The organism is Grimontia hollisae CIP 101886 (assembly GCF_000176515.1).
GTDB classification, from domain to species: domain Bacteria; phylum Pseudomonadota; class Gammaproteobacteria; order Enterobacterales; family Vibrionaceae; genus Enterovibrio; species Enterovibrio hollisae.
Window position 1 is genome coordinate 1 of sequence record NZ_ADAQ01000012.1, and the last position, 115,343, is coordinate 115,343.

At 49.2% G+C, this 115,343-nt stretch carries 109 protein-coding genes, 4 pseudogenes and 1 riboswitch (1 of these 114 running past the window's edge); of the genes and pseudogenes, 65 read left to right on the plus strand and 48 right to left on the minus strand.

Translation table 11 applies throughout. The annotated features are described in order from the left end of the window. The coding region (gene tnpC, locus VHA_RS11105; RefSeq protein ID WP_040528793.1) for an IS66 family transposase at positions 1-661 on the plus strand (661 nt) is incomplete at its 5' end. 28 nt (positions 662-689) lie between these two features. Here tnpC and VHA_RS18680 read toward each other — a convergent pair. The 3 genes and pseudogenes from VHA_RS18680 to VHA_RS11125 all read right to left on the minus strand — a co-directional run. Then, positions 690-1,177, minus strand: a pseudogene (locus tag VHA_RS18680) (transposase); the annotation flags it as partial. A 516-nt stretch (positions 1,178-1,693) separates the two neighbouring features. Further along, a complete protein-coding gene (locus tag VHA_RS11120) occupies positions 1,694-2,911 on the minus strand; it encodes an EAL domain-containing response regulator (RefSeq protein WP_040528795.1) in 1,218 nt (405 codons plus the stop codon). 800 nt (positions 2,912-3,711) lie between these two features. Beyond that, positions 3,712-4,983, minus strand: a complete 1,272-nt coding sequence (locus VHA_RS11125; protein ID WP_005504297.1) for an HD-GYP domain-containing protein — start codon at positions 4,981-4,983, stop codon at positions 3,712-3,714. Between the two features lie 492 nt (positions 4,984-5,475). On the opposite strand from VHA_RS11125, the gene VHA_RS19140 reads away from it, so the two are divergent. From VHA_RS19140 to VHA_RS11160, 8 genes and pseudogenes are all read left to right on the plus strand, one after another. Continuing rightward, positions 5,476-5,829, plus strand: coding sequence for an exo-alpha-sialidase (locus VHA_RS19140; RefSeq protein ID WP_226926505.1), 354 nt, complete (start codon positions 5,476-5,478; stop codon positions 5,827-5,829). Between the two features lie 385 nt (positions 5,830-6,214). Next, positions 6,215-7,204 carry a porin gene (locus VHA_RS18450; RefSeq protein ID WP_005504301.1) on the plus strand — a complete coding sequence of 330 codons (990 nt, stop codon included), beginning with the start codon at positions 6,215-6,217 and terminating at the stop codon, positions 7,202-7,204. A 63-nt stretch (positions 7,205-7,267) separates the two neighbouring features. After that, positions 7,268-8,917 carry a bifunctional UDP-sugar hydrolase/5'-nucleotidase UshA gene (gene ushA / locus VHA_RS11140; protein ID WP_040528800.1) on the plus strand — a complete coding sequence of 550 codons (1,650 nt, stop codon included), beginning with the start codon at positions 7,268-7,270 and terminating at the stop codon, positions 8,915-8,917. A 195-nt stretch (positions 8,918-9,112) separates the two neighbouring features. After that, positions 9,113-9,253 (plus strand): annotated as a pseudogene (locus VHA_RS18890) (C4-dicarboxylate ABC transporter permease); the annotation flags it as partial. Between the two features lie 57 nt (positions 9,254-9,310). Beyond that, positions 9,311-10,051 (plus strand): 5-oxoprolinase subunit PxpA, encoded by a 741-nt coding sequence (locus tag VHA_RS11145; RefSeq protein ID WP_005504313.1) that lies wholly within the window; start codon positions 9,311-9,313, stop codon positions 10,049-10,051. Further along, positions 10,038-10,724 (plus strand): 5-oxoprolinase subunit PxpB, encoded by a 687-nt coding sequence (pxpB, locus tag VHA_RS11150; protein ID WP_005504315.1) that lies wholly within the window; start codon positions 10,038-10,040, stop codon positions 10,722-10,724. The genes VHA_RS11145 and pxpB overlap by 14 nt, the downstream gene beginning before the upstream one ends. Before the next feature lie 13 nt (positions 10,725-10,737). Further along, on the plus strand, positions 10,738-11,658 hold the full coding sequence (locus VHA_RS11155) for a 5-oxoprolinase subunit C family protein (RefSeq protein WP_005504320.1): 921 nt from the start codon (positions 10,738-10,740) through the stop codon (positions 11,656-11,658). Between the two features lie 76 nt (positions 11,659-11,734). Next, a complete protein-coding gene (locus VHA_RS11160; RefSeq protein WP_040528803.1) occupies positions 11,735-12,235 on the plus strand; it encodes a GNAT family N-acetyltransferase in 501 nt (166 codons plus the stop codon). A gap of 174 nt (positions 12,236-12,409) precedes the next feature. Here VHA_RS11160 and VHA_RS11165 read toward each other — a convergent pair whose 3' ends face one another. Beyond that, positions 12,410-13,852: a glyceraldehyde-3-phosphate dehydrogenase gene (locus tag VHA_RS11165; protein WP_005504322.1), complete on the minus strand. Its 1,443-nt coding sequence runs from the start codon at positions 13,850-13,852 to the stop codon at positions 12,410-12,412. Between the two features lie 514 nt (positions 13,853-14,366). Here VHA_RS11165 and ectA point away from each other — a divergent pair. From ectA to VHA_RS11185, 4 genes are all read left to right on the plus strand, one after another. Continuing rightward, positions 14,367-14,912 (plus strand): diaminobutyrate acetyltransferase, encoded by a 546-nt coding sequence (gene ectA / locus VHA_RS11170; RefSeq protein ID WP_005504323.1) that lies wholly within the window; start codon positions 14,367-14,369, stop codon positions 14,910-14,912. Positions 14,913-14,933: 21 nt separating this feature from the next. Further along, positions 14,934-16,199: a diaminobutyrate--2-oxoglutarate transaminase gene (gene ectB, locus VHA_RS11175; RefSeq protein WP_040528805.1), complete on the plus strand. Its 1,266-nt coding sequence runs from the start codon at positions 14,934-14,936 to the stop codon at positions 16,197-16,199. A gap of 14 nt (positions 16,200-16,213) precedes the next feature. Further along, the gene (locus tag VHA_RS11180) at positions 16,214-16,600 is read left to right on the plus strand and encodes an ectoine synthase (RefSeq protein ID WP_005504330.1); all 387 of its coding nucleotides are present in this window, start codon (positions 16,214-16,216) and stop codon (positions 16,598-16,600) included. 76 nt (positions 16,601-16,676) lie between these two features. Further along, positions 16,677-18,095 carry an aspartate kinase gene (locus VHA_RS11185; protein WP_040528807.1) on the plus strand — a complete coding sequence of 473 codons (1,419 nt, stop codon included), beginning with the start codon at positions 16,677-16,679 and terminating at the stop codon, positions 18,093-18,095. Between the two features lie 70 nt (positions 18,096-18,165). Here the strand turns inward: VHA_RS11185 and VHA_RS11190 are convergent, their stop codons facing one another. Then, on the minus strand, positions 18,166-19,038 hold the full coding sequence (locus VHA_RS11190) for an NAD(P)-dependent oxidoreductase (protein WP_005504334.1): 873 nt from the start codon (positions 19,036-19,038) through the stop codon (positions 18,166-18,168). A gap of 248 nt (positions 19,039-19,286) precedes the next feature. On the opposite strand from VHA_RS11190, the gene VHA_RS11195 reads away from it, so the two are divergent. Next, positions 19,287-19,640 carry a DUF2750 domain-containing protein gene (locus tag VHA_RS11195; RefSeq protein WP_005504336.1) on the plus strand — a complete coding sequence of 118 codons (354 nt, stop codon included), beginning with the start codon at positions 19,287-19,289 and terminating at the stop codon, positions 19,638-19,640. A gap of 434 nt (positions 19,641-20,074) precedes the next feature. Here the strand turns inward: VHA_RS11195 and VHA_RS11200 are convergent, their stop codons facing one another. Both VHA_RS11200 and VHA_RS11205 read right to left on the minus strand, forming a co-directional pair. Further along, a complete protein-coding gene (locus tag VHA_RS11200; RefSeq protein ID WP_005504340.1) occupies positions 20,075-20,383 on the minus strand; it encodes a DUF496 family protein in 309 nt (102 codons plus the stop codon). A gap of 252 nt (positions 20,384-20,635) precedes the next feature. Continuing rightward, complete coding sequence (locus tag VHA_RS11205) at positions 20,636-21,559, minus strand: chemotaxis protein (protein WP_005504341.1); 924 nt, start codon at positions 21,557-21,559, stop codon at positions 20,636-20,638. 435 nt (positions 21,560-21,994) lie between these two features. On the opposite strand from VHA_RS11205, the gene VHA_RS11210 reads away from it, so the two are divergent. The 4 genes from VHA_RS11210 (at position 21,995) to VHA_RS11225 (ending at position 25,678) form a co-directional block, all read left to right on the plus strand. Then, complete coding sequence (locus VHA_RS11210; protein ID WP_005504343.1) at positions 21,995-22,939, plus strand: chemotaxis protein CheV; 945 nt, start codon at positions 21,995-21,997, stop codon at positions 22,937-22,939. Positions 22,940-23,247: 308 nt separating this feature from the next. Continuing rightward, positions 23,248-24,606 (plus strand): hypothetical protein, encoded by a 1,359-nt coding sequence (locus tag VHA_RS11215; protein WP_040528809.1) that lies wholly within the window; start codon positions 23,248-23,250, stop codon positions 24,604-24,606. 146 nt (positions 24,607-24,752) lie between these two features. After that, positions 24,753-25,382 carry a TnsA endonuclease N-terminal domain-containing protein gene (locus VHA_RS11220; protein ID WP_050778552.1) on the plus strand — a complete coding sequence of 210 codons (630 nt, stop codon included), beginning with the start codon at positions 24,753-24,755 and terminating at the stop codon, positions 25,380-25,382. After that, positions 25,379-25,678, plus strand: coding sequence for a hypothetical protein (locus VHA_RS11225; protein ID WP_040528810.1), 300 nt, complete (start codon positions 25,379-25,381; stop codon positions 25,676-25,678). The genes VHA_RS11220 and VHA_RS11225 overlap by 4 nt, the downstream gene beginning before the upstream one ends. Positions 25,679-25,693: 15 nt before the next feature. Here VHA_RS11225 and VHA_RS11230 read toward each other — a convergent pair whose 3' ends face one another. Then, entirely contained in the window at positions 25,694-26,725 is a 1,032-nt protein-coding gene (locus tag VHA_RS11230; protein WP_005504353.1) for an IS630 family transposase, read from the minus strand. Between the two features lie 298 nt (positions 26,726-27,023). Between VHA_RS11230 and VHA_RS19035 the strand changes: the two genes are divergently transcribed. Beyond that, complete coding sequence (locus VHA_RS19035; protein ID WP_005504354.1) at positions 27,024-27,908, plus strand: carbohydrate-binding protein; 885 nt, start codon at positions 27,024-27,026, stop codon at positions 27,906-27,908. Next, the gene (locus VHA_RS18460) at positions 27,905-28,990 is read left to right on the plus strand and encodes a KTSC domain-containing protein (RefSeq protein WP_005504356.1); all 1,086 of its coding nucleotides are present in this window, start codon (positions 27,905-27,907) and stop codon (positions 28,988-28,990) included. The genes VHA_RS19035 and VHA_RS18460 overlap by 4 nt, the downstream gene beginning before the upstream one ends. Before the next feature lie 130 nt (positions 28,991-29,120). Here the strand turns inward: VHA_RS18460 and VHA_RS11250 are convergent. Continuing rightward, positions 29,121-29,453: pseudogene (locus tag VHA_RS11250) on the minus strand (integrase core domain-containing protein); the annotation flags it as partial. Positions 29,454-30,036: 583 nt separating this feature from the next. Here VHA_RS11250 and VHA_RS11255 point away from each other — a divergent pair. The 7 genes from VHA_RS11255 (at position 30,037) to VHA_RS11285 (ending at position 37,218) form a co-directional block, all read left to right on the plus strand. Next, positions 30,037-30,723 (plus strand): helix-turn-helix transcriptional regulator, encoded by a 687-nt coding sequence (locus tag VHA_RS11255; protein ID WP_040528813.1) that lies wholly within the window; start codon positions 30,037-30,039, stop codon positions 30,721-30,723. A 68-nt stretch (positions 30,724-30,791) separates the two neighbouring features. Next, positions 30,792-31,112 carry a hypothetical protein gene (locus VHA_RS11260; protein ID WP_040528815.1) on the plus strand — a complete coding sequence of 107 codons (321 nt, stop codon included), beginning with the start codon at positions 30,792-30,794 and terminating at the stop codon, positions 31,110-31,112. A gap of 236 nt (positions 31,113-31,348) precedes the next feature. Next, positions 31,349-31,509: riboswitch (FMN riboswitch) on the plus strand. A 119-nt stretch (positions 31,510-31,628) separates the two neighbouring features. Further along, complete coding sequence (ribB, locus tag VHA_RS11265; protein WP_005504367.1) at positions 31,629-32,285, plus strand: 3,4-dihydroxy-2-butanone-4-phosphate synthase; 657 nt, start codon at positions 31,629-31,631, stop codon at positions 32,283-32,285. Positions 32,286-32,513: 228 nt separating this feature from the next. After that, on the plus strand, positions 32,514-33,947 hold the full coding sequence (locus VHA_RS11270) for a TolC family protein (RefSeq protein ID WP_005504368.1): 1,434 nt from the start codon (positions 32,514-32,516) through the stop codon (positions 33,945-33,947). A 6-nt stretch (positions 33,948-33,953) separates the two neighbouring features. Beyond that, on the plus strand, positions 33,954-34,943 hold the full coding sequence (locus VHA_RS11275; protein WP_005504369.1) for an HlyD family secretion protein: 990 nt from the start codon (positions 33,954-33,956) through the stop codon (positions 34,941-34,943). 5 nt (positions 34,944-34,948) lie between these two features. Then, the gene (locus VHA_RS11280) at positions 34,949-36,118 is read left to right on the plus strand and encodes an ABC transporter permease (protein WP_005504370.1); all 1,170 of its coding nucleotides are present in this window, start codon (positions 34,949-34,951) and stop codon (positions 36,116-36,118) included. Beyond that, positions 36,115-37,218 carry an ABC transporter permease gene (locus VHA_RS11285; RefSeq protein WP_005504371.1) on the plus strand — a complete coding sequence of 368 codons (1,104 nt, stop codon included), beginning with the start codon at positions 36,115-36,117 and terminating at the stop codon, positions 37,216-37,218. The genes VHA_RS11280 and VHA_RS11285 overlap by 4 nt, the downstream gene beginning before the upstream one ends. A 66-nt stretch (positions 37,219-37,284) precedes the next feature. Here VHA_RS11285 and VHA_RS11290 read toward each other — a convergent pair whose 3' ends face one another. After that, positions 37,285-38,349, minus strand: coding sequence for a LacI family DNA-binding transcriptional regulator (locus VHA_RS11290; RefSeq protein WP_005504373.1), 1,065 nt, complete (start codon positions 38,347-38,349; stop codon positions 37,285-37,287). Positions 38,350-38,577: 228 nt separating this feature from the next. Between VHA_RS11290 and VHA_RS11295 the strand changes: the two genes are divergently transcribed. From VHA_RS11295 to VHA_RS11335, 9 genes are all read left to right on the plus strand, one after another. After that, positions 38,578-38,799, plus strand: coding sequence for a hypothetical protein (locus VHA_RS11295; protein WP_005504375.1), 222 nt, complete (start codon positions 38,578-38,580; stop codon positions 38,797-38,799). 19 nt (positions 38,800-38,818) lie between these two features. Next, a complete protein-coding gene (locus VHA_RS11300; RefSeq protein ID WP_005504377.1) occupies positions 38,819-39,973 on the plus strand; it encodes a TRAP transporter substrate-binding protein in 1,155 nt (384 codons plus the stop codon). Between the two features lie 79 nt (positions 39,974-40,052). Then, positions 40,053-40,565 (plus strand): TRAP transporter small permease, encoded by a 513-nt coding sequence (locus VHA_RS11305; protein WP_040528816.1) that lies wholly within the window; start codon positions 40,053-40,055, stop codon positions 40,563-40,565. Positions 40,566-40,573: 8 nt separating this feature from the next. Beyond that, positions 40,574-41,884: a TRAP transporter large permease gene (locus VHA_RS11310; protein ID WP_005504387.1), complete on the plus strand. Its 1,311-nt coding sequence runs from the start codon at positions 40,574-40,576 to the stop codon at positions 41,882-41,884. A gap of 86 nt (positions 41,885-41,970) precedes the next feature. After that, entirely contained in the window at positions 41,971-43,275 is a 1,305-nt protein-coding gene (hisD, locus tag VHA_RS11315) for a histidinol dehydrogenase (protein ID WP_005504389.1), read from the plus strand. 21 nt (positions 43,276-43,296) lie between these two features. Continuing rightward, positions 43,297-44,073 carry an SDR family NAD(P)-dependent oxidoreductase gene (locus VHA_RS11320; RefSeq protein ID WP_005504390.1) on the plus strand — a complete coding sequence of 259 codons (777 nt, stop codon included), beginning with the start codon at positions 43,297-43,299 and terminating at the stop codon, positions 44,071-44,073. 19 nt (positions 44,074-44,092) lie between these two features. Then, positions 44,093-45,100: an alcohol dehydrogenase catalytic domain-containing protein gene (locus tag VHA_RS11325; RefSeq protein WP_005504392.1), complete on the plus strand. Its 1,008-nt coding sequence runs from the start codon at positions 44,093-44,095 to the stop codon at positions 45,098-45,100. Positions 45,101-45,206: 106 nt separating this feature from the next. Beyond that, positions 45,207-45,494: a UxaA family hydrolase gene (locus VHA_RS11330; RefSeq protein WP_005504394.1), complete on the plus strand. Its 288-nt coding sequence runs from the start codon at positions 45,207-45,209 to the stop codon at positions 45,492-45,494. Positions 45,495-45,496: 2 nt separating this feature from the next. Continuing rightward, positions 45,497-46,666, plus strand: coding sequence for a UxaA family hydrolase (locus VHA_RS11335; RefSeq protein ID WP_005504396.1), 1,170 nt, complete (start codon positions 45,497-45,499; stop codon positions 46,664-46,666). Between the two features lie 69 nt (positions 46,667-46,735). Here the strand turns inward: VHA_RS11335 and VHA_RS11340 are convergent, their stop codons facing one another. The 3 genes from VHA_RS11340 to VHA_RS11350 all read right to left on the minus strand — a co-directional run bounded on the left by VHA_RS11340 (position 46,736) and on the right by VHA_RS11350 (position 48,386). After that, on the minus strand, positions 46,736-47,152 hold the full coding sequence (locus VHA_RS11340; protein ID WP_005504398.1) for a hypothetical protein: 417 nt from the start codon (positions 47,150-47,152) through the stop codon (positions 46,736-46,738). Between the two features lie 127 nt (positions 47,153-47,279). Next, the gene (locus VHA_RS11345) at positions 47,280-47,915 is read right to left on the minus strand and encodes a YdcF family protein (RefSeq protein ID WP_040528819.1); all 636 of its coding nucleotides are present in this window, start codon (positions 47,913-47,915) and stop codon (positions 47,280-47,282) included. Between the two features lie 135 nt (positions 47,916-48,050). Continuing rightward, positions 48,051-48,386, minus strand: coding sequence for a zinc ribbon domain-containing protein YjdM (locus VHA_RS11350; protein ID WP_005504402.1), 336 nt, complete (start codon positions 48,384-48,386; stop codon positions 48,051-48,053). A 454-nt stretch (positions 48,387-48,840) separates the two neighbouring features. Between VHA_RS11350 and VHA_RS11355 the strand changes: the two genes are divergently transcribed. Further along, positions 48,841-50,475: a methyl-accepting chemotaxis protein gene (locus VHA_RS11355; RefSeq protein ID WP_005504404.1), complete on the plus strand. Its 1,635-nt coding sequence runs from the start codon at positions 48,841-48,843 to the stop codon at positions 50,473-50,475. 74 nt (positions 50,476-50,549) lie between these two features. Here the strand turns inward: VHA_RS11355 and VHA_RS11360 are convergent, their stop codons facing one another. Next, positions 50,550-51,458, minus strand: a complete 909-nt coding sequence (locus VHA_RS11360) for an alpha/beta fold hydrolase (protein ID WP_005504405.1) — start codon at positions 51,456-51,458, stop codon at positions 50,550-50,552. 328 nt (positions 51,459-51,786) lie between these two features. On the opposite strand from VHA_RS11360, the gene VHA_RS11365 reads away from it, so the two are divergent. Continuing rightward, complete coding sequence (locus VHA_RS11365; protein ID WP_005504407.1) at positions 51,787-52,509, plus strand: YebC/PmpR family DNA-binding transcriptional regulator; 723 nt, start codon at positions 51,787-51,789, stop codon at positions 52,507-52,509. 72 nt (positions 52,510-52,581) lie between these two features. Beyond that, complete coding sequence (locus VHA_RS11370) at positions 52,582-52,932, plus strand: hypothetical protein (RefSeq protein ID WP_005504412.1); 351 nt, start codon at positions 52,582-52,584, stop codon at positions 52,930-52,932. 51 nt (positions 52,933-52,983) lie between these two features. On the opposite strand, the gene VHA_RS11375 is transcribed toward VHA_RS11370, so the two are convergent. From VHA_RS11375 to VHA_RS11400, 6 genes are all read right to left on the minus strand, one after another. Continuing rightward, positions 52,984-53,226, minus strand: a complete 243-nt coding sequence (locus VHA_RS11375; RefSeq protein ID WP_005504424.1) for a formate dehydrogenase subunit delta — start codon at positions 53,224-53,226, stop codon at positions 52,984-52,986. 11 nt (positions 53,227-53,237) lie between these two features. Next, on the minus strand, positions 53,238-56,111 hold the full coding sequence (gene fdhF, locus VHA_RS11380; protein WP_005504426.1) for a formate dehydrogenase subunit alpha: 2,874 nt from the start codon (positions 56,109-56,111) through the stop codon (positions 53,238-53,240). A 21-nt stretch (positions 56,112-56,132) separates the two neighbouring features. Continuing rightward, positions 56,133-57,725 (minus strand): formate dehydrogenase beta subunit, encoded by a 1,593-nt coding sequence (locus tag VHA_RS11385; protein WP_005504428.1) that lies wholly within the window; start codon positions 57,723-57,725, stop codon positions 56,133-56,135. After that, positions 57,722-58,237 carry a formate dehydrogenase subunit gamma gene (locus VHA_RS11390; protein WP_005504429.1) on the minus strand — a complete coding sequence of 172 codons (516 nt, stop codon included), beginning with the start codon at positions 58,235-58,237 and terminating at the stop codon, positions 57,722-57,724. Before VHA_RS11390 ends, VHA_RS11385 begins: the two co-directional genes overlap by 4 nt. A 439-nt stretch (positions 58,238-58,676) precedes the next feature. Further along, entirely contained in the window at positions 58,677-59,138 is a 462-nt protein-coding gene (locus tag VHA_RS11395) for an Hsp20 family protein (RefSeq protein WP_005504432.1), read from the minus strand. A 242-nt stretch (positions 59,139-59,380) separates the two neighbouring features. Then, entirely contained in the window at positions 59,381-59,650 is a 270-nt protein-coding gene (locus VHA_RS11400; protein ID WP_050778553.1) for a hypothetical protein, read from the minus strand. 457 nt (positions 59,651-60,107) lie between these two features. On the opposite strand from VHA_RS11400, the gene VHA_RS11405 reads away from it, so the two are divergent. After that, a complete protein-coding gene (locus VHA_RS11405) occupies positions 60,108-61,094 on the plus strand; it encodes an ABC transporter substrate-binding protein (RefSeq protein WP_005504435.1) in 987 nt (328 codons plus the stop codon). 92 nt (positions 61,095-61,186) lie between these two features. Here VHA_RS11405 and rodA read toward each other — a convergent pair whose 3' ends face one another. The 3 genes from rodA to VHA_RS11420 form a co-directional block, all read right to left on the minus strand. Continuing rightward, positions 61,187-62,305, minus strand: coding sequence for a rod shape-determining protein RodA (rodA, locus tag VHA_RS11410; protein ID WP_005504436.1), 1,119 nt, complete (start codon positions 62,303-62,305; stop codon positions 61,187-61,189). Between the two features lie 76 nt (positions 62,306-62,381). Then, complete coding sequence (locus tag VHA_RS11415) at positions 62,382-63,059, minus strand: DedA family protein (RefSeq protein ID WP_005504438.1); 678 nt, start codon at positions 63,057-63,059, stop codon at positions 62,382-62,384. Positions 63,060-63,106: 47 nt separating this feature from the next. Beyond that, a complete protein-coding gene (locus VHA_RS11420) occupies positions 63,107-63,481 on the minus strand; it encodes a hypothetical protein (RefSeq protein WP_005504439.1) in 375 nt (124 codons plus the stop codon). A 315-nt stretch (positions 63,482-63,796) separates the two neighbouring features. Between VHA_RS11420 and VHA_RS11425 the strand changes: the two genes are divergently transcribed. Next, positions 63,797-64,822 (plus strand): ion channel, encoded by a 1,026-nt coding sequence (locus VHA_RS11425; protein WP_005504440.1) that lies wholly within the window; start codon positions 63,797-63,799, stop codon positions 64,820-64,822. A 114-nt stretch (positions 64,823-64,936) separates the two neighbouring features. Here VHA_RS11425 and VHA_RS11430 read toward each other — a convergent pair whose 3' ends face one another. Then, the gene (locus VHA_RS11430; protein ID WP_005504441.1) at positions 64,937-66,127 is read right to left on the minus strand and encodes a MalY/PatB family protein; all 1,191 of its coding nucleotides are present in this window, start codon (positions 66,125-66,127) and stop codon (positions 64,937-64,939) included. Between the two features lie 72 nt (positions 66,128-66,199). Beyond that, the gene (gene malX / locus VHA_RS11435) at positions 66,200-67,774 is read right to left on the minus strand and encodes a maltose/glucose-specific PTS transporter subunit IIBC (RefSeq protein WP_005504442.1); all 1,575 of its coding nucleotides are present in this window, start codon (positions 67,772-67,774) and stop codon (positions 66,200-66,202) included. A 314-nt stretch (positions 67,775-68,088) separates the two neighbouring features. Between malX and malI the strand changes: the two genes are divergently transcribed. Beyond that, positions 68,089-69,114: a Mal regulon transcriptional regulator MalI gene (gene malI, locus VHA_RS11440; protein WP_005504443.1), complete on the plus strand. Its 1,026-nt coding sequence runs from the start codon at positions 68,089-68,091 to the stop codon at positions 69,112-69,114. A gap of 92 nt (positions 69,115-69,206) precedes the next feature. Beyond that, entirely contained in the window at positions 69,207-70,289 is a 1,083-nt protein-coding gene (locus VHA_RS11445) for a site-2 protease family protein (RefSeq protein ID WP_005504444.1), read from the plus strand. A gap of 185 nt (positions 70,290-70,474) precedes the next feature. On the opposite strand, the gene VHA_RS11450 is transcribed toward VHA_RS11445, so the two are convergent. From VHA_RS11450 to VHA_RS11460, 3 genes are all read right to left on the minus strand, one after another. Next, on the minus strand, positions 70,475-71,410 hold the full coding sequence (locus tag VHA_RS11450) for a class I SAM-dependent methyltransferase (protein ID WP_005504445.1): 936 nt from the start codon (positions 71,408-71,410) through the stop codon (positions 70,475-70,477). 284 nt (positions 71,411-71,694) lie between these two features. Further along, positions 71,695-72,705, minus strand: a complete 1,011-nt coding sequence (locus VHA_RS11455) for a M14 family metallopeptidase (RefSeq protein WP_005504448.1) — start codon at positions 72,703-72,705, stop codon at positions 71,695-71,697. A 40-nt stretch (positions 72,706-72,745) separates the two neighbouring features. Further along, positions 72,746-74,218: a glutamate-cysteine ligase family protein gene (locus tag VHA_RS11460; protein ID WP_005504450.1), complete on the minus strand. Its 1,473-nt coding sequence runs from the start codon at positions 74,216-74,218 to the stop codon at positions 72,746-72,748. A gap of 200 nt (positions 74,219-74,418) precedes the next feature. On the opposite strand from VHA_RS11460, the gene VHA_RS11465 reads away from it, so the two are divergent. Together VHA_RS11465 and VHA_RS11470 are read left to right on the plus strand one after the other, a co-directional pair. Then, positions 74,419-75,651, plus strand: a complete 1,233-nt coding sequence (locus VHA_RS11465) for a DEAD/DEAH box helicase (protein WP_005504451.1) — start codon at positions 74,419-74,421, stop codon at positions 75,649-75,651. A 203-nt stretch (positions 75,652-75,854) separates the two neighbouring features. Beyond that, a complete protein-coding gene (locus VHA_RS11470) occupies positions 75,855-77,585 on the plus strand; it encodes a methyl-accepting chemotaxis protein (RefSeq protein WP_005504453.1) in 1,731 nt (576 codons plus the stop codon). A 74-nt stretch (positions 77,586-77,659) separates the two neighbouring features. On the opposite strand, the pseudogene VHA_RS19255 reads toward VHA_RS11470, so the two are convergent. Further along, positions 77,660-77,773, minus strand: a pseudogene (locus VHA_RS19255) (pentapeptide repeat-containing protein); the annotation flags it as partial. 15 nt (positions 77,774-77,788) lie between these two features. Next, complete coding sequence (locus VHA_RS11475) at positions 77,789-78,724, minus strand: zinc transporter ZntB (protein ID WP_005504455.1); 936 nt, start codon at positions 78,722-78,724, stop codon at positions 77,789-77,791. 131 nt (positions 78,725-78,855) lie between these two features. On the opposite strand from VHA_RS11475, the gene VHA_RS11480 reads away from it, so the two are divergent. Continuing rightward, the gene (locus tag VHA_RS11480) at positions 78,856-80,205 is read left to right on the plus strand and encodes a magnesium transporter (RefSeq protein WP_005504456.1); all 1,350 of its coding nucleotides are present in this window, start codon (positions 78,856-78,858) and stop codon (positions 80,203-80,205) included. Between the two features lie 71 nt (positions 80,206-80,276). On the opposite strand, the gene VHA_RS11485 is transcribed toward VHA_RS11480, so the two are convergent. After that, entirely contained in the window at positions 80,277-80,624 is a 348-nt protein-coding gene (locus VHA_RS11485; RefSeq protein WP_005504457.1) for a metalloregulator ArsR/SmtB family transcription factor, read from the minus strand. Positions 80,625-80,799: 175 nt separating this feature from the next. Between VHA_RS11485 and VHA_RS11490 the strand changes: the two genes are divergently transcribed. Further along, positions 80,800-82,296, plus strand: a complete 1,497-nt coding sequence (locus tag VHA_RS11490; RefSeq protein WP_005504458.1) for an aldehyde dehydrogenase family protein — start codon at positions 80,800-80,802, stop codon at positions 82,294-82,296. Between the two features lie 220 nt (positions 82,297-82,516). Next, positions 82,517-83,245, plus strand: a complete 729-nt coding sequence (locus VHA_RS11495; RefSeq protein ID WP_005504460.1) for a MipA/OmpV family protein — start codon at positions 82,517-82,519, stop codon at positions 83,243-83,245. On the opposite strand, the gene VHA_RS11500 is transcribed toward VHA_RS11495, so the two are convergent. Continuing rightward, positions 83,242-84,099 carry an AraC family transcriptional regulator gene (locus VHA_RS11500; RefSeq protein ID WP_005504462.1) on the minus strand — a complete coding sequence of 286 codons (858 nt, stop codon included), beginning with the start codon at positions 84,097-84,099 and terminating at the stop codon, positions 83,242-83,244. The two genes, VHA_RS11495 and VHA_RS11500, sit on opposite strands and share 4 nt — an antisense overlap. A gap of 110 nt (positions 84,100-84,209) precedes the next feature. Between VHA_RS11500 and grxC the strand changes: the two genes are divergently transcribed. The 5 genes from grxC to VHA_RS11525 all read left to right on the plus strand — a co-directional run bounded on the left by grxC (position 84,210) and on the right by VHA_RS11525 (position 89,077). Next, positions 84,210-84,479 (plus strand): glutaredoxin 3, encoded by a 270-nt coding sequence (gene grxC / locus VHA_RS11505; RefSeq protein WP_005504464.1) that lies wholly within the window; start codon positions 84,210-84,212, stop codon positions 84,477-84,479. Between the two features lie 45 nt (positions 84,480-84,524). Beyond that, positions 84,525-85,022 (plus strand): YkgB family protein, encoded by a 498-nt coding sequence (locus tag VHA_RS11510; RefSeq protein ID WP_005504466.1) that lies wholly within the window; start codon positions 84,525-84,527, stop codon positions 85,020-85,022. A 221-nt stretch (positions 85,023-85,243) separates the two neighbouring features. Beyond that, on the plus strand, positions 85,244-86,122 hold the full coding sequence (locus VHA_RS11515; RefSeq protein ID WP_005504469.1) for a DMT family transporter: 879 nt from the start codon (positions 85,244-85,246) through the stop codon (positions 86,120-86,122). 310 nt (positions 86,123-86,432) lie between these two features. Beyond that, a complete protein-coding gene (gene yfcC / locus VHA_RS11520) occupies positions 86,433-87,962 on the plus strand; it encodes a putative basic amino acid antiporter YfcC (RefSeq protein WP_005504471.1) in 1,530 nt (509 codons plus the stop codon). Positions 87,963-88,066: 104 nt separating this feature from the next. Continuing rightward, a complete protein-coding gene (locus VHA_RS11525) occupies positions 88,067-89,077 on the plus strand; it encodes a succinylglutamate desuccinylase/aspartoacylase family protein (protein ID WP_005504473.1) in 1,011 nt (336 codons plus the stop codon). A gap of 77 nt (positions 89,078-89,154) precedes the next feature. Here VHA_RS11525 and VHA_RS11530 read toward each other — a convergent pair whose 3' ends face one another. Beyond that, a complete protein-coding gene (locus VHA_RS11530) occupies positions 89,155-89,580 on the minus strand; it encodes a DUF4399 domain-containing protein (RefSeq protein ID WP_040528824.1) in 426 nt (141 codons plus the stop codon). 195 nt (positions 89,581-89,775) lie between these two features. Continuing rightward, the gene (locus VHA_RS19040; RefSeq protein WP_005504477.1) at positions 89,776-90,471 is read right to left on the minus strand and encodes a hypothetical protein; all 696 of its coding nucleotides are present in this window, start codon (positions 90,469-90,471) and stop codon (positions 89,776-89,778) included. Between the two features lie 479 nt (positions 90,472-90,950). On the opposite strand from VHA_RS19040, the gene VHA_RS11540 reads away from it, so the two are divergent. The 4 genes from VHA_RS11540 (at position 90,951) to VHA_RS11555 (ending at position 93,917) form a co-directional block, all read left to right on the plus strand. Next, the gene (locus VHA_RS11540; protein ID WP_005504479.1) at positions 90,951-91,949 is read left to right on the plus strand and encodes an ABC transporter substrate-binding protein; all 999 of its coding nucleotides are present in this window, start codon (positions 90,951-90,953) and stop codon (positions 91,947-91,949) included. 27 nt (positions 91,950-91,976) lie between these two features. Then, positions 91,977-92,720: an ABC transporter permease gene (locus VHA_RS11545; protein WP_005504481.1), complete on the plus strand. Its 744-nt coding sequence runs from the start codon at positions 91,977-91,979 to the stop codon at positions 92,718-92,720. Continuing rightward, the gene (locus tag VHA_RS11550) at positions 92,717-93,460 is read left to right on the plus strand and encodes an ABC transporter ATP-binding protein (RefSeq protein ID WP_005504482.1); all 744 of its coding nucleotides are present in this window, start codon (positions 92,717-92,719) and stop codon (positions 93,458-93,460) included. Before VHA_RS11545 ends, VHA_RS11550 begins: the two co-directional genes overlap by 4 nt. A 61-nt stretch (positions 93,461-93,521) precedes the next feature. After that, complete coding sequence (locus VHA_RS11555; protein WP_005504484.1) at positions 93,522-93,917, plus strand: DUF2750 domain-containing protein; 396 nt, start codon at positions 93,522-93,524, stop codon at positions 93,915-93,917. 134 nt (positions 93,918-94,051) lie between these two features. Here the strand turns inward: VHA_RS11555 and rlmC are convergent, their stop codons facing one another. The 7 genes from rlmC to VHA_RS11590 all read right to left on the minus strand — a co-directional run bounded on the left by rlmC (position 94,052) and on the right by VHA_RS11590 (position 100,393). Continuing rightward, positions 94,052-95,191, minus strand: coding sequence for a 23S rRNA (uracil(747)-C(5))-methyltransferase RlmC (rlmC, locus tag VHA_RS11560; RefSeq protein ID WP_040528826.1), 1,140 nt, complete (start codon positions 95,189-95,191; stop codon positions 94,052-94,054). Between the two features lie 173 nt (positions 95,192-95,364). Next, positions 95,365-95,676: a cupin domain-containing protein gene (locus VHA_RS11565; RefSeq protein WP_005504490.1), complete on the minus strand. Its 312-nt coding sequence runs from the start codon at positions 95,674-95,676 to the stop codon at positions 95,365-95,367. 211 nt (positions 95,677-95,887) lie between these two features. Next, positions 95,888-96,403: a transcription termination/antitermination NusG family protein gene (locus tag VHA_RS11570; RefSeq protein ID WP_005504493.1), complete on the minus strand. Its 516-nt coding sequence runs from the start codon at positions 96,401-96,403 to the stop codon at positions 95,888-95,890. 415 nt (positions 96,404-96,818) lie between these two features. Then, positions 96,819-97,175 carry a hypothetical protein gene (locus tag VHA_RS11575; protein ID WP_005504496.1) on the minus strand — a complete coding sequence of 119 codons (357 nt, stop codon included), beginning with the start codon at positions 97,173-97,175 and terminating at the stop codon, positions 96,819-96,821. A gap of 428 nt (positions 97,176-97,603) precedes the next feature. Then, the gene (locus tag VHA_RS11580) at positions 97,604-97,822 is read right to left on the minus strand and encodes a hypothetical protein (protein WP_005504498.1); all 219 of its coding nucleotides are present in this window, start codon (positions 97,820-97,822) and stop codon (positions 97,604-97,606) included. 112 nt (positions 97,823-97,934) lie between these two features. Beyond that, on the minus strand, positions 97,935-98,318 hold the full coding sequence (locus VHA_RS11585) for a DUF2541 family protein (RefSeq protein ID WP_005504499.1): 384 nt from the start codon (positions 98,316-98,318) through the stop codon (positions 97,935-97,937). Between the two features lie 197 nt (positions 98,319-98,515). Beyond that, the gene (locus VHA_RS11590; protein WP_005504501.1) at positions 98,516-100,393 is read right to left on the minus strand and encodes a sigma-54-dependent Fis family transcriptional regulator; all 1,878 of its coding nucleotides are present in this window, start codon (positions 100,391-100,393) and stop codon (positions 98,516-98,518) included. 268 nt (positions 100,394-100,661) lie between these two features. On the opposite strand from VHA_RS11590, the gene VHA_RS11595 reads away from it, so the two are divergent. Genes VHA_RS11595 through VHA_RS11620 form a run of 6 tightly spaced genes read left to right on the plus strand, consistent with a single transcriptional unit; the run spans position 100,662 to position 106,589 of the window. Then, positions 100,662-101,747 (plus strand): ABC transporter ATP-binding protein, encoded by a 1,086-nt coding sequence (locus VHA_RS11595; RefSeq protein WP_005504503.1) that lies wholly within the window; start codon positions 100,662-100,664, stop codon positions 101,745-101,747. Positions 101,748-101,750: 3 nt separating this feature from the next. Further along, complete coding sequence (locus tag VHA_RS11600; RefSeq protein ID WP_005504507.1) at positions 101,751-102,884, plus strand: ABC transporter ATP-binding protein; 1,134 nt, start codon at positions 101,751-101,753, stop codon at positions 102,882-102,884. Continuing rightward, positions 102,874-103,743: a carbohydrate ABC transporter permease gene (locus VHA_RS11605; protein WP_005504517.1), complete on the plus strand. Its 870-nt coding sequence runs from the start codon at positions 102,874-102,876 to the stop codon at positions 103,741-103,743. Before VHA_RS11600 ends, VHA_RS11605 begins: the two co-directional genes overlap by 11 nt. 3 nt (positions 103,744-103,746) lie before the next feature. Continuing rightward, complete coding sequence (locus VHA_RS11610; RefSeq protein ID WP_005504531.1) at positions 103,747-104,544, plus strand: carbohydrate ABC transporter permease; 798 nt, start codon at positions 103,747-103,749, stop codon at positions 104,542-104,544. An 11-nt stretch (positions 104,545-104,555) separates the two neighbouring features. Next, complete coding sequence (locus VHA_RS11615) at positions 104,556-104,828, plus strand: DUF2160 domain-containing protein (RefSeq protein WP_005504533.1); 273 nt, start codon at positions 104,556-104,558, stop codon at positions 104,826-104,828. 27 nt (positions 104,829-104,855) lie between these two features. Then, positions 104,856-106,589 (plus strand): ABC transporter substrate-binding protein, encoded by a 1,734-nt coding sequence (locus tag VHA_RS11620; protein WP_005504535.1) that lies wholly within the window; start codon positions 104,856-104,858, stop codon positions 106,587-106,589. A gap of 110 nt (positions 106,590-106,699) precedes the next feature. Here VHA_RS11620 and VHA_RS11625 read toward each other — a convergent pair whose 3' ends face one another. Beyond that, positions 106,700-109,021, minus strand: a complete 2,322-nt coding sequence (locus VHA_RS11625; RefSeq protein WP_040528828.1) for a response regulator — start codon at positions 109,019-109,021, stop codon at positions 106,700-106,702. A gap of 132 nt (positions 109,022-109,153) precedes the next feature. Here VHA_RS11625 and VHA_RS11630 point away from each other — a divergent pair, with 132 nt between their 5' ends. Beyond that, complete coding sequence (locus VHA_RS11630) at positions 109,154-109,897, plus strand: substrate-binding periplasmic protein (protein WP_226926501.1); 744 nt, start codon at positions 109,154-109,156, stop codon at positions 109,895-109,897. A gap of 83 nt (positions 109,898-109,980) precedes the next feature. Here VHA_RS11630 and hppD read toward each other — a convergent pair whose 3' ends face one another. The 3 genes from hppD to VHA_RS11645 form a co-directional block, all read right to left on the minus strand. Continuing rightward, positions 109,981-111,054, minus strand: a complete 1,074-nt coding sequence (hppD, locus tag VHA_RS11635) for a 4-hydroxyphenylpyruvate dioxygenase (protein WP_005504539.1) — start codon at positions 111,052-111,054, stop codon at positions 109,981-109,983. 183 nt (positions 111,055-111,237) lie between these two features. Next, complete coding sequence (locus VHA_RS11640) at positions 111,238-111,597, minus strand: DUF2750 domain-containing protein (RefSeq protein ID WP_005504540.1); 360 nt, start codon at positions 111,595-111,597, stop codon at positions 111,238-111,240. Positions 111,598-111,843: 246 nt separating this feature from the next. Further along, positions 111,844-112,206: a hypothetical protein gene (locus VHA_RS11645; protein WP_005504541.1), complete on the minus strand. Its 363-nt coding sequence runs from the start codon at positions 112,204-112,206 to the stop codon at positions 111,844-111,846. 404 nt (positions 112,207-112,610) lie between these two features. Between VHA_RS11645 and VHA_RS11650 the strand changes: the two genes are divergently transcribed. After that, positions 112,611-112,970, plus strand: a complete 360-nt coding sequence (locus VHA_RS11650; protein WP_005504543.1) for a diacylglycerol kinase — start codon at positions 112,611-112,613, stop codon at positions 112,968-112,970. A gap of 24 nt (positions 112,971-112,994) precedes the next feature. On the opposite strand, the gene VHA_RS11655 is transcribed toward VHA_RS11650, so the two are convergent. From VHA_RS11655 to VHA_RS11665, 3 genes are all read right to left on the minus strand, one after another. Beyond that, positions 112,995-113,999 carry a DUF4056 domain-containing protein gene (locus VHA_RS11655; RefSeq protein WP_005504544.1) on the minus strand — a complete coding sequence of 335 codons (1,005 nt, stop codon included), beginning with the start codon at positions 113,997-113,999 and terminating at the stop codon, positions 112,995-112,997. Between the two features lie 84 nt (positions 114,000-114,083). Beyond that, positions 114,084-115,205: a BamA/TamA family outer membrane protein gene (locus tag VHA_RS11660; protein ID WP_005504545.1), complete on the minus strand. Its 1,122-nt coding sequence runs from the start codon at positions 115,203-115,205 to the stop codon at positions 114,084-114,086. 9 nt (positions 115,206-115,214) lie between these two features. Continuing rightward, positions 115,215-115,343, minus strand: partial view of a hypothetical protein gene (locus VHA_RS11665; protein WP_005504546.1) — the end only. The gene runs 801 nt beyond the window's last position; the window shows 129 of its 930 coding nt (coding positions 802-930); its start codon lies off the right edge, out of view — the gene reads right to left on this strand; its stop codon occupies positions 115,215-115,217.

Consider the following 115,343-nt stretch of genomic DNA (forward strand, 5'->3'; position numbering starts at 1 on the left):
AGGCGCATGTGTGCGTGAGTTCCTCGGTGATTACCACGGTTATCTGTTGTCCGATGGTTACAGTGCGTATGACACCGTAGACGGTGTCACTCAAGCGGCGTGCATGGCGCATGTGCGCCGAAAATTCACTGATGCCCAAAAGGCATCCCCGTCGAAAAAGGCGGGAAAGCCCGAAAAAGCCTTAGCCTTTATCGCCAAACTGTACGGGATAGAGAAGCGAGCCAAAGACCTGTCGGCACAAGCGCGCCAACAGATGAGGATGCAAGAAAGCCTGCCCATCCTGAATGACTTTAAAGCGTGGCTGGATAGCCTGAGTGTGTTGCCGAAAGGGGCACTAGGCCAGGCTATCACCTACACCAAGAATCAGTGGCCCAAACTGCTGACCTACCTGGAAGATGGACATATCAGCATCGACAACAATGTGACAGAGCGGGATATCCGTCCGTTCACGACGGGGCGAAAAAACTGGATGTTCTCAACGTCAGTCGGTGGCGCGAAAGCCAGTGCCAATCTGTATAGCTTGGTGATGACGTGTCGTGCGAATGATATCAATCCTTACTATTACTTCCGGCACCTGTTCACGGAGTTGCCAAAGCGTTCACTCGCCGATGATATGTCGGATCTGATGCCGTGGAATGTTGATCTGAGTAGCGTTGACTGAGGCTTCACTGGTTTACTTACCGCTTACCGTGCCCCCAACGTTTAAGGACTTTGAAGAGCTTTCCAAAACCATACGCAGGGTAACGTTCTACCGCTTCCTGCAGCTTGGCAATGACTTCATCATCACGATGCGGGTCAGGACGATACCGATACACTGAATCACTGATGCCAACCACGCGGCAGGCCATCCTTAAGCTGGCCTGAAAGTGTTGCCGAACGTATTCCACAAGTTCACGTTTAACCGCTGGCGTTACAGCTTTTTTTCTAAGATATCTTTGACAATACGATGCTCGAGGCTGAGATCTGCAAACATCTGTTTGAGCCTTCGGTTTTCGTCTTCTAGCTCTTTCAGTCGTTTAACATCAGAAGCTTCCATGCCGCCGTACTTGGATTTCCAGTTGTAGTAAGTTGCATCGGAAATGCCGTATTCACGGCAGACTTCGTTCACTTTTCGACCCGCTTCCACTTCTTTGAGGATCTTGACGATTTGCGATTCCGTGTAGCGTGATTTTTTCATCAGACGTTCTCCGTTCGTTTCAGTGTAAACGGAAAAACTCTAATTGCTAATGACCCGCTTTTCGGGGAGGGTTACATATACCCATCCATTGCTTTATAAAATATAAAGTTAGTGATTACTGGAATGAGATTATATAAGCAATAATATTGTTGTGGCGGTACTATAGTACTACAATCTTAATTTAAGATATCATTTGCCATGGCAATGAGTTAGATTTCCTTATTTAATAGATAGATATTTAAAGAATAAACTGAAAAATTGCGTGTGTAGGAAATTAACCTTACATACTAATAAACCAAACTTTAGTCCTTTATCTAAAGGCACATCTTAGGCAAACTCCCTATCAACATTGTTATTGATATTTCACCATTAGCACAAAATCTCATTATTAAACACAGTCGGGTAAACCGGTTTGCTAAAAGCGGCAGTATTACGGAGAAAAACGTAGGGAGAGCTGAAGAGATGAGGCAAAAATCAAGAAAACCCGGTGAGCTATATTCACTGGGTTTTCCTTGATCAGGGTTTAATATGCGCCTCAGCCTCACATCGCGAGAGCCAGGTTTGATACCAACTCTTAAGCTCATGAATAGGCTTCGGACGGCATATCAAGAAACCCTGGACTAACATCGACGGATAATTTGACATGATATAATCAAGTTCTTCCTGAAGTTCAACCCCTTCAGCCACCACTTTGCAATCAGATGTTACCGAGAAGTCTGTCAGTGAGCGAACAATTGCCTGACCAAAATGATCGAGATGAATCTGACTGATAAGAGAACGATCTACTTTCACCTCTGTGAAGGGCAAATGACGGAGCAGGCGGAAGTTGGCAAACCCGGTGCCAAAATCATCAAGAGACACACCAAAACCCTGCATCCTTAACCGATTCAAGGACTCTAGCTGCTCGGGAGAACTAAGTGCTGATTCTTCGGTAATTTCCAGTGTAATGCGGGTTTGGAGGATATTCTTCGCTTTGAATAACGCATCCAACCTATTTGGAATACTGAGATCGTCCAACTGTTGCGCAGAAAGATTGATACTGACGGTCACCTCTTCTCCGAATATTCCGGAGAGCGTATCCATGTCTGCCGCTGTTTTTTCTGCAATGGTTGTCGTCAACAAATCAACCAATCCATGCTCTATTGCGGTACCCAAAAAGCAGTTTGGCAGAAAAACAACCGAACGTTGGGAATCATAAATCCGCGCCAATACTTCAACACTGTCAACCTTCCTGGTTCTCGGATTGACTTTAGGTTGATAATGAGGAACCACATTATCATCGATGATGTACTTGATCAGTTCATCACGTTTCATCTCAGCGTTTTGAGGACACTGGAATTCATTTTGCCTGGGCAACTTATTCAAAACGCTATCCAATGCATCCAACGTAATAGGTTTAGCAATGCTTCCCAGCAAGTACACCCACTGTAACTTGGCGATTTCCGCCGCGAGCTCTGTTACCCGGTTTTCAAGATCAGAGATAATGCAGACCCCCCCACGAAAGTTCATTTTCCCTAACTCACGGATCACACACATTCCGTCAATATCTGGCATGCCTAAATTAGTAAAAACGACGTCGAAGCAAGTTGGCTTATCGTTAATTTCTTTCAATGCCTTTTCGGGGCACGAAAAACAAGTCACCTTGTCATACCCTAGGCAACTCAGCATTTTTTTAATCAACAATAAGACAGACTTAGAATCATCTATAACTGCAACATGTTTAGTATTCTTCACTCTCCCCACCAACCCAATGTCCTATCAATGCTGAAAATAACGAATAGACTCACCCTTCTTAACTATGGCTTGCTATCTTTTTTAGTATTTGCCCGCCGTAGTCTCACCCTCTCCCGTTCACTTTTTGTTTTAATCGTAAAAAAGGGTTTAAAAACACGTTTACTCACTGAAAGCTTATTAATGATAGCGTCTTTTCCCTCCAAGATATTTCTATGACTTATTTATTATTAATAGAAAACATATCAGCTTTGCGCCAAGTGAATTACAAAAAAAATGTCTCAGTTTTGGTAATTGCAAGCTTTATTAATGCTATCTTTCTGTTTTAAATAAAAAATAATTAGTATATGCAAATAAACACACGCATCAAAATTTGTCATATAGTTTCATACAAGACCCATCATCTTATAAATGACTCAGACGTAGCATGGATATGATATTATATTCATATCCACTATGTGTTTTTATATAAAACGGATCTTCCAATCACTAAAAATAAACACCACCTGTAAAAACTTTTCACTTTTGATGTATGGGAATGCATTCAAATGTGCATGTGAAATACGATAAATAGATTTCATCAAATTACGTTTATCACGATACGCTAAAATTCATTTCACACGAATTCTTTGCATCTAAGAAAGATGGAAGGGCTCTCTTCTTAGACACTACTCATTTAAAATATTGGAACCAAGATCTTCCATTCGTGTATACCCAGCCAACTTGAAGATTCAGGATTCATCTATCTGATCGTGACTAACATGAAGGTAAAAAGAAGCTAGAAAGCAACGGAAGGGTTTTGGCTAATCACAAGCCAGTGATTCGCAAACTAAAAGATTGTCCAACGCACAGCTAAACACCTCGCCATCAATCTTACCCTGCAACACCATGTTAGACATGAACTGCAACTTCTTCTCCAGTGACATACGCTCACGGTAAGGTCGGTCTTGTGACAGGGCCTGAAAAATATCGCAGAAAGTAAGAATACGCGAGGGTAAATCCAGCTCATCCCCTTTTTTCTGGTAAGGGTAGCCCGAGCCGTCCAGAAACTCGTGGTGGTTTGCGGCCCATTCACAGATCTTGGAGTCAGGGAAAACTTTGTTCAACGCCAGTTCAGTATAAATGGCGTGACGCTTTATTTGGGCGAACTCATTAGCAGTGAGTTCCGAGGTTTTATTCAACAACTCATTCGGGGTTCTTAGCTTACCCACATCATGAACCAAACCAGATACATAAAGTAAATCACATGTTTGCGCTGACAAATTCATTCTTTCAGCAAGGAAGTAGACCAGGTTCGCGACGCGCAGTGAATGGTGGTAAGTAAATGGACTTTTGGCATCAACCCACCTGACAAGAAACATTGCCACTTCCGTCAGCTCAGTAATGGTGAGTGTTTGGTCATACCAGGGATCAGCATCAAAAGAGAGAGCAGTGGACTCAATATGTTCCACATCCATTTTGTACCAGAAACTATCCGTCGCGATGAGTTGGCACATGGCTTCAACAAAATCAGGCCGGAAAAGTGATCCGGCATACATCCGTAACCCTTGTTCAATCTCTTCTTTATGTAACGGAAGTAAATACTCGTCTCCCATCCCCACATGCCCCACATGCGTGGCGCGCAGAAAGTCTACCCTATCAGCCAAAAAGATCAGTGCTGCTATATCACGGTCATCGTTGTTCATCTCTAGTCTGGAAAGCAGTTCCCAAGGTGTGTGGTGATGACGGATAATCTGGGCAAACCCTCTAAGGATTGAGCATTCTATCAAGGCTTCATATCCACGATGACAATGCGCTTCAACGTCATCAGGTCGCATTTGTTTTAGCAGCATTTCATGCTCAGTTGATTTTGAGACACCACAGTCGTGAATAAGGCCCGCGAAAAAGCTCTTTTGAACTTTCTTTGCGTTCCATCTCATCGTATGTGCGCAGTTAGCACTGATATATGCGACACGATGGCTGTGATAACAGTCATCAATGCCAACATAGTTAAGCGCTTTTGCAAACAACAACAATGTGTGCCGCATATCAACGTTTAACGTGTCGAACTGATGCGCTGGCATCGTTCTAAACATAGATATCAATCCCAAAAATAAATGTAATCCATTGCCAAATCGCACTCTACATATAGGTTATTGTTTTGTCAGACTGGTTGTATCAAAAATAAAACAAAGTTCTCAGTTTGTCTCTCAAGCCTGCGCGATGTTGTGGTCTTTAAAGGCGGTGAAGGTGGCAGTAGCCATTACAGAATCCCCTCTATCGTCGTGGCAAAAGATAATTCTTTAGTCGCATTTGCGGAAGGGCGCGCATCCAGTGATGATCATGGACAAACGTGGTCAGTAACACCTTCAACATCTCAACTCAACAATGCGGCATCCCAAGTCTAGTCACTGCGCTGGAACGCACGCGTGGCTGAAGGAGCATGCAACGCACAGTACTTTGGTAATGGCCATACGCGCTATCTGGTAGATTTACGCGTCAATGGATCTGTCATCAAGCCCCCCTCAGAGCAAGGCTGAACAACAACCAGCGCCAGCAATGGCAGAGGAGACCCTGATTGGCGCAGCATTAATGCCGGTCCTGGGCAAGGGATTCAGCTATCCAGTGGCCGTCTAATCTTCCCGGCAATTGTCCTGGATGCCTTTACCCAGCTTTCTGTTGTCTCTATTTATAGCGATGATCATGGTGTGACATGGCACGCTGGTCAACAAACGCCAACATTCATGCTCGAACCCAGTGAGGCAGACATGGTGGAGCTTAATGATGGTCGAATACTGCTGTCGGCTCGGAATGACGGCGTAACCGGTATAGGCAATTTCAACCGATACCACTTTATCAGTTCAGATCAGGGACAAACCTGGAGCAAGATCGAAGAAGACAGGCACTCAACCAACTGTAAATCAGGCCGTAGATGTCGGTAATTCCTCCTCACCTGACAGAGCTCAAGATTGAATTTTTACTCATGTTTATAGCAAAGTAATTCACAAAAAGCCTCTCTTACCCTGTCCGACAAATAACCGCCAAACGCCGATATTGATTAGATAACAAACATAAAAAGCAATTCATGTTTATTTTGTGATATTAAGCCTACGTTCAACATTGTTTCAATATGTTGCATTTCATTAATCAAACATTTCAGTTGATCATATTGTGAACACGCAAAATAAAAGCGGAAACGTTTGCCTGTTAAATTAGTCGCAGAAAAATAAAAAATAATAAACAAATCAATAACTATCTCTTGTTTGAGAAAATTTACATGTCTACTGTTTTTAAGGCCAATGAGTGGTATCTATTTAAGGACAGAAAATGAATAAAACATTATTAGCAGTGGTTTTGTCTTCTCTGGTAGCAGGAACAGCCCAAGCAGCAACAATTTATAAAAACGATAACGGCGACAACATTAAAGCTTATGGTGGCGCAGAGGTGGGAGGTACTTTTGTCTCTGACACTGACAAGACACCGTTTGGCACAGATACAACCTATGTCGATCAGTCTTTTGCAACCATCGGTCTGAAAGGCCAAACTGGCAACTTCTACGGCAAGTTCGAAGTCGACGCAGAACGTGAAGATTGGACTGCCGACAACAATCTTCGTCTGGCCATTGACAAGATCATGGTGGGTTTCAAGTTTGCCGATCACCATGCACTGGAATTTGGCCGTACCGATACGGCATACGACAAAGTCGACTCTTTCGGTGACATGACCAACGAACTGGGCGCGGGCATTTCAGAAGCGGGCGATCAGGACAATACCATTCGCTACATTGGTAACTATGGCAGCATCAAGCTATCAGTATCCCACTCGCTGGAAGGTTGGGATGGTGAAACTGTTGATGGCGAGCCAGTGAAATACTCCTACAAAACTGACTCTCTGTATGGCGCAGTCACTAACGGCTATATCGGGTACTACGGCGATGACTTCACTGTGATCCTGGGTGGCGAAAAAGGCAAAGAAACCGAGATCTATTCTGCGCATGCTGAAATGGAGTTTGACAACTTCACCCTGGGCGGTCTGGTATTCGACCAAACCAAAAACTTCAATGGCGGCAAAGACAAAAACACCATCGGTGCAAACATTGGCGGCAAATACGCACTGAATAGCAAAACCAATCTGATCGCCACGTTCAACTATGAAGACACCAAAGGCGACGCGGATGCCAACATCTATGGCGTGTTCGGTGCTGATTACATGTACGCCAAAAACGTCAAACTGGCGGCCGAAATCGCAGCAGGTGACGTACTGGACAAGGGAGAATCTGGCGCGCTGATGTTTGTTAAAGCCTTCTACTGGTTCTAAGTCTCCACTTCCCTTACTTTTCGCCCTCATTTATGGGGGCGCTTTCCACGCGTTGAGGCAATCATGAAAAAAAGAAACCTTGCTTTGTCCCTGCTGGCGACCTCTGTGTTGGCTGGCTGTGCCACGAACACAGAACAAGCCCCATCATGGGTACAGGACAAATCCTACGACATCACCATCATCCACACCAACGACAACCACGGTAACTTCTGGCAGAACAGTAAAGGCGAGCTTGGTATGGCTGCCCGCGCGACACTGATCAAACAGATTCGTGAAGAAGTCGAGAACGAAGGCGGCGCTGTTCTGTTGCTGTCCGGTGGTGACATCAATACCGGCGTACCAGAATCTGATTTACAGGATGCAAAGCCTGACTTTCTTGGTATGAACATGATTGGCTACGACGCAATGGCCGTGGGCAACCATGAATTTGATAACCCGCTTGATGTGCTGGCCCAACAGGTAGAATGGGCGAATTTTCCCTTCCTGGCTGCCAACATCTATCAAGATGGTGAGCGCATGTTTGAACCCTACAAGATCTTCGACAAACAAGGCGTGAAGATTGCGGTAATTGGCCTGACGACTGAAGATACCGCGAAGATTGGTAACCCAGAGTTCATCTCTGAAATCACCTTTACCGATCCTAAAGAAGAAGCCAAAAAAGTGATTGCGGAACTGAAACGCGAACACAACCCTGATGTGATCATTGCTGCAACCCATATGGGTCATTACGTTAATGGTAACCATGGCTCCAACGCACCGGGTGATGTACTGCTGGCACGCTACCTCAACGAAGGCGATCTGGACATGATCGTGGGTGGACACTCGCAAGAACCCGTATGTATGGAAGCACCTAACAAACCGGCAGCGTTCAAACCGGGTGATGAGTGTAAGCCTGATGTACAGAACGGCACGACTATTGTACAGGCGCACGAATGGGGTAAGTATGTCGGCCGCGCTGACTTTACCTTTAAAAACGGCGAGTTCGAACTGCAATCTTATGAACTGATCCCGGTGAACCTGAAGAAGAAAGTAACCGTGGATGGCAAAAAAGTCCGCGTCTTTATTCAGGATGAAATTGCACAAGATCCCGAGGTGTACAACACCCTGAAACCGTATAAAGAAAAAGGTCAGGCTGCGCTGGAGATAGTGATTGGCAACATTAACGCTGATTTGGTGGGTGAACGTAACATTGTACGCAACAACCAAACCAACCTCGGTCGCTTGATTGCAGAGTCACACAAAGAGCGTGCGAAAGCAGACTTTGCCGTGATGAACTCAGGCGGTGTGCGTGCTTCCATCGAAGCCGGTGACGTTACCTATAAAGATGTGCTACGCGTGCAACCGTTTGCCAACATGGTGACTTACGTCGACATGACAGGTGAAGAAGTACAGCAATACCTGAATGTGGTGGGGACAAAAACCAAAGATTCCGGTGCCTATGTGCAGTTTGCCGGTGTCAGCATGACGGTGGAAGCAGACAAAGTTTCTGACGTAAAAATCAACGGCGTTACATTAGACCCAGCACAAACTTATCGCTTCACGGTGCCATCTTTTAATGCCGCCGGTGGCGATGGCTACCCGAAAATTACTGATCACCCTGCATTTGTGAATACCGGTTACGTTGATGCCGAAGTGCTGAAGGAGTTCATCCAGAATCACTCCCCTATCGACGTAACAGCGTTCGAACCAAACGGTGAGATCACCTACGAATAAAGAAAAGCCAGAGCCCGCTGAATAAAGCGGGTTCTTTTCATCACGGCAAAGAACCTCGTGGCCTATCCCAACATCCCAGAAATCACCTACGCGATTGAATCCTTTTGTTTTTGCTCTATCTTTTCAGGTACACGCAGTTTGTTACGCAGCCCATGAACCTGAAACGCATTGAAACTGACCCGGGCTTTACGTTTCCAGGCGCTAACCGGCAAAAACATTCTGTATGTCGCACGCGCCGCGTTTCCGTTTTTTATGATGATTCTTCTGGGATTAGTGTTGATCACCGTCTTCCCGGAAATCGTGACTTACCTGCCAACCACCATGAGTCAACGCTAACGGAAAAAAGATACGTCACTGCCTCCCAGAAGGCAGGACAACAAGGAGTAAGTTGAGATGAAATTAAACTGCGACATGGGAGAGAGCTTTGGCGCCTGGACCATGGGAAAAGACGCCGAGGTGATGCCATGCATAGACATGGCAAGCATAGCCTGTGGTTTTCATGCCTCCGATCCGGTCACCATGCAAAAGACGGTTGCTTTGGCATTGGAACAGGGTGTCACCATTGGCGCCCACCCCGGCTACCCAGATTTGATGGGATTTGGCCGCCGCCAATTTGACTGTACCGAACAGGAACTTTACGCCTGGCTTGGCTATCAAATCGGCGCACTGAAAGGCATCTGCCAGCAACAAAACACCGTAGTGAATTACGTAAAGCCTCACGGTGCCCTCTACAACACCATGATGAAAGACATGGCAGTGCTGGAAACAGTCATGCGCGCCGTGAAAGCCGCAGCGCCGGGCTGCCCCTTGGTGGTAATGGCTATTCCCAAGCGCCAGCCCATACTTGATATGGCTGCCGATATCGGTATAGACCTGATGTTCGAAGCCTTTTCTGACCGCGCATACGACGACGAAGGATTCCTTGTTGATCGCCGCATCGACGGGGCTGTACATGGCAGCGCAAATGCCATTATCGAGCAGGTTCAACAAATCATTGAACAAGGAACGGTGACGACGTTAAGTGGTAAAACCCTCAAGATTGAGGCAGATACACTTTGCATCCACGGCGACGGCCCCCATGCCTCCGCTGTCGCCAACGCCCTGACACAATGGAGGGCAAATGGCGCGGATTGAATCAGTGAATGAGCAGACGCTGATTGTGTACTTTGGCGACAACATTGATGAAACGGTTGCTGCGGACGTGAACCGTGCCATCTTTCAGGTCAGGGAAAGTCTCGGCGATTTGGTCACCGATATGATCCCCTCTTACAACTCTATGTTGGTTGGGTTTGATTTAAACCGCACTGATCGTTTTGACATCATCAAACGCATCCGTCTGTCATTGGCATCAACCACCAGCGAAATCAATGACCGCAGCGACAATCAGGTCGTCGAGATCCCCGTTTATTACGGCGAGGAAGTCGCGCTGGATATGCCAGACGTCTGCGAAAAAACTGGCCTCGACAGCGCATCCGTCATCAAGCTCCATAGCCAGCGGGAATACCGTGTGTATGCCATCGGCTTTAGCCCGGGGTTTGCCTACCTTGGCAGTCTGGATGACGCCATTGTCGTTCCGCGTAAATCCACGCCACGGCTGAAAGTACCAACCGGAAGCGTAGGGCTGGCAGATAACCAGACGGCAATTTACCCAAGCAGCACACCGGGAGGCTGGCAAATCATCGGCCGTACGCCACTCAATATGGTGGACTGGGACAGCGATTCATTGGCCAAAGTGAATGTCGGCAATCGGGTGAAATTTTGTCCTATAGACCGGGAGGAGTTTTTGAAACAAGGTGGTGTGTTATGAATGGGAGCGTGCGATGAGTTTTAACGTCGTGAACCCCGGCATGCTTACCCTGCTGCAAGACAGCGGTCGCGTGGGTTTCCAGCATTTAGGCATTACCACCGGTGGCCCGATGGATGAACATGCGTTTTACTGGGCAAACCGGCTATTGGGAAACAGCCCGGATGCCGCGCAGCTGGAAATCACTTTTGGCCAACTCCAGCTAAGGGCAAACGCCAACACAACCATTGCCCTGACCGGTGCCGATCTGTCCGCGACCCTGAACGATAGTGCCCTGAAACCATGGCGAACCTACGCCATCAAACCGGGTGATGAACTGGCGTTTGGTTCACCGAAAACCGGACTACGGGCGTATCTTGCCGTCACCGGAGGCTTTGACTGTGCGCCAAAACTCGGCAGCTGTGCCACCGTGAAACGCGAGCAGTTGGGCGGCTTAACCGGAAAAGGTGACCCGCTGGCAGCAGGCGATATCCTTCCTTTCACCGCGACGTCGGTGTTCAGTGAACAGCGCACACCAACGTGGGCCATTCCAGATTACGATGCGCCGCTGGCGCTTGGGGTTATTGCCGCGTACCAGAATGCGTCATTCGGCCACAGCGAACAAATGACGTTTTTCACCAGCAGGTATGAAGTCAGCCAGAATATCGACCGCATGGGCTACCGTTTATCCGGTGCGCCGGTAACAAGCCGTCTGGATGGCATTATCTCTGAAGGAATCGCGTTTGGCGCTATCCAGATCCCGAGTGACGGCCAGCCAATCGTGCTGATGAAAGACAGGCAGACCATTGGCGGTTACCCCAAAATTGGCTGTTTAAGCAGCTTAGGGGCAGGGCAGCTTTCCCAGCGCCAACCGGGACAGGTTGTCACCTTCTCACCCATGGATATTGCCGATGCGGAAGTCGAGAGAAGGCTTTTTAACCGGGTAATATTCGGGTAATTCTTGTGGCGGGCGTACCTGTTTTTCGTTACGCTTCGCCATCATTTTTGCTTGTTTAAACGCCATAGAAACCACAATGAACCTAACAATAAGAACTGCGTTGGACTCAGATGCAAGACGCATCACCGATATCATCAACCCCATCATTCGAAGTGGCCGCTATATTCTTCTCGACTCTCTTTTTTCAGTGTCAGATCAAAGCTTTCTTATCCAGTATTTCCCGGTAAATGGGGTGTTTCTGGTCGCGGAAGAGAAAGACACCAAAGAGATTGTCGGCTATCAAACCGTTGAACCATTTGCCAACTACTCCCGAGCATTGGATCACGTCGGCATCGTCAACACCTATGTCGCAAAGCAATATCACCGTCAGGGCATTGCAACGGCGCTGTTTTCCACCATGCTGGATATCGCCCGGTCACGCGGGTTTGAAAAACTGGTTGCACAGGTTCGCGCTGACAATGATGCCGCACTGCAAACCTACACAAAGCAGGGGTTTGAGGTATCAGGCCGGGCCAAGAAACAGGCTAAGATCGGCGAAAACTACATTGATGAAATCACAATGGAACGGTTTTTATAACCAACGACGCCCACTGCACGTTGTTTTTAAAGGTGCTCTAGTGAGCACCTTCATCCAAAGAAGCACGACTAAACAGTACCCTTCACCCCTACTGTTGTGATGTAAACGATGGCAATCGCGATTGCTTATACATCCGGGCGAAGTGAACACATCGCTGCTTACCTTGTCCCCAACCTACTGGTGCAAGGGTGGGATCACGGCGTATTGGACGCCTGCCATCTGCTCAATACAGTGGATGACCTGACAACTGTAACCAAACTCGTTGTCATACCAAATGTAGAGTACGCAACGGTTCCCGTCTGCAATGGTCGCTTCACTGTCCACCACCCCCGCATAACGGGAGCCAACGATGTCTGAAGAGACAATCTCGGTAGACTGGGTGTAGTCAATCTGACCGGACAGCGGAGACATCAATGCGGTTTCGCGCAGATACGCGTTGAGCGACTCGCGGTCTACGGCTTTGCCCAGATTGAGGTTGGCAATCGCCATCGACACATTCGGCGTTGGTACACGAATCGCGTTTCCGGTCAGCTTACCTTTCAGCGCTGGTAGTGCCTTGGCAACGGCTTTAGCAGCACCGGTCGAGGTCAGGACCATATTCAGGGACGCAGCACGGCCACGACGATCACCACTGTGGAAATTATCAATCAGGTTCTGATCATTGGTAAACGAGTGAACCGTTTCGATGTGCCCCGACTCTACGCCATAGCGATCATGCATCGCTTTCAGCACTGGCGTGATAGCATTGGTGGTACAACTCGCCGCAGACACAATGGTGTCGCTGTCTTCAATGTCACCATGGTTAACGCCAAAGACGATGTTTTTAATGTCACCCTTGCCAGGCGCTGTCAGCAGCACTTTCGCCGCGCCTTTCGCCGTCAGGTGGTTGCTCAGGCCATCAACATCACGCCACATGCCGGTGTTATCGACCACTACCGCGTTTTTAATGCCGTACGCTTCGTAGTCCACGTCAGAAGGATGGTTCGCATAAATAATCTGAATGTAATTACCATTCACGATCAGGGCGTTACGGGCGTGGTCAACCAGAATTGAACCATTAAAAGGCCCGTGAACAGAATCACGACGCAGCAAGCTGGCGCGTTTTTCCAAGTCGCCATCTTTGCCGCCACGTACAACAATCGCCCGGAGTCGCAACGGGTATCCCGGTCCGCTTTTTTCTATCATCAAGCGTGTGACCAGACGGCCGATTCTGCCAAAGCCATACAACACGATATCTCTGGGCTCCTTAAGACTCGTGGATAGCGGCAGGTCAGCGATTGCTGTTTTTAGGAAATCATCAAGTTGAGCAAGGTCATCATGATCACGCCAGTAGAGCTCAGCCAGTCTACCCAGATCAATACGGCATGCGGAAAGCGGTAATTCAGACAATGCTTCTAGAATAGGAAGGGTAAGTGCAGTGGTTATTTCCTGACCGGTATACCAGCGCGCTACTCGGTGGGATTTCAGTAAATCAATGGTACTTGCATTGATAACAGCCCGGCCATAAATCTGGATTTCCACACCCTTTTCACGGTACAGCTTACTGATCAGGGGAGACATGGTTTCTGCGTCGGATTGACTCTTTTGCCATTGGGTAAGGTGTTGTTCAGGACTCATTGTGACTTTCTGTGCCTTTTTGAGGGTTAGAGTATAAAAATGCTGTTAATGATTATTTTTATTATTTTGGCGCTGAGTCTAATGGCTTGATGATTATTAACCTAGGAAAATTAAGTCTCAATGAATTCAAATAAGTTTCAATCAGTTAGCATTATTCGTGTAGATAATTTACGTCTCTAATCCACTTCTTTTTTATTAGCCTCAAAATATGATTGAAAGTTTACAACGTGAAACGTTCAAAAACACAGCTTAAAACTTCTTAATACGATACGTTAAATAAGTTGAACCACTTGCGCTTAAGCCTGATCACACGTTGCATTAAGGTGAACATTTATTGACACATTAATTACACCTCTAAATATATGTGTTTTGATTTGATTTTTTATCATCGCCTTAAAACATCATGATATAGACACAAACTCACTCATCCCCAACATGGCCTTGATAAAAAATCCACAGCATGTATCATTTAAGCGGACTAAATACTTAGGCCACTAAAGGATAAGTAATCAACATGAGCACCGAGACGATTAACCAATACGCAACGTTAAAACGTTTAAGGACGGATCAAGATGCATGGGTGTTTCGTACACCGAGGATGGATGATGGCATCAAGATCCATAACCTGATCGCCCATTGCCCGCCACTCGATGAAAACTCTTCGTACTGCAATTTCCTTCAATCATCCCACTTCAATAACACCTGCGTTCTCGCAGAATTCAACGGTAAAGTTGCTGGGTTTATTTCCGGTTATCGCAAGCCGGATGCCCCCAACCACCTGTTTGTCTGGCAAGTTGCCGTCGCCCCCGACATGCGTGGTCTGGGCCTCGCCTATCAAATGCTGCAAGAGCTCTTGATGCGCGAGCATCTTCAGGAAATCACCGCAGTAGAAACAACCATCACTGAATCAAACGAAGGCTCCTGGCGTCTGTTTAAGAAGCTGGATGCTGCCAATGGCAAGCAAGGATCAGTAAGCGTGTTTCTCGACGAGGAACAACATTTCAAAGGTCGACACGATACGGAATACCTGTATCACATCCCTTTGAAAAACAAACATTAATAGAAATAGAACGGAATCCTCATGGACATTTTTAACAAGCAAGAGTCAAACGTTAGATCATATTGTAATAACTTTCCGGTGGTATTCACTTCAGCGAAAGGTTGTTGGTTAACCACTGAAGCAGGAGAACGCTACATCGACTTCCTTGCTGGTGCAGGCTCACTTAACTATGGCCACAATAATCCAGTTCTGAAGAAAGCGTTGATGGACTATATCGACAGCGATGGCATTACCCACGGCCTCGATATGTTTACTGACGCAAAAGCCGCTTTTCTAACCGCACTCCGTAATCACATCTTCGCGCCACGAAATCTTGATTACAAAGTGCAGTTCACAGGACCTACCGGCACCAACGCGGTTGAAGCAGCGATGAAGCTTGCACGCAAAGTGACGGGCCGTACCAATATCATCACGTTTACTAATGGCTTCCACGGTTGCACCATGGGTGCATTAACGGCTACCGGTAATCAACACCACCGTGGCGGTGCCGGCATGCCGTTGTTTGGTACATCACGCATTCCTTATGAAGGCTATGCCGACGTTGATGGCCTAGCCCTGTTTGAAACCATGCTGAATGATAACTCCAGTGGTCTGGATAAACCGGCTGCAGTGCTACTGGAAACCCTGCAAGGTGAAGGTGGCCTGAACGTGGCGTCCAATGCGTGGCTGCAAAAACTGAGCAAAATATGTAAAGCCCACGGTATTTTGCTGATTGTTGATGATATCCAGGCTGGTTGTGGCCGTACTGGCACTTTCTTCAGTTTTGAACCTTCAGGCATCAAACCGGACATGGTCACCCTGTCGAAATCTATCAGTGGTTATGGGCTACCAATGGCACTGGTACTACTGAAGCCTGAACTGGATAAGTGGTCACCCGGCGAGCATAACGGTACGTTTCGTGGTAACAACCATGCTTTTATCACTGCAACAAAAGCCATTGAAAGCTACTGGCAAAATAGTGAGTTCGAAAGCCATATTGCTGAACGCAGCCGTCAGGTAACAAAAACCATTGACCGCTCACTCACGCGGCTGTCTTCACTGTTCGTCCGTGCCAAAGGCCGCGGCATGATGCAGGGTATTGAGTGTAAAAACGGTGACATCGCCAGTGCCATTTCGCGCCGTTGTTTCGAGAAAGGCATGATCATCGAAACCGCAGGTCCAGATGATGAAGTGGTAAAGTTTTTCTGCCCACTGACCATTAGCGAATCTGAGCTGGAGCAAGGCTTGCAGATTTTTGAAAAAGCGGCACAAGACGTTGCCAACACACTGACCCGTAAAGCGTCATAAGGAAAGAAAGAACCATGATCGTAAGAACTCTGGAAGCGTGTAAAAACAGTGAACGCCGCGTCGTTGCCGAGACATGGGAAAGCGTTCGCATGTTGCTGAAAGATGACCAAATGGGCTTTTCGTTCCATATCACCACCATCTTTAAAGGCACTGAAACCCATATCCATTACAAAAACCATTTGGAGTCGGTGTACTGCATGTCCGGTGAAGGTGAGATTGAAGTAGTAGGCGGTGAAACCTACCCCATCAAACCCGGCACACTGTATATCCTCGACAAGCACGACGAGCATTACCTGCGTGCATACAAAGGTGCCGACATGGTGATGGCTTGCGTGTTTAACCCGCCGATCACAGGCCAGGAAACCCATGACGAAAATGGCGTATACCCATTGGTAGATTGATAAACCACATCAGTTAGGGGCGGCTTTGCCCCTGTTTTTTATTTCGATTCAAAACAGAAAGACAAGGATTTTAATGATGACTTATACCGTTGAGAAAATCGGCGGCACGTCGATGTCTGCATTTGATGCAGTGTTGGACAATATTTTTCTGCATCCTAAAGACCCATATAACCGCGTATTTGTAGTCTCTGCGTACGGCGGGATCACCGATGCCCTGCTGGAAAATAAACGCACCGGCGAGCCGGGCATTTACCAGCTGGTGGCTAAACGTGATGAACAGTGGATTGAGGCAATCGGTGCTCTCGAGCAGCGCCTGAAGATGATCAACGAAAACCTGTTTGCTGACCCACTGAACCGCACCCGCGCAGACAATTTCATCACAGAGCGGTTAAATGACGCCAAAGACTGTATTACAAACATTCTGGCAACGTGCAGTTATGGTCAGTTCACCTTACGCCAGTATCTGCCGCAAATCCGAGAGTTTTTATCTTCAATCGGCGAAGCCCACAGTGCCTACAACACCGCTTTGAAGCTAAAAACTCTTGGTATCAATGCCAGATTCGTGGATCTCTCTGGTTGGGACAACCAGCTGTCCGGCACGCTGGATCAGGTCATTACTGACGCCTTCAAAGAAATTGATGTAACAACAGAATTGCCCATTGTGACCGGCTATGCGTATTGCGATGAAGGCTTGATGAAGACCTACGATCGCGGCTACAGCGAAATGACGTTCAGCCGAATCGCCTACCAAACCTCAGCAGATCTGGCGATCATCCATAAAGAGTATCACCTCAGCAGTGCTGACCCGCGCATTGCTGGACCTGAAAATGTGTTGCCAATCGGCCAGAGTAATTTCGATGTGGCCGACCAGCTGGCAAATCTGGGCATGGAAGCGATTCACCCGAATGCCGCATCCGGCCTGCGCCAGAAAAACATTCCGCTACAAATCAAAAACACTTTTGAGCCTGAGCATAAAGGCACGCTGATTTCGCAGGCTTACCAGCCTGATGCAGAGAAAATCGAGATCATTGCTGGCCGCGATAAGGTCTTCGCCTTGCATATTTTTGATCAGACCATGGTCGGCAATGTGGATAATGTCGGCTACGAATTGATGGAAATGATCGCGGAGGAGAGCGTTAGTCTGGTCGGTAAAGAGATGAGTGCAAACTCCCTCACCTACTACCTGAGCGGTGTCGCCAAAAACCTCAACAAGTTGCTCTACCGTGCGGAAAAACGTCTCCCAACGTCAACCATCACCGGCCATATGGTGGCACTGATTTCAGCCATCGGTTCTGAAATCAATACCAATACTACGCTCAGCAAAGGTGTGCTGGCGCTGATGAACAGTGACATCTCACCGATTGCCGTCCATTCGTCAATGCGGAACGTCAACGTGCAGTTTGTGGTGAAAGACGAGAAATACAAGAGTGCTATCCGTGCACTGCATGATGAGTTCTTTGTAAAAACCGCGAAGAGAGACAAACAGGTCGCGTAAGCACAGCCTGAAAATACAAAACGCCGGGGTCACTTCAGTGCCCCGGCGTTTTTTACAGAGTGGAGATGGGTTATTTCTGGCTGGCTTTTATTAATACAGAAGTATCCATTCGCCCCAAACCCTGCGCCTGCAAAGCCGCGTATTTCTGGTCAACGTCTTTTGTCAGCGGCAGTTCGATGCCTTTACTGGCAGCTTCGTCCAGACAGATCCCCAAATCCTTGCGCATCCAGTCAATCGCAAAGCCGAAATCAAATTTACCCTGCGACATGGTGACCGCACGGTTTTCCATCTGCCACGAGCCAGCTGCACCATGCTTGAGCACATCCACCATTTGCGCGATATCCAAGCCCGAAGCCTGTGCCAACACCAGTGCTTCACTCAAGCCTTGCAAAATACCGGCTATACAGATTTGGTTTACCATTTTGCAGCGCTGACCCTGACCGTTTTCGCCCATCAACACCGCTTGTTTGGCATAGGCGTCAATCACCGGTTTCACCCGTTCGAATACCGCTTTATCACCGCCACACATCACTGTCAGGGTGCCATTTTCTGCGCCCGCCTGACCGCCAGAAACCGGCGCATCAATAAAAGAGACGCCTTTATCTTGGCACGCCTTTGCCAATTCAACCGCCAGATCTGCGGATGTCGTGGTGTGATCGACCAACACACTGCCTGATTGCAGGCTTGCCAGCACACCGTCTTCGCCATAGATCACACTGCGGACATCATTGTCGTTGCCCACACAGACAAAAACGATGTCAGCGCCTTTGGCGGCTTCCCTCGGTGTTGAGGCAAACTCACCACCATACTCCTTCGCCCATGCTTCCGCTTTTGCCGTCGTCCTATTGTAAACCGTCGTGGCAAAACCTGTTTTTTGCAGGTGACCAGCCATGGGATAACCCATCACACCCAAACCAATAAAGGATACTTTTTCCTGAGCCATCAATTTTCTCCTGTTCCTCCATGAGGCTATTACCGCGACTATATCAAAGCACTCAAGTGATTACCCGCCTCACTCCCATGTTCGAAAGACAAGCGCTTTCAACACGTAAATTTCAAGGCGATAAATGGTGTTTTGTTCGCCAACTGAACGTTAACAGACGATGATTTTGGGGTTTCATTGACAGGAATACAGCGCCATACACCTGAAAGTGTTACCCTATTAGCGAAATTTCCCATGAGAACTGAAAAATGAGCAAACTAACTGCAGACGTTCAGGCAAACCTGATGTTGTTCGTTGAAGAAACCAAGCGCACCAACGTGGTTTGGGGTCTGAAAAACGAGGAAGAAGGCTGGCTGGCATGTGATTCCAGCGAGTTCGAAGAAAGCGAAGTCATGCCATTCTGGTCGGCAAAAGAAGACGCTGAACACCACAACGTTGATGAATGGGCCGATTTTGAAGTGACTGAAATCCCGCTGGACGTGTTTGTGGAAGACTGGCTTATCACTCTGGATGAGGATGGCGTGCTGGTAGGTACTAACTGGAATGCAGAGCTTGAAGGCGAAGAGATTGAGCCTTCCGAGCTGGCGAAGATGTACTTATAAGCCTTTCAATTAACAGAGTGCACAGTCCCATCCCGTTATTGCAGCAACCATTGACCAATGACGGGATGACGCTGGAGGCTCTGAAAATTGGCTACAAATGTGCCAGACTGGATCTGTCTGGCACGTGCCGAAACAACAGTGAATCCGTAAAATCAAAGCAACAATGACGCAGGTTGGAAGCATACAATTGGACGTCAGGATTGTACTCGACATGGAGGCAGCATTTGTATTTGAGTACAGGGGAGAGGCAAACTACAGCATCGTTCTTTAACATCATGAACTTTATAATGTGATAACAAAACGAGGCTTTCTTTGTTTTGCTCGAACATAGTCAGCACAACCATGCGGAGTAAAATTACTACAAAACATAGGCTATGCTGACGAACAATGCCAATTTGCAGACTTACACTGCAAACATCAATTTGAAAAGAAAGTTACTTCTTACCTTCTTTATCCAAGCGGGTCAGCTCTTTGATTTGACGACTAATTTCGCGACGCTCTTTTGAGATTTCAGCACTTTTGATGATGTGATCATCAACACGGTCTTCGTAGTCTGCTTTCATGTTTTTGATGATTTCCACGATTTCTTCGTGCGTCATCTCTGGCTGAATGTAATCAAGCAGGTTCTCAAGTAATGTCACGCGCTTTTGGTTATCGCGAATTTTCTTCTCGTTATCCTGAATTTCTCGTTTCAGTTTGTTTTTGCGACGAGAGAACTTAACAATCTCGAATACATTGTTCATCGGTTTACAACCTTCTTAGTGTGATCCTGATGAAATTAAACCACAAGGTGACGGCTAGAAACAGTCTTTTGATCAAGGAAGCTCTGTATTTTGTGAGAAGTTTTAGTGACAGGATGGAAGATGTCTGAAACGCTCTTACCTATGATAAATAAGGGGTAAGTGATGAAATATGCTGAATGGCTAACAATATGCTTTATCGGAATCGATACAAAAGACACGCTTAAACGGCGTGTCTTTGACCAGAGTGAAAAATCACTCAATGGCGCCTTCTAACCGGACGTGTTCGCCTTGCAGTTTGAGCATAGCTCCCCGAAGCATGGCGTTTACCAATTCAGTTGCATCAAATTTGGTCAGTGCTTCGTGGGCACCTACTTGATGAGCACGATCCACGCTGATCTCACTGGAAAGGGACGTGTGAAGAATGAGATAAGTCTCTGACAACGGTTCATTGTTGCGAATTTCAAATGCCAGCTCATAACCATCAATGCCCGGCATTTCAATATCACTGACGACAATATCAAATGGGCGACCGTCTTTGGCTGCTTGGTTAAGCTTCTCAAGCGCATCCAAACCGTTAGCACTGACTTCATAGGGGATATTGATACTGTCGAGTGCTTCAGAGAGTTGGCGTCTTGCCAGACTGCTGTCATCGACAAGCATAATGTGCATAGGTTTGAGCTTTTCCCTGTCGATATCCGCCAATATTGGATGCAACTTATCTTCCGGCATGGGGAATATTTTGGACATCACCAGTTCAACGTCAAGCAATTGAACCAGTTTTCCCTCTACCTTCATCACCCCGGTGAGAAAAGCATGGCTCCCCAATGTTTCTGGTGGCGATGAGATATTGCGCCAGTCGCACTCGCTGATTTTTTCAATACCACGAACGAGAAAGCCGACCACTCGACGTTGGCAATCAGTGATGATAATAAAACAATTCTCGTACTCTTCTTTCCCTACAGCGGTATAGCCCACAGCTTTCGCCATATCGATGATAGGTGTCGGGATGCCCCGGATATTGGCAGTACCAATAACAGTGTGATGAGAACCAGGCAACGAGGTGAGCGGGCGATAGGGAACAATTTCCCGGACTTTCAACGTACCGATGGCAAATGTTTGCGTTGCGGACAACTTGAATAGCAACATTCCTTGAGATTCATTGGCTTTGCTTTTCATAGAACGCCTGTTGTTAGCCTGTGGGTTTATCGTCTTAAGTGTAGCGTTTCGTCTCGTTAATAACACCTATCTTGTACCGTTTATGGTAAAGGATCAGCAATTTCTTCTATAAAAAATCAGAGCATTAAATGAACGACCCGAGGTTACAAGATTGCCTGCAAACAAACCCAACCGGTTGAGCCATGCATTGAACCAAGGTCAGTAAAGCAGAACAGACAGAAAATTATTCACCGTTTTCGCTTTATTTCAGGAGCTTTCCTATTATTGATAGGTAACGCGCTAAAAACTGACGCCGAAGTGAGCCTAATGTCATTCTGTGTTTTACTGGCTGTCAGATACAAATAACGAAACGTCACACAATCATGCCTAACTCACTGAAAAAGTGAAATTTTAGGCAATTTGGGGACAGATGTTCAGAGAACGGTTAGTAACCTCATGACAAGTATTTTAGATTCAGTAGATTCTCGCACTAACCTGGTTGGTGAGAACCGCCTTGAGCTATTGATGTTCCAACTGGGAACTCGACAGCTATTTGCTATTAATGTGTTCAAAGTCAGGGAAGTGTTGAAAGTTCCCCACCTCAACCAAATGCCTGGTTCACATCCCAAGATATGCGGGGTGGCAACAATACGTGGCCATTCTATACCTGTGATTGATATGCGCCAGTCAATTGGCTTACGCCCACTAGATAAAGATCAGGAAAGCAACCTGATAGTCACGGAGTACAACCGGTCAGTTCAGGCTTTTTTGGTCGGCAAGGTGGTCTATATCAAAAACATGGGGTGGGATGAAATTATGGAGCCTCCAAGCACCGGACGCTCCAATTATCTTACTGCTATCACCAAGCTTGATCACGAGGGCGAAAATAAACTGGTTGAAATTATCGACGTTGAGAAGGTGTTGGCAGAGATTATCTCTTACGATATTGGTATCTCTGAAGACGTTCTGGATAGCGATCTGCAGCAACATCTTGTTGGTCAGACAGTGCTGTTGGTGGATGATTCATCGACTGCCCGAAAACAGGTCACAGAAACACTGGAACAACTTGGTATTCAATGTATCGAGAAGAAGAATGGGAGGCAGGCGCTAAATCTTCTCAAATCTTGGTGCGACGAAGGCAAGGATGTAAAAAAAGAAATCCTGCTGATGATTACGGACGCAGAAATGCCAGAAATGGATGGTTATAAACTGACATCCGAGGTTCGTGCCGACAGCCGCATGCATGATCTTTATATTGCCCTTAACACATCGCTCAGTGGCAGTTTTAACGAAGCCATGGTCGAGAAGGTTGGCTGTAACCGCTTTGTCTCTAAGTTTCAGCCTGATCTGCTGGTGGATGTCGTGCAAACCCGTATGCGCGAGTTGTTAGATAATCAGTAACGCCTCTCTTCCTGTCTGTTACACTCAGCGGTAGGAAACGTCAACAGATACAACTTATTCACTGTTTCTGTGGATAACTCGGTTAACTCTCAGGGTTAAACTCAGTCCTAAGCCCGAGTTACTGCCACTAAAGAAACGACTCATAGCGCTGTTCAATAATTGCACTCTTAACTGCTGTGTTCATTCCGGCACCAGCTCATAACAATTAAGCCTGTCACTGACATGCACTTAAAGAATGTTTCAGTATAAACTAGTCAATTAAACCAGCTGCGGACAAACCGTTAGAAGAGAATGTTTGGAGTACACCATTGATCTCTGTTGAAAAGTATGAGGGATTAACTGCAAGGATTGCGCTAGTAAATGAAGAGATAAAAAGACAGGACGTCGAATTCTACCTTTTTGTTCCCGGGGAGCTGAACTTCTCCAAAAGTGTGTTGAGTGAAGATGAGTTTTACAACACGGTGCTATCTAACACCCGGACCTATTTCACTTCCCAGCATCATCTTCCCCTTGTTCACTCACGCCTGGCAAGCCGGGATAAACTGCCTTCCGATCAATACCGTGTCAGCTTGAGTTTATATGCATACCAGTATGCGCTATCGCTGGAAAAAACCACCCACCGCTTCTTTGACACAGTAGCCGATGTGGAGGAAGACGAAGCTGTAGAGCAGCTTGAAGTCTTGACGGATATGGCGGTGGAAATCCTCCGCCGTCTGCGCCGCTATGTGCCGAAAGATGAAAGCCTTATCAAGTATTACAACAACATTGACAACTACCTTTCCTGGCTGACAGAGCAGCGTTTTTTGTCATTGGTCGCGCACATGCCCAGAAGCAGTGCATTTAAACCGATCAAAGAGCAACTGATCGCCTTTTGTGAATCTGAAGCCGCTTACCGGGTGGAGCAAAATTACAATTCACAGAAAGCACAAAGTGATGCAACACGGATGGTGAACAAGATGCGCCTTGCCCGCCGGCTCATTGAATATCCGGTAACCATCCGTCAAAAAGATGTGGTATTGGGGCAAAACCTCAACAAACTGGCGAAAGGGGCAGCAGCAGGTTTGGTGATGATATTTGTCACGGTAGCCATCATCAAAATGCGAAGTTTCCTGGGAGAGATTACCCTGTCTTTTGCACTCGCTATGGCTGGTCTATACGCAATGCGGGAAATCTTCAAAGATGATTTACGCGATGTGCTTTGGCGCTGGATTCGTAGAGGACGTCCTAAATGGCGCAAAATGTTTACCGACCCGACATCCGGCCAGCGTATTGGCAGCCAACTGGAGTGGCTGGACTACATTCCGTTTGACAACATCCCGGAAGATGTCCGCAAAATGCGCAAAGGCAAGCTGCGCCAGCGCGAAGAGTCTGTCGTCAGGATCAAGATGGTTACCCAGATGTCGACCACCAAATTCCTTAGCGGCTATGACATGACACGGGAAGTATGGAAAGTCGATTTTCGTCCGTTTTCACGTTTGATGGCGCGTGGTAAACAGCCCTTCTATGTTCTCAATGATGGACAAGTTACCCGAGAATCTATCGAAAAACGCCATCAGTTTAACTTGGTGTCTAAGCAAAAAAACCCGGATGGTAGCTTCACTATCCAGCGTTGGAAAATTACTGTAAATCGTTCTAAAGTTGTTGATGTGGAGGAAGTTTTTTCCTAAAACGCGCGACATTTTTGATAAGCGCGTTCCACTTGCGGTGTGGCTGGAACCATAAGATGACATTTGAGACATAGTAAGTGTCATTTTGGACAGCAAAGATGTCATGGTCTACTTTTAGGTTGTAAATTTACAACTTGGGGTAGGCCATGTATCCACATACCATCAAAAAGCCGCACGCTAAGAAAAATATCTTCAAGTTCATTAGCGTGAAAAATAGCGCCATAATCATGTGCGAATCATCGCTCGAGTTTGACGCTTGTTTCCATCTCGAATACCACCCCAACGTCGTTTCATTTGAAAGCCAACCCTTCTGTCTGAATTATCAATTAGAAGATGGGGAACACAGCTATACGCCCGACTTTCTCGTCACACTCAATAGCGGTCATAAGTCACTGCAAGAAATCAAAGATTCAAAGTTCTGCCTAACACCTGAATATCTCCATATTTTCGAAGCAATGCAAAAAGGTAGCGAGGCTATTGGATTTCCTCTTCATCTCGTCACTGAGCGACAAATTCGTAAAGGATTCATCTTAGACAACCTCAAATTGATTCATCGATACGCTGGCTCAAAACATATTTGTGATTTCAAAAAGTCAGTTATTGAAGTTATGCAGAACCAGGGGCTGTCGACATCTGGCAAACTTGCCAGCGTTTTCGACAAGTCCATTGGCTTTATGAACCGAGAGTTATTGGAGCTTATGAGCCTTGGCTTAGTTAAAGCCCATCTTGAAAAGTCGCTATTTGATGAAAACACAGAATTGTGGGTGAATGAATGAGCGATAGTGGTCCATTCGATGACGAATCTAAACGTGAACTGGTAAGTTACAACGGGAATCACCCTGATGATGTTTCCAAGGATGACTCAGAGCTTTGTTACCGGCCGCTGAATGCTGTAACGGTTTACGAACGAGATTTAGACAGCTTCCCAGAAGAACGGAAACAAGAAGCCCTAGAGCGATTTAAGCTGTTGTCACTCATAGGAAAAGAACTTAACGGACCTTGGCCGTTAGACCAAGTAAAAGCGTTAATTGAAAAGCATAAAGATGACATAGCGATTTCTACTCCTAAATAGCTGATCCTAATAGTGCTACATTTTTGCCGTGCCATGACAACCTCCCGGATACGGTGATACGTTATCCATAAAGTGCTTCACCTTATGGAGCAATTGCCACATATGTTTACATCTGTGATTCTGCGTAATTGTCTCATGGAGGGCATTCCACAATCGCTCTATGACGTTGACCCAAGGGCAATAAACGGGCTGGAACAGCAGATTGAACTTTGGGTTCTGCTTGAGCCAAGCCTTCGTTTTCTTACTCTTGTGAATGATGTAGTTGTCCAGTATCAAGGTGATGCTCTTTGCCCGACGATAACGTCGCTTTAGCTTCTCCAACATGGCAATGAATAGCTCCGAATCTTTCTTTGTGCCTGACACATAAAGTACTTTTCCTGACTCAGAATGAAGCGCTCCGGCCAGATAGTGCTTGCAGTTCTGTCCCGGGGTGACGACTTTCTTCTGCTGGCCTTTTAGCGTCCAGTCAGCTCCAATTTTGGGATTAAGGTCGATATCAACTTCATCTTCATAAAACACCGGATGGTCAACGCTGCACTTGTCCAAAGCCTCACTGATTTGAGCCAGCTTTTCCTCCTTATGAGGGTCTCGAATATTGAGAGTGGGTGCCGCCCTGCGCCAGACGAGCCCGACTTTGGGTAACCAGCGCCTGACCGTAGAAGCCGCCACGGTACTTTGGAATAAATCATTGAGCTGCATGGTTAAAAGCTCTGTACTCCAGCGGCTTCGCTGATAACCGAAATCCTGCGGGGAAAACTGAACCAAAACAGTCAGCATTGCGCACATTTCTCTCACGGGAAGCCTAGGCGGTCTGCCAACAGGCAGAGAGCAGAGTGCTTCGTGACCGCCTTGAGTAAACCAGTTTATCCACCTGCCGACTGAGGAACGAGCTGCACTGGTGATTCGACAGACTTCAACAATCGTTTTGCCTTCGTGAAGCTGCATAAGAGCGATAAGTCTCCGGGCGTAGTCCTTGTCCTTCGTACATTGGATGGCTTTTTTCATCCTGCGTCGTTCGCCACGGGGGATTGGTGCTATGATAGCCATCACTCAGTCCTTTTGTCGGTGTGTATTGGTTTGGCGATTGATCAGATCGCACAAAATGGACTGAGTTCCTCTTATCTTTGAGATCTACTATTAGGAACAGCTATTTAGCACTAAACGACATGGTAATCAATGTTGGACTAAAAAACGGAGAGTCGAAAAAATATTTCATTGACGGAGGAGTAACTTTAAATAATTACAATGAAGAAGTTAGACTTCTTGATAGATATGAGACTCTGATTGATAAGGTGTCTTATACATCAAGCAGTGAGCAAATTGAAATCCACTTTTAGGGAAGAAAATGAAATTCAAATATACGCTACTAGCAAGTGTGTTAGTGACGCTAACGTCATCGCCCCTTGCCTATTCGGCTGAAGAATGGGATCAGTCAAAGACATATAATTCTGGCGATATAGTCACGTGGAAGAATAAAGTCTATATATCCTCACACTGGACAAAGGGGACAGAGCCAGTAGATAACCAAGTGAGCTGGGACGGTTGGATAACGCTGGATTCTGAGGATGTGCCCACGTGGACGCAGGATGCGGTATACACAGGGGGTGATGTCGTCGAGTTTAATACAGGGTATTACATTGCTAAGTGGTGGAATACCGATGCCCTACCTAGTAACTCGGATTCATGGCAACGCGTAGATCTCGAAGACATCTTGGCTGGACCAACAGCTCCAAAACCGGATCCAGACCCGGAGCCAGAGCCGGAGCCAGAGCCAGAGCCAGAGCCAGAGCCAGAGCCAGAGCCAGAGCCAGAGCCAGAGCCAGAGCCAACAGTACCAGTGATTGGGGCAGACGAGAATGGTGATGGACTGCGTGATGATTACGCTGATGAGATTGCGCAAACCTATGATAATCCAGTAGAACTCGCTATAGCCGTGCAATCGGGTAAAGAGTTCGGAAAGCTCTTGGAGTTTAGCGAAAACAAAGTGGATATAACAGTTGAGGACGCGAAGGCTCTCGCCGTTGATAGCATTAGCATGAGGTACTGCATAGAAAATTATCAGTATGACAATCCAAACTTTGTGAACCCAATTGATCTTTACTTCAACACACTGGATAGAGCCGTAGCCAAGGTGGTTGCATCGAACCGATTGTACGATGCTCTCCAAGGTAGTGAGATTGAATATCCAGAAATTGATTGTAATGAATTCTTCAAAGGAGTTTCTCAATGAAAAAGTACCTAGCCATTGCTGCACTCCTTCTCTCTACAGTTAGTTCCGTTGAAGCCGCAACATGCGAGCAAAATGTCGACAAAGTTCAGCTCTTCTACGTAAACGGTATGTTCACCGACTATGTTGATTTTGGTGCGAACCAGCAGCAGTTAATGAGCTTTCAAAAAGCTTATCTGAGTAGTGAATTCGAATTAAACGGAATAGTGGATGGCAGCTACAATCGAAATGAAGAATTCATAAAGCAATTTGCTCAAGTTGCAGCACAGAAATATGCTGATTCTGGACCGGTAGAACAAGCCGCGATTAGGGGACTCATTATTGGCACTACAGATTTATTGCCGAATTCAGACAGCGCTAAGTCAAAAGCAATTTTGAAAGAAATATTTAGTGCATTGGATGCCTATACTATCCGTGGAAATAGTGATTTTTCCCAAGCGTATGGACGACTCCAAGCGAACCTCAATACATGTCAACGCATTATTTTGGTTGGCCATTCTCAAGGTAACTTCTATTCAAATGGGCTGTTGAGTGCATTCTACAATGGATATTCGCACAAAGATGGCAGCAATCTATTTGATTATCCAATGCTTTCGTATATGGGGATTGCCTTGCCGACTAGTGTCGCTGGTGGGCCAATTGGTTCGTCTAGACCAGATCTGATTGGTCATATCACCAATGATAACGACTACATTATGGAGGCTGTTCGAGAATCGATTGGTGCAGTACCCGCAAACTATAACGCGTCCTTTACGTTTGCAGATTGGACCGGACACAGCTTAGGAAACGCTTACCTCAAACGTTCTGGTCAAGCGTCTACAATAGCATCCAACATGAAGCGGATCGCCAAAAACCTCTTACCGCCATCGTTGCACAAGCAACTGTCAGTGAGTAGCTCCGCTATCAATGGCATGGGATATTCGAAAATTAGTGAGGTCTTAGATATCGAGTTTTCAGATGGCACTGTATATCGATATGAAAGTGTACCGGAGAGCGTTTGGAATAGTTTTAAGTCTGCCTCTTCAAAAGGAAAATACTTTAATATTAGTATCAAAGACAAATATACATTTACGCAGTTAAAGTAAAACAATGAGGGTGTCCTGAATTCTGTGTGACTGCCTTGGTTACATATATTCAGTGAGTCTGTCTTCGAACATAATCTATACTGATTCAGACCTGATCTGACAGTTACCCACTTTTCGCGGTGCTGTCAGATTATATCTGGGTCAGATCCTTTTCATCCCAGATAACTTTCCCATCACGAAGCGTTTCCAATGGTGTCCTGCCATTGCACATCTTGCCCTGATGAGTCCGTTCAGTGTTGTAGTATTCCATCCACTCGTCCAGATCTTTTTGGAGTTCATCTAAGTCACCATAGAGTTTCTTTCTGAAAGTCACTTGGTAGAACTCGTTCAGGATGGTCTTGTGGAAGCGTTCGCAGATACCGTTGGTTTGAGGCGACATCGCTTTGGTTTTGGTGTGGTCGATATCGTTGATAGCGAGATACAACTGATAATCATGCTGCTCAACACGACCGTAGCATTCGGTGCAACTTACTGATTTGATGCTCGTAAGATGTTGGCATAAATTCCCTCAAACAATATGATTGGTTATTACACTTGCAATCATATCGTGCACATAACTGAGTATCATTTGATATCGATTAAACTCACGAAATCTAGTTTTATATGGAGAAACCAGATGCAAATACTCAACAATGTTGCTATTGGATATTGGTACGACACAATGATGTGCTTGCTGTATAGCCCCCCGATTTTATAGACTGTAACAAGCCAGATCTTACCCAAATTCAACTAATCCGAGCCACATAGTTTAGGGCGTAAACTCTAAGCCGTTTCTGTCCATTTTTGAGCTAGAACTTCAGATGCAAGATGTGTGATGCAAGATGAAAGAAAATTACTTACATCTGCTTTTCAAGAAATCTCGGAGATCTATGGAAATGTCATCTTATGGTATCCAGAAATGTCAGCATATGGTTCCTGGTAATTTGTAACTTTATGATTTTAAGATGGTCTCATGTCACCTTATCGTCCTCGCCACATGCGTGGCGGAAACCATAAGATGACAGAAGAACTGCAAGCCGTTCCGGTCGCGTTTCCAAAGGTAGAATGTGCGAAAATCAGATAGACTTTTCCAGTTAACTAATATCTTGCGTAGGTACCAGCCGATTACTGCAAAGCAGTTGGCTGAGAAGTTGATGGTGTCTGAAAGAACCATCTATCGCTATATTGATGATTTGTCTATCTCTGGAATACCCGTTTATGGAGAGCCAGGTGTTGGATACCGACTGTCAGAAGGATTTGAGTTGCCCCCTTTACAGTTATCTGCAGGTGAATTAGAAGCACTGATCACCGGCGTCAACTTTACCGCATCATTGACTGGAAAGGATTTTGCTGCTTCAGCGCATTCCCTATTGTCTAAGATCGAAGCTGCATTACCAAGTGGGTCAGAGATAATTTCAAGCCAAGATAGAGTGGTTAGAGTACCAGCACATCATCGTGAATCTGAGGTATACCCTCTGTGGAGTAAAGCCCATACAGCTATAAGAGAGAAGCGCTGGCTTAGCATAGATTATATGTCGCTTTCGGAAGATGTGACGGTCAGAACAGTATTTCCTTTGGGATTATTCTATTGGGGAGGGAAATGGACGTTGAGTTGTTGGTGTGAACTTCGAGGTGATTACAGAGACTTTAGAATGGATCGAATCAGCAAATTGGAATTCAGTGAATATGTAGGAATTTTACCTGAGCACGTATCTCTGCCAGCGTATGTGGAAATAAAAAAATACAAAAGTTGACTGACACAGTGTTGTCAGTAGTAAAGCCTTACAGTTGGCATTCATCCAACAAACATTGAGGTTTTAACATGATTAATAAGTGCAGCATTGATAATATTGGTGGCATGGAATTCGCTACATTCAAGCTAAAGGAAGGGGTGACAGAATCCAGGCTAATAGAGCTGTCTCGCCGAGTGGAAGCAGAGTTTCTTTGTTACCAGGAAGAGTTAATTCTTCATTTTCTAGTGCGTGGTGCAGATGGTGTCTATGCTGATGTAGCTATCGCCAGCTCTCAAGAAAAGGCTGAAGAATATTGTCAACAATGGTTAGATAACATGGTTGCATTGGAATATTTAGAGCTTTTTGATAAAGAATCTGTGAACATGACGTTCTGGTCACGAATCAATTAAAAGCCTAACAAACACAGATGAGTTAGACTACCAGATCTGTCATTTCGATTTGAACAGAAGAGAGTTACCTACTTTGATTGAGGTGCTGAATTTAAATCAAAGTGAGTAACTCTCATGCTTCATGCTAGGAGCTGTTGATGTTTAAATGACAAAAATGTCATTTCATCGTCTCGCCACACTATTACCCCTTCCCTTTTTGGTTGAAAACGCAGTAATATTCAGAAGCTCACTATGAGCATTATTCTCAGGGCGGGGTGAAATTCCCCACCGGCGGTATGTCAGCAAGCAATGGTTGCGAGACTGACGAGCCCGCGAGCGCCCAGACGTTGGTTTGGGGTCAGCAGACTTGGTGAGAGGCCAAGGCCGACGGTTAAAGTCCGGATGAAAGAGGATGATCAACGTTCAACCTTCCCAAGGCGGCATTCGCACAGCCAAAGGAAGCTGAGCTGCGTTTGGCTGTGTTTTCAGCTGCGCTCATCTATGCCCTGATTCTGGTATTTAAATTCAGGAGTTACCATGAATCAGACACACACTTCACTGCTTGAAGGCACCCCGTTCGAACGTGTTGAAGCCGCACTTGATGCGCTTCGCGCAGGTAAAGGCGTTCTACTGCTGGACGACGAAGACCGCGAAAACGAAGGCGACATCATTTACTCTGTCGATCACCTGACTACCCAACAAATGGCACTGATGATCCGGGAATGTTCCGGCATTGTCTGTCTTTGTCTGACAGGAGAACAGGCAGACAGGTTAGCACTCCCACCAATGGTGGCAAACAACAACAGCGCTAACCAGACTGCATTCACTGTCTCAATTGAAGCCAAAGTGGGCGTGACCACCGGCGTTTCAGCGGCAGACCGTGTCACCACGATTAAAACCGCAGCTAACCCGGATGCCAAACCTGACGATCTGGCGCGTCCCGGTCACGTATTTCCACTTCGTGCGCGTAAAGGTGGCGTGCTAACCCGTCGTGGTCACACCGAAGGAACAATCGATCTGATGCAAATGGCGGGGCTATCACCTGCCGGTGTCCTTTGTGAAGTGCAGAACGAAGATGGGACAATGGCTAAAACAGAAGAAATTATTGCATTCGGTAAAAAACATGACATGCCTGTATTAACCATCGAAGACATGGTGCAATACCGACTGGCTGCGGCTGAGAAAATCGCGTAACTGCTCGCCGAAATACCCTGGCCGCACTATTTTAACAAGATGTGTGGCCATTTTTATCTTTAATACCCCCCTCACTCTTACGATCCAACCCATCATTTACAGAATGTCTTTTTTTCGAACGTGTTGCTGTCGTCCATCAAGACGATACTGTTAGCGGCAATACCAAAAGCTGGCATGCTTAGAGCATAAACTCTAAAATGTTCAGAATTTCCTCATATGGGAACAATTATGTTTACCAGAATTCTTTTACTTCGCCGATCAATGGCCATGCTGGCATTTCTCTCCGGCATTGCCAATGCGCAGCCCATGACATTTGAACAGGCGTGGCAGTCTGTGTTAACACACAATGATGCCATTGCCGCTCAGCGCGCCAACGTACAGCGTGCCGAGCACATGCGGGATGCGGCATCTGCCCGTCATCTGCCAGCCGTTTCTATCAGCGGCAACTACACCCGGCTGGATCGGGATATCGAACTCAAACCTTCCCAGCTTGCCCACCATATGAATGGCGGCGACGCACTGGGACAACTTGCCAGTTCGTTGCCTGGCATCGGGGCACTGGCGGGAAACCTTGACAACCTGCTGACCACGACACTGGCAGATCGGGACATCTACACCAGTTCGATTCGTGCTATCTGGCCTATTTTCACCGGCGGCCGGATCCTGGCCGCCGAAGACATCGCCAATGCTCAGCGGGACGAAGCCAGCTATCTGATGCAAATGGCGCAGCAGGCGAAATTTGAAGACCTGGCAAAAGTATATTTCGCTACCGTACTTGCCGAACAAGTGCTGCAAACACGTCTCGACGTAGAGAAAGGACTCGCAAAGCATCTTGATCATGCCAAGAAACTGGAACAACAGGGACAAATTGCCCGGGTAGAACGCCTGCAGGCTGAAGTGTCCTACGACAAGGCCAAAACTGAACGCCGTAAAGCTGAGCGCAATCTGGAAATTGCACAGACTACACTTCAGACGCTGGTCAAGAGCGACACCCTGGTCACCCCCTCAAGCCCCCTTTTCACGCAGCGTGAAACACCGCCCATGGCACCTTTTATGCAAAAAACACTGGCTGGATATCCAGGCCTTAAAGTGTTGGATGCCAAACGGGAACAGGCCGCAGGCTTGCTCGACTTGGAGAAAGGTAAGTACTACCCACAGGTTTACCTCTATGGTAACTACAACCTCTATGAAGGTGATTCACTGGCCGCAGAGCTGACACCTGACTGGGCTGTTGGTGTGGGCGTCAGTATCCCGCTTCTCGACAACGCCGGCCGTTCTGACAAGGTAAAAGCGGCACACAGCACATCACTGCAAGTGAAACACCTGCGGGCACAGGCTGAACAGGATCTTTCCCTGTTAGTCGAGAAAACATGGCGGGAAGCAGGACAGGCACTGGAAGAATACCAGGGATTAACATCAAGCATTTCATTGGCACAGGAAAACCTGCGTTTGCGCGAGAAAGCCTTTGCGCAAGGGCTTTCGACATCCCTTGATGTGGTTGATGCCGAGTTGTATCTCGCCAGCATTAAAACCCAGCAACTTGCGGCCTCTTACCAGTACGTATTGTCACTGGCCCGCCTTCTGGCGATCAGCGGCGAAGTGAACCGTTTCCCGGAATTTCAGGCCGCATCACTTTCATCCACCCAATCCCTACAGGAATAATTCACAATGAGTAAATTCAAATCTGTTGCACTGGCACTCCCTGCTGCGGTCATTGTTGGCTGGATTGGATACAGTTTTTATCAGGCCTATCAATCTGTTCCGGAGCGCTTCCAGGGTCAGATTGAGGCCCAGCAATATAGCATTTCCTCCAAAGTGGCGGGCCGCATTGAAAATGTCCTGGTGCGCAAGGGGGAAATCGTTGGCAAGGGCGATCTGATATTCACTCTCTACAGCCCTGAGCTGGAGGCAAAGCTGGAGCAGGCAAAAGCTGGGCAGGAAGCGGCTGATGCCATGGCAGAACAGGCAGAAAGCGGCGCCCGGGAACAGGAAATCAGTGCAGCCCACGACCAATGGCAAAAAGCCCGTGCAGCAGCGCAGTTAGCGGAAAAAACCTTCAAACGTATCGATGCCCTTTATAAAGAAGGGGTGGCAGCTGAGCAAAAACGCGATGAAGCCTATACCCAATGGCAAGCCGCAAAATATACCGAAAATGCAGCACTTCAGATGTATGAACTCGCGAAAGCCGGTGCCCGTTCAGAAACCAAGCGTGCCGCCTTGGAAAAGCTACGCATGGCAGCCGGGGCTGTTGCAGAAGTGGAAGCCTTTGCGAAAGATACCAGAATTCATAGCTGGTATCAGGGAGAAGTGAGCCAAATCCTACTGCATCCAGGTGAATTGGCACCACAAGGTTTTCCGGTAGTCACCGTTATCGACATGAATGACGTCTGGGCGGTGTTCAATATCCGGGAAGACAAACTGCACCAGTTTGAAAAAGGCAGCCAATTTGACGCCACGATTCCCTCGCTTGGCGAACAGACATACCGCTTCGAAGTTACCCACATTGCCCCCATGGGGGATTTCGCGACCTGGCGTGCTACCAACAACCAGAGCGGCTATGACATGCGCACCTTTGAAGTTGAAGCACGCCCTGTTACCTTTATTGAAGGTCTGCGCGCTGGCATGAGTGTGTTGGTGTCCGAACACAACCAAGAGTAATGACGATGGATAAACCTTCGTTCACTTCAACCTTGCTCCGGGAATGGCGACTCACACTGTCAGATAAATGGCTGACTGCCCTACTGGGCTGGTTGCCACTGGTGTTGTTCTTAATAGTATGGGCGATATTTTCTGCGGGCACCGGGCGGAATCTCCCCATCGGTGTCGTCGACCTCGATCATAGCGCGCTGTCTCGAAACCTGGTGCGTTATTACAATGCCAGCCCAACTCTGGAAACCCGGGCGTTCAATAGCGTGGAAGAGGCATCAGCCGCACTGAACCATGCTGCAACCTATGCCACAGTGATCATTCCTGCTGACTTTGAAAAAGACACATTGCGCGATGAAAGCCCCGATGTCACGGCGCTCTATAACAGCCAGTACATTTTGATTGGGAAGCTGGTGAGTACTGCCATCACCCAAAGCCAAAGCACCTTTGCAGCGATGGTAGAAGCCAAAGGCAATATGCTGCATGGTACCACCATTGCTTCACAAGCCGCAGGCCAGTCTGTACCCGTCCGTTTCCAGCTTGTACCGCTGTTTAACAACGGCACCAACTACGCACAGTTTCTGGTTTCCGCCATTATCCCCGCGATCTGGCAAATTGTGATTGTCGCAAGCGGCACACTTTCTATGGCATTGACAGATAGACGTGTCGGACTGGAAAGCCATTTCATGCAAGGCATCCTTGCTCCACTTGGCGCCAAAATCATGGTACTGGTTGTTCCACTCTGGTTACTGGGTGTGATGTTCACAACCGCCATGCATTTTGGACTCGGCTGGCCAATGAATGGCAGTTGGGCTTTGCTGTTCGCCGGGCAAGGCCTGATGGTACTGGCAGGTTTAGCGGTGGGAATGCTTCTCTATCTGGGCTTCCGGCACCCAGCCCGGGCGATGAGCCTTGTAGCGGGTTTTACTGCGCCCGCATTTGCCTTTATGGGTGTCAGTTTCCCTACCAGTGAAATGCCTTTCCTTGCTCAGTGCTGGCGGGCCATGTTACCGATCAGCCACTACATCACCGTACAAATCGGCCAGTTTAACTATGGCGCGACACTGGCACAAATGCAGCCCACGTTGTTTGCGTTAGCCGCATTCAGTATGGTGTGGCTGTTGGTTATGCTCAAATTGAAGCGCATTTGCGGTGCAACAAACACGGTCAGGGAGGTGAGCGCATGAGCTGGGGATCTCTGTTTAAACAAGAACTCAAGGCATTGTTCAGCAATCCGGCCGTGCTCTTTACCGTGTTCGGCGGCATTGTGATCTATTCGTTGCTCTACCCCCTGCCCTATGAGAACCAACTTCCCAGGGAACTTCGCATAGCTGTGATCGATCACGACAACAGCCAACTGAGCCGTAAGTTTACCCGAATGCTCGACGCGACCCCACAGCTTTCTGTCACTATGCACCTCAGCGCCGAACAGCAAGCCAGCCCTGAGATCGCCGGTGGCAAGATTGAAGGCGTCGTGGTCATTCCACACGACTTCTACCGTGATCTTCTGCTCGGTACAAGCCCTGTCATTTCGGTTGGCGGCGATGCCTCATTTTTCCTTACCTACGGCACGATCGCGGAAGGTGTGGTGAATACCGGGAGCACGCTGGGCGCCAAGGTAAAAGCTATCCGGGCAATGATCCACGATATTCCTCTGCCAGCAGCAAAACAGGTCTCACCCTTCTCACTGAATATCGTACCAGTATTTAACCCTACCATCGGTTATAGCAACTACGTCGTACCCGGTGTGTTTATGCTGATTTTGCAGCAAACCCTGTTGATTGCTTCTGGCATGCTGGCGAGCATGAACCCGCACAATGGAGCAAAAAACCTCATCACCCGTACGGCAATTTTGATGGCGATTTACAGTATCATGGCGATGTACTATCTCGGTGCAAGCTTTGATTTAAATGGCGTTAACCGCCTGGCAGATCCGGTGAGTCTCGCCATCATCCTGTTGCCTTTTTTGCTGGCGACGATCGGGTTAGGCACCTTTATTGGAACGCTGATTCCCAGACCGGAAATCATCACGCTGGTCGTGCTGTTAAGCTCGATGCCTCTGCTGTTCACATCGGGCTTTGTCTGGCCATCCAGTGAATTACCGCCCTGGTTAAATACACTGGCACAACTGGCACCCTCGACGCCTGCGATCCAAGCCACGATTCAGCTCAACCAGATGGGTGCCACACTTCAAAGCCAGATAGGGCACCTCTCCCATCTCTGGCTGTTAGCAGTGGTGTTCCTGTGCCTTATCCTGTCTAGTCGAGGGAAACACCCATCCACCTAAACAGTGAGCTCTGTTAATGGCGGAACCACCTCACCACGGATGAGGGAAACACAAACAGGTGGATAGTTATCCGCCTGTTTTTCTGACTGCCGTGGTTTCCCTCACCACCAATTTTGCTTCCAGCTCCAGGGTATCACTGACCCTTTCGCCAGCCAGCCTTGCCAGCAGGTAATCCGCGGCTTTTTCGCCCATTTCTTTTGATGGCACCTGCATCGTCGTCAATGCCGGATGGATATGGGACGCCATGGCAACATCATCAAACCCGACAATCGACAGCTCTTCTGGCACCCGGATACCGAGTGACTGCGCTTCGAACAATGCCCCCATGGCAATGATGTCGTTACCACAAACGATTGCCGTCGGTCTGGGGGTGAATGTCATCAGCTTACGTAATGCCTGTCGGCTTTCTGCCAGATCGTAGCGACATTCAATGATGTGTTCCGGTGCCAGCTCAATACCGTGCGCTGTGAGGGTATCGATACAGCCCGCAAGACGATCCTTGGCGCGGTCATTCAATCGGGTAATACCGGAAATTGCCGCAAACTGAGTGTGCCCTAAATCCAGCAGGAACTGGGTGAGACGGGTCGCTGCGCGGTAGTTGTCAAAGCCGATACAGGGGTGCGGCAAATCAGGCTTAAACGACCAGGTGTACAGGTAAGGCAGCTGTTTATTGTGCAAAATGTCGAACAGTTGGGGTTGGTGTTCCGCCCCGACTAACATCAACCCTTCCACGCCGCGGGAGATCAGGCGTTCGGCCTGCGCCAGCTCTTCTTCTGTCGAATAATCAGAACTGGCAATAAACAGGGTGTATCCCTTTTCCTGCAGCCGTCGCTGGAATGCCTGTATTCCCTCGGCGAAGATGTCGTTGTCAATAGTAGGGACAATCACGCCAATGGTACGGGAGCGCTGCGAAGCCAGGGCTTGCGCTGCGCCATGGGGAATGTAACCAAGGGATTCAATGGCACACCGGATAAGCTTTCCCCGCTTCTCACTGACCGCAGACGGATTCGCCAGATAACGGGAAACCGTCGCCGTAGAAACGCCCGCCGCCATGGCGACATCTTCCGCCGTTGGGGCATCTGAGGCCTTTTTTTGTAAGCGCTTACGTGAAAATGGCATCTCTTTTGTCATAGAAAGTTATACCCTTGGCTCAAATTTGGGATTTATAAACCATAAGTTACCTCATTATAGCGCTCCTTGAAAAATTCATCGCCAGAAACTTGACAGTTATTTAATCATTCCTCTACCTTCAAAATGTAAGCGCTTACATTTAACAATCAATTCACAATCAGCACAAGTGCGATATCTATAATCTGGCGACTGACAACCAGCCGACTGCTCACTGAGAGGGAATACAACATGAGGTTAAGGAAACGCTACGCCCTACCTGCAGTGCTTTTTTCACTCTATTTCCTCAATGTGATTGCCACCAAGATTCAGATCATTTCAGGGACCACATCCATTGTTCGTGTTGGTGATGTTGGGGAGTTTCTTTTGCTCCTTTTCGCTTCACTGACTTTCGTCGTCGCAATGCTGTCAGCAGAAAGGGAAGCTGAGAGTCATTCGACAGGGTTACGATAAAAGCTGAAAGGAAGTAGATATGTCTGTTCACCATAAGGATGACTCCCCACAAAATGCAGAGCGTCGCCGTTTCCTCGACATCGCCAAAAAAGCAGGCTTTACAGCAGCGGTTGTTGCCGGTGCCTCTGGTGCCTTGCTGACGTCAACCAGCGCAAACGCAGCCGCCAATGAAGAAAAAGAGCGCCAGAAGCGGGCAAAATACATCATGACCGTTGCAACGGCATACATTATTGGTGCATCGCGCAGCTATCCCATCATGCAACTGGATTTCAAGGAAAACATCCAGAACATGACCAACGGAGAGGTGTACGTCAGGCTGGCACCCGGCGGCCAGTTGGGTGCAGGTGGTGCGCTGGCACAGAAAGTACAGGCAGGCACAATTCAGGCCGCGCAACATTCCCTTTCTAACTTTGCGCCGTTTGCTCCGGCTGTCGACCTTATCAACATTCCTTACTGGTGCGGTGAAAACCAAACGTTTATTAACCTGGTGACATCAGAAGCATGGAAAGCAGAAATTCACCCCAAAGTGGAAGCCAGGGGCTTTAAGCCGCTTTGGTATGTGGTGATTGACCCAAGGGTTGTCGCGTTGCGCAACGGCCTTGAAGGTCCAATCAAAACCCCGGATCAAATGGAAGGCATTAAATTCCGTGTACCGGGTTCTAAAATTCTCCAGCAATTTTACCGTTTGCTTGGTGCCAACCCGACACCGGTTGCATGGGGGGAAACGCCTTCCGCCATCAAACAGGGTGTGGCAGATGCCCTCGACCCATCCGTTGAGGCACTGAATGTATTCGGCTTTAAAGATGTCCTGTCCTGGGTCACTTTTAACCGGTCAGTGCCAGACTCTCAGGTTTTCTCTTGCAACCTTGAATGGTTCAACAGCCTGCCGGGCCACATTCAGGAAGGCATTGAGTTCGCAAGCGAAGTGACCTCGTTGCAGAATCTGGCGAAAGTGCCGGCCGCTCGTGCCTATGCCATGGCTGAACTCAGCCGTGCCGGCGTGCAGTTTTATGCCCCCAGCGACGACGAAATGGCATTGTGGGCAAATAAAGCAGGCCATCAGCTCCCGGCATGGGACGCCTTTAAAACCGAACTTGCCGGCTCTAAAGCGACCTTCGACAAACTACTGGATGCAGCAAATAACAACGAAGGCCCCTATGTTCACGATGTGTAATTAAGGCAGCTGCCGTATGGCCGGCCTGTCGTCCATACGGTCACCCCATTCTTTCTGAAACGGACCTTGGATGCGCGTAATGAATCTTCTCAAACACATCGATGAAAATGGTGAACGCTGGTTACTGCTGTTCTTCTACACCACCATTGTGATCACCATCGCCATGGAAGTACTGCGCCGGTTTGTGTTCAGTTACTCCTCCATATGGGGTGAAGAAGTGGCAAGGTACGCCTTTATTTATCTGGCATGGATTGGCGCATCCGCCGCCGTCAGAGAACGCGCCCACATTCGTATTGATGTATTGCTGCACTATTTGCCTAACCGTGGGAAGGCATTTGTCTATCTGGTTGGAGATATTGCCACCTTTATTGTTGCCGTGTTCGCCCTCTACTGGTCAATTCATCCAATTGAAGTGTCAATAAAATTTGGGTCAGTGACCCACGGCCTTGGGGTCAGTCAGGCATGGTTTCTTGCCGCAGTTCCTCTGGGGTTTTCCATGATGATCTTCCGGCTGGTCCAATCTATGTACCGGGATATCCATAGCCTGACACGCAACACTCCGGTGTTTGAAGGCAATAAGCTGTTTGATTAGGAGATCCCATGCTGAATTACTACACACAACAGGTCTCCATCGAGCTTGGCTGGGAATTTTACGGTCCCGTTATCGCCATGCTGGTGCTTATCACTTTTGCAGTGCCGGTCTGGGTATCGCTGGGGCTGGGTTCTATTGCCCTGCTGTTTATCACCGATGTTCTTCCCCTCTCCCTGTTTGGAGAATCTCTGTTCGATGGTATTGATGCCTTCGCGCTGATTGCCGTCCCGCTTTTTATCCTGACCGGGGATGTGCTGGTAAGAACCGGGCTTTCAACCAAGTTGCTCGATGTGGCAGAAGCGAGTGTTGGCGGGGCAAAAGCGGGATTTGGCAGTGCTACCGTATTGGGCTGTGGCTTCTTTGCCTGTATCTCCGGTTCAGATGCCGCAGGCGCAGCGGCAGTTGGCAGGATGACCATCGACCGGCTGGTGACGCAGGGCTATCCCAAACCTTACGCCTGTGCACTGGTGGCAGCCGGTGCCTGTACCGGGATCCTTATCCCGCCATCCATTGCCTACATCATTATTGGTCTGGTGCTGGGCATTTCCGCGTCCACCCTGTTTCTGGCAGCGGCCGTGCCCGGGATCATGGTGATGATGGCCATTATGCTGACCAACGTGGTGATGAACCGTATCCACGGTTACGAAAACGCCGGGCAAGGTTTCTCACTCAAACGCTGGCTGGCGGTGGTAATTGATGCACGTTATGCGCTGCTGGTACCGGTGATCATTCTGGGCGGTATTTATTCCGGTGTCTTTACGCCCACTGAAGCAGCCGCTGTTGCTGTGGTCGTGACCATCATTATCGGCCTTTTGCAGGGCACACTGAAAATCCGCGATTTCCCGAAAATGCTGGAAAGCTCGGCCAAAGTAAACGGGGTCATCCTGCCTATCATCGCGCTCAGTTTGCCATTGGCACAGACGCTGGCTGCCCTTCAGGTGCCACAGGCATTTGTGGAAACCATGACATCGTTTACCGACAGCCGCACTGTGCTGATCCTGATTATGATTGGCATCCTGATCATCGCTGGCTGCTTTATGGAAACCACACCAAATATTCTGATTTTATCGCCTATCCTGCTGCCGCTGGCACGCGAGATCGGCATGGAAGATGTGCAATTTTGCATCATGATGGTGACAGCACTGGGTGTCGGCTTCATCACACCGCCACTTGGTCTGAACCTCTTTGTTGTATCCGGATTAACGGGGACCTCGGTACTTAAGATTGCCGCGCGATCGGGGCCCTACGTGATATCCATGTTAACGGTGGTATTGCTGCTGGCATTTATCCCCGAATTATCGCTCTGGGCATTGGATTAACGACACGTAACTAACCGCTCTCTGACATGTCGACGACCGGCCAGACGGGAACGTTGCGTCCAAAACGTAATGAGGAATTGAATAACATGGCTGTTAACTATCTGAAAAAAGCCGAAAAAACGGCGGCTACAGGTGAAGACGATGTTCGCGCAATCGTGGCGGACATGCTGAAAGAAATTGAACAAGGCGGCGAAGAAACCTGTATTGCCTATACCCGAAAATTTGATAACTGGCATGGCGATATTGTGGTTTCCCAGCAAGAGATCGACAACGCCGCAGCCAAGGTGCCGGAACAGCTGAAAAAAGATATCCAGTTTGCCTATGAGCGTGTCCGCGACTTTGCACAGGCACAGCGTAATAGCCTGAGTGAGTTTGAAACCGAGCTGTCTCCGGGTCTGTTTGCCGGCCAGCGTTTGATCCCGATGCAGGCAGCAGGCTGCTATGTGCCCGGAGGTCGTTACTCACACATTGCTTCGGCCATTATGTCGGTGACAACAGCAAAAGTGGCAGGCGTTGACCACGTTATCGCCTGTTCCCCCCCTGGCCGTGAAGGCGGTATCCACCCCGCCATTCTTTATACCCTCAGCCTGTGTGGTGCTGACACTATCTTAAATCTTGGTGGCGTGCAGGGCATTGCTGCCATGGCATTCGGCCAGTTTACCGGGCACCCCGCAGACATTCTTGTTGGCCCCGGTAACCAGTTTGTTGCCGAAGCCAAACGACAGCTCTACGGCCGTGTCGGCATTGATATGTTTGCCGGCCCTTCTGAAATCATGGTGATTGCTGACAGTAATGCTGACCCTGAGCTGGTGGCCGTTGATCTGGTGGGTCAGGCTGAGCATGGCCCCAACAGCCCAGCCTGGCTGGTCACCGATTCCGAAACGCTGGCACAAACGGTGATGAAACGTCTGCCTGAGCTGATTGCTGAACTGCCGGAACTCAATCGCCAGTCAGCAGAAGCCGCATGGCGTGATTATGGCGAAGTGATTGTTGTCGATTCCCGTGAAGAAGCGGTGGCAGTGAGCGATCAATACGCCTCTGAACACCTTGAGGTGCACGCCGACGATCTGGATTGGTGGCTGCAAAACCTGCGCAATTACGGTTCCCTGTTTTTGGGTGAAGAGACCAATGTGGCATTTGGTGACAAAGCCTCGGGGCCCAACCATATCCTGCCCACTAAAGGCGCCGCCAAGTACACCGGGGGGCTGAGTGCAGGCAAATTCATTAAAGTCGTCACCTATCAGCGTTCCACTCAGGACGCGAGCAAAGATGTTGCACAGGTCACCGCACGTATTTCACGCCTTGAAGGCATGGAGGCACACGCCAAAACCGGCGATGCGCGCCTTGCGAAATACTTCCCTGATGAGCAATTCAACCTGCAACCTGAGTGATTGAAACAGTAAGGATCAGAGATGACGGTCAGCATGATACAGCAGCTTTTTAGCCTTGAAGGTCAGGTTGTACTGGTCACTGGGGCAGGTTCCGGTATAGGCCAGCGCATGGCCTATGCCCTCGCCGCAGCCGGTGCCAAAGTGGTACTCGCGGGGCGCCACGCTGAAACACTGGCACAGACCGCACTCGCCATTGCCGGAGAAGACGGGGATGCTGCCATTGAAACGGTCGACCTTAGCAAGCGGGAAACGCTGCCCCGCTTAATTGAAAAAGCATCATCACACTTTGGCGCACCAGACATTCTGGTGAATGCGGCTGGCATCAACCTGCGCCAGCCTGCCGATGACATCACGCTGGAAAGCTGGGACATCACATTGAACCTTAACCTGTCTGTCCCTTTTTTTCTGGCCAAAGCCTGCCTGCCCGGCATGCGGGCAAAAGGCCGGGGGAAGATCATCAATATTGGATCGCTGCAAAGCTATCGCGCTTTTGCCAACTCGATTCCTTATGGCGCATCAAAAGGCGGGGTCGCGCAGCTGACACGCGCAATGGCGGAAGCCTGGTCAAAAGAAGGCATCACCACCAACGCCATTGCGCCGGGGTTCTTCCAGACACCGTTGACCGAAAAAGTCTTCAGTGATGATTCACTCTCGGCGCACCATGCAGCCATGACGGCTATTGGACGCAATGGTGAGCTGAACGATTTTGACGGGTTGACTGTGTTTCTGGCTTCACGTGCATCGGATTACATCACAGGCCAGATGATCGCACTCGATGGCGGCTACACCGCTAAATAGGCAAGAAGGAATAGCAACCATGGATATGAAAGCTCTGGTTTACACAGGCCCGAAACAAATGACCTACCGCAACGAGGAAATGCCAACGCCCCGAGAAGGTGAAGTGTTGGTCGAAATTCGCGCAGTGGGGATTTGCGGGTCTGATTTACACGCCTACCTCGGCCACGATGAACGTCGTCCTGCCCCGCTGATTTTGGGGCATGAAGGTGCAGGCATTGTTCACGGTGGCGAATGGGATCAACAAGCCGTGGTCATCAACCCACTGGTCAGCTGTGGCGAATGTGAATACTGCCTGACCGGCTTTACAAACCAGTGTCAGTCTCGCCAGATCATTTCCATGCCACCAAGGGAAGGCGCATTCGCGGAGTTTATCGCCATTCCCAAGCGCAATCTGGTACCTGTCCCAGAAGGTATGTCACTGAGCACAGCCTCGCTCGCTGAGCCCATTGCCACAGGTTGGCACGCAGTCAGCAAAGGGGCAGAGCTGAGCAAGCGGCCTCTGGCGGAAAACAGAGCGCTGGTTTATGGCGGCGGAGCAGTCGGCCTTGCAGCCGCGCTTTCACTGGCGGCACAAGGCTGCAAACACATTTATCTGGCAGAAACCAATGCCCTGCGGCGCAAAACCGTTGAAAAAGCCTGCCCTTGCAACGTATTCGACCCGCTTACCGATGATGTGATAAGCGAAAACAGCATCGATCTGGTAGTGGATTGTGTGGGGAACAAGCACACACGAATGGGGGCTTCCGCGGCAGTCAAACCCGGCGGTGTGATCATCCATGTCGGACTGCAAGACAGCCTGGAAGGGTTGGATGTACGCAAGTTCACCCTACAGGAAGTGACCTTCGCCGGCAGTTACACCTACACCATGCAGGATTTCAAGGCAACGCTTGAGGCCATGCACAACGGTGCGCTGGGCGCACTGGACTGGATTCAGGAGCGTCCGCTCAGTGATGGTGCGAACGCTTTTGACGATTTACTTCACGGACGTATTGCCGCTGCCAAAGTGGTACTGCTTCCCGAAGGGTAATCAAACACCAAGGCAAGACGGCAAGCAGGTTCGCCCAGACTGTACACCGCCATGCTGAGGACAGAAGGCAATGCGATTTAACACCCCGATTCAAAAGGAGATGAAAATGCAAGCACCGGATTTTCTCGTCCATGACTCGTCTGACACTGTCGGCGTGATTGTGGTCGAGGGCCTCGAAGCAGGCCAAACGCTAACCGGATGGGTGATGGACACGGATGAAACCATCGAAGTCCGCGCACTGGACGCGATCCCTCTCGGTCACAAAGTGGCGCTGAGTGATATTAAAAACGGCGATACCATCATTAAGTATGACAATGATATCGGCAAAGCCGTCGCTGACATCGCAAAAGGCGGTCACGTACACGTACACAATGTGAAAACCAAGAGGTGGTAACCATGAGCAATTACACATTTATGGGCTACCGCCGCGAAAATGGCCGTGTCGGTGTGCGCAATCACGTCATCATCCTGCCATTGGACGATCTGTCGAACGCCGCATGTGAAGCGGTTGCCAACAACATCAAAGGTACGCTGGCACTGCCCCACCCCTACGGCCGCCTGCAATTTGGTGAAGATTTGGAACTGCATTTCCGCACCCTGATTGGTACGGGTTGCAACCCCAATGTCGCTGCGGTGGTGGTGATCGGCATCGAACCGGGCTGGACAAGCCGTGTGGTGGAAGGCATCAAAGCCTCTGGCAAGCCTGTTCAGGGCTTTGCAATTGAGCAAAATGGAGACATCAACACCATCGCAGCCGCTTCGCGTGTCGCAAAAGAGTACGTTCACTACGCCAGTGAGCTGACCCGCGAAGCGTGCGATGTGAGCGAGCTTTGGGTATCGATGAAATGTGGCGAATCTGACACCACATCAGGTCTGGCAGCGAACCCAACCGTTGGCAATCTGTGTGACAAGTTTTCTGCCGCAGGCGCTACTTTGTGTTTTGGGGAAACCTCAGAGCTCACCGGTGCAGAGCAAATCTGTAAAACTCGCGCCATCAACCCTGAAATTGGGCAGAAGTTCCTCGATACCTGGCAGGCTTATATGGATGAGGTGATCGAACCCTACAAAACGTCCGATCTTTCTGACAGCCAGCCAACCAAAGGTAATATCGAGGGCGGGCTGACCACCATCGAAGAAAAGGCATTTGGCAACTATCAGAAAATTGGTAAAACCACCCAGTTTGTGGATGTCCTGAAACCTGCCGAGCGCCCCGAGGCAGGTCCCGGCCTGTATTTTATGGACACGTCTTCAGCCGCTGCCGAGTGTGTCACCTTGCAGGCAGCGGCAGGCTTCGCCGTTCACCTGTTCCCCACTGGGCAAGGCAACGTCATTGGTAACCCGATTGTGCCGGTTATCAAGATCACCGCCAACCCGCGTACAGTGCGCACCATGGGAGAACACATTGACGTGGATGTTTCCGGTATCTTGCGCCGTGAACTGAATCTCGATTCTGCCGGTGATGCGCTGATCGACATGACGCTACGCACCGCAAATGGCCGAGCCACAGCCGCAGAAGCGCTGGGTCACCGCGAGTTTGTACTGACCAAACTGTACCGAAGCGCATAAGCATTTAGCTTATGGATGTGATGCGACACACAGACGCTGGGGAAATCCAGCGTTTTTTTATTGTGCCTGCTATTCAGGTTTACTACGAGATAAGTGCTGTTTGATGACTTCCATCAATTTTTCTGGTTGGCGGTAAGCATAGTAATTGACCACAATCCGCTTCTCACCCGCCATGATGACGACAGAAAAATCATTAGATGTTGAGCCGGTGACCTCATGCCAATAAATGCGGCGCTTTCCTTTTTCTACATAGTCACCAGTCACCCGGGTATTCCTCGAATCAAACACCCAAAACAGTGAAATAAAAATCCCGATGAACGCCAGAAGGCCGTACAAGGCATCCATCCATAGGCTTTGTTGTTCATCGCCTAACACAAGCTGCAAATTCAGTATACCGAACGTTATACCCAGCATCAGGATCACAAATGAGAGCGGTTTGTTCAACACAGCCTTGTTCTTTGCTGTGTCGGTCACCTTTTCATTCACCGAAACTATCTCTTACCATCCAAGTTATCAATAAGACTATGTATCTTACTGGGAATTCACCAGTAATTGCGTCAATTTTTTAACACTTTGGTAAATTGTATGGTAGGCATAACCGCCACTCTCATTCTCACCACAGGCCGAGTTTCTTTATCGCGTGATACGCCGACATGACATCGTCAGGGATAGGCTGTTCTATTTGAAAGCCTTTTGCGGGATAGTCACGAATACGTTCGAAATCACTGAGGGCGGCTTCAACTACGTGGTCAAAGGGTAAGTCTGCGTTTGGGTAGTCAAGAAAGGAGATAGGTGGGGATGTGCAGACAACGCTCTCGATATCCCCCGGCCATTGCTTCATGAACGTGGCGTAGGCGCGTCTTTCCATAAAAGGTTTTTGCACCAGAATAAACCGGGAAAATACCAGTCCATGATCTTTCATGACGTTATATGACAGCGTCATGTTTTGGCCAGAATTTGTCGCCTTGGTTTCCAACAAAATGGCTGACGCCGGTACCCCTTCATCACACAGGATATCGGCGAAGGTTTCTGCCTCTGTTTTATCAAATATGTATTCGGTAAATCGCCCTCGCCCGCCAGACACGAGAAGATAAGGCGCCAGCTCTTTTCGGTATAGTTCTGCGGCATACTCCGCAACGCGAAGATCGTTGCTGCACAACACAAACAGGCAATCCGCAGGTTTCACGTCATGCCCCATAAGGTGAAAATTCCAGATAGTTTCCAGATGATTGTAAAGTCGGGCCGTCATAGGTCGGTTCTCTAAAAATAGCTTAGCTTTCTGAAATTAGCAGTCGCCAACAGTCATCCCCCTACACTATCACACAGACATTAGGCGAAAAGAAACCGCGCTAAAAAGCGCGGTTTCTTTGGCGTAAAGCAGGGCTTATACCTTTTTCACAAACTCCGACTTCAGCTTCATCGCGCCGATGCCGTCGATTTTGCAATCAATGTCGTGGTCACCGTCTACCAAACGGATGTTTTTCACTTTAGTACCGACTTTAACCACCAGTGACGATCCTTTCACTTTCAGATCTTTAATCACAGTGACGGTATCGCCGTCTTGCAGAACATTGCCGTTTGAGTCTTTGATGACTTTTGTCTCTTCCACATCAGCAGATGCATTCTGAGACCACTCGTGCCCACACTCAGGACAAACAAGCAGCGCACCGTCTTCGTAGGTGTATTCAGAGTTACATTGTGGGCAATTTGGTAAAGACATGATTGATTACCTCGGTATGGGTGGGTAAAGGGCGGTAGTCTAAACCAAAGCTATCACTTCGCATATAGCTGACCGTGATAAGCACACCTTTTTTCTGGGATTAAGATCATTTCGGGCATTCACGATAACAAGTGCACTATCTTCGTGCCACATACACACCAATACGGAAAACAATTGAAATTATTTTCCTACAAATAAATGCATCCGATCACATTTCTAAAAAATGTTAATTCACCGAAATACATTCATCAAGTCAATGCATTTCCTTTCCATACCGCCGCAGCCCTTTGTCTACCTAGCCAGACATGAAATCAATCAAATCCCGCCGTGTTTTTGCTGCCAGTTTGATCCATTTCACGTCAGGAAAATATGAAACCAGTTGCTAGACTCTTTTTTTATAAAACCCATTATTTTAACCAGTTAGCTAGGGGTCTTGGACCCTATGGAGAGAAACATGAACGCGCTGTCTATCCGGCAACGTTTATCGTTGATCATTATCATTGCCTTGCTGTCTTTGGTTTCAGTCACCATTATCTCGCTTACAGTTAAGCGCGATAACATGTTGGAAGAGAGAAAAAGCCAGATACGGGTTCTTGTTGAAACAACACAAAGTCTGGTTACCCGCCTATACCAACAAACACAAACCGGCGAAATTTCCGAAAGGGAAGCCCAACAACGTGCTATTACTGCCATCGATGCCATGCGTTATGGTAATAACGGTTATTTCATGGTGTTTGATATGGACGCAAACATGGTCCACCACCCTATCTCTCCAGATCTTAACGGTAAAAACCTTCGTGATCGCCAGGATGTCAATGGCGTCTACCTTTTTACTGAGCAGGTACAACAAGCGAAAGAAGGCGGCGGTTTTGTCACCTACTATTGGAAGAAAGCAGGTAACGACACAAAACCACACCCGAAAATCACTTACTCACTGCCTTTCCAGCCTTGGGGCTGGGTACTGAGCACCGGCCTTTATGTCGATGATGTAGATGCCGTTTTCTACCAAGACGTACGAAAAATGTTGCTTCTGGTGGCAGCTATTGCACTGGTGTTAGCAGCCATTTCCTTTACCATTGCCCGCAGCATCACGGTACCGTTGAGCAAACTGCAAACCTTGCTTCGAACAGCAGAAAGAAACCTTGATCTGACGGTTCGTTCGACGTTAAAAGGTAAAAACGAAATCACCGATCTGGGCCGCGCATTCAACAATTTGATGACGGCGTTTGAAGAAACCCTGACCAGCATCGCTCAGGGTGCAAACCAGCTCAACAGTGAAGTGTCTAAATTAGAGACCCTGTCTAACCATATCGTTGGCGCTTCAACCCAACAGTCTGAAGACACCGGCAGCATTGCTGCACTGGTGGAGGAATTTGCTGCCAGTATCAACACCATTTCCCACGACGCCGACAAAATGAAGACGCTTTCCAATGAAAGCGGGAATAAGGCTAAGGTCGGTGCATCGACCATGCAGCTGACTATTTCCAATATGGATCAGATGTCGGAGAAATCTCAACGTTCCAGCTCTGCCGTTGCTGAGCTCGATCAGCACTCCAAGGAAATTGAAGGCATTATCAGCGTGATCAATGATGTAGCGGAACAGACCAACTTGCTGGCACTGAATGCGGCCATTGAAGCTGCCCGCGCTGGCGATCAAGGTCGTGGCTTTGCCGTTGTCGCCGATGAAGTGCGTAACCTAGCCGTCCGCACATCAGACTCTACCAAACAGATTGCCTCTACCATTCAGGAACTTCGCAATGGCATTGAGATGACCGTGAGTCATATCGAAGAAAGTGTCAGTGTGGTGAGTGATAACATGTCGCAAACCCATACAGCCGAACAATCGGTTCGCGAAATGCACCAAAAGTCACTCGATCTTATCAATATCATCGAAGAAGTTTCCCGATCGCTGCATGAGCAAACTGTCGCCAACCAAGAGTTGGCAAGACGTATTCAGGGCATTGCCGACATGGCCTCCAATAACCACGAATCGGCGGAGGATGTGCAAGGATCAGCCCGTCAAGTGAATAACCTGGTGAGTCAATTCAGACAATCTGTTGGGCGATTTAAAGTGTCCAGAGTCTGTTGACTTCCCCCTGATCACTGTCGTAATAAATGCACAAAGCCCCTTCATGGGGTTTTGTCCGTTTAAGCGATACCGCTTTAACTCATAGGCTCGCGGCAGATCAGCCCGTATTTTGTTGGACTGGATAGTGGTGCCAGTGGATGTTGCTCAATAAACTGCTCGACATCATGGCGATATGACGGATAGAAGAGATTAGGCGCATGGCCGCAGCCAAGATAATAATTCACCGCCATATCCGGTTGCATTTCTCGCATCTTTTTAACGATGCCCTTTGTCAACACATCAGAGTGCAATCCATGCATCAGCATTAACGGAATATCAAGGCGGTCAAACTGCCGCCATAGGTTAATTGGTGGGGTATCAGGATCGTATTGCGCAAGAATATCAGGGTCATAATGCGTCGTGTAATCACCATTGCCAAGTCTGCGGACCGATGCAGAAATCATAGTATGCCATTGCTGGCAAGTATGGGGACCAAAGGGCTGATAGAGGCTTTGCAGGTATTGGCTAATCTCATTATACCGCTTGAAAGAAACGGGGGTCTGCACATAACTGACGATTCGCTCCAGGGCATCGGCTGGCACTTCCGGGCCAATGTCGTTTAAAACCAGAGTTGCAATCTTATCGGCATTCTCATCACTGGCTGCGATTAACATACCCATCAACCCACCCATGCTGGTGCCGACCCAATGAACCTTGTCACAGCAGTAAAAATCCATCAGCTTCAGCGCCATCGTAACGTAGTTGGCGTAGCTATATTCTACTTTTGGTTCTTCTGCCCATTGCGACAACCCACGCCCCAGGGTATCAGGTGCAATGACACGGTAGCCTTTCGATGCCAACGCATTCCCCAGTTCAATAAAGTCGATGCTGTTCCTTGCTAAACCATGCCAACAGAACACCGTTTCACCGCCCTCCGGGTTCCAGGCTCGAACGTGTATTTCGCGTTCATTGATCACTGGGTACTGGTGCAGCATTTCAGACATGATTCCGCTCTCCCCTTTATATCCCCAAGATGAACATGACACCGGCGCCGCTCGCGATGGGGTTATGTTAATTATTTGAGGTGTTTCAGGTTTCCTCAACTCTAAAACTGAAAAAAAGCGTATTTCCGTTTAAGCCACCACATCGACACGCCAAAGCGCACTAATTGGTAGCTTTTTTCTGGTGTTACAGATAAAACAACACAACGAAGTCTTGCTCAGTCTCAGTAAATACGGGAGGTCCAGCGCTTTTAGTGCTGGAAATAAACCACCGGTGATTGATAAAATCGCTGCCACTTTAATAAACGCATATCAAAGAGAGTGACTCCCCATGGGACGCAGTTTCGAAGTTCGTAAAGCTTCAATGGCGAAAACACAAGGCGCCAAAGTTAAGCTGTACTCTAAGTACGGTAAAGAGATCTACGTTATCGCGAAAAACGGTGGTACCGATCCTGACTCTAACCTCTCGCTAAGACGTATCATTGATAAAGCGAAGAAAGATCAGGTGCCAAGCCACGTGATTGAAAAAGCGATTGAAAAAGCATCTGGCAGCGGTGGTGAAAACTATGAAGTTGCGCGCTACGAAGGTTTCGGTCCTGGCGGTTGCTCTGTGATTGTTGACTGTCTGACAGACAACAACAACCGTACTTATATGGAAGTCCGTCAGTGCTTCGTGAAAACCAACGCCAAAATCGGCAGCCCTGGCTCTGTTGCCCACATGTTTGAGCACCAGGCTGTTTTCCAGTTCGCGGGTGACGACGAGGAAACCGTACTGGAAGCATTGGTCATGGCAGACGTTGATGTGACTGACATTGAGTGTGAAGACGGCGTTATCACAGTTTTCGCCCCTCACACAGAATTCTTCAAACTGAAAAATGCACTGACAGAGTCAATGCCGAACGTTACCATTGACGTTGAAGAAATCACTTTCGTGCCACAAACCATGACAACAATCAGCGGCGACGACGTGGCTGTCTTTGAGAAGTTCATGGACATGCTGAACGACTGTGACGACGTACAAAACGTTTATCACAACGCAGAAATTGAGGCGTGATCCTTTCAATCTGCGTTCAAAGTGCCCGGTTTTGCCGGGCATTTTACTTTTCGATCGAATAAAGGCGCCATGATGGAACAGAAAGAATTTGAAACACTGGTCAAAGCCCTTTGCCAAAAAGCAGACCTTCCTGAAGCACTCGACATGCTGAAAGCATGCGAAAACGAAGCCGTTGCAGAAGCTGCAAATGCGCTGACCGGGCAGTTTGCACTGGCGGAAGTAGAGGGTGAAAACCGTGTTTACCACGTATTTACCGAAGAAAATGACGACGGTGAAACACAAGAGTTCGTGGAACACATTATGAACGTTGGCGACGACGTGATTGTGTTTGTCGCCTGGTTCTTCAACACCCAGTTCGACATTAAAAACCGCGATACCTATGCCGCTGCTGGCCGCACTTATAAACAGCCCAAACGCAGCTAACCTAACCCAAACGCTGGGGCAAATGCCCTGGCGTCTTTGGGCCCCACAACGCTATCCCGCTTTCAGCCGGTACTCTTTTGCCAATAACCCAGTCGCTTTTTCGGCGATGGGATTGAGCACATCCTTGCCCAGCCCCTCAAACAGGCTTTGTTTCATGTCTAGGGACCAGAAGCGGCGGATGTGTGACGCAACGTCTTCTACGGTTTCCTGTTCACTCCTGCCATGCGCAAGGTTTTCTGCGATTTGGTTCGCCATCACAAAAAGCCGTTCATTACGATGGTGTTCGCCGTCCATGCTAACTCCTCTCAATGCCCACTGCCTTGGGTGGCGGCCGACAAATGCGCTTGTTGCTGCTCGTCAAACTCGCGAAAACGCCGCTGCCAATCTGTTTGGTCAACGGCCACTTTCACCTGCACTGCGGTCACTTTGTATTCCGGGCAGTTGGTTGCCCAGTCCGAGTTTTCTGTGGTCACCACATTGGTGCCGGATACCGGATGGTGGAAGGTGGTGTAAACCACGCCCGGTTGCATACGGTTGCTGATTTTAGCAGGGAGGGTGACTTCACCTGCACGGCTGGCAATCCGCACGGGAGTGCCGTCCGCGATCCCACGGTCTTCGGCATCCAAAGGATGGATTTCCAGCACATCTTCCTTGTGCCAGCGGGTGTTGTCAGTGCGGCGGGTTTGCGCACCAACATTGTACTGGGTCAATATGCGGCCAGTGGTCAGCAGCAATGGGAATCGCTTGTTCACTTTCTCTTCGGTTGCCACGTATTCCGTCACCACAAAGCTGCCTTTGCCTTTCACAAAACTGCCAATATGCATGGTGGGTGTTCCTTCAGGCGCCATATTGTTACAAGGCCACTGAATCGAACCCAGTTTATCCAGCTTTTCATAGCTAACGCCTTGGAATGTTGGCGTCAATCGGGCAATTTCATCCATGATTTCTGAGGGATGGTTATAATGCATCTCATAACCAAGGGCATTGGCAAGCCCCATCGTCACTTCCCAGTCGGCTTTGCCGGAAAGTGGTACCATCACTTTACGCACGGGCGAAATCCGTCGCTCCGCATTGGTAAACGTACCGTCTTTTTCAAGGAAGCTGGCTCCCGGCAGGAACACATGGGCAAACTTGGCGGTTTCATTCAGGAAGATGTCCTGAACAATCAGGCATTCGAGCGATGACAATGCCGCCTCAACATGTTGGGTATTGGGATCAGATTGGGCAATATCTTCACCCTGCACATACATACCTTTAAACCGGCCTGCAATCGCAGCATCAAACATATTGGGAATACGAAGCCCGGGTTCCTCGTCAATCGGCACGCCCCATTCGCTTTCAAACAACACACGCACTTGCGGGTCTGAGACGTGACGATAACCAGGCAATTCATGCGGAAAAGAGCCCATATCACAGCTGCCCTGTACGTTGTTTTGTCCGCGCAACGGGTTAACCCCTACACCTTCACGGCCAATGTTGCCTGTTACCATTGCCAGATTGGCAATCGCCATGACAGCTGAACTCCCCTGACTGTGCTCTGTCACGCCCAGACCATAATAAATCGCACCGTTCTGTGCTTTCGCGAACATCCTTGCCGCTTCCCGGATCAATATGGCGGGTACACCGGTCGCACTTTCCATCGCTTCCGGCGAGTGATGCGGCTGGGCGATAAAATCACGCCATTTGTTATACGCCTCGGTGTCGCAACGTTCAGCGATAAAATCTGTCGCTTCCAACCCTTCATTGATAATGACATGCGCCAGCGCATTCATCACCGCCACATTAGTGCCGGGACGCAGTTGCAAATGGTATTTGGCACGGACGTGCGGCGCGTTGACCAAATCAATTTCACGCGGATCAATCACTATCAACTTCGCGCCCTTTCTCAGGCGACGCTTAAGCTGGGAAGCAAACACCGGGTGGCCATCGGTTGGGTTAGCACCAATCACAATAACCACATCGGCTTTCTGCACCGATTCAAACGTTTGGGTGCCCGCCGATTCACCCAAGGTGGTTTTCAGGCCATAGCCGGTTGGAGAATGGCAAACCCTTGCACAGGTATCGACGTTATTGGTACCAAACCCGGCGCGAACCAGCTTCTGCACCAGATAGGTTTCTTCATTGGTGCAGCGTGACGAAGTAATGCCCCCCAATGCGTTCGCCCCATATTGATCCCGGAGCGCCCTGATCTTGTCTGCGGCAAACCTAATCGCCTCTTCCCAACTCACTTTGCGCCACGGCTCATTGATGGTGTCGCGGATCATCGGGCGGGTAACACGATCTTTATGGGTCGCATAGCCAAAGGCAAAACGGCCTTTCACGCATGAATGCCCCTGGTTGGCTTTACCCTCTTTGTGCGGCACCATCCGGATAAGCTGATCTCCCCGCATCTCGGCACGAAATGCACAGCCCACCCCACAATAGGCACAGGTCGTCACACGATAGTGACTCGGTGTGCCTTGCTCAATCACACTGTTTTCGATCAGCGCTGCCGTTGGGCAAGCCTGCACACAAGCGCCGCAGGACACACATTCAGACGCCATAAACGATTCTGCACCCGCCACAATACGGGATTCAAACCCCCGTCTTTCAACGGTCAGAGCATGCTGCCCCTGAATTTCGTCACAGGCACGGACACAACGTGAACAAACAATGCATTTACTGGTATCAAACGTAAAATACGGATTGGAGGTGTCCTTTTCCTGATCAAGGTGGTTGCTGCCCTCAACACCATAACGCACCTCACGAAGTCCGACAGCGCCCGCCATATCTTGCAATTCACAATCGCCGTTGGCGGCACAGGTCAGGCAATCCAACGGGTGGTCTGAAATGTACAGCTCCATTACATTACGTCGTAACTTACGAAGAGCTTCATTCTGTGTGGTGACGACCATACCTTCCGCAACGGGTGTGGTGCAGGCTGCCGGTTTTCCGCGCATGCCTTCAATCTCCACCACGCACATCCGGCACGATCCGAAGGCGTCCAACGAATCGGTGGCACACAGTTTGGGGATCGGGATATTCAGCATGGATGACGCACGCATTACCGAGGTGCCTTCAGGCACTGTGACTGACCAGCCATCAATGGTCAGGGTGATGGGTTTGAGATCCTCACCTTTCATCGGCGGAGTCCCGACGTCTTTGTTGCCCTGTTCAAGGGGGATATAAAACTCAACCATTGTTGCCTCCTCGACGGACTATCACCCGTCAACGCCCGTGTTTTTTGCGTCTAACGCAAAACCAAAATCGTCTGGGAAATGTTTCAACGCACTTTTCACCGGGAAGGGGGTCATGCCCCCCATGGCGCAAAGGGATCCCTGTTCCATCGTCTCGCACAAATCATCAAGCAAGGCTTTATGTGCTGACTTTTCATCGCCAGTGGTACGTAACAGTTGATCGATCACTTCAACACCACGTACTGCACCAATCCGGCAAGGTGTACATTTGCCACAAGATTCCAACGCACAGAATTCCATGGCAAAACGCGCCATCTGGCTCATGTCTGTCTGCTCATCAAAAGCGACAATGCCGCCGTGCCCCAACATGGCACCACGCGCTGCAAGGTGTTCGTAATCCAGCTCGGTGTCCCAGTCTTTTTCAGCAATATATGCCCCGAGCGGCCCACCAATTTGAACTGCTTTTAGCGGATTGCCGGTTTTACTCCCCCCACCGAAATCGAAAAGCAGCTCTCGGATAGTGACACCAAAAGCGAGTTCAAACAGCCCCGGCCGTTTGATGTTGCCAGCAAGTTGAATCGGCATAGTGCCAAGCGAACGCCCCTGACCAAAATCTTTATAGTGGTCCGCCCCTTTCGAGAAAATGATCGGTACTGACGCCAGAGAGATCACGTTATTGATCACTGTGGGCCTACCAAACAGACCCTCAATGGCAGGCAGCGGTGGCTTGTTCCTAACCAAACCCCGTTTACCCTCAAGGCTTTCCATCAAGGAGGTTTCCTCGCCACAAATATACGCCCCTGCGCCCATCCGCAGTTCTAAATCAAAATGCTTGCCGCTGCCGCAAATATCTGGGCCGAGATAGCCGGCGGCATAAGCGTTTTCAATGGCTTTTGTGAAAATCTTGCAGGCATTGGGATATTCAGATCGGGTATAGACATAGCCCTGAGAGGCGCCAACAGACAACGCACAGATGATCATGCCTTCAATCAGGGTGAGCGGATCGCCTTCCATCAACATACGATCAGCAAAAGTACCTGAATCGCCTTCGTCAGCATTGCAGATAACGTATTTCTGACCCGAAGGTTGGTCTGCAACGGTTTGCCACTTGATACCGGTAGGGAATGCCGCACCACCACGACCACGCAGTCCGGAGGCTTTCACTTCATCCAGCATTTCCTGAGTTGTCATAGTGAGCGCTCTTTTCAGGCCGTCAAAACCGCCCTTACTGCAGTAATCTTCAACATCAAGAGGATCGACAACCCCCACCCGTTCAAACGTCAGTCTGTCCTGGCGCTTCAGCCAGGGAATCTCCGTGGTCAGACCAAGACACAAGGGGTGTTCCAACGCAGCACTGCCTGCTTCATCCGGCGCAAAGAAACGCAGGGCAAGCAGTGCATCAATATCCTCTTCAAACACAGGACCGAATGCAATGCGGCCCCCGGCAGATTCCACTTCAATCATAGGCTCCAGCCAGAAAAGACCGTGGGATCCATTGCGGACAACCGTCAGGGATTCGCCATAGATAACAGCGCTGTGCTCCAATCGCGCCGCAACCTTATCTGCACCACGGGAAACAGACGAGGAGTCAAGGGGGACATAAATACGATAACTCATGGCGCCTTCACCTCAACCACTTGGGTGATCAGCGAATTAACGAGGCTATCAAACGCGTCATCATTCATGTCACCGTGAATATCATCACCCACCCGGACACAAGGGGAATACATACAGTTGCCCAAACAATAAACCGGCTCAAGGGTGAAATTTTTATCTTTGGTGGTTTCATGAAAGCCAATGCCGAGCCGGGAAAACGCATGGCGTTCCAATGTCTGCGAGCCCATCGACTGACAGGATTCTGCCCGGCAAATCTGGATAACATGGCTACCGGGCGGCTGATTGCGAAACTCATGGTAGAAACTGATAACACCATGCACGTCGGCGTTTGACAGGTTCAATCCTCGCGCAATCATTGGCACTGCAGCGGGAGGGACGTAGCTCAGGTGATGCTGAATTTCATGCAATATGGGTAACAGGGCACCCGGCTTGGTCTTCAGTGTATTTATTGCTTCTGCTACCACAACGCGCTCCTGATCCGTTAAAGCGCTGTGCTGGGCTTGCTGTTTCATTGGCTTTCCTTGCTATCCGCTATCCTAACTTGCTATCCAATCTGACACTGCTTTTGTTATGCCATGGTAATGCTTTTGTTATGCCATGGTAAGTGTAGTGCCAATCCGTCACTCGCCTGTTCCCGAATTGAGATCTGATCAGGCCACAATGCGACGCTGGCAGCTTGTCATGAATGATAAAAAATGGTTAGTTTACAAATAGATTGCCTTCTATGCCGTCATGGAAAGAGGGATTGTTACCCAGCAGTAATTAACCGTTTATACCCGTGATCGCTACGGGTGCATGCAAGGGGATAGGAATGGCAATGCACATAAATCCAAGCGACCTGAAGATGCAGGATTCAGGTTGTTGGGTATAGCCATATTAAAATGAGGTTAGATAGCAAAAAGGGCTGAACAACTCAGCCCTTCCACTTAACGCAACATCATCAATAACACATTAAGCAACAATGTCTTCTTTATGTTCAATAGTAGAAGAAGAGCCACTGTTGATTGCGATAGACTTTGGTTTCATCGCATCTGGAATAACCTTCAACAGGTTAATTTTCAGCAAGCCGTTTTCCAGATCTGCGCCGGTTACTTCAACGTAGTCAGCCAGATTGAACTTACGTTCGAACGTGCGGTTTGCGATTCCTTGATACAGGTAGTTTTTGCCTTCTGTTTTCGCTTTTTCACCGCGAATGGTCAGTACGCCACGTTCTACATTAATGCTCAGTTCTTCCTGAGTGAAACCGGCTACAGCCAAGGTGATAGCGTATTTGTTGTCTTCCAGTGATTCAATGTTGTACGGAGGGTAACCTGCCGTCGCGCTTTCTGCACGGAACGCGTTATCCAATAAAGAGGCAAAGCGGTCAAAACCGATGCTATTACGATATAGTGGGGTCAAATCGATAGTTTTCATCATATATCCTCCAAAGAAGCGATATGTATTTAGATTCAGTAAATGTCTTTGTAAAAGGTCGCACGAATATCGCCACAACCTTCACACTCATATATTTGGAGAGTCACCCGCTTTTTTTCAAGAGACCATCCCAAAATTAACGTCAAAAAATTTACTAAATGATTGATGATATTTGAATTATTTTTTAATGAAAGTTTTTACGCTCGATGATGAGAATTTTAAATGGTGAATTTACATTGCCGTTAATACGTAATGTTTTTATTTTCAATCAGCAGATCGGGACTCACCGATAACGCGATAGTTTGCTCACGACAATAGCGTGACATACAGGTATTGAGGCAAAGTGCTTGCACTGCTTTTTTGGAGGCTGGGTTCAGGCAACTGAATTCGGCTGCACAAAGCTGTCCGTTGGTAAACAGTCTTTCCAGTACCTGAACATTAATTTCCAGTTGCACTTTTTCCCCAGAACCCGACCGCTCCCGCGCACATGTTGCCTTGGCTGGCTCTGACATTCATTCATCCCCACCGTTTGTGATTACCATTACCACCAAAATAAATGATAATAGTTATCATTACAATAAAGAATACTGGCAGGTGTCACAATTTACAGTGCAAATTGACTATTGATAAGGGTCCCGCAGATAACACCCCGGTGTAATGTCTGTCATCTTGCGGACTACAGATAAACACTGTCGCTGGCTCCCCCCCTTTAAGGTTGTTTTACCCAACCAGGTAGCGTCCTGCCCTCTTCCAGTACAGCTTCATCAGCCAAGTGATCCAACGGGTTACTTACCGGAAAACCACAGTAAAAGGGGGGCATATAATGATGTAAGTGTCACGAATATCACCCAATAACACGAATCCGATCCAACAACTTTGCTATCGTGGAAATAATATCCCCAGCCCTGAGAACACAGGGGTATGGGAACAATGAGAAGACGAGCACCGTCACCAAAGGAGTCACTCCCTATGCAACCCCGCTACTTCCCCCTTGCGCTGCTGGCACTTTCCCCTTTCACGTTTGCCGATGAGTGTGGTGATGTCACCATTGCCGACATGAACTGGAACTCCGCTACCTTGATGGCGCACGTTGATCAGTTCATTCTCACCCATGGCTTTGGCTGCAATGCTGAGCTGGTGCCCGGCGACACCATGCCAACCGGTGTTTCAATGACTGAAAAAGGCGAGCCGGATATCGCCCCGGAGTTCTGGAGTAACTCCCACAAAGAGATGTTACAAAAGGGGGTGGACGAGAAAAAGCTCCGCTTTGCCGGTAAAGCCTTTGTGGAAGGGGGAGAAGAAGGCTTTTGGGTACCGAAATACATGATAGACAAACACCCGGAGCTTGCCACCATTGAAGGTATTAAAGCCAATGCGAATCTGTTTCCCCACCCGGAAGACGACAGTAAATCCGGCTTTATGACCTGCCCTGCAGGTTGGACGTGCCAAATCACCGCAGGTCACCTTTTTAATGCCCTGGGCCTTGAGGAAGCCGGATTTGAAATGATTGACCCAGGTTCCGGTGCCGCGCTGGCAGGTTCCATTGCCCGCGCCAATGACAGGGAGAATGCATGGTTTGGGTATTATTGGTCGCCCACACCTGTACTGGGTCGTTATGAGATGGTGAAAGTCGATTTTGGTGTGGACGCCGATCCTGAACACTATGAAAACTGTATTACCCAAGCCGACTGTATCAACCCCAAAGTCACAGCTTACCCACCGTCTGCGGTAAACACGATCACCACCGAAAGCTTCGCTACCAAATCCCCGGCAGCGTATAAATACATCAGCAACCGTGCATATACCAATGCAGACATGAGTGCCATGATGGCATGGATGGAAGAGAATCAGGCAGACGGTGAAATTGCGGCATTTGAATTCCTCGAATCCTATCCACATGTGTGGATGAAATGGGTATCGGAGGATGCTGCCAAAAAGGTCAAAGCCGCGCTGTGACCTCTGTTTCTCCCGATTCCAGCACCGCACCTTAATGCCAGTCAGGCAACCTTTCTGGCATTAAGGTAACGCAGCCGTCGAGTTATCGCTTCTTATGAAGGGGATTGGGTAAAGGTCCTGGCACTCCAGGTGGCAACCATTGGCTGCTTGCCACAACAAAGCGCCATGATAATGCCAAAACAGGCACCTTGGGTGATCATCGCCGTGCCGCCATAACTGATAAAGGGTAGCGGGCTGCCCATTACCGGCAACAAGCCGCTCACCATGCCAAGGTTAATAAAGGCATACAGGAAGAAGCTCATGGCCAGTGCGCCACTCACCAAGCGTGAAAATGGCGAAGCTGTATTCACTGCCAGCCACAGGATCCGGCCAGAAATAAACAAGTACAGCAGTATCATGACCACGCTCCCCAAAAAGCCCCACTCTTCGGCAAACGTCGAGAAGATAAAGTCAGTATGACTTTCTGGGATAAATCCAAGCTGTCCCTGTGTGGCATGCATAAAGCCCTTGCCACTCACACCACCAGAACCAATCGCAATCAACGACTGAATGATCTGATAACCTGCGCCAAGGGGATCGGATTCCGGGTTAAGAAACTGGTTTACACGCTGCTTCTGGTAGTCAGCCATGAAGAAAAACCACATCACTGGAAGCACCGCACCTACGGCTGCCAATACCGTGCCAATGATCCGCCAACTCATCCCTGCAAGAAACAGCACAAACAACGCATACATAACAGTAAAAATGGCCCCATCCAGATCCGGTTGAATCACGATCATGCCGGCCGGCAAGGCAGTCACCAATACACACAGTGCAATCTTGGCCACCCCCGGCCTGCCGGGGTCTCGCACAACCAGCCAGGCTACAATCATTGGCACTGCTACTTTCACCAATTCAGAAGGCTGGAAACGCACCGGCCCTAACACTAACCAGCGTTTTGCGCCATTGACGGTTTCACCCGCCAACAGGACACCTAGTAGCAATATAATGGTGATGCCAAAAAGGTGGGGCGCATACGTTTTATATTTTTTGGCAGGGATAAGGGAGAAAAAAAACAACGCGAATAATGCAAAACCTGCGCGTGCCAAGTGGCGTTCAAGGATAGGTACACTATATCCACTCGCGCTCCACACGCTCATTGAACCGAAGGTGATCAGCGCAATAATCGCCATCAATAGCGGATAGTCCAAACGGGGACGAAATACATTCATGGGGAAACAATAGATTGAAAAAACGAGACAAATGACTTTGCGCGGCCTAAAGGCCGCGCCAGATAAGTAAGTACTATCAGGCTTCAGCAGAATGTTGCTTGTTGACACGCATCTGCTTACGAATTCGCCAGGTGATAGCGGTGAGGATCGCAACGCACAATGTTACCAGCGGTGCCGCCATGAGGCCCATAGTCACTATACGGCTCAGTGTTTCAGGCAAAGATGGCAGTACAAATCCAAATCCCGCCAATAAAAAGACCCAAATAACCGCACTTAACCAAGAAAAATATTGGAAGCGTGGCGCTTCTTGAACACGGATTCCCATCATCATAGGAACAATCGAGCGTACCCCCGGAATAAACCGGGCCGCAAACAATGCGACCAAGCCGTGCTGTCGCAATAACGCATCCACCGTCTGCATATTTTTCTCAGGCACTTTTTTCAACCAGCGCTGTACCATCGGTAATTTGTTCAACCAACGCCCCTGCATAAATGCTGCCCAACTGCCTACCGATGCAGACGCAATAAGCAACGGGAACGCCACTTCGGGAGACAATACACCGACTGCCGAGAGGGTACCAACCAGAATGACAACGCTGTCGCAAGGAAGTGGCGCTGCTGGCAAAAAACCACTTTCCAGACTGATTAAAACAGCAACAATAATATAGATAAGCGTGGCACTGCCAGGCGAAAGCAGTGTGTTGAAGTCCTGATGCCAAAGGGCGACCAGCACCTCCTGAATAGCGTCAAACATATTCTCTCCAACATTCAATAAGAAAAGATCATGATGAAGAAGCGCCGCTATCGGGTATGAATAAATCGGTACTGCAGGTTTCGAGGCGTTGAGCGTATCGAGTAACACTTGATAATGGCTGAAACCAACAGCACTAATGTGGTTAAAGTCAGGACAGCAAACGTTACCCTGGTCGAAATCGCCGTTACCCAAATGCCTTCTTCATCACCATCATGACGCTGCGATTCGTACTGGAAGAAGCGCGGAGCCATAATACGAAAAAGTGACGACTCCTCTTTGGCCTGGGATGCGTTTCCACTGTTTTTCCATACACTGCGATGATGCTCGGCAACGTCCGCACCAATAGCACCAACTGCACTACTTAACAGCAGTACAGCAATCAGTACCAGATAGATGGAAAGTCGCCTTTGCAACAGGTTCACCGTGTATTCCCGAGGATAATTTCAGGCAGAATTTACTGCTAAACTCAGTGAAAAGGCAACCTTTTTATTGCTCAAAATGGACGTTAGCCATTCAGCAGAATATGGGGCTAAATCACCTCATGAACAGCCTGATTGTTGGCTGTTATCCACCAAGAAATTGCAGGATAACGATTGAGGGATCAAGACATCTGTTCTCACCCCATGACATAAGATGAGAGGTTTTTCTCAGTCAACAACATTGAGAAATTGACTGATGGATTACCCTGTTATAGTGGCACGCTAGTTTCAGTGTAAAACAGTTAAGGAAAACGGCTGATGAACAAGTGGTACATGGTTCGCCGATGGATCACCTCCCAGTTTCAGCGTTTAAGCGGGAAGCATATTGTTGTGGCCGTTGTGGCGTATGCGTTTTTAAGTTGGCTGATGCTTCGCTTAGCGGGTGAGCAAACACTGACTTCGCCTTTCGTTGATTACATCTATTACCTGTTAGTGACGGCCTCTACCGTGGGGTATGGCGACATGTCCCCCACCACGGAAGCAGGAAAGTGGGTTGTCGCACTATTTGTCATCCCCTGCGGACTCAGTATTTTTGCCGTTGGTGTCGGCCGTCTGGCTGGCGTCACTATTGAATACTGGCGCAGAGGCATTTTAGGAAAAAGGAGCGTTGACGTGTCTGGACACATTTTGATTCTGGGTTGGAATGAGAGCCGAACCCTACACCTTATCGATATGCTGCTCCATGAGGAAAAAGACAAGCGCCCTATCGTATTGTGTGTGCGCGCAGAGATTGAAAACCCGCTACCAAAAGAGATTGATTTTGTTCGCACCACCAGCTTTACCGATGAAACAGCCATGGCGAGAGCAGGCGTAAGCGATGCTGATTGCATCATTATCGACAACCCGGAAGATGATATTACGTTCGCCGCTGCCCTTTTCTGTGCCAGCAAAAACCCGGATGTTCATATTCTGGCGTACTTTCAGGAAGACGTACTGAGCGATTTGCTGAAAACCCATTGCCCAAATGCGGAATGCATACCTTCTGTCTCGGTTGAAATGCTGGCCAAATCTGCTGTCGATCCGGGTTCTTCAGAGCTTCATCATGAATTGCTCAATACCCGCAAAGGCATGACGCAATATGCAGTGGCTTACCCAGCCAATGCCCAATACACCACCGTAGAAAACTTGTTTGTGCGAATGAAACGCAAACATGATGCGACCTTGATTGGGTTTCGCCGCGACAGCCAAGTCAGGCTCAACCCGCCGCTTGATCAGGAAATCAGACCCAATGATCTGCTGTTCTATATCGCAGATGAAAGGGTGTTGGATTTTACGTGGGACTAATACGAAAAACATACAAAGGGAGCCGAAGGGCTCCCTTTGTATGTTTTAGCAGGGCATTAAACAGACATTCAACCGATTATGTAAATTACCGCGTGGCAGAGACGCCTCCTCTATTCACGCCGTTACATTCAATGGGCGTTGACACCTGATCGCCCCGACAAGCGCCTTCAGGCCAGCATCCACTTTTGAGCGTGGGCAACCCAGATTTAACCTGACGTACCCTTTCCCTGATTCGCCGTAAACGCTGCCATCCATGATGGCGACGTTGAAGTGCTCAATGAGGTCACGTTGCAGTTTTTGCATATCAAGTTTAAGCGGTGACAAGTCAATCCAGGCTAGATAGGTGGCATCAGGCACCCTGTAACTGATCTCTGGAAAAGCCTCTCGAAGCGTATCCCGAACCCACTCGTGGCTTTCACGTACATACGCATTCAGTGCATTCAGCCACTCTTCGCCTTCGTTGTAAGCCGCCATCATACCGATCACGCCAAGAATGGAAGGTGAAGAAAGACCGTCAACCTCTTTCAATTTGAACAAGTATTCATTGCGCGCGTTGTCATCCGGAATAAAAGCATAGGCACCGTTCAAGGCAGGAATATTAAACGACTTGGACGCAGACGTGACCAGCGCCCAGCGTTGTGTCATGCCAAAGCCCTGCCATGGCGTGTGTGCGCTGAATGCCACATCCATATGGATTTCATCCGAGATCAGCGCCACACTGTGCTTATCACACAGCGTGGCGATACGTTGCAGCTCGTCTTTGTGCCAAATGCGACCGGTCGGGTTATGCGGACTGCAAAGCAGGAATACCTTGGTGTCAGCATCAGACAACTGGGTTTCCAGTAACCCCCAGTCGATCTCCCAGCCACCATCATTTTTAATCAAGGGGTTACGTACACAGCGACGGCCTGCCCCTTCCACCAATTTGTCAAAGGCATCATACGCCGGTGTCTGAAACACCACCCCCTCGCCTTCATGGCTCCACTTTTCAATCAACTTGGCGATGATATAAATCACCGAAGGACCATAGACGATGTTGTTTTTATCAATTTGTACCTGGAACCGACGCTGGTACCAGCATTCAATCGCCCCTTTAAAATCCTCATGATTCCAACGGCTGTAGCCCAAAACCGGGTGTTCAAGGCGTGCTTTCAGCGCCTTCATCACCGGCGCGGGCGCACCAAAGTCCATGTCTGAAATGGTAAAAGGCAGCAAACCTGCCTTGCCAAATCTGTCCTGTACATAGTCCCACTGCGTGCAGTAAGTGCCCATGCGGTCAATAGGTGTATCAAAGTCAAATGTCATCGCTGTTTTCTTCTTCTACACAAACAGGAAAACCCCCGACTTACTGGCTGCGGGGGTTCGGCGAAAAACGGCTTAACTTGCGTTCATCAACGCCTGCATTTCATTTTTAACCAGGTGAACCTGGGTGCCGATCACGACCTGAAGGTTGTGGGCATCCAGCTTAACAACACCCAGAGCGCCGTAAGATTTCAACTTGTCGGCATCGACCAACGCCATGTTTTTAACCGATAGGCGCAAACGGGTGATGCAGTTGTCCAATGCTGTGATGTTCTCTTTGCCGCCCAGTGCTGCCAGAATCGCCGCACCTTTGCCCGATTCGTTGATAAACGCGGCCTCCAGTTCGGTATCCAACTCTGCGGTATCTACGTCACGGCCTGGGGTGTTCAGGTTGAACTTGGTGATCGCAAACTTGAACACTGTGTAGTACACCGCAAACCATGCTGCGGCAACTAACGGCACCAGATACCACTTGGTTGCGGTACCTTGCAGCACACCAAATACCAGGAAGTCGATGATATTGCCGTCGGTGTTGCCGATAGTCACATCCAGCAACCCCATCACCATGAAACCAAGGCCGGTCAGAATAGCATGGACAACGTACAGCGCCGGAGCCACAAACAGGAACAGGAATTCCAGTGGTTCAGTAATACCACCGACCACGCAGGCAACCACGCCGGAGATCAACAATGCTTTAATCTTGCCGCGGTTTTCAGGCTTCGCACAGTGATACATCGCCAGTGCCGCCCCCGGTAGGCCACCAAGGAATGCAGGCATTTTACCCTGTGACAGGAACGCCGTAACCTCTGGGCTGAAGCCGTTAGTGTCTGCACACGCCAGCTCAGCGTAGAAAATGTTCAGTGCGCCAGACACGGACTGCCCACACACTTCCATGGTACCGCCAGCCTCGGTGAAACGGATCAGCGCAACCAGAATATGGTGCAGGCCAACGGGCAGTAACAGACGCTCACCGGTACCAAACAGGAAAGGACCAAACGCGCCAGCGCCTGCAATCAGACTGCCGATACTGTTGATGCCTGCGGCGAAGTAAGGCCATACGAATGGGATCAGCACACCCACGATGCCCAGCGTGATCGCGGAGATGATGGGCACAAAACGCGCACCACCGAAAAATGCCAGCGCATCAGGCATCTTGAAGGTATAAAAACGCTGGTGCAATTTGGCAACGATAATACCGACCATCACCGCACCCAGGATACCGGTATCAATAGACTCTATGCCGATGATACTTTTCACGCCATAGGCTTTACGCTCCAACTCATCACCCAACACACCACTCACGGTCAGGAAGAAGTTGATCGCCAGGTTAAATGCGGCATAACCTACGAAGCCGGCAAACGCTGCCACGCCTTTCTCTTCACGCGCCAGACCCAGTGGAATGGCAATTGCGAACATCACTGGCAGGTAAATGAATGCGACCAAACCAATCTTGGTCATCCACATAAACAGGTATTGAAGCAAGGTGTTATCCAGTAAAGGGATCGCTTCACGGATAGCATTACTCGACAGCGAACTGCCGACACCCAACAAAATGCCAGAAAACGCAAGGAGTGCTACCGGCAACATAAAGGTTTTACCGAGGCTTTGCAGGAACTCCCACATGGTGGTTTTTGTCGTTTTATTCGTCATTACAACTCTCCAAATTATGAGCATATGACTGGTGTGGAGTCCTCAACCAAAGCATGAACCGGTTGCCAGCCCCACACGCGGGGACTCAGTGTTTCTCCGCTCATACTAAAAAAATAAAATAGAGGTAAAACGTTTTATCAAAAAATTTGTGATCTTCGCACCGAAAGAAAATCCACAATTTTGATCAACGTTAAAAAAACTGAAGGTTCCAATATTCTTTTCAGATAAAACGTTTTATCTATATCCAATAAACCTCATATTAACGCCCGTTTGGGGCATCACACACTAACGGGTCTATCAAATAAGGAACACACTTGAAGAAGGTGACGATCACGGATGTCGCTGAGCATGCAGGTGTCTCAGTCACTACCGTTTCAATGGTATTGAGCAACAAAGGGCGGATTTCACCAGACACCGCCGGGAAAGTGAACAAAGCCGTGGCAGAACTGGGTTATGTACGTAACCGCGCCGCTGCCAACCTTCGCTCCCACAGCAGTGAAATCCTTGGCCTTATCCTGAAAGACATCAGTGACCCTTATTACGCCCAGGTGGCGGCAGGACTTTGCGAGGAAACCGAAAAGCAAGGCTACATGGTGTTTCTGGCACAAAGCGGCAATGAAGACAAGTTTGAACAGTGTATGCTGACCATGGCACGTCAGGGTGTCGGTGGGATCGCATTCTGCCCCATCAATGAAAACCAACAAGTCAATGCAGAAGTACTGAACACGCACGACTTGCCGATAGTATGTATCTCCCGGGCATCCGTGAACCAGCAGATAGATTATGTTGGTCCGGATAACGCCAGCGCTGCAAAGATAGCAACCGAACATTTGATTGGACAAGGTCATCGCCGCATTGCTTATGTGGGAGGGAAAAGCAGCTCGCTGTGCCGTGCAGAGCGGGTGGGTGGTTATTGCAGCACACTGATGCAATTTAGTTTGCCGTTCAAACCGGAATGGGTCGTTGAATGTGAGGCAGGGCAGGCACCGGCAGCGAAAGCGGTTGAAACCCTGCTTGCCAAGCATCCCCAAATCAGCGCTGTTCTTTGCCATTATTCATCCACAGCCCTAGGGGCTATTCAGGGGGTTCACCGCGTTGGACGAAGCGTGGGTAACGATAGCATTTTCAACAAAGAGATTGCGATTGTCGGGTTTGATGCTGTTCAGGATGCCGAGCTGACAGCCCCCCTTATTCCATTTGTCAATTCAAATGCCAGAGAGATAGGCAGACACGCAGCAAAGCGACTGATTGAACAAGTGGAAAAGCGAGACACAACCCCACGGAAAATCATCGTAGCCCCCTCATTCATCAACCATTCTGTATATACCCAGGCCACTTGAAGATGCGCAGATTCAGGTAACTTGGGTATAAAGAATTTTGGCGTGAATACTGGTACATTAGCGCCATCATTTTCTGATTCAGTACGATTACATTGGAACTCTTCAACATATCCTGTCTTGATAAGCCCCTGCGTCTGGAAGGATCGCTGGCGGGCTGGCAAGCACTTTACTGGGACAACCAGCTCGTCTCTCAACTCGCTGCAAGCGCAGACAACGAAGGCAAGAAAACCCATACTTTCCAGCTCACGGCGGAAGGGCGAATCCTGACTGTCGAGGTCATCACCAACATCACCTGGCAGCCGTTTAACCTTGAATATCACGTCACTGTCGATGGCAATGAAGTGGCATCCGGAGCGCGTAACGAGAAAGACATTGAACGCCAACACCCCGTTGTTGCCCCGCAAGGAAAACAAAAGTTCAGCTTGATTGGTCTGACCTCGCTTGGTCTCAAACTGATGAAAAGTGCCAAAGTCATCAAAGTCGTGCTGGCCGGTGCCAGTGTCGCGGCATATTCCTGGCTGTTTTCATGGCAGTTTGCACTGGCACTGATTGCCTGTCTTGTTGTGCATGAATATGGCCATATCCGCGCGATGAAATACTTTGGCATGAAAACCAAAGGGATTTACCTGATCCCATTTATGGGCGGTTTGGCACTGTCAGATGAGAAGATCAACACCCGCTGGCAGGATGTGGTGATTTCCATTATGGGCCCTACTTTTGGCCTGTTGATGTCACTGGCAGCGTTGATCGCCTATTGGATCACCGGCAACGTGTTTTTTGCGGGGCTGGCAACCTTCAATGCCCTGTTGAACCTGTTTAACCTGCTGCCTATTCTGCCACTTGATGGCGGACATATTCTCAAAAGCATCAGCTTTTCGATGAACAGCATGGCGGGTCTGGTTGCCTGTATTGCCGGTGCCGCAATCGGTGTGTATGTCAGTTACGCTTTCGGTCTGGCATTGCTGGGCTTTTTGCTGCTGATAGGAAGTGCGGAAATTATCTTTGAGTGGAAATACCGCCACCACTCCCACCTATTGCCATTAAACCGTTATGGTCAGGTTTTTAGTACGGTTTGGTATTTCGCAACGGTTGCAGTACTGGTTGGTGTCATCACCTACTTCGCCACCCAAGGTGACGAGCTGCTGGCACTGCCGCTGATTATTCTCCAGAGTTAACACCTGCCCCACTACACCCAACTGCCTGAAGCGGAAGGTAATTGTAGAAAAAAGACTAAACGCCAGCCTATGCTGGCGTTTGACAGTAACGTTTCCGGGCATTCAGTGACATATAGGATGTCGCCCCCCTTTAAATCAGTTCAACGGGGCAGCGAGAGGGAAGCGTTCTTTTTCCACCCGCCTTTTTATTGCGCCCCTTTATAATGCGCGATGATCTCTGCATTGCTCACTGCGCAGTCGGACTTCAATCCCAGAAAGAAAACGCCATTCGCCGCATCTACGTTGAATTTGTCCGGGATTAACTTATCAAAGCCCATGACCCAAAACAGGGAGAGCTTCACCACTTTCCCAGCCATGTGTGACCGGAACAAACCACTGAAAAAGCTCTCTATCGCCCATAGCAACTGGGTACCGGCTCCAGAACTCACGCCTGACTTCACCACATCAAATTTGCGAAACAGTAGCCGGTGTCCGCTTTCAGTAAAGCGCATAAAATCATACGCCCCCTCGTGGACATGCTGCAAAAAAGGGGTTTCAGCGTAGACCATTCCTTCAGGCCTTAACACACGGTGAACCTCAGCAACCACACTGAATGGATCGATAACATGCTCAAGCACAGCCTGGACAATCACTGCGTCAACGCTGCTGTCTGGTAACGGAATACAATGCGCGTCTGCGACAAACTGGACATTGGGAGAGGGGTAAACATCAAAAGAGATAAGCTCGATATTCTTGTCTTCATAGAAAGGAGCCATACCTTCGCCGATCGTGGCGCCTCCCACGATCAACACCCGGGGATTTGTTTTCTTTTCAAACAGGCGGGTCAGCAATAACGCCACATTGTCTTTCGTGGAATGCGAAGGTGGCGACACCATTCGCTTTACGACCTTCAACACTCCTTTATAGTGACTTCGCTCAACGGCAGATGTTTGCGGTGATACTTGCCACCCCAACCCTTTACAGCGCTCAGAACAAAGCAAAATAGGATACCCATCTAAGACTTGGTACTGAATATCGTCACTCATGGAAATAGCATTGGCTTCAGTGTCAATACTTTTGATCTCAGCGCCGCTTCGCGGACAACGAAGCAGTGCCAATACATCCTTTTGATCCAGAAGCATTGTTCGCTCCAATCTTGGTTTTCAGTCGATAAATAACGTTATCCCAAAACCACCTGACATCGGGATATACCCCAGAAAACAGGCTCAAGAGATACCTTAATCAAGCATCTGTGGGCTAACGTCATCAGTTCATCAGAACTTGGTCATTTTATTCACATGGGAACAAACCAATCGCGGATAAAAGTAACGACAAAAAACCCGCTTCATGAAAACTCGAGGCAGGAAAAAAGAAATAAAACAAAAGAATATGTGACATTAGCGCATGTGTTATATGCGCACAGCCCCTAATCAACCACCATGTAAAAAAGACAGTCGGACAAGGCAATATCACGGTTTGTGGTGATCATAAAAAGCTTCGATGCATGCTTTAAACGCAGTTCTCCCTGCGCTTCATAAAACAGCGTGCTGATTGGGTGCCCACCTTCTCCATCGTTGGTGATCATCGCGTCCACACCTTTATTGCCCAGCCAGCCAATCATGCTGTCGGCTGCCATCCATCCAAAGTTGTGGCGGTCAATATCGGGGGGGAGCGTCAGGTCTGCGTCATCCACTTTTCTGTCGTGGTAGCAAAGTGCCAAGTCTGGCTTTAGCTGCACGCGAACAGGGTGGTAGAGCAGATCCAGCGGCCAGAATCCGGTGTGATCCTGGAAAAGGTTCTCTACTGAGATAAAGTGGTGAAGACCATTTTTGGCAACCTCGTGTGCGGCAAGATCATTCGCACCGCCACACTCCACGGTAACAATTGGCGATGCGTCGGTGGTTTGTTCCATCAAAGCACCAAGCATGACAGAGCTGCAAAGCATGCGTCCGGTAAACAGGGAGGCTATTTGCTGGTGTTTTTCATCATCAACAATTGACACCGAAAACGAAGGGCTGGTGCCGGATGTATTGTGCAAATCAACCACTGCTTCAGGCTGTAGTTCAGCAATACGCTTTAATATATCGGCAGTGATTTGGTAGCTGTCATCTTCTCCATACTTACCAAAGCACCGGTTCATGTCCGGTTTATGGATAAGGTGGCGAGCCGTAAATGGGGTGCCGAATAAAGCAGCATTGACGTTTGCCAGACAAAAGTGTGTAGTGGCCGCACAATCGGTTTTTTGTTGCGCGAAATGCCACAATGCGTTAACACCAGAAGGCTCATTGCCATGGAGTAACGTCACCACAACACGATGACGGTTTGGGTCTCGTCCCGGCAAGGTTAACCAGCTTGGTCCAGGCAAGCTATCCAGCCAGGCAACCAATCCGCGCCTGAGATCTTCTTCAGTTGGCCAGCTAACATCATGTAGCATCATGGCTTTTTGCACTCCATTTAATGGTGAATATGCCACTGCATCATAAAACCGGCCAATGCGAAACAGGCTCACCGTTGAAATATTGCTTTTGATACAAAGCAAACATCTTGTTCAGCGCCACATCACGACCATATTTCCGTTCAAACCCTGCCAGTGTTTTAAGCTGCCAGACTGCCCCACTTTGCCGCTTCGCAAGCCGGTGTTCAATCACCGCCATTAACATGTCAGCTTCCAGCCTGGCGACCCCCAGTTTTACCAGCGCGTCTGCAACACCGGGAAGTAATTTGGCAAGAACATCCACCAGCGGGTACTCCTGTAACCTGCCAGTCTCGGAAGATTCCCAAAGAATGTCAGCATGGATGCCATACTGGGCGGCGCGGTAAAAATTATATTTAGCAAATTCAAACGGTAGCCGGTCCAGCAACCTATCCAGATTCTCTTGTAATGCATACGCAAGCCCAATGCAGAGCGCGGCGTTTGCCACCATGTCAATCGTCGTCGGACCCGCGGGTAAACTGCGCAGTTCTATCCTCAAATGCCCACCGTCGGCGTCATCATAAACAGCGCGGTTCCAGCTCCATATGGTGCTTTGGTGAAGCCGTAATGCACCCAATATAGGCCCACATCCTTCCTTGCATGTCGATGCCGGCAAATCAGGCAGTAACACTGGCTGTAAACTCACGCCTTGGCGAAATAACTCCAACGCACTTTTGCGAACATAGCCTTTACCATAGGAAACACGCGCTGGCACGTGCCAGCTCATGCCACATAAGTTCCGGCTATCAATCGATTGCTTGAAAAGAGGTACCCGGGTTTCATGCCAAAGCTTTTTTTGCAAAAAAATCGGTGAATTCGCGGCTATCGCCAGGGTAAAAATGGTCGCAATCTGGATACCGTTGTACCACTGGGCAAATTCATCTGGCTTAACCCGATAGTGCACCTGAAACGACGTATTGGCCCCTTCCAGGGTGACATCTTCAGCCTCGATTTGCAGGTTCTCCAATCCATGAATACAGATATGAAAGGGGCCTCCGCGTGACTCACGTAAAATATCCGTCAGTGCTTGGTATCGCGGTAAATTTGTCATGGATTCAGGGCCAAAATCCCCATCCCGCAACGTAGGTAATATGCCGATCGGTATAACATTGATGCCATCGCCCCTGGCGATGCCTTGCAGAAACTGAAGTTTCTGATCCATATTGCGTTTAAGAAAGGTGAAAGGAGAACCATGGAACCCGGTATAGGGGCAGTTATATTCAACGTTAAACTGATTGATTTCCGGGGTCATCAAAGGGTCAGCAGCCTTGTCGAGAATATCAAGGTTACAATGTGCAGGCCGGTGGTGCTTGTCAGTCAGATAAAGCTCCAACTCCGCACCCAGAGTACATGCTCCTTCTCCCCAACCCGGCGTATCAAGTAATGTCTCAAGTTGGTCCAGTTCGGATTTTAGCTGCTTGGCGAACTGTTTATGATCGCGGGCGCTAAACGAGGTTTTGTTAATATCCTGTCCCACTGCTTCGCCCTCGCTTGACTTCAATGTTTAACATAGAACAAAAACACTGCGGTTACAGGCAACAAGCAGATTGGGCCCGTATTCAGACCAGTTTTCGCATTCCTGAGCACGGCTCCCGTTGCAAAATCGGCACCCTATTTCCGTGGGATCAGACTATCTGGTACACTCGCGCTCCTTCTAACACGTGGAATTTTTCATACATGTCAGGCAATGCTTTTTCCCTTCTTCATCCGACACTCCAGCACACACTGAATGCGCTGGGTTACTCCGATCCTACGGCTATCCAGCAACAAGCCATTCCTCATGTGTTGGACGGAAAAGATGTGATGGGCGCCGCGCAGACAGGCACGGGCAAAACAGCGGCGTTTGCCCTGCCGGTTATCCACCAGCTTTTGGAACGTGGCGTAAAAGGCGCAGCCAGGGTTTTAGTTGTCACCCCTACCCGCGAACTGGCACAACAGGTATATGAAAAAGTCGTCGAATACAGCCAGCACACGTCACTCAAATGCGTCGCCCTTTATGGTGGCGCAAACATCAACCCGCAGAAAAACCAACTGACGAAGAAGCCAGAAATCATCGTCGGAACGCCGGGCCGTCTACTGGATCACCTGCATATCGGTACCTTGACACTCAACAGCCTGGACACTCTGATCCTGGATGAAGCCGACCGCATGCTTGACATGGGCTTTATTTCAGACATCAAACGCCTGATGAAAAAAATGCCGAAAACACGCCAAACGCTCTTTTTCTCCGCAACGTATCCCAAACAAGTGGTCGATCTGGCCTACCGCCTGTTGAGCAATCCTGTTCGTATTGAAGTGTCCACAGCCAACAGCACTGCTGAGACGGTAAACCAGCTGGTCCACCCTGTTGACAAAAAGCGCAAACGGGAACTGCTTTCTTACCTGATTGGCAGCCGCAATCTCCAGCAGGTATTGGTATTTGCCAAAACCCGACAAAGCACTGAAGCATTAGCCAATGAGCTCAAACTGGATGGCCTGAAAGCAGAAGCGATTCACGGAGAGAAAACCCAGGGCGCACGGAACCGGGTACTGGAAGGGTTTAAATCTGGGGAAGTACGGGTATTGGTCGCAACAGACGTCGCTGCCCGCGGGTTAGACATTCCATCGCTGGATACTGTGTTTAACTATGAATTGCCTCACCAACCGGAAGATTACATTCATCGTATTGGCCGTACCGGACGCGCAGGAAAGCCAGGCATGGCAATTTCATTGGTCAGTCGCGAAGAAGAAGGCATGTTGACAGCAATTGAAACACTGATCGACCTGCGACTGCCGCAAGAATGGTTGGCCGGGTATGAACCGGATTTACATGCTGACATGGAATACCGCCAGAAACGCGGGGGACGGGGAGGAGAAAAACGCCGTCTCAAACGTCAGCTTCTCAAAAAAGTGGGGGATGGAAAACGCTAACGTTACTGACAAACGGCGCACTGTGCGCCGTTTTTGCGTTTTACTTAGCCCCACAAGCCGTTACCACACTGTAATATCCACTTTTTTAGACACATCTTCCTGCCTAAATATTGCTGACCATTTTATTGAAAATGGGCCATATGCTTCTATATTCAAAAAAGAGCTGGATTTTATTTTGCACCGATGGACTAGGAGAATGGTCGATGAAAACAAAAACAATGATGTCAGCAGTGTTTGGTGTCATATCCGTCCTTGCCATATTTACTATTACGCTGTCGTTCACTGTTCTCGATTCCGCCAATCAGTTGAAAGACACCTCTGAAACCCGTTACAAATCTTATCAAGTCGCTGATGAGCTTAGGCAAAGCTCAGATGATTTAACCCGTCTGGCCCGAACTTATGCGCTCACGGGTAATGAAGACTACGAAAAAATGTACCTGGATATCCTCGCTATCCGGAATGGTGAGAAACCACTGCCTGAAAAATATCACCAAATTTATTGGGACTTAGTGTTGGAATACGGTCAAAAGCCAAAACCAGATGGTAGAACCATTTCTATAAACCAGCGTATGGTAGACCTTGGCTTTTCAGAAAAAGAATTCACCTTCTTAAAAGAGGCACAAGGCAACTCAGATGCTCTCGTCAATCTTGAAGTGAAAGCGATGAACGCCGTTAAGGGGTTATACCCAGACCCTGCCACCGGCAACTACACAGTGAAAGGCCAACCGGATTTGGCGATGGCCGCCGAACTGCTACACAGTAAAAAATACCATGTTGAAAAAGCCAAAATTATGGCACCCATCGATGAGTTTTTCTCTGCGTTGGAAACGAGAACCCAAGGCTATTTCACCAAAGATTTTAATGCGTTGTACACCAGTGTGTTGGTCACACTGGGTCTGATGGCTCTCATGGTCTGCTCATCGGTCATCGGCTTTTTTATCGTCAGCCGGACCATCTCATCGCCTATATCCCAACTCCGGGAGCAGCTTGTTGACATCGGCAACAGCCACGATATCTCCTTGCGCGTCAACATTAAGGGCAAAGGTGATGTGGCAGATATTGGTAACCATATCAATGCATTACTGGAAAATCTTGCCAAGGCAAACGCTAGCCGGACCCAGGTTTTCCACCAGATCTCAGATCTAGCCCAGACAACAGGCAATGCCGTTCAAGAAAGTTCCCAAAGTGCAGAATCCCTGAAACGCGAAACGTACACCGTTGCCGCAGCTGTAGAAGAAATGTCAACAGCCCTTTCACGGGTTGCCGAAGTGACGCAGGATGCCGAACAGAAAGCGTCAGAAAATGATGCCAATGTCGCCAAAGGTGAAAGCGCCATGCATTCTGCTCTCAGCTCAATGGCAGGGTTACAAAGTGAATTTACCAACTCTCAGGAAGCAATGAGTGGTCTGGTCACAGAAAGTGCACAGGTATCCAGTGTGTTGGACGTGATTAAAGCCATTGCTGAACAAACCAACCTGTTAGCACTTAACGCGGCGATTGAGGCAGCACGCGCTGGCGAGCAGGGACGTGGTTTTGCCGTTGTTGCTGACGAGGTTCGTTCTCTGGCACAACGTACTCAGGACTCGACCAAAGAAATCGAAGAAATCATCTTAAGTCTTCAACAAAAAACTAACCTGATGGGGGATGCGATAGAGAAGTCAGCAGGACTGATGGCAAGTTCAAATGAGGATATTCAAGCCATTGGTGAAGTGTTTGAGCAAATAAAAGGCAGCACCAGCCAGATTTTCTCACTCAACTCAGAAATTAAAGCCTCGACTGACGAGCAGTCCAGCGTTGCACAAAGCATCAACGAGAACCTTACCCAAATCAGTGATCTCAGCAGTGCTGTTGCCAACAGTCTCACCTCGATTGAGGATTCTGTCCGCACACTCACAGACAATACCAAAACCCTGAACAGCGGCAACGCCGCTTAAAGGGATATCTGGGTGCTGACGCCCCGGAGTATTGACACAAAGTATCGCGCCACACGGCGCGATACTTTTTTGCGTTAATCGACTAACTCAATCCCAAGGCTTTCCAGCAGATTCAATGCTTCATAACGGGAAAACCTGGCGCCTTTCACTTGGTTTTCAAGCACATTGATCGCGTAATCTGTCGGCTCGTCCAGTCGGCATTGTTATATAAACCGCAGTCTTTTCAGGATCACCACTTCCAGTGCAACCACTGCAATCAGTGACAGACAAAACAGCGTAAATGCCATCGGGTTTTCAACGCCCGGTATCCCACCGATATTGACCCCTAAAAGCCCCGTGAAGAACCCGGCAGGCAGGAATATCCCCGCAATCACCGAGAACAAATAGGTATTCCGGTTCATCACTTCCGCTTGCTGCTGATTGACATTCGTTTGATAAAGGTTGATTTGATCGATATAAAAATCAATCGACTCATTTATTCTGGCTGTGGTATCCAGACAGTTTTTGATATGGTTTTTATGGGGCTTCAGCACCGGAATATCTGCATGGAGCAAGTCCTCAAACACATAATGTTGGGGCTTCAGGTAACGCCGCAAACGAAGCAATCTCGAATTGAGGGTATTGAGGGTTTTCAAATTAGCCACATTGACCTCATCCAGTCCGTCAATACTCTCTTCTACAGGTGAGAGAAAATCGGAAATAATGCCGTTAATCCCCGTCGCCATCCCCACCAGCAAAGCGGGCAAAGAACCAGGTCCTTTTCCCATTTCCAACCGTTCGATTAAGCGGGAAACAGCGCGGGACGGTACTTTCCGGGTAGAAATAATTGCACCGTTAAACCAGAGAATACGCAGGCTGAGCATGTCATCTGGCTCAGAGCCTTCATTGAGATTGATGCCACGCAAAATAACCAAAAAGCAATCATCGTGAAATTGCTCGAAACGGGGACGGGTATCGTCTGTCAGTAGCGAGTCGATAATCGCCTCTGGCACCTTATTTTCTGTCAGCCAGCCCCGTAAGCCGATAGCGTCACGCTGGCAGTGATACCAGTTTCCGGAGGTGATGGCAGATGGTTCATTGCCGATTTTCTCCGCAATGTTATCTGCAAAACGCCAACAGGTAATGATAAAACTATCCATAGTTCGTCCTTTAAATTCTAGAACGTTATTAATCTATTAAAAATACATTCTTCGCAATGTTTTTCATTGCTGCCAACCAGTGTTCTCACTATGCTTGCTGCATTGAAAACACTGCGCCGTCGGAAAAAAGTATGGACGACAATACAATAAAACATGCCGTTGAGGAGCTGCTTTCCAGTGCTGCTGACAGTGAAACGCAAAGCGCGGTGATTGAGCAGCTTGAACTCGAAAAATCTGCGTCTGATGTTGCACTTTTGCTGGAATCGCTGCCACTTGCCGAACGTCTTGCCACCTGGGAACAATTGTCTGATGACCGGAAAGTACCCGTGCTGGTTGAGATGCGGGCGGATGCCAGTGAATCAATCCTCAAACAGCAGGATGAAAACCTGCTGCTGGCGCTGTTTACCGGTGTTGATGCAGATACCCTGCTGGAATTGCAAGACAGCCTTCCTGAGCATTTGCTGGAAAATGTTATTGGGCGGATGGATGAAGAGCAGCAACACCGCTTTTCCGCCGCCCAGCAGTTTGAAGACGATGAAGTGGGCCACTGGTGTGATCACCAACCTCTGGTGGTGCCAGGAAAAACCAAGTTGAAAGTGGTGATGCGTTTGTTGCGCAGACACTTACCACCGCACAGCCACGTGGTCTATCTGGTCGATAACCGTGGCAATTTCACTGGGACAGTACGCATAAACCGCCTGTTTGGAGCTGATCCCGCGCTGCGCATTTCAGAGTTTGCCGAAGCCGACTACCCCACACTGGATGCAAAAGAAGACATCTATGTAGCGGCTGATCAGGTCGCTGCCAGTGGCGAGTCTTCGCTGCCGGTTATCACTGAAAGCGGGCTTTTGATTGGCCGGTTAGACATGGGGACAGCCTATGAGCTGCAAAGTGAAAAAGCCGAATCACAACTGATGGCAGGTGCTGGTCTCGACGAAGATGCAGACCTTTTCGCGCCGGTAAGGCAAAGTGCACAAAGCCGGGCCGTTTGGCTCGGTATTAACCTGATGACCGCACTGCTGGCCTCCTGGTTTATCGGCTTGTTTGAAGCCACACTGCAACAGGTCGTGGCATTGGCCGTGTTGATGCCAGTGGTCGCATCTATGGGCGGCATTGCAGGCAGTCAGACACTCACACTGATTGTCCGCGGCCTTGCGTTAGGGCAGATTTCTAAAGCAAACCTGAAACCCTTGCTGACAAAAGAAGTCAAGGTCGGGGCATTAAACGGCGTCCTTTGGGCGGTGGTGATTGGGCTTATCGCAGGCATTTGGTTTGGGGATGTGCTGTTAGGAACGGTCATTGGCATTGCCATTGTCGCCAACATTGTCTGTGCCGCCATCTCGGGCATTTTTATCCCGGTACTACTTGATAAGCTGAAAATTGACCCTGCGCTTTCCGGCTCAGTGATCCTCACGACTGTTACGGATATTGTAGGTTTCGTCGCCTTTTTGGGGCTCGGCAGCTTACTGCTTCTGGGATAGCACCCGCGCCTGCCAAAAACGCCTCGCACAATTTGCGAGGCGTTGTCTTTCATTCTTCCAATCTGATCTGACTAACAACAGCTCGAAGCGCGTGCTGGGCGATCACCCATTTGATACAGGCGGGTTAGGTTTTCCTGCAAAAATGCCCGGTGAGATTCTGTGGTTACCGCAAGCACGTCTCTGACCCATGATGGCAATGCGTTGGAAATACTGTAGAACACCCATTGTCCCTGGCGACGGTCAGTCAACAGCTCACATTTACGCAGTTGGGCAAGGTGACGGGAGACTTTAGGCTGGCTTTCATCGAGCGCTTCCATCAATTCACAAACACACAGTTCACCCTCCTGCTGCAAAAGCATCAAGGTTTTCAGTCGGGTTTCATCTGCCAGGCATTTGTAGACGTTGACGGGAGAGATCATTTGCTTTCGCCAGTTTCAGTGACATGATTCAAGCTTCATACTTTATATGTGTTTTTTCATATGTAAAGTGACGTTTTCATGTGTAAAGTGACATTTTCATCGCCATTCGATCAAATCAACGAGCAAGCTAGTTGCGGTACACCTTGGCCATGACACAGCAACCGGGGAATTATCCATGACTCTTCAAGATAACCTGACGTCTTCTTCCGGCCACACTGCGGCTGGCGAACTTGAACACTGGTTCGATGCATTAAAAACGGCATATCAGCGAGATCCCCATCCTTCACTGGCAGAGCGAAAAGCGCGGCTTTGCGCATTGAAAACCCAGATCCGTCGCTACCAGACTATGTTGGCACAGGCAATGAATGAAGACTTTGGTGGGCGCAGTCATACCGAATCTTTGATGGCGGATGTACTGGGTCCAGTGCTGGACATTAACCATGTTAAACGTCACCTCCGCCAATGGATGCGCCCTAAACGCCGTCCTACCGAGTGGCTGTTCAAAGGTAATAAGCTGGAGGTTCTCTACCAGCCCAAAGGCGTGGTCGGGATTATCTGTCCGTGGAATTTTCCACTTTACCTTGCTATAGGGCCAATGATCACTGCGCTTGCCGCTGGTAACCGCTGTATGATCAAAATGCCGCCTAACTGCCCGAAAACCACAATCGTTCTGAAAAGGATGTTGGCAGAAATCTATCCCGACGATCTTGTCTGTGTGGTACCGGGTAATCACCCACAGGCAATGGACATCAGCCATCTGCCGTTTGATCACCTGGTATTCACCGGCTCCCCCAACAGCGGCAAGGCTATTATGGCGAATGCGGCAAAAAACCTCACCCCGGTAACCCTGGAACTTGGCGGTAAATCCCCTGCCGTGATCTTTGATGATTACGATATCGAGAAGGCAGCAAACCACATTGCCCATGGCAAAAGCTTCAATGCCGGACAGATCTGTATTGCGCCGGATTACGCCCTTGTCCCTGAGCAAAAAGTCGACGACTTCGCCGAAGCCCTCTATCGCGCTTACAACAAGATGTACAACACAATATCCAGCAATGCAGATTGCACATCACTGATCGATGACGCGCAATACCAACGGTTTCAGGCACTGCTTGATGATGCCAAAGCAAAAGGCGCTAAGGTGATCAAGTGCCTTGAAGACGGGGAAAAACGTAAACTGCCGCTTCATATTGTCACTCGCCTGACACCGGATATGCGTATCTGTCAGGAGGAGATTTTTGGCCCGTTACTGCCTGTTCACAGCTATGGTGAATTGGAGGAGGTGGTGACCTATATCACCCAGCGTCCGAGGCCACTGGCCTGTTACCTGTTCAGTGATGATAAACCCCGCCGTGAATGGATGCTGGCGCACACTCACAGTGGCGGCGTCACCATCAATGGCTGGGGCTGGCATGCCTTTAACCACTCGGTTCCCTTCGGGGGAGTGGGTAACTCTGGCTTTGGTAATTATCACGGTGAAGAAGGTTTTCGCGAACTCAGTCATGCCAGAACAGTGCTACAGCTACGGCGCTGGTTTCCCACTCATCTCTTTACACCCCCCTACGGCAATTGGGTTCAACGCCTGGTGATGCGCGTATTTATCGGTAAGCCAGATCCTCAGCTTTCAGCAGAAAACACCGCCACAGCACAGGCCCCCAAAAGCACTACCTGATGTAGCGCTTTTGGAACGAATGAAGTTGATGCGTTAGAACAAGCCCACAAATCGCAACCACAAAACCCGCCCACAATCAGGTGGAGCTCATGCACTGGCAGGATGTGGCCTGGGTGCACCCAGTTCAGAGGGCTTATCTCCCCATACGATCTGAAAAAGTCACTGTCTGAAAGAAACGTCTCTGATAACAGTTCTTCTCTTTGACTAAGGGAGGAACGTAATGAGTAAGAATGCTTTTATCATAAAATGTGTGTTGTTATCAGCCGTGTGTTCAGTACCTGCCATGGCGCAGGATACGTTTAAAGACTACGGATTTATTGGCGGCGGCCTGACCGTTGGAGAATCGGTATTTTCCAATGAAGGAACCAAAGCCGGCGCCGAACCCTATCTTTTTTACAACAGCGACAAAGGCTTCATTGATGGCAGCCTCTTCAACTACAACCCCATTCCCTATGTCGGCATTACCGGTAACCTGAGGGTTGCTGAAGTCTCTGATGATTTCGACAATATTCCCAACGGTATCAATGACCGCGACGGCAACGGCGAATTGGGGATTACTCTGGGCACGGTAGGCGCCCGCCTGACTTACCTTCATGATGTGACCGATGAACACAATGGGTATGAAATCCAGGCTCACTTTGGCCGGGCGTATGAAATGCCGTTAAAAGGCCTCGTATTCGCTCCTTATGTGGAAGTCAATTACCGGGACAATAAGCTTTCAGAACACCTCTACTCTATCTCTGCGCAAGAATCATCAGCGTCTGGACTGGCTGCTTTTGATGCAGATGACGCCTGGGTTTACAAAGGCGGCGTTGTCGCCCTGTATGACATGAGTGATAGGTGGGTGGCGATCTCTGAGATATCTCTCGAACACCATGACAGCAACAGCCCGCTGGTGCAAAACGACCTTGGCTGGGCATTCAGCTTTGGTGCCGCTTACACATTTTAACGATGGCTACTGCGCCGGTAACGTCTGGGCGTAGTACCTGTGTATTTTTTGAATGTCAGTGTGAATGCGCGTTCTGAGTCATACCCCACTTGCTCGGCAATGTCATCAACCGACAGCATAGATTCCAGCAACAACTCCTGTGCCCGCTGCATCCTTAAATCCGTGAGATAAGTAAACATCGGTTTGCCGACCAGATCGGAAAAGCGCTTGGCAAACGCGGCGCGAGACATGCCTATCCGGCTCGCGACCGATTCCAGTGTCCAGCTTTGGGCTGGATTATCATGCAGTAATTGCAATGCACGGGAAATGCGCTTGTCGTTCAGGGCATCCAGAAATGAGCGGGACCCGTCGCGGCCGAAGTTGATACGGATAAGCTCGACCAGAATGATTTCAGTCAGCTTGTTAACGATAAGCTCCGAGCCCGGACCTTGCGACAGGTATTCCGCACTCAGCTGATCGAACGTGCTCTTCAGCCACGGGTGATTGGCAAAGTCCTTCTCCCGCACAATGGTCACTTTCGGGAACACGTCCAGCAACGGTGTTGTCGCCGTCCGTGTAAAGCTGAAAGAACCACAGAGCAACATGGTGGACACATCCAGATCCGGCTTGTCTGGCTCAGGCGACTGGCTGGAAAGCTCATGATTTTCGCCGGGGCCAAGGAAAATCAGATCCCCGGCATTAAGCTGTTCTACACGCCCATCCACCGTTGCCCAGCACGCACCGCGGCGAATCATATGAAAGCAGGCATAATCCAGATCGATAAAACGCTTGGTCCATGGCGCTTCTACCTGACTGCAAAAGTACACGCTCCCCACCACGCGGATTGAACGCAAAATGTCGCTCATCACTTCCATGTCATACCTCGTTAGACGATCTGTGTATTCATTCAAGATTATTCTGCATAGATAGTACCGCACCAAACGCCTAAAGTAATCCCATACACAAACGCAGAGGGAACAAGACCATGCCCAAGATTGAAATTTACACCAAAAGCTACTGCCCACACTGTAAAGCCGCAAAACGCACGCTTGGAAATATGGGCCTGATCTTTGAAGAGATTGAAGTCAGTGACGACCCAGCACTGTTTCAAGAAATGAAACAACGCAGCCAACGCCGGACAGTGCCGCAGATTTTTGTCGGCAACACCCATATCGGTGGCAACTCAGACCTGATGAAAGCGATCCAAAACGGTTGGTTTAAACATGTTTTGTCTAGCCAATCCGCAACCCACTGAGCCCGATAACGCAAACACAGAATTCACCTTGTAAGGAGACACATTATGACAACCATTAATAACGCACACGACCGTATTACTGACTCTCGCTCACGTTTTGCGCAGTCACTGAACCGTTTCGCCGATCACGCCATTCGGTTTTCTATCGTCATTGTACTGGCATGGATTGGTGCCATGAAGTTTACCAGCTACGAAGCCGGTGCCATTCAGGGATTGGTCAGCTCAAGCCCGCTGACAAGCTGGCTGTACAGCGTATTTAGCTTGCAAGGCGCTTCAAACCTGATTGGTACGGTTGAAATTGCGACAGCCCTGGCATTGGTATTTGCACCGTATAGCCGTGTGGTTGCCATTGCAGGTGCCGTGGGGGCGACCGTGACGTTTGCCGTCACTACCAGCTTCCTGTTTACCGCACCGATCGCTGAAGCCAGCCTGGGTGGTTTCCCTGCTATTTCAGTCGTACCGGGCCAGTTTTTGCTGAAAGACATCGTATTGCTGTCTGCCGCAGTATCCTTGCTTGCAAAAGCTCTGCTGCGAGACAACTAAGCAAATACACAGGCAAACACACAGAATAATGGGTGATTGGAGTTTTACTGCCTTTCCAATCATTCATAAAGAAGGGCTACCGCTCGGGCAGCCCTTCGCCATGTCAGTGACATAGTGCCTATTGTTTCACTTTTGGACATGCTGATTTTCCTTGTTGTAGCCCATTGAATACGTTTTAATCATTCTTCAGACCACTGTCACCGCGCAAGGATTGCTGCACTATGCTGAAAAGCGCCATCCCTTTTATCTTTGTTTTACTTTGGAGTACGGGTTTTATCGGTGCCAAGTTTGGCCTGCCTTACGCCGATGCCGCGACCTTCCTGTTTATCCGCATGGTATTCAACGTGTTGGTGTTCCTCGTGATTTTGGCTGTGATGAGACCAGCGATGCCCAAAGGCAGCGCCCTGTTGCATGTGTTGGTGTCCGGGCTTTTAATCCACGGTTTTTATCTGGGCGGTGTCTTTGCCGCGATTGGTTTTGGCATGCCTGCCGGCTTGTCTTCTTTGCTGGTAGGCTTCCAACCAGTACTGACAGCATTGATTGTCATCAGCCTTTCCAGTGAACGGCTTAACCCGGCGCAGTGGATAGGACTGGTTGCCGGTGTGCTGGGCATTGCCTTAGTGGTGCAAGGGAAAATGAGCTGGAATGCCGACGCACAGCCTGTCTATGCCTACCTCTTCGTCTTCTCGGCATTGATTGGCATCACACTTGGCACGCTCTACCAAAAACGTTTCTGTCAGGGCGTGGATTTGGTGGCCTGTGCAATGTGGCAATATGTCGCAGCAGGGGTATTTTTCCTTCCCATCGCCTGGCTGGCGGAAGGCTTTGAGGTCACCTGGTCACTGACCTTTACCTTAACCATGCTCTGGTCGGTGCTGGCACTTTCCGTGGTCGCCGTGCTGCTTTACCTTTATATGGTCGGGCAGGGCGCAGCATCCAAAGTTACTTCAGTGATTTACCTTGTTCCCCCGGTTACAGCCATTCAGGGTTGGCTGTTTTTTGATGAAGCCTTTTCGACATTGACCATTCTTGGGTTTGCCGTTTGTGCCGTCGCCGTTTTCCTCGTCATGCGGGCCCCCAAACTCAATGTGAGTCGCTAGCTATTCGCACCAGATCCTCCCAATCAGGGAGAACTAACCCATCCACGTCTGATAATGGCCGCATTTTTGTACGTTTATATCATTTCACTTCCATGCGTAAACATTCACTTTTTGTATAGCGTCTGTTGACGCTATACCCACAGATCTCTGAATTCAGCCTCTTCAGATGGTTTGTGAGTCTAGTGATATTCGCTATTTTTTCGTGACATTGAGGATTAATTGGATGAATCGTGGCAACAACGAAATTTAATTGACTTATTATTCAAAAATAGCGACATTTCATGCTTTCTTTCCTACAGAGAATGATGGAATGTCTCAGACACATATTGAATCGCAAAGCACCGTGTCCGTAGCCAAAAAATGGCAAATGCCGGATACGCTGATCTTGATCTTTTTTGTCGGCTTGCTTGCCGCAGCCATGACGTATCTGATCCCAATCGGTCACTTCGACACCCAGCAAGTGACATTTATGGTTGATGGTGCTGAAAAATCCCGCACGGTTATCAACCCGGAATCATTCCGTTTGATCCTCGATGAAACCGGAGACGCAGTTTACAAGCCGGTACAATTCTTCTCTTCAGGCGGTGGTATTGGCCTGATGAACTTCCCTTTTGAGGGTCTGGTATCCGGCTCAAAATGGGGTTCAGCAATCGGCGTTATCATGTTTATGTTAATCATTGGTGGTGCTTTCGGCATTGTGATGCGCACAGGTACCATTGATAACGGCATATTGAAACTGATCGACATCACTAAAGGCAGTGAAGCGCTGTTCATTCCCGTTCTGTTCCTACTGTTCTCTTTAGGTGGTGCCGTATTTGGCATGGGTGAAGAAGCGGTCGCATTCGCCATTATCATTGCCCCGCTGATGGTTCGCTTAGGCTATGACGGTATCACAACAGTGATGGTGACCTATGTGGCAACACAGGTTGGCTTTGCTACGTCTTGGATGAACCCGTTCTCCGTCGCGATTGCACAAGGGATTGCTGGCGTTCCAGTGCTTTCAGGCATGACGTTCCGTATGGCAATGTGGGCAGGATTTACACTGGTAGGCATCGCGTTCACCATGGCATATGCGGCGAAAATCAAAGCGAACCCCAAAGCGTCTTACAGTTTCCAATCCGATGCCTACCTGAAAGATAAAACAACCGAAAATAAACAGGGAAGCTGGTCCATTGGTGACACACTGGTTATTCTCACCGTGCTGGCAACAACGCTGTGGGTAGTTTGGGGTGTGGTACTTCACGCCTGGTACATCCCAGAGATTGCATCCCAATTCTTCACGATGGGTTTCGTGGTTGCCATCATCGCTATCATGTTCAACCTCAATAACATGACCATGAATGACGTGGCAGACGCGTTTAAAGAGGGGGCGAGCATCATGCTGACACCGGCCCTGCTTGTTGGCTGTGCTAAAGGCGTCCTTATGATGTTAGGTGGCGGTAGTGATGAGCCCAGTGTTCTCAATACTATTCTCCATAGCGTAGGGAACACCATTATCGGCTTACCCTCAGCTGTCGCAGTATGGTTGATGTACGTATTCCAATCCGTGTTTAACTTCTTCGTGACGTCAGGCTCAGGCCAGGCCGCATTAACTATGCCACTGCTGGCACCGCTGTCAGACATTGCAGGTGTCACCCGCCAAGTTGCAGTGTTGGCATTCCAGTTGGGTGATGGTTTTACCAACATTGTTGTCCCCACCTCCGCATCGCTGATGGCAACGTTGGGTGTATGCCGTATTGATTGGGGTAACTGGATAAAGTTTGCATGGCGATTTATGCTTTTGCTTTTTGTTATCGCAAGTATCACCGTTGTGGGGGCGCACCTTACGGGCTTCGCATAAGCTTAACCCTCTCAGGTCTGTTGGCCTTTCTAGGTGATTTTTACCACAACAGGCCAGCAGCCCTTAATGACCCGAACGTGTATTAAAAAATAAGAAGTAAAGTAATGACGAAGTATATTGAAGGGAACAAGATTGACGGATTGTCCGTGATTTCATCGCTCGACGTGAACCAGCTGGATGCCGGTGAACATAAGTTTTGGTTTCGCGCTGCCACTGACGCATTGGCACAATGGCAACACCTTCCGGTTTGGGTCTTCAAAGGGACCGAACCAGGAAAAAACATCGTGATCACTGCGGGTGTGCATGGCGACGAATACAACGGCGTGCTGGCAGCACAATCCATTGCGCGTGAACTGCGCGGCAAGCCCCTGAAAGGCTGCGTCACTATTGTCCCTACGGTCAACCTGAGTGGTATGCTGCATCACAGCCGTGATTTCTATTCGTCAGATCCGGATGTGTCCTGCGGTAACCTGAACCGCCATTTCCCAGGTGATCCGCACGGGAATGAGCCACAACGCTACCTTGATCCCATCTGGCGTAACCTGCTACAACCCAATGCCGATCTGGCAATTGATCTGCACACCCAAACATCAGGAACTTGCTACCCGCTGTATGTGTTTGCGGACTTTCGCCTGAATGATGCCGTCAACATGGCCCGACTGATCAATCCGGACGCAATTCTGGATGACCCAGGTGAAGCTGGCGTGCTTGAAACCGTTTGGAACCAAAATGGCATTCCCAGTATCACCATCGAAATTGGCGTTGGCCGTTATACCGACATCCAAATGGTCAACCGCACTGTTCGCGGTGTCTTCAATATTTTCTCTTTTTATGGTCTGGTTGAAGGCAATATTGCTGCTGTTAAGCCCGCCATTGAAAGTGCTCGTGTTACCAGCATACGAGCCGTTCAGGGTGGCTTTATTCTGCCTCAGGTGGAATTAATGCAAACGGTAGAGAAAGATCAGTTACTGGCAATCCAATATGACAGCTTTGGGGAAGAAGAGCACCGTTACAGTGCGCCGGAAAGTGGCGTGGTACTGAGCCATAATGTCGAATCTCTGCGCGCTGCGGGATCATTGGTAGTTCGCTTGATCCATCCACACGCGACACGCTGATTGTTCTTTGTTTCCCCAATTTGACACGCCAACGCGCCGCTTCCTTCCATCATTGGGGCGGCGATGTTTTTTCCAACTTATCTGACATTAATGGTGATTCTCTCTGACAGCACCGGTTTCAAGTGAGGGATATGACGGTGGTCACCCAGCAATAACTGCAAGGTGTGTTTACCCCTAGGAAGGGTCAACCTTGTTTGTGTTTCGCCGCTATCAAAGTGGCGAATATGAGAGTTGGCAGGCAGTGGCAGTGAAAAATCCACCAGCGAGTCAAGGTCGATTAGCAGGTGATGGTGGCCAGCATAGGGTATGTTGTTCCCCGCGGGCACCACGTCCCTCCCTGTCAAACCAAAGACCACCTCAAAAGTTTCAGGTACGGTTTCGCCATCCTGCGGTGTAATGAAATAAACCATCGCCCCCAGGGGAGACGGCGTGGCAGCATGAAGCGCCACCGGAAACATCCATACAGAACAAAGTGCCAATACAAGCAACAGCGTGTTTTTCATGCGTCAGCTTAAGCTCGAATACCCAAGCTTCAGCATGATAGAAAAACTGAACACATTGGTGTCAATTTTTGAGACAGCGTAAAAATACCTCATTTATACCCATCAAGGGCTGACGAGAAGAACGAATGCCAGTCACATCGAACATATTCCACAGACAGCCCATTTTAAGTATTAAATAAAATTGATATTACTTAATTACATCTTTCTGTTTCGCTCGATAATATCATCAATTCCTTGCATTACATCACTACTGAAATCATCCATTGAAATATCAATATTCAGCCCACTTAAATCTACACTCGGTCTTTTATGAGTTTGTTTTGATTCTTTCGTGGTATCATTAAACTCTTCATTACATATAATTGAGATCAATTCTTTAGCATTAGCTATAGTCGTTACTTTTAGATTTTTACTTTTTATCTTATCATCAATCCTTTTATCGAGAAGATCGTAAGCATATTTTAATGTTTCATTTCTTTCTGATTTTGATAATCTTTTGAATTTCGAATCACGATCAAGCATTGCAGTTAAGTAGTTTTGTAAAGGCGCAGAGCACATCAGTGTCTCTATATGCAATGCTTCTTTTGTTTTATTTTCTATAATCTCTTTTTTTAATTTAATTAATTTTGAGTCTTTTATAGACTCTGCTTTATCTGATAAATTCCTATTTATTTCAGAGTTGCAAACAAAGGAAACATGATTTTTCAAAATACCATATTTTTCTTTATTTTCGCTAGATGTGCTTTTCTTAGCAATATCTATCACTCTAGACACATAATTGTTTATCTTTTTTGGAGATATACTTTTTACCTTCAATGAAGATAATTCTTTTTGAGATTGATTTGAGTTTATATTAAAAAAAGAAAGAATTTCTGTTCTTGAGATTGACATGGTATAAACCTTAATATTAGCAGACGTGCCGTTATCAAGTTGTTTTATTTTAAACACCAATGAGTTCATTGTTAATGAGGGTGCATTTAAGTGCAACAAAATAGTATCAATTTCGCTTTTGCACTAAATGCGCCGAACATATAACACACAACTGATCAAAAAAACAACAGCTTTTGATTGAAAATTGGTGTTTCTTGCTGATTGACCAATACTCATCCACTCACACGACTGCTCTAACCCAGTCTTCCAGCACGTTTTTCCAGGTTTCAGGGGCAGAGCACTCACTCGATGCCAGGCATAAGTACTCCTTCACCCATTGAAAAACGAGCGAGGCACTCACCAGCATACTGTAGTACACCGTCAAGTACACCTTTGCAGAACAGGCAAGGTGTTTTTTCGTCACAAAGTAGCATTGTGCAACGAGACTTAACTGCTTAGTTTTAAATCTGTTCCCGTCGGCATCGAGAGGTTAAGCAGTTATGGTTAGCAAATTTTCCGCGACGTTGATACGCGGTTTTTTCTCCACCATTTTCTTGGTTACTACATCATTTTCTGCCTTTGCTAACGAACTTCCTGCCGTAAAAGTAGGGGTGCTGAAGTTTGGCACCATCAACTGGGAAATGGATGTCATTAAACGCCACAAACTGGATGAGAAAGCCGGCTTTATCCTTGATGTTACGCCACTGGCCTCAAAAAACGCGTCGTCTGTCGCGTTGCAAGGGGACGCGGTCGATGTCATATTTTCCGATTGGGTCTGGGTCAGCAGACAGCGGGCGGCGAGCAAAACCTATACCCTCTCCCCAACCTCAGCCACGGCAGGCGGTCTGTTTGCTGCTGGCGATATCACGCTGTCCTCACCCTGTGATATCGAAGGTAAAACGCTCGGTATCGCAGGCGGGGCCGTCGATAAAACCTGGCTTTTATATCAGGTGTTTTGCGAAGCCAACGAAGACAAAGCGATCAGCGAATTGACCGAGCAACAGTTTGTCGCGCCCCCGCTACTCAACAAACTGATGATGCAAGGCAAGATTCCGGTCGGCATTAACTTCTGGCATTACGGAGCAAGGCTTGAAGCCGCCGGTTTTCAACCAATCATCAACCTTGATCAAATCATCGCGGGTTTGGGCATCCATACTCAAGTGCCAATGCTGGGATGGGTCTTCGATGAAAGGTGGGCCCAAGCAAACCCATCGCTCATCTCCGCTTTTCTCCGCGCTTCAGCGCAGGCCAGGGCTCTGTTGCACACTTCTGATAAAGAGTGGGATGCCATCAGATCACTCACCAAAGCAGAAAATGACAACGTATTTGAAGCGTTGAAAATTGCTTATCGCCGCGGCTTTTCCGGCACGTTTGGCCAGGCGCAAAAAGAGGCTGCATCACAGATCTTTACTCTCCTTGCCAAAGAAGGTGGCCCGAAACTGGTGGGTGAATCGACGTCACTGAGTGAAGGGACTTTCTGGCTCCCCCACCCCCAATAGCGGCAATAGACAGGGAGCTGCAAACAAGTGAGCCTGCCAAGCTACAAGCGCTATCTTCTTCCCCTGCTGCTCTTGATGTTCTGGCAGTGGTCTGCAACGCTGCTGAACAGTGCCGAGTATCCAACGCCTGTGCAGGTCTACAACGCGTTTGTCTTTGAACTTTTCAATGAGCAGATGCTTTCTCACCTTGGCATCACGCTTTGGCGGGTGTTTCTGAGCTTTGTGATTTCTATGGTGCTGGGTGTGGTTTTCGGCATCATGATGGGGCGCTTTGCCAACCTCAACGAACTGTCGGATCCTTTATTGATTCTGGCGCTAAACATCCCGGCCCTTGTCACCATTTTACTTTGCTACCTTGGCATTGGCCTGGTGGAAACCGCAGCGGTCACTGCCGTGGCACTGAACAAAATCCCCACCGTGGTTGCGATGATCCGCGAGGGTGCGCGGGTGGTTGATGACGATTTGATGGATGTCGCCAAGGTGTTCCGCCTCTCCCCGACCAAGCGCTTTTTTAACGTTTTCCTGCCCCAGCTGTATCCCTACATCATGGCATCTGCACGCACCGGGCTTTCCCTTATCTGGAAAATTGTGTTGGTGGTGGAGCTGTTGGGACGCAGCAATGGCGTCGGCTTCAAGCTTCATACCCTGTTCCAGTTTTTCGATATTGCGGGCATTCTCGCCTACACCTTTGCGTTTGTAACGGTGATTTTTTTGCTTGAAGCATTACTCTTCCGCCCCCTCGATCGCGTGGTATCCAGGGGGCGGACATGATTTCTATTGCGCTCAATATTGAAAATAAACGCTTCGCGTCTGAAGACCCTGTTTTGCAAGCCTTCAGGGGAGAGATAAAACCGGGCAAGATCACGGCGATTGTCGGCCCGTCAGGTTGTGGCAAATCGACACTACTCAATATGATTGCAGGGCTGGAAATATCCCGCCAGGGTGAGGTCCAATTCTCTGGGATTCCCGGAGAACACCCCAGGGTTGGCTACATTTTCCAGACTCCGAGGCTGATGCCATGGCTGACCACCAAAGAAAACCTGGAGCTGATTTGCGGCAAGGATAATCCTGCCATCAAAGACACGCTGGCGGCGATGGGGATTCTTGATAAACAGGATGCTTACCCATCTCAGCTTTCTGGCGGTATGCAGCGGCGTGTCAGTATCGCCCGCGCTTTTGTTTACGATCCTGATTTACTGCTGCTCGATGAGCCATTCACTTCGCTCGATGCGCCTACTGCGGATCAACTCCGGCAGCAATTGATCGCGCTTTGGCAACGCCAGCAATCGACCATGTTATTTGTCACCCATGATCTTCGCGAAGCCATTTCCCTTGCCGATGAGATCTGGTTTTTAGGTCGTCCGCCTACCTGCATCATTCACACACTTTCCCTTTCCCAGCCCCCGCAACGATTGCTGGGCGACAAACACAGCCGGCAAACCATTGAGGACATCACATCCGCCCTTCTCGACACACACCCGGAAATACTCAGCGGCATCGTACACCAATAGCGCCATACGACTGGGATTGGGATATACTGCCCACCTTTCTTATTGCCCGGTGGAATTCAAAATGGCAAAGACGCTGACCCAGGAACGCATCGCAGAAATCCTGACATTCGACGTTGACCAACGTTACAAATATCTGGTGAAAGAAGTGGTGGAGAACCGCGAAATCTGGATCCTGACCGACGAGCACGGTTGTGTGATGCTCAACACCGAAGACGAAGATTGTGTACCCGTGTGGCCAAATGAAGAGTTCGCACAAGAGTGGGCAACCGGCGAATGGGAACACTGCAAGCCTGAGCCAATCAGCCTGAACAAATGGCACAGCCGCTGGACCAATGGGTTGCTGGACGATGAACTTTCCATCGTCGCCTTTCCTAACACCGATCTGGAAGGTGTCGTGCTCTACCCGGACGAGTTTGATGTCGACCTGACCCAACAGGCGAAAAAACAAAAGCGCTAACTGAACTTCAGGATCTGAACGAGCGGGCATTGCCCGCTCGTTTTATTTCCATGCACCGCATAACGCACCTGAATGTACCCCATTGCGACTGCGCAAATCACGCCTGTGGCATTTCAGCCAGACAGTTGTACAATTCAGCCGCGCTTTTCCAGCAGCACCATTACTTCCGCATGCCTTGTGTGCGGGAACATATCAAACCATTGCAGGCGCTTAACCGCGTAACCATCAAACCCGTCAAGATCACTTCTCAGCGTATCAGGGTTACAGCTTGAGTAGATAATGTGTTTGGGCGACAGTTGCGCCAACTGGGTAACCAGTGTCTGACCCAGCCCCCGCCGGGGCGGATTGACCAGCACCAAATCCGGCGCAGTATCGTGGCACAAGGAGAAAGCCGCCGAATCCAGTGCATCAAAATCCAGGTTGGAAATGCCTATTTCTGCCGCCGACCGTTTAGCACTGGCGATGGCTTCCGGTTCAATCTCAATACCGGTTACCGCACCAGCCACCGGCGCACAATGCAGCGCAAAACCCCCTACACCACAAAACAGATCCCACATCCGGGCAGGTGCAATTTCTTTCACCCATTCACGGGCCGTGGCATAGAGCTTGGCGGCAATATCAGGATTGGTCTGGAAAAAGCTTTTGGGGCGCACCACCAGCGGCACATCATTGAAGCGCTCTATGAGGTGCTGTTCTTCTGTCAGGTAAATCTCTTCATCGCCTTCCAGCCTTGCCATATGCACAGGCTGAAGGTTAACCGATACCACCCGGATTGCCGGAAAGGCGTCACACAACCTTGCCAGGTTAGCGTTCACACGCGGCAGCGCTTCGCGGCTGCGCATCACAAAACGAAGCATAAATTCACCGGTATGCGCAGCGCGGGTCAGCAGGATAAATTTCAGTTCACCTTTCTTTTTTGCCTTGTTGTAAGGCGGGATACCGGAGGTTCGAATCCAGTCCTGCAGGTAATCCAGCAACGCTTGCATATCTTGGGTATACAACGGGCAATGGGTCAGGCTTACCCACTCTGGGGCTTCCCCGCCCCTCACATCTGCGCCCAATACCGGCTGGTGCGCCGCACCCAGCACCACCATTTTGGCTTTGTTGCGGCAGCCGGTTTCTTCGCTCAGAACTGGCGGCAACCACTGCTCAGGCAACCGGTTCGCAAACAGCGCTTTCAGCGCGCTGTCTTTTTCTGCGACCTGCTGTGTGTAAGGCACGCCCATCCGTTCGCAGGAACGGCACTGGTTCTGTTCGAAGAATTTGCAATGCATAAGGCTCTACCGCTGGGAAAAAATGGCAAGTCTATGCATATGGAGAAAAATGACCATTCGGGTTCTTTGTCAGTTTCATCAAATATTTTTATGTCAGGAGAGATGACCTATGCCATCCGATTCAGGCAACGATAAAGATCAGACGTCCTTCTACAGGAAAAATGAAGAAAACACTACACACTGCCGTCAGTTTCAATCACCAGCACCCGCGCTTCACCGAGAGGTTTCGCTACATGCTCAGTGCCTTCAGAGGCGTAAAAAATATCTCCGGCTTGCAGCATCACCACTTTTTCTTCACCTTCTTCCCTAAAGTGCATTTCAATCATACCGTTGATCACCACAAATACTTCTTCGCCTTGGTTGAAATGCCATTTATAAGGCTTATCTGTCCAATGCAGCTTGGTCGTGATGCCATTCATGTTAGCGATATCTATCGCTCCCCAGGTTTTTTCCGCGGTGTATTGCGCGCTTCTAATCACTCTCATGATCACATCCTTGATAGGTTGAAGAATACGAACGGGGGGATGAAAGGAGCATAGCGCTCAATTTCTGATAGGTCTGCATCAAAGGGCAAATTTCTCATATCAGCGATCAATGCCCCAGCGCACAGGGGAGGCAGAATACAAGCAGAAGAGGAACAAGAAAGACAAACTATCCGGCTTGCTTTTGGCGATCATTCTGGAAGACAGACAATGTTCAGGCGACAGATGGAACCTGGGTGCGGAATATCGTATCCATTGGCACCGTCACGTTGACAGAGTACCCCAGTTGTCCGATTTCCATCGCAATGGGTCTTTCCCCCTCACCGGCAGGAAGCACACCAATCATGCCTTTCAAAGGACCATTCACCACCGCCACAGCAAGGCCTTCTACATTACTGTTGGAAACGGACGTTGCATCTTCGTAATAATACAAAATGGTTTTGATTTTGATGATGTGGGATTCAGAAATGGTCGCGACATACTTACCGTAACGCACCAAGTGGGAAAAGCCCTGCGCCTGCTTAACATTCTTCAAACCTTCTGGCGTTGTACGCACGAAAAGATGGCACTTGAACAAAGGCTCATACGTGACGCGTCGTCTATTCCCAAGGGTTTCCCATAACTTGCGCTCTGGCAAATAGACTTCATAACCCTTCGCCAGAAGCTCGTCACGGAGCACTTTCTCCTCATTGAAATGGGTATAAACTGCATACCAGCGGTAGTGATGCAATTTGGCTTCTCCAATAAAAATAAAACGCGCAACCTACGGATAAATTTTGGCACAAAAACACTTGGTGCACACGGGATCACAATGTACCGGCGGGGATTCAAGAACCGGTGAGCGCATCGCAATATCCATGAGTGACCAGTAACACCCAATGCGTTTTCACACCGATTAAAACGCATGAAATGAATATGCACATAGTAGCGTTTTAAGAGACAACAAGGAAGGCAGTATGGCGTCAGGTGTAACGCAAATATCCCTTTTCAGAACAGCGTATTGGCAAGTATCACACAGCAAAATGAAATCACTCGCATCGCGAGGTAATAACGGGTTTAGAGGATTAACGCCAGATCAACATCGCTGTTCACCGGAGTTGACAACCATCCGCTCTTCCGTCCTGCCTCCATAAGTGGATTTAGATCTATCTTGATAACAGATTCTGGCCCTGAACAGCCCGTTTCAGTTTCTTAATGCGCGATTCCTTGTAACCAAAAATACCGAGCATAGCGAGAGTGACAGCAATGCAAGTGTAAAGCTGGAGCGAGGAGTAGATATTGAAGTTTGACAACAGGAAATAAACCATCAGCACCATCAGGGCAATTTGAGTCACCCATCGAGGCTTATCATTGAAGTTGAACGTATTGGCGTCTTTTTCATAACGCACATGTACCCGTCCAACCAGAAAACCCAAGTTGATCAGCAAGCCATCATCATTGGTAGCAGGTTTATAGTCGATACGGTTCAGTGCCAGGTATTTTTCCAGATCGTTCAGATCCATTACGTCGCTCTCCCCAAAAACATCTTACTAAAAGCATGCGCTTTGTTTGGCTCAGATAATACCAGAAGCGTTTACCGTGGCTAAACGACATAACGTGCCGCCGGTCAGTTTGTTGTTACGAAATGTGAGTGATCGAAGAAAGGCCATCAGAAGCGATGGCCTTTGACTGCATGGTAAAGAGGTAAATGAGAATACACTACAAAAAGCGATGATTTTTCTATTCACGTTTTTGTGATGGGTTGGCATCCCTGTTAGACGTAGAGACCCGCTTTTCGCTTCAATATGTCGTCAACACCTGTCGGGATAATCAAACCTTTAAACGTTTTCATAAACTCCTCATGTCAACTTCGGATGGATCCATCATAAGCGAGAAATGAAAGCCAGATTGTGAAGCCCGCCGAGAACTTTTAACAACGGCTTTAAGCGCATTATTTCGGCAAAAAAATGCGAAACACAGCACCTTCTTCATCTCTCAGACAGAGTACAGTTTTGCCTGACATCCGATAGTGGCTACAGGTTTCATCCAGACTCCACTGGGTAGCCTGAAGTCCATCCTGAAGCGCAATAGACATGCCGAGATGCTTAAGCTCGTCCAGATTATCTGACTCTTTGACGACATCACCACTTAGTACATTCACCAGCTTCATAGCGCATACCTCTTGTCATCAGGTTTTTCCCTGAAACCTGATTTGAAACTAGCAGAGTGTTATAACGCATTCTTGAACCATTATTAGGACAAGCAGAGGATTAGGCACACCACTATGTTCTGCCATAAACACGTACACCGGCGGATGAGTTTTTGGATTCACCATAAACTTCCAGCTTTTTCACGCATCGCTTGTACGGCAGTTCTCGCCAGCGCGTGGTGCCATCTTCTTTGATATTTCTGTAGAAACGGAATGTCTTGGTCTCACCGTTTTTGAACGTCGCCACCACCTTGCGCAGGTACATATCACGGTCAGCCTTCACTTTGATGGCATCCACACGGCGGCAAACCAACAATGGAATAGGTGCCCCGTAATCGGTGTTTTTAAACACAATGGTTCGGCCCAGCGTAATTTCATCATCTGCCCGCGCCAGCGTACTGGCCCCAAAAAAACTCAATGCCAGACAAACTAAAAAAAACCAGGATTTCATTTTCATCTTTTCAGTCCTCCAACATCGGCCCTGTCGCCGACGGACGCGGAGTGTAGCGACAAACAGAGAAAGAAAAGACAGGGAAATGTAAAAAAACCATAGGCAGACACTTTAGAAAGACAACAAACCAGCATGCATTTCAAACACAACGTCAAGCGACCATTAGCCACTTGTCTGTCCTTAATAAAGGAGGAGCATGAAGACTACTTAATACCAAGCACCTTAAGGCGTTTATATATCGTGTTCCGGCTAACACCGGATATCTCAGCAATTCGGGTGATGTTTCCTTCGGTGATCGCGAAAAGTTCAGGCAGACTTTCACGCCAGCTAGTTACTTTCAGTGTTTCTACCTCCGGCTCTCCCGTCGACTGGACAATCTGTGACGCTTCTTTTAAATCCAGAAAGAAGTCATCCGGCAAATGATGTGACTGGATAATGTGGCCATCCGACAATGCCAACGCGACACGCAGGGTATTCACCAATTGCCTGATATTCCCGGGCCAGGGGTGGTGTTTAAACAGGTTCAGCACCTCACGGCTTACCGGTGGATATTTCCCGTCTGCCAGCTCTGGCAGCAGAGTATCTACCAGACTAGTAATATCGGTACGCTCAGCCAACGCGGGCAGGAAGAGGGTTAGCCCATTGATCCGGTAATACAGATCTTCCCGAAACGCTTTTTGGGCGACAGAAGTACGAAGCGGTTGGTGCGTGGCGCTGATCACCCTAAAATCAACCGGAAAGCTTTCCGTGCTGCCAAGCGGCGTCACGGATTTTTCTTGCAACACACGAAGAAGCCGGGCCTGAACATGCATCGGCATATCACCGATTTCATCCAGCAGCAGCGTACCGCCATCCGCCTGACGGATATAGCCAATGCTCCCCTTGTTACTCGCACCGGTAAAGGCCCCTTTCACGTAACCAAAAAGTTCAGATTCCACCAGCTCAGCAGGGATTGCAGCACAGTTCACGGCAACAAACTTCTTCGCTGCCCGGTTTGATGACGCATGGACCGCCTTGGCAAACACTTCTTTGCCTGCGCCCGTGGGCCCTTGAATAACCAGCGGAATATCACTGTTGGCCACGCTGGCTGCCTGCCTTATTGCCTTTTGCATGTTCAGATCGCCAAGATCGAGTTCTGACAGACAGCGGGCACCATTGCGTGCAAGAGAAGGCTTGGATACCGATTTGATGACAGGCGCAGAAAGCGGGATATGAGCAACACGGAAAGTTGTCGCTGTAGGGTGTTTGAGCATGCCAAACAACCGGTAATTGGCAATACCCAGAAAAGAGAGCGTCTGGTTTTCAGGGTGTGCAGAAAGTTTCAGTGGAGAAATCCCGGTCACGGTTTCAATGTTCAGTCCTTTCAGCACATGGCCAACCAGCAAATCGGCCCGGCGGTTGGCGGCAACAATTTCCCCGCTGTGGTTAAACACCAAAAGCCCAGACCATTGGCTGGTGTGATTATCCTCGCTGGTATTAAACACCAGGGTGTAATAGTGAAGCCGGTAAGTGGACATAATCAGCTGGTTTTCAACGGATTGGGTCATCATCTTCACCATGCCGTTGACATGGGAGGTGGGCAAATAAGCATCAGAAGAAATGTTAAGCACCCCTACCAGCTCCTGTTCACTGTTAAAGATCGGAGCGGCGGATGCTGTCATATAACGGTTGGCAATCAAATAGTGCTCGTCCCGAGCTACCACAACAGACTCACAGGTCTGTAATGCTGTACCGATGGCATTGGTACCGTTAAACCGTTCAAGCCAGCTGGTCCCCTGTTCAAAAAGGTGGCTTTCCATCTGATTGATAAATCCCGGTCGCCCCCAGCGGCTGAGAAGGTTGCCACGGCTGTCTGCCAGCAGCACCAGACTGTTACTGTTGATCAGAATGTTTTCATAAAAAGGCAGTACCTGTTCCTGAGTAGTCACAATCAGGTCTTTCGATTTGTCCTGGGCGTCCTGCCAATCACCGTTGTTGAGACGAACAATAGACGGGGTGCTTTTCGGGTTCAGCCCAAACGAGCGGCAACGCCGCCACGATGCCTCAATAACCTCATCATGAGTGTGAGCCAGATCGCTCATTCCATTTGCCCTTCCATGCGCGTTCGAACAACCATACGAGCGTTAAGCATTGTTCACAATTCGTTAACAGTCAACACACTACTCAACACTTTTTTCACAGTGATGCCGCTCACATTTCTATAAAACTATTACCAATCAATTAATTAACATTTATTTAACTTACGGCATGAATCTGGCATATGTCATTCGGATTGCAAAAGGAAATGCGCGTTTTCGCAAATGACGATATAGCAAATACTGCGGGTCGTTTTTTAAACAGGGAGTTTGCATGTCACTCGAATTACAACATGTCACAAGAATCAGCCATCAGGAAACCTGGTTGGATGACATTCATTTACGTATTGAACCGGGATCGTTTAATGTTTTGCTCGGCCGGACACTGGCAGGAAAGACCAGCCTGATGCGGCTGATGGCAGGGCTGGATAACCCCACCAGCGGACGGGTGCTGTTCAATGGGCAGGATGTGACTGGCGTGCCTGTCCGCGAGCGCAATGTGTCCATGGTTTACCAGCAGTTCATCAATTACCCCAACCTGACAGTGTTTGAAAATATTGCTTCCCCCCTGCGGCTGGAAAAGCAGCCTGAAGCTGTCATCAAACAAAAAGTGCAGGAAACCGCAGAGATGCTGCATATCGAGCAGTATCTCGATCGCCTGCCACTGGAGCTGTCAGGCGGACAGCAGCAGCGTACCGCCATGGCGCGGGCCTTGGTGAAAAATGCCGATCTCATTTTATTCGACGAACCTTTGGTAAACCTCGATTACAAACTGCGTGAAGAGCTCCGTCAGGAAATGCGTGAATTGTTTGCCGAGCGAAACACCATTGCAGTGTATGCCACCACCGAGCCGAATGAAGCACTGGCACTGGGAGGAAACATTGTCCTGATGCATGAAGGCAAAGTGATCCAGTCTGGCTCGACCCCTGAAGTGTATCACCACCCCGCTTCGGTTACCTGCGCCGATCTTTTTGGTGAGCCCCCTATCAACCTCATTCGTGGCAGTGTCGGTGGCGGCAATGTTTCCTTTGATGAACATATTCACTTTCCGCTCAACACCGATCTTGGTGAGCTTCAGGATGGACACTATCAGTTTGGCATCCGCCCTAACCACCTGAGCCTTGTTCCCAATAATGATGACGATCTGGAACTGACGGTTGATGTTGAACTGGCAGAAATCAGTGGCAGTGAGACCTTCCTCCATGTGCGTAACCGCGACATCAGTATGGTGCTGCACTTGCCAGGTGTTCACGACTACGACGTGGATCAGAAAATCAGTATCTATGTCCCAACCCACAAGCTGTATGTCTTTGATGAATCACAAAAATTGATCCAGTCTGCACGACGGACGGGAGGCTAACCAATGGCAGAAATTGTTCTCAACGCATTGGCACATTCTTACATGGCTTCTCCCCGTCACCGCGGTGATTACGCTATCCGTAAGATGACCCACACCTGGCGAAATGGCGGAGCATATGCCCTTCTGGGCCCATCCGGTTGCGGAAAAAGCACCATGCTGAACATCATCTCCGGACTGCTTACCCCTTCGGAAGGGGAGGTAATGTTCGACAGACAGGATGTCAGCCAGCTTGCCCCTCAGGAGCGCAACATTGCGCAGGTGTTCCAGTTTCCGGTGGTGTACGACACCATGACCGTGTATGACAACCTCGCTTTTCCGCTTCGCAACATGAAAACCCCGGAAGCCAAAGTGCGTTCCCGGGTTAGCGAAGTGGCAGAATTGCTGGAGCTGGGTAATGTGCTCAACAAGCGCGCCAGCAACCTTACCGCCGATGAGAAACAAAAAGTGTCAATGGGCCGGGGGCTGGTACGCGAAGACGTGTCGGCCATTCTGTTTGACGAACCCCTGACGGTCATTGACCCTCACCTGAAGTGGAAGCTGCGCCGCAAGCTGCGCCAGATCCATGAGCAATTCCACATCACCATGATTTATGTCACCCACGACCAGCTCGAAGCGGCCACGTTCGCCGAGGAAATTGCGGTGATGTACGACGGGGCGATTGTCCAGTTTGGGTCGCCACGGGAGCTGTTTGAGCGCCCCAACCACACCTTTGTCGGCTTTTTTATTGGCAGTCCGGGTATGAACCTGCTGCCAGTTAAGCGCAGTGAAAGCGGTGATGTCTTGTTTGGCGACATTCCCATCCCCCTGACCGACACCCAGCGGCAGGTCCTCGCCCGCACTGACAGCAACAACATCAAAGTCGGCATCCGCCCTGAATTTGTCCATGTCTGGCACGACAAACACAGCGAGGCGTGGGAAGTCCCGGTTCAACACGTTGAGGATTTGGGCACCTACAAAATCGTCACGGCGCAGTTTGGCGCCCAGACCATCAAGCTGCGCATCGCAGAAGAGGATCCTGTGCCACAAGGCCACGCCTGCATCAGCTTCCCCGCCCAGTGGCTCAAGTTGTATATCGATGAATACCTTGCCGGGGAACCAGAAGAAACCCCACAAACAGGAGAGCAGGATGCAGACTAAAACTGAGAATAACCGCGCCTGGCTGCTGGTGCTGCCGGTTTTCCTGCTGGTGGCTTTCTCCGCCATCATCCCGCTGATGACGGTAGTGAACTATTCCATTCAGGATATTTTTGACCAGAACACCCGGTATTTTGTCGGCACGGAATGGTATCGGGAGATCTTAAACGATCCACGCCTGCACGATTCGCTGGTGCGCCAGTTTATCTACTCCTTCTGTGTGCTGGCGATAGAGATCCCTCTTGGCATTGCCGTGGCGCTTTGCATGCCGGCCCGTGGTTTACGGGCGTCTATTGTGCTGATCATCCTTGCCATTCCGCTGCTGATTCCCTGGAACGTGGTGGGCACCATCTGGCAGATATTCGGCCGCGCAGACATCGGCTTACTGGGCTGGTTTCTCAACAACATCGGCGTGGACTACAACTATGCCTCCAACCCAGTGGATGCCTGGGTCACGGTGTTGGTGATGGATGTCTGGCACTGGACCTCGCTGGTTGCCCTGCTGTGTTACTCCGGCCTGCGCGCAATTCCGGATGTCTATTATCAGGCGGCCAAAATCGACCGTGCATCTAACTGGGCGGTATTTCGCTATATCCAGTTGCCCAAACTCAAAAGCGTGCTGCTTTTGGGTGTCCTGCTGCGCTTTATGGACAGCTTTATGATTTACACCGAGCCGTTCGTACTGACTGGCGGCGGCCCGGGTAACGCCACCACGTTCCTTTCACAGGCACTGACCAAAATGGCGGTTGGCCAGTTTGATATCGGCCCGGCAGCCGCATTCTCGATTATCTACTTTCTGATCATCTTATTGGTGTGCTGGGTGTTCTACACCGCCATGACCAACATGGACAAAAGGGGCTAAGCCATGACAAGAAAAACCTTCGGCCTGCTCGCCTACATTTTGTTTTTGATGACGCCCATCTACTGGCTGTTGATGATGTCATTCAAAACCAATGAGGAGATCCTCGGCGGCCTGACCTTCTGGCCACAAACCTTCACGCTGGACAACTACGCGGTGATTTTTACCGACCCGAGCTGGTATTCAGGCTACCTGAACTCACTGACCTACGTGAGTATCAATACCCTGTTGTCACTGGCTGTTGCCCTGCCCGCTGCCTACGCGTTTTCACGCTATAAGTTCATCGGTGACAAACACCTGTTCTTCTGGCTGCTGACCAACCGTATGGCACCGCCTGCGGTCTTCCTGTTGCCGTTTTTCCAGCTCTACAGCTCTGTCGGCCTGTTTGACACCCATATCGCGGTGGCGCTGGCTCACTGCCTGTTCAATGTGCCTCTGGCGGTCTGGATTCTGGAAGGTTTTATGAGCGGTGTACCGAAAGAAATTGATGAAACCGCCTATATCGACGGCTACAGCTTTCCCCGTTTTTTCGTGCGGATCTTCATTCCGATGATCCGCTCAGGTATCGGGGTCACCGCCTTTTTCTGCTTTATGTTCAGCTGGGTGGAGCTACTGCTGGCGCGAACCCTGACCTCGGTCAATGCCAAACCCATTGTCGCCACCATGACCCGGACTGTCAGCGCGTCCGGCATCGACTGGGGCGTGCTCGCTGCCGCAGGCGTACTGACCATTGTTCCCGGCCTGTTGGTTATCTGGTTCGTGCGTAACCACGTTGCCAAAGGCTTCGCTCTCGGACGTGTATAAGGAGAAATGACATGAACTGGATGGCCTGGACACTCCCGAGCGCCCTGTTTTTTATCACCATTGCCTGCATGCTGGCGGCGATGACCCTATTCGAAGTACTCCGTCCTTGTGTGGAAAGAAAAGGCTTTTTGCCTATCCGCACAACCCGGGGTGATCGACTCTTTATAGGGCTGCTGGGCAGCGCCTATATCCACCTTCTCTTCATCGGAATGACGGACTTACCCATCTGGTATCCCTTCGGGATAGCTGTCGTATGGCTGGTGGCCGTTTTACGTTGGGGTTAGGAAGAAAAACGACAAAGGAGCGAAACTATGAAGCAATTGCCTGCTGTAAACAAATGGACTCCGCTTGGGTTTATGATCAGCGTGCTACTGGCACCGACGGCGCTCGCCGACCAGTACAGCGACGCAGCAAAGAAATGGATCGGCAATGAGTTCACCCCTTCCACACTAAGCCAAGAGGAACAGCTCAAAGAACTGGCCTGGTTTACCGACGCGGCCAAACCCTTTCGTGGTATGGAAATCAAGGTTGTTTCTGAAACCATTACCACCCACGAATACGAATCCAAAGTATTGGCGAAAGCCTTTGAAGAGATCACCGGTATCAAGGTCACCCATGACCTGATTCAGGAAGGGGATGTGGTAGAGAAACTGCAAACTGAAATGCAGTCCAACCGCAGCATTTATGATGCTTACATCAATGACTCCGACCTGATTGGTACCCACTTCCGCTACGGCAAAGTGTTCCCGATCAGCGATTACATGAAAGGGGAAGGCAAAGACGTTACCCTGCCCACTCTGGATTTGGATGACTTTATCGGCATCAGCTTTACCTCTGGCCCGGACGGAAAAATCTACCAGCTGCCTGACCAGCAGTTTGCCAACCTTTATTGGTTCCGCGCCGACTGGTTTGCCCGCGACGACCTGAAAACCAAATTCAGGGAGATTTACGGGTATGAGCTGGGCGTGCCGGTCAACTGGTCCGCGTATGAAGACATTGCCGAATTCTTCTCGGTCCACGTCAAGGAGATTGACGGTGAGCGCGTTTACGGTCACATGGATTACGGCAAAAAAGACCCGTCTCTCGGCTGGCGCTTTACCGATGCCTGGTTCTCTATGGCCGGTGCGGGTGACAAAGGCATTCCAAACGGGAAACCGGTCGATGAATGGGGTATTCGGGTAGAAGGCTGTTCGCCTGTCGGTTCCAGTGTTGAACGCGGCGGCGCGACCAATGGCCCGGCAGCAGTTTACGCTACCACCAAATATGTCGACTGGCTCAGCAAATATGCCCCACCGGAAGCACAGGGAATGACCTTCTCAGAAGCCGGTCCGGTTCCTGCGCAGGGCTCCATCGCCCAGCAAATCTTCTGGTATACCGCCTTTACTGCTGACATGACCAAACCCGGTCTGGCCGTGGTCAATGAAGACGGCACACCGAAATGGCGCATGGCGCCGTCACCACGTGGTCCTTACTGGGAAGAAGGCATGAAGCTTGGTTATCAGGACACCGGCTCATGGACACTGATGAAATCTACCGAGCCGAAACGCCGTATGGCTGCCTGGCTGTATGCGCAGTTTACGGTAGCAAAGACCGTGTCACTGAAGAAAACTCTGGTTGGCCTGACACCCATCCGTGAGTCTGATATCAACTCTCAGGCAATGACGGATGTCGCCCCGAAACTCGGTGGTCTGGTGGAATTCTACCGCAGCCCGGCACGTGTTCAGTGGACACCCACCGGTACCAATGTGCCCGATTATCCTAAGCTGGCGCAGCTGTGGTGGCAGTTCATTGCTGAAGCAGCCAATGGCGAAAAATCGCCGCAGGAAGCACTCAATGGTCTGGCGAAAGCACAAGACCGCGTGTTGCAGCGCCTTGAGCGGGCAAACGTACAGGGCGCCTGTGGACCCAAACTGAACAAACCTCGTGATGCTGCGTATTGGTTAAGCCAGCCAGGTGCACCGAAAGCCAAGCTCAGCAATGAGAAGCCACAGGGCCAGACTATCGGCTACGAAGAACTGCTCCAGCAGTGGAAATCCGCAATGTAGCGGGAAACTCAGTCAAGACACTCACGTCGTTTTGAATGGGTATGACACCCCCAGTAAAATGCCTGCTCACAAAGCAGGCATTTTTATTTAGGCCCAACGAAAACCATTTATCAACGTGTTTTGGTGCGCTCCTGTGCCGAACCCGGCATATGGTTTTTGATCATCCGTTCTAACTCTGCCTTTCGTACCGGCTTGGCAATATAGTCGTCCATACCACTTTTCAGGCAATTTTCCCTGTCCTGCGCCGTGGCATTGGCTGTCAGGGCGACAATCGGTGTGTGTGGTGCATATCCATGCTCGCGCAGCAGGCGGGCTGCCTGGTAACCGTCCATCACCGGCATCTGACAATCCATAAAAATCAGGTCGAAAATATCATGTTTGCAATAATCGATAGCCACTTGCCCATTCTCTGCCACCACCACATCTACCCCCAGCCGTACCAACATGGCTTGCGTTACACGTTGGTTCACTAACGTATCTTCTACCACCAACACTCGGCCTTGATACGTACCGGATTCTGGCGGGTTGGCAGTTTTTGCGTCTTGATCGGCTTTGTGTGCTGACATGGACACCACACCCAGCTGTGCCTGCTGGCCTCGTAAAATACGGGCGAGATGATTTCTCAGGTCATTGAATTTATAAGGGCGAGACAGATATCCTTCGATGTTAAGACTTTCAAGTTTGACATTGTCGTGCACTTCCGGCGCTGCCGTGATCATCATCAGGCTTGGACAACGTTTTCCAAACCGTTTACGGAGTCTGGAAGCAATAGAAAAACCATCAGAATTCGGCATCAGTTTATCCAAGATCACCAGCTTGAACGGTTTAGCAGTATCGATACGCTCAGCAATCATCTCTTCAGCATCTTCAGAATGCACACAACAGGAAACCTGACACCCCAGATTGCTTAGCTGGGCACTGGTAATGCGCATGTTCAGGCGACTGTCGTCCACCAGCAACATGGCGGCATCCGCAAACAGCAATGTATCGCCCGGCATGGCTTCAGGCATTTGCGCCCGCTCAAACGTCACAGTGAAGAAAAAGCGACTGCCTTCACCTTCACGGCTTTCCACTTCAATTTCACCGCCCATCAGTTCCACAATCTGGCTGGAGATCGCCAGTCCCAGTCCAGTGCCGCCAAAGTTGCGGCTCATGCTACCATCTGCCTGTTCAAATTTTTCAAAAACGGTTTTCAGCTTATCCGCCGGGATCCCTATGCCGGTGTCTTCTACCTCAAACGTCACTGTAATATTGTCACCCGCTTCAGCAACCTGCCGGATACTCACGCTGACTTTCCCGCTCTGGGTGAATTTCACCGCATTACCCACCAGATTGATCATTACCTGACGCAGTCTTGGTGCATCTCCCACTAAAAGGGGCGTTAAATTCTGATCCAGGCCGCACTCAAACTCTAAGCCCTTTTCCTTGGTACGTAACCTGAACAGGTGTTCAATGTCTTTGCAAAGCTCAAACAGGTTCAGTTCCACACTGTCGAGCTCAAGTTTACCCGCTTCGATTTTCGAAAAGTCGAGAATATCGTTGATGATGTCGAGCAGGGAAAGTGACGAGGTTTCCAGCATCTCAATAAATTCCCGTTGCTCCTCATCCAGGGGGGTGCCCTTCAGCAGGGAAGCCATACCAATGATGCCATTCATTGGTGTGCGGATCTCATGGCTCATGTTGGCAAGGAATTCACTTTTTTTCTGGTTCGCCTGCTCTGCCTGCATCTTGGCACTTTTCAGCTCAGCATTGTATTCGCGCATCTTGGCCACAGTATCATTGTACTGGGTATAGAGGGTGACTAACTCCTCACCCAAAGGGCGTTTAGGCGGCTCAATCGTTTCGGGCAAGTTGTCCGCGCCAAACTTTGTCACTCCGTGGGAGATCCAAACCAGGGGCCTGACCACATCCACGTAAACAATGAAAAAGACAAGGCCGCCAAGCACCAACGTGGCACCACCTAAAAACAGCAGCAGCATCACAAACCGTTCTGTCAGTGCGCTGTAGATATCCTCCAGGCCCACCTCCACCTGTAAATATCCTAATGGGTAAACCTTGCCATATTGCTCATGCACCAAAGGCCACTGGTAGGCATACTTAGGCTCCGCAGGCGGTGTGCCGTTTTCGGCCAGAACGCGTTCGTCATCAAACACGCTGATATAACTGATGTCCGGATCACGGAAAATCCCTTGTGTGATCATCTGAAGTTGCCCCAGATCTTCCTGCCAGACACTGTGGGTAATCGCAGCCAGATCCGTTTTCTGGATCAGCAGGGCATTATTGCGCATTTGTTCCGTGCGCGCCTGATAGTCCAAATACAGCGCAAACGTGGCGACCAGAAACGCAAGTAGGCTGCATACGAGGAGAACACGGCCAACCAACCGTGCGGCCATGCTTGAAGGTTGGGCAAAATTCTCTTTTTGATTCGACATAGTCTAGGCTTATTAGTGTCTTAAGTTTTAATCACTCTTATTAAGAATAGTCACGTTTTGTAAACTTGGATGACCATTACCATGTCCGTTAAAGATTCCCTTTTTTATCTTGTTTGCCCCCCAAAAATTCAGGTGATTAAGCTGGCTGTACTATCACTGATGCTGTCAAATCAGGCCGTTGCCCTCTCGCTGGATTATCTGGTGATCCAAGATCAGTCTGAACCCTTGCAAATCCAGGAGGATGGCACCAATCACCGGGGCATTGTCACGGATGTAATCAGGCAGGCACTCAACGGGTCAGAATATCAACTGGACATTTACACGTATCCGTTCAATCGCTTTATCGCGGAACTGAACAAGAAAAAACAAGGCAACTGGATAACATATGGAAGCCCTGCCTGGGGAGGTATGCAGGCTGCGAACCTGTCGGAAACACCGTTACTTGATGTTAGCCACAGTATTCTCAGCCATTCAGGGACGGGGTTTTCTTATCGAACACCGGAAGATTTACAGGGAAAAATTGTCGTCTTGTTATTCGGATTCCATTACCCGGGGTTAAACAAATACATCAAAAAAGGCGCCGTGAGCGACGTCAGGGTTAAAAACTACGATTCTGCATTTCGGGTCGTTGACAGGCTGAAAGATGTTGGTGGTTTTATCGAAATGGACTTACGCCTCAAATACCACCTGAAACGGCTGGGCTTTACCCATGGTGAATACATACTGCATCCCATTGACAACTTAATACCGACCTATTCTATCCATCTGGCCTATTCACCTGGCATCGACCCTGCACTGAAACGTTTTGTCGATGCACGGCTTGTTCAGATGCGTAACAGCGGAGAACTGGCGGAGATTATCGGAAAATATCTCTAGGATCATTGTTGGCCTTGCCAGAGAGTAAATGCCTGTTCAGCAGAAAACCATAGAGATGGCGCCAGCCACAGAAGCCCAGACGATTATCCGGCATCCAACACGCCACGGCGGATTTGATCGAGCTCTATTGATTCAAACAGCGCCTGGAAATTGCCTTCGCCAAAGCCCTGGTTGCCTTTGCGCTGTATGATCTCGAAAAACACTGGACCTATCACGGTATCGGTGAAAATCTGCAGCAGAATGCCAGTGTCCATATTGCCATCGATCAATACGCGTAAATCCCGAAGCTGCTCTACATCTTCTTCATGCCCTCCTACACGATCATTCACTTTCTCATAATAGGTGTCCGGCGTATCCATAAACCGCATACCACGGCTTTTCAATGACGCTACCGTTTTATAGATATCGTCAGTGCTGAGCGCGATATGCTGGATACCCTCGCCGTTATACGCTTTTAGGTACTCGGCAATCTGGGATTTATCATCGCTCGATTCGTTGATCGGAATACGGATTTTGCCGCAAGGTGCCGTCAATGCACGGGATTTCAGACCGGTCAGCTTACCCTCAATATCAAAAAAGCGGATTTCCTTGAAGTTGGCAATCCGGTCATAGAAATCGGCCCACACATCCATATTCCCTATTTCCACATTGTGGGTAAGGTGGTCAATCACCCGCAAACCGGCATCGGCTGTTCTCAGGCGTTCCAGCCAGTCTGGGTAGAAATCAAAGTCAATGTCGTAAATGTCGTTGTCACCGTAACGATCCACCAAGTAGAGGTAAGAACCACCGATGCCATAAATGGCCGGAATGTTCAGCTCCATCGGACCAACCCTGGCTTCACACGCTTGTGCACCCTGCTTCACGGCATAATCGATCGCGTGGCGGGCATCTTTCACCCGAAATGCCATCGCGTTTACGCTTGCACCATGCACATTGGCAAACCCTCTGGCCGGAGAGTCGATTTCACCGTTCACAATAAAATTGATGTCGCCCTGACGATATAACCACACCGCTTTATGTTTATGCTTGGCAATTTCTGCAAACCCCATCAAAGAAAACAGGTTCTTCAGATCGGCTATTCCTTTTGCATTTGGCGCTGTGTATTCAACGAACTCAAAGCCATCGGTCCCCATAGGGTTAATCGTGGTATTATCCATTTGCTTCTCCTTACCAGCATGTCATCTTTTCAGCAAATCCACTCAGCAAAATGTAAATCACTTGTTAATCAGAAATAGCAGCCAGCCATGGTGAAAAGCAATGCGGGGCCAGTGCATCTGAGGCCCGTACTGTAAAGGAGAGAATGTACAAACAGATTGACAAACGGGAAAAGAATGACGGAATTACTGGAAGTTGGCGACGTTCAAATATCGTTGCATCAGATCAAAAGGCTCCACCTCTTCACCACACAGGTCACTTCCCCAATCCGGCCCTAACATCACGGCTTCGTTGCTAAGATCCACCAGCCATTCATTGACAAACTCCTTCAAGGGAATCGCCATAGGAGAGAATTCGGACCATTCATCAATGCAGTGCCGTGCTGCAGCCTCCCTCGATGACCAGAAAGGCATGACATCGGTCTTTTCATATATGGCGGAATCACAAATCACCCAGCCATCTTTACAGTGTAAACCCCAGATGGTGCCGGATTGGCGGGACACATCAACAAAATGTTCAACAGGAGTAGATTGATCGGTCTTCATGCAGGCTCTCCTATGCGTCGCAATAAATGACCAAGTCAGCAGGGAAAATAACATTCCCAACTTCCCAATCTAAGCGTCTTGGCGAGGGTTGTATGTATTAAAAGTGAGGATAAGGAACGGGAATCTGAAACAATTTTTAGCACTGGTTTTGTGTTTTGCTAAACACGGCTGGCGTCATATCAACGCACGGCTTAAACGGTTAGAAGAAGTATTGATGAAGAAGCGTGGCAGGAAAGGGGAAACCAGTTACACCTTGAGGTTATAACTGGCAGGCTCCTCATTTGGCATAATGGTTTTCTCAACCTGCTTGAGAAGTTGCTGCTGACCTTGGGTGTACGCCGAAAACTTGGCCATTTTCGCTTCCTGTTCAGCAACGCGATCAATCAAGCCACGGTAATCACCACGCTGCGATGCCTCCGCTTGGGCCTTTTCAGCTTTCATTTTTTCTTCGCGTTCTTTGCGAAGCATTTCCGTCCGTTCTGCCGATGTCAGGGACTGTTCTGTCTTCACACTGTCATTACGCGCACCATACTGAGCCTCATCTTTCTCGCGCTGGCGGGCATTGAGGTACATGTTATTTGAATAACTGGTGTTGATCAGATTTGGCATGGCCCTGTCCTGTCAGCGGGTAAGTTCTACAAAGCTGGATCTTAAATTTAGTACAACATCCAAAGAAGTGGCAGAAATTTCCCTGATTTATTCCCAGTCAACTTACTATAAATCCCACCGCTCCCTCCAGCCCAAGGCTTGATCGCCCCCCCACTTTGGCATCCAGCAGGGTTGAATGGCGGGATGAATCTAATCGCATCACCCGGTCTGTTGAAAAACACGGTTCAAAGTAACCTGTTACCAGAGAGAGAAAACGTCACAGGCACTTGTGGCTTTTTTGCTTAGGTTTAACCATTCAGGGAACGGTTTTGGCCTGAAAGCGGCATAAAAGGCTCTCACCTAACGCTAAGATATTTGGCATAATGGCGAACAGCCGATATCTAGACTACCTGAGACATATTAAGATGAAACCCAACACAACTGGGCTGAAACGCATTTTTAATGCAACCGGTTACTCTTTTCAGGGACTTCGCGCAGCATGGAACAATGAGGCTGCATTTCGACAGGAATTGGTGCTGTTGGTTGTGATGACCACGGCATCGTTTTTTTTGCCCGTGACCCAGATTGAGCAGCTCTTGATGGTCGCCACTCTGTTTCTGGTGGTGATCGTGGAACTGATTAACTCGGCGATTGAAGCCGTCGTAGACCGCATTGGCCCTGAGCATCATGAACTGAGCGGCAGGGCCAAAGACATTGGTTCTGCCGCCGTGTTTGTTGCCCTGCTGCTGGTTGGGGTCACCTGGGGGTCTATTCTGCTGTTTTAACTGGGGATGAAACAAAGGGGGGACCTACCGTCGCCCCTGGCTGTCTTGTTCTTTTGCAAACGCTGCCAATGCCGGGAAATCATGTTCTGTCCAGACGGATTTGGCTTTTAACCCGCCGGGCAACCCTGTAAATGCCTTCTCCTCATTCGATGCCCGCGCTTCAAATTGCGCCCACTGGCTCAGGGGATCACTGTTGGACAGCATCTGCGGTAAGTGCAATGCCTCTCCGCCTGCCACCCCATTGGGTAACAGTGAAAGGGAAAGTGCATAGTCGCGGTGAAGCAATACCCACTTATCCGGCAAGCGTTTGCTGCTGTCCCACCAAATGCCATCCAACGCCTCAATGCGGGACGCAGTCTCTTGACTGGAGACCGCTTTCAGCGCCTTCAGTTTCTCTGCCAGAGCTATATCCATCGCCTTGCCAAATCCTTGCAGATCAAGATCAGGCGAATCACGCAGAATACCCATAGCAAGCTGCGCACCCAGCATATTGGAATACAGATCTTCTGGGGAGAATGCCGAGGCCAGCTCTTTAAACCCGGCCACCGACATCAGACCAAACCATTGTGCAATTTCGTGCCACTGAGCCAGCCTGAATGCCATGACCCCGGCAATCTCAACCGAAAGTTGCCGCTGTGTCTTTTGTGGCAAACCGCCGGGCTGTGCCTTCAGCACAATCACCCGTTCACGCAACTCTGCCGGCAACCGGATTTCTGCATCGGTGCCAATATGACGGCGGATTTCACTAAACAGGTAGTAGGTATAATCCGCCGTATCACGGACATGGGCGGTATCAATAAACCCGCCAAGTTCTGTGTAAATCAGGCCATTGTGTTCCTTACCCATTCCCAACAGGCTGCTGGAAACACCTTCAGAGCCGTCATTGTATCTGTGGTGACCGACACCATCGACATCCAGCACATTTCCGACCGAGAAAAAGGGGACAGGCACCCCACCCACCTGCGCTTTCAAATCTTTACCAAAGGCGCAACAGGGCCTGACACCCACAGGCGCCTCGGCCAATGACATACTGCTTATACTAACGAGTAGGCCACCCAGGCACAGGCGGCGAACCCAAGGGTTAAATCTGCTCACCATGATAATGCTTCGCTGTTAAAACGCTTCGTTGATATGGAAATAGAACCCGCTGCTGTCCTTGCCAATACCAAAATCAAAACGCACATTGATGCGGGGTTTAAACGCAAACCGGTAGCCAATGCCGGCGGTTGGCAACCATCGTTGGTCAAACAGGCCGTCGGTATCTGGCGCGACATTTCCCGCGCCCACCCAGGTCACCATGCCGTGTCTGGCGTTAAACTGGTGTCGCCATTCCATTTGCGCAGAAAGCTGGTAGCGGTCACGGTACTGGCCAATGTAATAGCCACGCATCCGCTTATCGCTCCCCAGCTCTGAGTAGGCATACCAAGGTACATCGCCGGCCACACCCTGCCCATAAACTTCCCAGGCAAGGATGCTGTCTTGGGATAGCCGCTGGTATTCGCGGTAATTTACCGTAATGCGGTCATAGTCAAAGTCCGAACCAATGGCATCGCGGTAGGTGACCCACTCTGCACTGACCAAACGGCCCCGTTCGGGATTCGGCTCAAAGTCACGGCTGTCATACTCAAGCGCCAGTACCACACCACTGCTCATGGCATCATCAAGCTGTATACCTGACAGCGCCGGCCCATCAGATTCCTGATCGGTGAGGCGCTGCAAATCCCAGCCAAGCGTGATGTAAGACGCAGGCAAAAATTGATATGACACTTTGGGGGAAAGCTTGAGGATCCGCGCTTCTTGTTTGGTTTTGTTGGCGCTATTTTCAGCGGCATCACGCCCTATGCCCCAGTAATAGCCCGGAGCATGGCTGATCCAGCCATCGGCCAGCAAGCGCAACGTGTCTCCGCGCAGGTAAGTGCGGTTTTCCACGCCCAGTCCGTATGACCCTGATGTCGACACATAGGATTTCACCGCGACGGTAGAGTATGGCGTGGTATCTACCCAGTCAGAGGGCGCATAAAGCCCCACCGCAGCAACCCCGAACCCCAGCCCCTGCTCGGGGTTCACAAAAGGCCCCGGTAGCACACCCCAGTCAACGCCCTGTTCGACATTGATAGTGTCGCTGGACCCGAGCTCGGTAAGCAGGCTATCCATCCAATCCGGTTGGTCACGCTCAAAGGCCAGTGTCAGTGAGGGCAACGCCAGCGCGCACATGGCCAGAGATGTCGTTTTCATGTTCTCTCCTCAGTAACGCATGTCAATTGAGAAGAAAACACTGGTACGCTCGCCAAATCCCGCCTCGCCCAGAAGGTAAAGGTTTGGCGAAATCTGGTACTGCATACCGACAATCGGGTTCCATGCCGTGGTCAGGCG

What these genes read in the sequence shown, in the direction of transcription:
- grxC (WP_005504464.1), top strand. Translation starts at nt 84,210, where the DNA reads ATGCCCAAGATTGAAATTTACACCAAAAGCTACTGCCCACACTGTAAA.
- VHA_RS18460 (WP_005504356.1), top strand. Translation starts at nt 27,905, where the DNA reads ATGAAAAAGTACCTAGCCATTGCTGCACTCCTTCTCTCTACAGTTAGT.
- VHA_RS11485 (WP_005504457.1), bottom strand. Translation starts at nt 80,624, where the DNA reads ATGATCTCTCCCGTCAACGTCTACAAATGCCTGGCAGATGAAACCCGA.
- VHA_RS11550 (WP_005504482.1), top strand. Translation starts at nt 92,717, where the DNA reads ATGATTTCTATTGCGCTCAATATTGAAAATAAACGCTTCGCGTCTGAA.
- VHA_RS11330 (WP_005504394.1), top strand. Translation starts at nt 45,207, where the DNA reads ATGCAAGCACCGGATTTTCTCGTCCATGACTCGTCTGACACTGTCGGC.
- hisD (WP_005504389.1), top strand. Translation starts at nt 41,971, where the DNA reads ATGGCTGTTAACTATCTGAAAAAAGCCGAAAAAACGGCGGCTACAGGT.
- VHA_RS11270 (WP_005504368.1), top strand. Translation starts at nt 32,514, where the DNA reads ATGTTTACCAGAATTCTTTTACTTCGCCGATCAATGGCCATGCTGGCA.
- VHA_RS11430 (WP_005504441.1), bottom strand. Translation starts at nt 66,127, where the DNA reads ATGACATTTGACTTTGATACACCTATTGACCGCATGGGCACTTACTGC.
- VHA_RS11490 (WP_005504458.1), top strand. Translation starts at nt 80,800, where the DNA reads ATGACTCTTCAAGATAACCTGACGTCTTCTTCCGGCCACACTGCGGCT.
- VHA_RS11355 (WP_005504404.1), top strand. Translation starts at nt 48,841, where the DNA reads ATGAACGCGCTGTCTATCCGGCAACGTTTATCGTTGATCATTATCATT.
- VHA_RS11390 (WP_005504429.1), bottom strand. Translation starts at nt 58,237, where the DNA reads ATGAAACAGCAAGCCCAGCACAGCGCTTTAACGGATCAGGAGCGCGTT.
- VHA_RS11470 (WP_005504453.1), top strand. Translation starts at nt 75,855, where the DNA reads ATGAAAACAAAAACAATGATGTCAGCAGTGTTTGGTGTCATATCCGTC.
- VHA_RS18450 (WP_005504301.1), top strand. Translation starts at nt 6,215, where the DNA reads ATGAATAAAACATTATTAGCAGTGGTTTTGTCTTCTCTGGTAGCAGGA.
- VHA_RS11540 (WP_005504479.1), top strand. Translation starts at nt 90,951, where the DNA reads ATGGTTAGCAAATTTTCCGCGACGTTGATACGCGGTTTTTTCTCCACC.
- VHA_RS11525 (WP_005504473.1), top strand. Translation starts at nt 88,067, where the DNA reads ATGACGAAGTATATTGAAGGGAACAAGATTGACGGATTGTCCGTGATT.
- VHA_RS11475 (WP_005504455.1), bottom strand. Translation starts at nt 78,724, where the DNA reads ATGGATAGTTTTATCATTACCTGTTGGCGTTTTGCAGATAACATTGCG.
- hppD (WP_005504539.1), bottom strand. Translation starts at nt 111,054, where the DNA reads ATGGATAATACCACGATTAACCCTATGGGGACCGATGGCTTTGAGTTC.
- VHA_RS11500 (WP_005504462.1), bottom strand. Translation starts at nt 84,099, where the DNA reads ATGGAAGTGATGAGCGACATTTTGCGTTCAATCCGCGTGGTGGGGAGC.
- VHA_RS11455 (WP_005504448.1), bottom strand. Translation starts at nt 72,705, where the DNA reads ATGATGCTACATGATGTTAGCTGGCCAACTGAAGAAGATCTCAGGCGC.
- malX (WP_005504442.1), bottom strand. Translation starts at nt 67,774, where the DNA reads ATGACGAATAAAACGACAAAAACCACCATGTGGGAGTTCCTGCAAAGC.
- VHA_RS11145 (WP_005504313.1), top strand. Translation starts at nt 9,311, where the DNA reads ATGAAATTAAACTGCGACATGGGAGAGAGCTTTGGCGCCTGGACCATG.
- VHA_RS11575 (WP_005504496.1), bottom strand. Translation starts at nt 97,175, where the DNA reads ATGGATCTGAACGATCTGGAAAAATACCTGGCACTGAACCGTATCGAC.
- VHA_RS11510 (WP_005504466.1), top strand. Translation starts at nt 84,525, where the DNA reads ATGACAACCATTAATAACGCACACGACCGTATTACTGACTCTCGCTCA.
- VHA_RS11600 (WP_005504507.1), top strand. Translation starts at nt 101,751, where the DNA reads ATGGCAGAAATTGTTCTCAACGCATTGGCACATTCTTACATGGCTTCT.
- VHA_RS11595 (WP_005504503.1), top strand. Translation starts at nt 100,662, where the DNA reads ATGTCACTCGAATTACAACATGTCACAAGAATCAGCCATCAGGAAACC.
- VHA_RS11360 (WP_005504405.1), bottom strand. Translation starts at nt 51,458, where the DNA reads ATGTCTGAAATGCTGCACCAGTACCCAGTGATCAATGAACGCGAAATA.
- VHA_RS11155 (WP_005504320.1), top strand. Translation starts at nt 10,738, where the DNA reads ATGAGTTTTAACGTCGTGAACCCCGGCATGCTTACCCTGCTGCAAGAC.
- VHA_RS11415 (WP_005504438.1), bottom strand. Translation starts at nt 63,059, where the DNA reads ATGTTTGACGCTATTCAGGAGGTGCTGGTCGCCCTTTGGCATCAGGAC.
- VHA_RS11465 (WP_005504451.1), top strand. Translation starts at nt 74,419, where the DNA reads ATGTCAGGCAATGCTTTTTCCCTTCTTCATCCGACACTCCAGCACACA.
- VHA_RS11295 (WP_005504375.1), top strand. Translation starts at nt 38,578, where the DNA reads ATGAGGTTAAGGAAACGCTACGCCCTACCTGCAGTGCTTTTTTCACTC.
- ushA (WP_040528800.1), top strand. Translation starts at nt 7,268, where the DNA reads ATGAAAAAAAGAAACCTTGCTTTGTCCCTGCTGGCGACCTCTGTGTTG.
- VHA_RS11180 (WP_005504330.1), top strand. Translation starts at nt 16,214, where the DNA reads ATGATCGTAAGAACTCTGGAAGCGTGTAAAAACAGTGAACGCCGCGTC.
- VHA_RS11260 (WP_040528815.1), top strand. Translation starts at nt 30,792, where the DNA reads ATGATTAATAAGTGCAGCATTGATAATATTGGTGGCATGGAATTCGCT.
- VHA_RS11225 (WP_040528810.1), top strand. Translation starts at nt 25,379, where the DNA reads ATGAGCGATAGTGGTCCATTCGATGACGAATCTAAACGTGAACTGGTA.
- VHA_RS11585 (WP_005504499.1), bottom strand. Translation starts at nt 98,318, where the DNA reads ATGAAAATGAAATCCTGGTTTTTTTTAGTTTGTCTGGCATTGAGTTTT.
- VHA_RS11210 (WP_005504343.1), top strand. Translation starts at nt 21,995, where the DNA reads ATGACAAGTATTTTAGATTCAGTAGATTCTCGCACTAACCTGGTTGGT.
- VHA_RS11530 (WP_040528824.1), bottom strand. Translation starts at nt 89,580, where the DNA reads ATGAAAAACACGCTGTTGCTTGTATTGGCACTTTGTTCTGTATGGATG.
- VHA_RS11325 (WP_005504392.1), top strand. Translation starts at nt 44,093, where the DNA reads ATGGATATGAAAGCTCTGGTTTACACAGGCCCGAAACAAATGACCTAC.
- VHA_RS11160 (WP_040528803.1), top strand. Translation starts at nt 11,735, where the DNA reads ATGAACCTAACAATAAGAACTGCGTTGGACTCAGATGCAAGACGCATC.
- VHA_RS11185 (WP_040528807.1), top strand. Translation starts at nt 16,677, where the DNA reads ATGACTTATACCGTTGAGAAAATCGGCGGCACGTCGATGTCTGCATTT.
- VHA_RS11195 (WP_005504336.1), top strand. Translation starts at nt 19,287, where the DNA reads ATGAGCAAACTAACTGCAGACGTTCAGGCAAACCTGATGTTGTTCGTT.
- VHA_RS11290 (WP_005504373.1), bottom strand. Translation starts at nt 38,349, where the DNA reads ATGACAAAAGAGATGCCATTTTCACGTAAGCGCTTACAAAAAAAGGCC.
- VHA_RS11495 (WP_005504460.1), top strand. Translation starts at nt 82,517, where the DNA reads ATGAGTAAGAATGCTTTTATCATAAAATGTGTGTTGTTATCAGCCGTG.
- ribB (WP_005504367.1), top strand. Translation starts at nt 31,629, where the DNA reads ATGAATCAGACACACACTTCACTGCTTGAAGGCACCCCGTTCGAACGT.
- pxpB (WP_005504315.1), top strand. Translation starts at nt 10,038, where the DNA reads ATGGCGCGGATTGAATCAGTGAATGAGCAGACGCTGATTGTGTACTTT.
- VHA_RS11645 (WP_005504541.1), bottom strand. Translation starts at nt 112,206, where the DNA reads ATGCCAAATCTGATCAACACCAGTTATTCAAATAACATGTACCTCAAT.
- VHA_RS19035 (WP_005504354.1), top strand. Translation starts at nt 27,024, where the DNA reads ATGAAATTCAAATATACGCTACTAGCAAGTGTGTTAGTGACGCTAACG.
- VHA_RS11205 (WP_005504341.1), bottom strand. Translation starts at nt 21,559, where the DNA reads ATGAAAAGCAAAGCCAATGAATCTCAAGGAATGTTGCTATTCAAGTTG.
- VHA_RS11580 (WP_005504498.1), bottom strand. Translation starts at nt 97,822, where the DNA reads ATGAAGCTGGTGAATGTACTAAGTGGTGATGTCGTCAAAGAGTCAGAT.
- VHA_RS11335 (WP_005504396.1), top strand. Translation starts at nt 45,497, where the DNA reads ATGAGCAATTACACATTTATGGGCTACCGCCGCGAAAATGGCCGTGTC.
- VHA_RS11655 (WP_005504544.1), bottom strand. Translation starts at nt 113,999, where the DNA reads ATGTCATTGGCCGAGGCGCCTGTGGGTGTCAGGCCCTGTTGCGCCTTT.
- VHA_RS11300 (WP_005504377.1), top strand. Translation starts at nt 38,819, where the DNA reads ATGTCTGTTCACCATAAGGATGACTCCCCACAAAATGCAGAGCGTCGC.
- VHA_RS11625 (WP_040528828.1), bottom strand. Translation starts at nt 109,021, where the DNA reads ATGTCGAATCAAAAAGAGAATTTTGCCCAACCTTCAAGCATGGCCGCA.
- VHA_RS11555 (WP_005504484.1), top strand. Translation starts at nt 93,522, where the DNA reads ATGGCAAAGACGCTGACCCAGGAACGCATCGCAGAAATCCTGACATTC.
- VHA_RS11365 (WP_005504407.1), top strand. Translation starts at nt 51,787, where the DNA reads ATGGGACGCAGTTTCGAAGTTCGTAAAGCTTCAATGGCGAAAACACAA.
- VHA_RS11320 (WP_005504390.1), top strand. Translation starts at nt 43,297, where the DNA reads ATGACGGTCAGCATGATACAGCAGCTTTTTAGCCTTGAAGGTCAGGTT.
- VHA_RS11285 (WP_005504371.1), top strand. Translation starts at nt 36,115, where the DNA reads ATGAGCTGGGGATCTCTGTTTAAACAAGAACTCAAGGCATTGTTCAGC.
- VHA_RS11165 (WP_005504322.1), bottom strand. Translation starts at nt 13,852, where the DNA reads ATGAGTCCTGAACAACACCTTACCCAATGGCAAAAGAGTCAATCCGAC.
- VHA_RS11590 (WP_005504501.1), bottom strand. Translation starts at nt 100,393, where the DNA reads ATGAGCGATCTGGCTCACACTCATGATGAGGTTATTGAGGCATCGTGG.
- VHA_RS11280 (WP_005504370.1), top strand. Translation starts at nt 34,949, where the DNA reads ATGGATAAACCTTCGTTCACTTCAACCTTGCTCCGGGAATGGCGACTC.
- VHA_RS11565 (WP_005504490.1), bottom strand. Translation starts at nt 95,676, where the DNA reads ATGAGAGTGATTAGAAGCGCGCAATACACCGCGGAAAAAACCTGGGGA.
- VHA_RS11310 (WP_005504387.1), top strand. Translation starts at nt 40,574, where the DNA reads ATGCTGAATTACTACACACAACAGGTCTCCATCGAGCTTGGCTGGGAA.
- fdhF (WP_005504426.1), bottom strand. Translation starts at nt 56,111, where the DNA reads ATGGTTGAGTTTTATATCCCCCTTGAACAGGGCAACAAAGACGTCGGG.
- VHA_RS11515 (WP_005504469.1), top strand. Translation starts at nt 85,244, where the DNA reads ATGCTGAAAAGCGCCATCCCTTTTATCTTTGTTTTACTTTGGAGTACG.
- VHA_RS11605 (WP_005504517.1), top strand. Translation starts at nt 102,874, where the DNA reads ATGCAGACTAAAACTGAGAATAACCGCGCCTGGCTGCTGGTGCTGCCG.
- VHA_RS11405 (WP_005504435.1), top strand. Translation starts at nt 60,108, where the DNA reads ATGCAACCCCGCTACTTCCCCCTTGCGCTGCTGGCACTTTCCCCTTTC.
- rlmC (WP_040528826.1), bottom strand. Translation starts at nt 95,191, where the DNA reads ATGCATTGCAAATTCTTCGAACAGAACCAGTGCCGTTCCTGCGAACGG.
- ectB (WP_040528805.1), top strand. Translation starts at nt 14,934, where the DNA reads ATGGACATTTTTAACAAGCAAGAGTCAAACGTTAGATCATATTGTAAT.
- VHA_RS11620 (WP_005504535.1), top strand. Translation starts at nt 104,856, where the DNA reads ATGAAGCAATTGCCTGCTGTAAACAAATGGACTCCGCTTGGGTTTATG.
- VHA_RS11450 (WP_005504445.1), bottom strand. Translation starts at nt 71,410, where the DNA reads ATGCTTCTGGATCAAAAGGATGTATTGGCACTGCTTCGTTGTCCGCGA.
- VHA_RS11305 (WP_040528816.1), top strand. Translation starts at nt 40,053, where the DNA reads ATGAATCTTCTCAAACACATCGATGAAAATGGTGAACGCTGGTTACTG.
- yfcC (WP_005504471.1), top strand. Translation starts at nt 86,433, where the DNA reads ATGTCTCAGACACATATTGAATCGCAAAGCACCGTGTCCGTAGCCAAA.
- VHA_RS11615 (WP_005504533.1), top strand. Translation starts at nt 104,556, where the DNA reads ATGAACTGGATGGCCTGGACACTCCCGAGCGCCCTGTTTTTTATCACC.
- VHA_RS11395 (WP_005504432.1), bottom strand. Translation starts at nt 59,138, where the DNA reads ATGAAAACTATCGATTTGACCCCACTATATCGTAATAGCATCGGTTTT.
- VHA_RS11385 (WP_005504428.1), bottom strand. Translation starts at nt 57,725, where the DNA reads ATGAGTTATCGTATTTATGTCCCCCTTGACTCCTCGTCTGTTTCCCGT.
- ectA (WP_005504323.1), top strand. Translation starts at nt 14,367, where the DNA reads ATGAGCACCGAGACGATTAACCAATACGCAACGTTAAAACGTTTAAGG.
- VHA_RS11375 (WP_005504424.1), bottom strand. Translation starts at nt 53,226, where the DNA reads ATGGACGGCGAACACCATCGTAATGAACGGCTTTTTGTGATGGCGAAC.
- VHA_RS11610 (WP_005504531.1), top strand. Translation starts at nt 103,747, where the DNA reads ATGACAAGAAAAACCTTCGGCCTGCTCGCCTACATTTTGTTTTTGATG.
- VHA_RS11125 (WP_005504297.1), bottom strand. Translation starts at nt 4,983, where the DNA reads ATGTTTAGAACGATGCCAGCGCATCAGTTCGACACGTTAAACGTTGAT.
- VHA_RS11400 (WP_050778553.1), bottom strand. Translation starts at nt 59,650, where the DNA reads ATGTCAGAGCCAGCCAAGGCAACATGTGCGCGGGAGCGGTCGGGTTCT.
- VHA_RS19040 (WP_005504477.1), bottom strand. Translation starts at nt 90,471, where the DNA reads ATGTCAATCTCAAGAACAGAAATTCTTTCTTTTTTTAATATAAACTCA.
- VHA_RS11345 (WP_040528819.1), bottom strand. Translation starts at nt 47,915, where the DNA reads ATGACGGCCCGACTTTACAATCATCTGGAAACTATCTGGAATTTTCAC.
- VHA_RS11350 (WP_005504402.1), bottom strand. Translation starts at nt 48,386, where the DNA reads ATGTCTTTACCAAATTGCCCACAATGTAACTCTGAATACACCTACGAA.
- VHA_RS11480 (WP_005504456.1), top strand. Translation starts at nt 78,856, where the DNA reads ATGGACGACAATACAATAAAACATGCCGTTGAGGAGCTGCTTTCCAGT.
- VHA_RS11220 (WP_050778552.1), top strand. Translation starts at nt 24,753, where the DNA reads ATGTATCCACATACCATCAAAAAGCCGCACGCTAAGAAAAATATCTTC.
- VHA_RS11660 (WP_005504545.1), bottom strand. Translation starts at nt 115,205, where the DNA reads ATGAAAACGACATCTCTGGCCATGTGCGCGCTGGCGTTGCCCTCACTG.
- VHA_RS11200 (WP_005504340.1), bottom strand. Translation starts at nt 20,383, where the DNA reads ATGAACAATGTATTCGAGATTGTTAAGTTCTCTCGTCGCAAAAACAAA.
- VHA_RS11640 (WP_005504540.1), bottom strand. Translation starts at nt 111,597, where the DNA reads ATGAAGACCGATCAATCTACTCCTGTTGAACATTTTGTTGATGTGTCC.
- VHA_RS11650 (WP_005504543.1), top strand. Translation starts at nt 112,611, where the DNA reads ATGAAACCCAACACAACTGGGCTGAAACGCATTTTTAATGCAACCGGT.
- VHA_RS11275 (WP_005504369.1), top strand. Translation starts at nt 33,954, where the DNA reads ATGAGTAAATTCAAATCTGTTGCACTGGCACTCCCTGCTGCGGTCATT.
- VHA_RS11230 (WP_005504353.1), bottom strand. Translation starts at nt 26,725, where the DNA reads ATGGCTATCATAGCACCAATCCCCCGTGGCGAACGACGCAGGATGAAA.
- VHA_RS11190 (WP_005504334.1), bottom strand. Translation starts at nt 19,038, where the DNA reads ATGGCTCAGGAAAAAGTATCCTTTATTGGTTTGGGTGTGATGGGTTAT.
- VHA_RS11370 (WP_005504412.1), top strand. Translation starts at nt 52,582, where the DNA reads ATGGAACAGAAAGAATTTGAAACACTGGTCAAAGCCCTTTGCCAAAAA.
- VHA_RS11425 (WP_005504440.1), top strand. Translation starts at nt 63,797, where the DNA reads ATGAACAAGTGGTACATGGTTCGCCGATGGATCACCTCCCAGTTTCAG.
- rodA (WP_005504436.1), bottom strand. Translation starts at nt 62,305, where the DNA reads ATGAATGTATTTCGTCCCCGTTTGGACTATCCGCTATTGATGGCGATT.